This window comes from Aquimarina sp. 433 (genome assembly GCF_054054605.1).
On sequence record NZ_JBSWZK010000008.1, the window covers coordinates 57672 to 173014 of the forward strand.

At 31.9% G+C, this 115343-nt stretch carries 101 protein-coding genes (2 of these 101 cut by a window edge); 45 read left to right on the plus strand and 56 right to left on the minus strand.

Annotated elements, in window-relative coordinates:
• From ACWNT5_RS16355 to ACWNT5_RS16425, 15 genes are all read right to left on the minus strand, one after another.
• Positions 1 to 643 carry the start of an MBOAT family O-acyltransferase gene (locus tag ACWNT5_RS16355; RefSeq protein ID WP_366141416.1) on the minus strand. Its footprint begins 683 nt before the window's first position, so 643 of the gene's 1326 nt are visible here — the first part of the coding sequence; the start codon lies at positions 641 to 643; its stop codon lies off the left edge, out of view.
• A 101-nt stretch (positions 644 to 744) separates the two neighbouring features.
• Entirely contained in the window at positions 745 to 2148 is a 1404-nt protein-coding gene (locus ACWNT5_RS16360) for a phenylacetate--CoA ligase family protein (protein WP_456517939.1), read from the minus strand.
• 5 nt (positions 2149 to 2153) lie between these two features.
• On the minus strand, positions 2154 to 3293 hold the full coding sequence (locus ACWNT5_RS16365) for a glycosyltransferase family 1 protein (RefSeq protein WP_456517940.1): 1140 nt from the start codon (positions 3291 to 3293) through the stop codon (positions 2154 to 2156).
• The gene (locus ACWNT5_RS16370; protein WP_456517941.1) at positions 3293 to 4183 is read right to left on the minus strand and encodes a glycosyltransferase family 2 protein; all 891 of its coding nucleotides are present in this window, start codon (positions 4181 to 4183) and stop codon (positions 3293 to 3295) included. The genes ACWNT5_RS16365 and ACWNT5_RS16370 overlap by 1 nt, the downstream gene beginning before the upstream one ends.
• 29 nt (positions 4184 to 4212) lie before the next feature.
• A complete protein-coding gene (locus tag ACWNT5_RS16375) occupies positions 4213 to 5307 on the minus strand; it encodes an EpsG family protein (protein ID WP_299601753.1) in 1095 nt (364 codons plus the stop codon).
• Positions 5308 to 5352: 45 nt separating this feature from the next.
• On the minus strand, positions 5353 to 5925 hold the full coding sequence (locus ACWNT5_RS16380; RefSeq protein ID WP_299896322.1) for a serine O-acetyltransferase: 573 nt from the start codon (positions 5923 to 5925) through the stop codon (positions 5353 to 5355).
• 1 nt (position 5926) lies between these two features.
• Positions 5927 to 7042 (minus strand): glycosyltransferase family 4 protein, encoded by a 1116-nt coding sequence (locus ACWNT5_RS16385; protein ID WP_456517942.1) that lies wholly within the window; start codon positions 7040 to 7042, stop codon positions 5927 to 5929.
• Positions 7039 to 8148, minus strand: coding sequence for a glycosyltransferase family 4 protein (locus ACWNT5_RS16390; RefSeq protein WP_456517943.1), 1110 nt, complete (start codon positions 8146 to 8148; stop codon positions 7039 to 7041). The genes ACWNT5_RS16385 and ACWNT5_RS16390 overlap by 4 nt, the downstream gene beginning before the upstream one ends.
• A gap of 44 nt (positions 8149 to 8192) precedes the next feature.
• Positions 8193 to 9152, minus strand: coding sequence for a class I SAM-dependent methyltransferase (locus tag ACWNT5_RS16395; RefSeq protein WP_456517944.1), 960 nt, complete (start codon positions 9150 to 9152; stop codon positions 8193 to 8195).
• 15 nt (positions 9153 to 9167) lie between these two features.
• The gene (locus ACWNT5_RS16400) at positions 9168 to 10133 is read right to left on the minus strand and encodes a polysaccharide pyruvyl transferase family protein (RefSeq protein ID WP_456517945.1); all 966 of its coding nucleotides are present in this window, start codon (positions 10131 to 10133) and stop codon (positions 9168 to 9170) included.
• Between the two features lie 27 nt (positions 10134 to 10160).
• The gene (locus tag ACWNT5_RS16405; RefSeq protein WP_456517946.1) at positions 10161 to 11441 is read right to left on the minus strand and encodes a hypothetical protein; all 1281 of its coding nucleotides are present in this window, start codon (positions 11439 to 11441) and stop codon (positions 10161 to 10163) included.
• Positions 11442 to 11448: 7 nt separating this feature from the next.
• On the minus strand, positions 11449 to 12990 hold the full coding sequence (locus ACWNT5_RS16410; protein WP_299601771.1) for an oligosaccharide flippase family protein: 1542 nt from the start codon (positions 12988 to 12990) through the stop codon (positions 11449 to 11451).
• A 49-nt stretch (positions 12991 to 13039) separates the two neighbouring features.
• Positions 13040 to 14320, minus strand: coding sequence for a nucleotide sugar dehydrogenase (locus ACWNT5_RS16415; RefSeq protein ID WP_299601774.1), 1281 nt, complete (start codon positions 14318 to 14320; stop codon positions 13040 to 13042).
• A gap of 34 nt (positions 14321 to 14354) precedes the next feature.
• The gene (locus ACWNT5_RS16420; protein ID WP_456517947.1) at positions 14355 to 15353 is read right to left on the minus strand and encodes an SDR family oxidoreductase; all 999 of its coding nucleotides are present in this window, start codon (positions 15351 to 15353) and stop codon (positions 14355 to 14357) included.
• 256 nt (positions 15354 to 15609) lie between these two features.
• Positions 15610 to 17610, minus strand: a complete 2001-nt coding sequence (locus ACWNT5_RS16425) for an alpha-ketoacid dehydrogenase subunit alpha/beta (protein WP_456517948.1) — start codon at positions 17608 to 17610, stop codon at positions 15610 to 15612.
• Positions 17611 to 17897: 287 nt separating this feature from the next.
• On the opposite strand from ACWNT5_RS16425, the gene ACWNT5_RS16430 reads away from it, so the two are divergent.
• From ACWNT5_RS16430 to ACWNT5_RS16470, 9 genes are all read left to right on the plus strand, one after another.
• Complete coding sequence (locus ACWNT5_RS16430) at positions 17898 to 18848, plus strand: isopenicillin N synthase family dioxygenase (protein WP_299601782.1); 951 nt, start codon at positions 17898 to 17900, stop codon at positions 18846 to 18848.
• A 7-nt stretch (positions 18849 to 18855) separates the two neighbouring features.
• Positions 18856 to 19185: a translation initiation factor gene (locus ACWNT5_RS16435; protein WP_299601785.1), complete on the plus strand. Its 330-nt coding sequence runs from the start codon at positions 18856 to 18858 to the stop codon at positions 19183 to 19185.
• Positions 19186 to 19216: 31 nt separating this feature from the next.
• Positions 19217 to 20155, plus strand: a complete 939-nt coding sequence (locus tag ACWNT5_RS16440; protein WP_456517949.1) for a DUF1835 domain-containing protein — start codon at positions 19217 to 19219, stop codon at positions 20153 to 20155.
• 1 nt (position 20156) lies between these two features.
• Entirely contained in the window at positions 20157 to 21029 is an 873-nt protein-coding gene (locus ACWNT5_RS16445; RefSeq protein ID WP_456517950.1) for a nucleoside phosphorylase, read from the plus strand.
• A 57-nt stretch (positions 21030 to 21086) separates the two neighbouring features.
• Entirely contained in the window at positions 21087 to 23189 is a 2103-nt protein-coding gene (gene ppk1 / locus ACWNT5_RS16450) for a polyphosphate kinase 1 (protein WP_456517951.1), read from the plus strand.
• Positions 23190 to 23447: 258 nt separating this feature from the next.
• Complete coding sequence (locus ACWNT5_RS16455; RefSeq protein WP_456517952.1) at positions 23448 to 24299, plus strand: substrate-binding domain-containing protein; 852 nt, start codon at positions 23448 to 23450, stop codon at positions 24297 to 24299.
• Positions 24300 to 24354: 55 nt separating this feature from the next.
• A complete protein-coding gene (locus ACWNT5_RS16460; RefSeq protein ID WP_299601799.1) occupies positions 24355 to 24939 on the plus strand; it encodes a hypothetical protein in 585 nt (194 codons plus the stop codon).
• A 135-nt stretch (positions 24940 to 25074) separates the two neighbouring features.
• Positions 25075 to 25665 carry a hypothetical protein gene (locus ACWNT5_RS16465; RefSeq protein ID WP_299601802.1) on the plus strand — a complete coding sequence of 197 codons (591 nt, stop codon included), beginning with the start codon at positions 25075 to 25077 and terminating at the stop codon, positions 25663 to 25665.
• 264 nt (positions 25666 to 25929) lie between these two features.
• Positions 25930 to 26100, plus strand: a complete 171-nt coding sequence (locus tag ACWNT5_RS16470; protein ID WP_299601805.1) for a hypothetical protein — start codon at positions 25930 to 25932, stop codon at positions 26098 to 26100.
• Positions 26101 to 26108: 8 nt separating this feature from the next.
• Here the strand turns inward: ACWNT5_RS16470 and ACWNT5_RS16475 are convergent, their stop codons facing one another.
• Positions 26109 to 26774: a uracil-DNA glycosylase gene (locus ACWNT5_RS16475; RefSeq protein ID WP_299601808.1), complete on the minus strand. Its 666-nt coding sequence runs from the start codon at positions 26772 to 26774 to the stop codon at positions 26109 to 26111.
• A gap of 147 nt (positions 26775 to 26921) precedes the next feature.
• Here ACWNT5_RS16475 and ACWNT5_RS16480 point away from each other — a divergent pair, with 147 nt between their 5' ends.
• The gene (locus ACWNT5_RS16480) at positions 26922 to 29096 is read left to right on the plus strand and encodes an endonuclease MutS2 (RefSeq protein ID WP_456517953.1); all 2175 of its coding nucleotides are present in this window, start codon (positions 26922 to 26924) and stop codon (positions 29094 to 29096) included.
• A gap of 80 nt (positions 29097 to 29176) precedes the next feature.
• Here ACWNT5_RS16480 and ACWNT5_RS16485 read toward each other — a convergent pair whose 3' ends face one another.
• The gene (locus ACWNT5_RS16485; RefSeq protein ID WP_456517954.1) at positions 29177 to 29530 is read right to left on the minus strand and encodes a hypothetical protein; all 354 of its coding nucleotides are present in this window, start codon (positions 29528 to 29530) and stop codon (positions 29177 to 29179) included.
• Between the two features lie 128 nt (positions 29531 to 29658).
• On the opposite strand from ACWNT5_RS16485, the gene ACWNT5_RS16490 reads away from it, so the two are divergent.
• The 5 genes from ACWNT5_RS16490 to ACWNT5_RS16510 all read left to right on the plus strand — a co-directional run bounded on the left by ACWNT5_RS16490 (position 29659) and on the right by ACWNT5_RS16510 (position 36122).
• Complete coding sequence (locus tag ACWNT5_RS16490; RefSeq protein WP_299601817.1) at positions 29659 to 29853, plus strand: hypothetical protein; 195 nt, start codon at positions 29659 to 29661, stop codon at positions 29851 to 29853.
• Between the two features lie 105 nt (positions 29854 to 29958).
• Entirely contained in the window at positions 29959 to 31260 is a 1302-nt protein-coding gene (locus ACWNT5_RS16495; RefSeq protein ID WP_456517955.1) for a sodium:solute symporter family protein, read from the plus strand.
• 90 nt (positions 31261 to 31350) lie between these two features.
• Positions 31351 to 33852: a PIG-L family deacetylase gene (locus ACWNT5_RS16500; protein WP_456517956.1), complete on the plus strand. Its 2502-nt coding sequence runs from the start codon at positions 31351 to 31353 to the stop codon at positions 33850 to 33852.
• An 18-nt stretch (positions 33853 to 33870) separates the two neighbouring features.
• Entirely contained in the window at positions 33871 to 34245 is a 375-nt protein-coding gene (locus tag ACWNT5_RS16505; RefSeq protein WP_299601825.1) for a VOC family protein, read from the plus strand.
• Positions 34246 to 34430: 185 nt separating this feature from the next.
• A complete protein-coding gene (locus tag ACWNT5_RS16510; protein WP_299601828.1) occupies positions 34431 to 36122 on the plus strand; it encodes a sodium:solute symporter in 1692 nt (563 codons plus the stop codon).
• An 89-nt stretch (positions 36123 to 36211) separates the two neighbouring features.
• Here the strand turns inward: ACWNT5_RS16510 and ACWNT5_RS16515 are convergent, their stop codons facing one another.
• The 9 genes from ACWNT5_RS16515 to ACWNT5_RS16555 form a co-directional block, all read right to left on the minus strand.
• Positions 36212 to 39196 carry a M16 family metallopeptidase gene (locus ACWNT5_RS16515; RefSeq protein ID WP_456517957.1) on the minus strand — a complete coding sequence of 995 codons (2985 nt, stop codon included), beginning with the start codon at positions 39194 to 39196 and terminating at the stop codon, positions 36212 to 36214.
• A 176-nt stretch (positions 39197 to 39372) separates the two neighbouring features.
• On the minus strand, positions 39373 to 40245 hold the full coding sequence (gene sucD, locus ACWNT5_RS16520; RefSeq protein ID WP_299601834.1) for a succinate--CoA ligase subunit alpha: 873 nt from the start codon (positions 40243 to 40245) through the stop codon (positions 39373 to 39375).
• Positions 40246 to 40412: 167 nt separating this feature from the next.
• Entirely contained in the window at positions 40413 to 40820 is a 408-nt protein-coding gene (locus ACWNT5_RS16525) for a nuclear transport factor 2 family protein (protein WP_299601838.1), read from the minus strand.
• Complete coding sequence (locus tag ACWNT5_RS16530; RefSeq protein ID WP_456517958.1) at positions 40813 to 41751, minus strand: UDP-3-O-(3-hydroxymyristoyl)glucosamine N-acyltransferase; 939 nt, start codon at positions 41749 to 41751, stop codon at positions 40813 to 40815. Before ACWNT5_RS16530 ends, ACWNT5_RS16525 begins: the two co-directional genes overlap by 8 nt.
• A gap of 29 nt (positions 41752 to 41780) precedes the next feature.
• Complete coding sequence (gene efp, locus ACWNT5_RS16535) at positions 41781 to 42347, minus strand: elongation factor P (protein WP_299601844.1); 567 nt, start codon at positions 42345 to 42347, stop codon at positions 41781 to 41783.
• 35 nt (positions 42348 to 42382) lie between these two features.
• Entirely contained in the window at positions 42383 to 43165 is a 783-nt protein-coding gene (lpxA, locus tag ACWNT5_RS16540; protein ID WP_299601847.1) for an acyl-ACP--UDP-N-acetylglucosamine O-acyltransferase, read from the minus strand.
• Positions 43166 to 43213: 48 nt separating this feature from the next.
• Positions 43214 to 44617: a bifunctional UDP-3-O-[3-hydroxymyristoyl] N-acetylglucosamine deacetylase/3-hydroxyacyl-ACP dehydratase gene (locus ACWNT5_RS16545; RefSeq protein WP_456517959.1), complete on the minus strand. Its 1404-nt coding sequence runs from the start codon at positions 44615 to 44617 to the stop codon at positions 43214 to 43216.
• Positions 44610 to 45638 carry a UDP-3-O-(3-hydroxymyristoyl)glucosamine N-acyltransferase gene (gene lpxD / locus ACWNT5_RS16550; protein WP_456517960.1) on the minus strand — a complete coding sequence of 343 codons (1029 nt, stop codon included), beginning with the start codon at positions 45636 to 45638 and terminating at the stop codon, positions 44610 to 44612. The genes ACWNT5_RS16545 and lpxD overlap by 8 nt, the downstream gene beginning before the upstream one ends.
• Positions 45639 to 45663: 25 nt before the next feature.
• Positions 45664 to 46893, minus strand: a complete 1230-nt coding sequence (locus ACWNT5_RS16555; protein ID WP_456517961.1) for an HD domain-containing protein — start codon at positions 46891 to 46893, stop codon at positions 45664 to 45666.
• A 195-nt stretch (positions 46894 to 47088) separates the two neighbouring features.
• Between ACWNT5_RS16555 and porX the strand changes: the two genes are divergently transcribed.
• The 5 genes from porX (at position 47089) to ACWNT5_RS16580 (ending at position 51891) form a co-directional block, all read left to right on the plus strand.
• Positions 47089 to 48639: a T9SS response regulator signal transducer PorX gene (gene porX, locus ACWNT5_RS16560; protein WP_299601854.1), complete on the plus strand. Its 1551-nt coding sequence runs from the start codon at positions 47089 to 47091 to the stop codon at positions 48637 to 48639.
• A 105-nt stretch (positions 48640 to 48744) separates the two neighbouring features.
• Positions 48745 to 49149, plus strand: a complete 405-nt coding sequence (tsaE, locus tag ACWNT5_RS16565) for a tRNA (adenosine(37)-N6)-threonylcarbamoyltransferase complex ATPase subunit type 1 TsaE (RefSeq protein WP_456517962.1) — start codon at positions 48745 to 48747, stop codon at positions 49147 to 49149.
• Between the two features lie 375 nt (positions 49150 to 49524).
• Positions 49525 to 50049 (plus strand): hypothetical protein, encoded by a 525-nt coding sequence (locus ACWNT5_RS16570; RefSeq protein ID WP_299601860.1) that lies wholly within the window; start codon positions 49525 to 49527, stop codon positions 50047 to 50049.
• Between the two features lie 153 nt (positions 50050 to 50202).
• Entirely contained in the window at positions 50203 to 51402 is a 1200-nt protein-coding gene (locus ACWNT5_RS16575; RefSeq protein ID WP_299601862.1) for an alanine dehydrogenase, read from the plus strand.
• A gap of 114 nt (positions 51403 to 51516) precedes the next feature.
• Positions 51517 to 51891: a hypothetical protein gene (locus ACWNT5_RS16580; RefSeq protein ID WP_299601865.1), complete on the plus strand. Its 375-nt coding sequence runs from the start codon at positions 51517 to 51519 to the stop codon at positions 51889 to 51891.
• Here ACWNT5_RS16580 and ACWNT5_RS16585 read toward each other — a convergent pair whose 3' ends face one another.
• Genes ACWNT5_RS16585 through ACWNT5_RS16595 form a run of 3 tightly spaced genes read right to left on the minus strand, consistent with a single transcriptional unit; the run spans position 51892 to position 53376 of the window.
• Positions 51892 to 52407 (minus strand): GNAT family N-acetyltransferase, encoded by a 516-nt coding sequence (locus tag ACWNT5_RS16585; RefSeq protein ID WP_299601868.1) that lies wholly within the window; start codon positions 52405 to 52407, stop codon positions 51892 to 51894. It lies immediately after the preceding gene.
• Positions 52408 to 52409: 2 nt separating this feature from the next.
• Positions 52410 to 52700: a DUF1272 domain-containing protein gene (locus ACWNT5_RS16590; protein WP_456517963.1), complete on the minus strand. Its 291-nt coding sequence runs from the start codon at positions 52698 to 52700 to the stop codon at positions 52410 to 52412.
• A gap of 10 nt (positions 52701 to 52710) precedes the next feature.
• Complete coding sequence (locus ACWNT5_RS16595) at positions 52711 to 53376, minus strand: pyridoxamine 5'-phosphate oxidase family protein (RefSeq protein ID WP_299601874.1); 666 nt, start codon at positions 53374 to 53376, stop codon at positions 52711 to 52713.
• Between the two features lie 73 nt (positions 53377 to 53449).
• On the opposite strand from ACWNT5_RS16595, the gene pdxR reads away from it, so the two are divergent.
• Positions 53450 to 54940, plus strand: coding sequence for a MocR-like pyridoxine biosynthesis transcription factor PdxR (gene pdxR / locus ACWNT5_RS16600; protein WP_456517964.1), 1491 nt, complete (start codon positions 53450 to 53452; stop codon positions 54938 to 54940).
• Between the two features lie 20 nt (positions 54941 to 54960).
• Here pdxR and ACWNT5_RS16605 read toward each other — a convergent pair whose 3' ends face one another.
• Complete coding sequence (locus ACWNT5_RS16605) at positions 54961 to 55935, minus strand: alpha/beta fold hydrolase (protein ID WP_456517965.1); 975 nt, start codon at positions 55933 to 55935, stop codon at positions 54961 to 54963.
• Between the two features lie 19 nt (positions 55936 to 55954).
• On the minus strand, positions 55955 to 56530 hold the full coding sequence (locus ACWNT5_RS16610) for a pentapeptide repeat-containing protein (protein ID WP_456517966.1): 576 nt from the start codon (positions 56528 to 56530) through the stop codon (positions 55955 to 55957).
• Between the two features lie 221 nt (positions 56531 to 56751).
• Here ACWNT5_RS16610 and ACWNT5_RS16615 point away from each other — a divergent pair, with 221 nt between their 5' ends.
• Together ACWNT5_RS16615 and tamL are read left to right on the plus strand one after the other, a co-directional pair.
• Positions 56752 to 61731 (plus strand): translocation/assembly module TamB domain-containing protein, encoded by a 4980-nt coding sequence (locus ACWNT5_RS16615; RefSeq protein WP_456517967.1) that lies wholly within the window; start codon positions 56752 to 56754, stop codon positions 61729 to 61731.
• A 2-nt stretch (positions 61732 to 61733) separates the two neighbouring features.
• Positions 61734 to 63992: a translocation and assembly module lipoprotein TamL gene (tamL, locus tag ACWNT5_RS16620; RefSeq protein ID WP_456517968.1), complete on the plus strand. Its 2259-nt coding sequence runs from the start codon at positions 61734 to 61736 to the stop codon at positions 63990 to 63992.
• Here the strand turns inward: tamL and ACWNT5_RS16625 are convergent.
• Positions 63989 to 64366 (minus strand): VOC family protein, encoded by a 378-nt coding sequence (locus ACWNT5_RS16625; protein WP_456517969.1) that lies wholly within the window; start codon positions 64364 to 64366, stop codon positions 63989 to 63991. The two genes, tamL and ACWNT5_RS16625, sit on opposite strands and share 4 nt — an antisense overlap.
• A gap of 20 nt (positions 64367 to 64386) precedes the next feature.
• Positions 64387 to 65562: a proline dehydrogenase family protein gene (locus ACWNT5_RS16630; RefSeq protein WP_456517970.1), complete on the minus strand. Its 1176-nt coding sequence runs from the start codon at positions 65560 to 65562 to the stop codon at positions 64387 to 64389.
• Positions 65563 to 65728: 166 nt separating this feature from the next.
• Here ACWNT5_RS16630 and aroB point away from each other — a divergent pair, with 166 nt between their 5' ends.
• The 6 genes from aroB (at position 65729) to ACWNT5_RS16660 (ending at position 73333) form a co-directional block, all read left to right on the plus strand.
• A complete protein-coding gene (aroB, locus tag ACWNT5_RS16635; RefSeq protein ID WP_456517971.1) occupies positions 65729 to 66799 on the plus strand; it encodes a 3-dehydroquinate synthase in 1071 nt (356 codons plus the stop codon).
• 92 nt (positions 66800 to 66891) lie between these two features.
• On the plus strand, positions 66892 to 67563 hold the full coding sequence (locus ACWNT5_RS16640) for a hypothetical protein (protein ID WP_456517972.1): 672 nt from the start codon (positions 66892 to 66894) through the stop codon (positions 67561 to 67563).
• A 109-nt stretch (positions 67564 to 67672) separates the two neighbouring features.
• On the plus strand, positions 67673 to 68197 hold the full coding sequence (locus tag ACWNT5_RS16645; protein ID WP_299601901.1) for an RNA polymerase sigma factor: 525 nt from the start codon (positions 67673 to 67675) through the stop codon (positions 68195 to 68197).
• Positions 68198 to 68261: 64 nt separating this feature from the next.
• Complete coding sequence (locus ACWNT5_RS16650) at positions 68262 to 69188, plus strand: FecR family protein (protein WP_456517973.1); 927 nt, start codon at positions 68262 to 68264, stop codon at positions 69186 to 69188.
• A 3-nt stretch (positions 69189 to 69191) separates the two neighbouring features.
• Positions 69192 to 71639: a TonB-dependent receptor plug domain-containing protein gene (locus ACWNT5_RS16655; RefSeq protein ID WP_456517974.1), complete on the plus strand. Its 2448-nt coding sequence runs from the start codon at positions 69192 to 69194 to the stop codon at positions 71637 to 71639.
• Between the two features lie 296 nt (positions 71640 to 71935).
• On the plus strand, positions 71936 to 73333 hold the full coding sequence (locus tag ACWNT5_RS16660; RefSeq protein ID WP_456517975.1) for a vanadium-dependent haloperoxidase: 1398 nt from the start codon (positions 71936 to 71938) through the stop codon (positions 73331 to 73333).
• A gap of 103 nt (positions 73334 to 73436) precedes the next feature.
• Here ACWNT5_RS16660 and ACWNT5_RS16665 read toward each other — a convergent pair whose 3' ends face one another.
• The 5 genes from ACWNT5_RS16665 to ACWNT5_RS16685 all read right to left on the minus strand — a co-directional run bounded on the left by ACWNT5_RS16665 (position 73437) and on the right by ACWNT5_RS16685 (position 78233).
• Positions 73437 to 74711 (minus strand): TRAP transporter large permease, encoded by a 1275-nt coding sequence (locus ACWNT5_RS16665; protein ID WP_456517976.1) that lies wholly within the window; start codon positions 74709 to 74711, stop codon positions 73437 to 73439.
• A gap of 1 nt (position 74712) precedes the next feature.
• Positions 74713 to 75186 carry a TRAP transporter small permease gene (locus ACWNT5_RS16670; protein WP_456517977.1) on the minus strand — a complete coding sequence of 158 codons (474 nt, stop codon included), beginning with the start codon at positions 75184 to 75186 and terminating at the stop codon, positions 74713 to 74715.
• Positions 75179 to 76174 carry a TRAP transporter substrate-binding protein gene (locus ACWNT5_RS16675; protein ID WP_456517978.1) on the minus strand — a complete coding sequence of 332 codons (996 nt, stop codon included), beginning with the start codon at positions 76172 to 76174 and terminating at the stop codon, positions 75179 to 75181. The genes ACWNT5_RS16670 and ACWNT5_RS16675 overlap by 8 nt, the downstream gene beginning before the upstream one ends.
• Before the next feature lie 91 nt (positions 76175 to 76265).
• Positions 76266 to 77702 (minus strand): SLC13 family permease, encoded by a 1437-nt coding sequence (locus ACWNT5_RS16680; protein WP_456517979.1) that lies wholly within the window; start codon positions 77700 to 77702, stop codon positions 76266 to 76268.
• 6 nt (positions 77703 to 77708) lie between these two features.
• Positions 77709 to 78233 (minus strand): hypothetical protein, encoded by a 525-nt coding sequence (locus tag ACWNT5_RS16685; RefSeq protein WP_299601916.1) that lies wholly within the window; start codon positions 78231 to 78233, stop codon positions 77709 to 77711.
• Positions 78234 to 78386: 153 nt separating this feature from the next.
• On the opposite strand from ACWNT5_RS16685, the gene uvrA reads away from it, so the two are divergent.
• The 4 genes from uvrA (at position 78387) to ACWNT5_RS16705 (ending at position 86089) form a co-directional block, all read left to right on the plus strand.
• Complete coding sequence (gene uvrA / locus ACWNT5_RS16690; RefSeq protein WP_456517980.1) at positions 78387 to 81224, plus strand: excinuclease ABC subunit UvrA; 2838 nt, start codon at positions 78387 to 78389, stop codon at positions 81222 to 81224.
• A 69-nt stretch (positions 81225 to 81293) separates the two neighbouring features.
• The gene (locus tag ACWNT5_RS16695) at positions 81294 to 81983 is read left to right on the plus strand and encodes an LOG family protein (RefSeq protein ID WP_456517981.1); all 690 of its coding nucleotides are present in this window, start codon (positions 81294 to 81296) and stop codon (positions 81981 to 81983) included.
• A 33-nt stretch (positions 81984 to 82016) separates the two neighbouring features.
• Positions 82017 to 83267 (plus strand): T9SS type A sorting domain-containing protein, encoded by a 1251-nt coding sequence (locus ACWNT5_RS16700; RefSeq protein WP_456517982.1) that lies wholly within the window; start codon positions 82017 to 82019, stop codon positions 83265 to 83267.
• Positions 83264 to 86089, plus strand: coding sequence for a metalloprotease (locus tag ACWNT5_RS16705; protein WP_456517983.1), 2826 nt, complete (start codon positions 83264 to 83266; stop codon positions 86087 to 86089). The genes ACWNT5_RS16700 and ACWNT5_RS16705 overlap by 4 nt, the downstream gene beginning before the upstream one ends.
• Positions 86090 to 86118: 29 nt before the next feature.
• On the opposite strand, the gene ACWNT5_RS16710 is transcribed toward ACWNT5_RS16705, so the two are convergent.
• Entirely contained in the window at positions 86119 to 86826 is a 708-nt protein-coding gene (locus ACWNT5_RS16710) for a hypothetical protein (protein WP_299601931.1), read from the minus strand.
• Positions 86827 to 87150: 324 nt separating this feature from the next.
• On the opposite strand from ACWNT5_RS16710, the gene ACWNT5_RS16715 reads away from it, so the two are divergent.
• Positions 87151 to 89565, plus strand: coding sequence for an alpha-ketoacid dehydrogenase subunit alpha/beta (locus tag ACWNT5_RS16715; protein WP_456517984.1), 2415 nt, complete (start codon positions 87151 to 87153; stop codon positions 89563 to 89565).
• Positions 89566 to 89584: 19 nt separating this feature from the next.
• Here ACWNT5_RS16715 and ACWNT5_RS16720 read toward each other — a convergent pair whose 3' ends face one another.
• The 3 genes from ACWNT5_RS16720 to ACWNT5_RS16730 all read right to left on the minus strand — a co-directional run bounded on the left by ACWNT5_RS16720 (position 89585) and on the right by ACWNT5_RS16730 (position 91977).
• A complete protein-coding gene (locus ACWNT5_RS16720; RefSeq protein WP_299601936.1) occupies positions 89585 to 90199 on the minus strand; it encodes a hypothetical protein in 615 nt (204 codons plus the stop codon).
• A gap of 50 nt (positions 90200 to 90249) precedes the next feature.
• The gene (locus tag ACWNT5_RS16725) at positions 90250 to 91041 is read right to left on the minus strand and encodes a hypothetical protein (RefSeq protein WP_456517985.1); all 792 of its coding nucleotides are present in this window, start codon (positions 91039 to 91041) and stop codon (positions 90250 to 90252) included.
• Positions 91042 to 91134: 93 nt separating this feature from the next.
• A complete protein-coding gene (locus ACWNT5_RS16730) occupies positions 91135 to 91977 on the minus strand; it encodes a 1,4-dihydroxy-2-naphthoyl-CoA synthase (protein ID WP_299896175.1) in 843 nt (280 codons plus the stop codon).
• A gap of 167 nt (positions 91978 to 92144) precedes the next feature.
• Here ACWNT5_RS16730 and ACWNT5_RS16735 point away from each other — a divergent pair, with 167 nt between their 5' ends.
• On the plus strand, positions 92145 to 92621 hold the full coding sequence (locus tag ACWNT5_RS16735; protein ID WP_456517986.1) for a hypothetical protein: 477 nt from the start codon (positions 92145 to 92147) through the stop codon (positions 92619 to 92621).
• A gap of 30 nt (positions 92622 to 92651) precedes the next feature.
• On the opposite strand, the gene ACWNT5_RS16740 is transcribed toward ACWNT5_RS16735, so the two are convergent.
• From ACWNT5_RS16740 to ACWNT5_RS16755, 4 genes are all read right to left on the minus strand, one after another.
• Positions 92652 to 93485, minus strand: a complete 834-nt coding sequence (locus tag ACWNT5_RS16740; protein ID WP_299601947.1) for a CvfB family protein — start codon at positions 93483 to 93485, stop codon at positions 92652 to 92654.
• A 106-nt stretch (positions 93486 to 93591) separates the two neighbouring features.
• Positions 93592 to 93933: a DUF2853 family protein gene (locus tag ACWNT5_RS16745; protein WP_299601950.1), complete on the minus strand. Its 342-nt coding sequence runs from the start codon at positions 93931 to 93933 to the stop codon at positions 93592 to 93594.
• Between the two features lie 103 nt (positions 93934 to 94036).
• A complete protein-coding gene (gene menD / locus ACWNT5_RS16750) occupies positions 94037 to 95761 on the minus strand; it encodes a 2-succinyl-5-enolpyruvyl-6-hydroxy-3-cyclohexene-1-carboxylic-acid synthase (RefSeq protein WP_456517987.1) in 1725 nt (574 codons plus the stop codon).
• Between the two features lie 186 nt (positions 95762 to 95947).
• Positions 95948 to 96838, minus strand: coding sequence for a LysR family transcriptional regulator (locus ACWNT5_RS16755; protein WP_456517988.1), 891 nt, complete (start codon positions 96836 to 96838; stop codon positions 95948 to 95950).
• Between the two features lie 136 nt (positions 96839 to 96974).
• Between ACWNT5_RS16755 and ACWNT5_RS16760 the strand changes: the two genes are divergently transcribed.
• The gene (locus tag ACWNT5_RS16760) at positions 96975 to 97364 is read left to right on the plus strand and encodes a nuclear transport factor 2 family protein (RefSeq protein WP_456517989.1); all 390 of its coding nucleotides are present in this window, start codon (positions 96975 to 96977) and stop codon (positions 97362 to 97364) included.
• Positions 97365 to 97441: 77 nt separating this feature from the next.
• On the opposite strand, the gene ACWNT5_RS16765 is transcribed toward ACWNT5_RS16760, so the two are convergent.
• Complete coding sequence (locus tag ACWNT5_RS16765) at positions 97442 to 98521, minus strand: isochorismate synthase (RefSeq protein ID WP_456517990.1); 1080 nt, start codon at positions 98519 to 98521, stop codon at positions 97442 to 97444.
• A 5-nt stretch (positions 98522 to 98526) separates the two neighbouring features.
• The gene (locus tag ACWNT5_RS16770) at positions 98527 to 98949 is read right to left on the minus strand and encodes a PaaI family thioesterase (RefSeq protein ID WP_456517991.1); all 423 of its coding nucleotides are present in this window, start codon (positions 98947 to 98949) and stop codon (positions 98527 to 98529) included.
• Between the two features lie 84 nt (positions 98950 to 99033).
• Between ACWNT5_RS16770 and ACWNT5_RS16775 the strand changes: the two genes are divergently transcribed.
• The 3 genes from ACWNT5_RS16775 to ACWNT5_RS16785 are packed head-to-tail and all read left to right on the plus strand — an operon-like array spanning position 99034 to position 101093.
• A complete protein-coding gene (locus tag ACWNT5_RS16775; protein WP_299601963.1) occupies positions 99034 to 99600 on the plus strand; it encodes a TetR/AcrR family transcriptional regulator in 567 nt (188 codons plus the stop codon).
• On the plus strand, positions 99600 to 100448 hold the full coding sequence (locus tag ACWNT5_RS16780; protein WP_456517992.1) for an alpha/beta hydrolase family protein: 849 nt from the start codon (positions 99600 to 99602) through the stop codon (positions 100446 to 100448). Before ACWNT5_RS16775 ends, ACWNT5_RS16780 begins: the two co-directional genes overlap by 1 nt.
• 15 nt (positions 100449 to 100463) lie before the next feature.
• A complete protein-coding gene (locus ACWNT5_RS16785; RefSeq protein WP_299601969.1) occupies positions 100464 to 101093 on the plus strand; it encodes an alpha/beta hydrolase in 630 nt (209 codons plus the stop codon).
• A gap of 46 nt (positions 101094 to 101139) precedes the next feature.
• Here the strand turns inward: ACWNT5_RS16785 and ACWNT5_RS16790 are convergent, their stop codons facing one another.
• Together ACWNT5_RS16790 and ACWNT5_RS16795 are read right to left on the minus strand one after the other, a co-directional pair.
• Positions 101140 to 101502, minus strand: coding sequence for a nuclear transport factor 2 family protein (locus ACWNT5_RS16790; protein WP_456517993.1), 363 nt, complete (start codon positions 101500 to 101502; stop codon positions 101140 to 101142).
• A gap of 1 nt (position 101503) precedes the next feature.
• Entirely contained in the window at positions 101504 to 102016 is a 513-nt protein-coding gene (locus tag ACWNT5_RS16795) for a DinB family protein (protein WP_456517994.1), read from the minus strand.
• A gap of 337 nt (positions 102017 to 102353) precedes the next feature.
• Here ACWNT5_RS16795 and ACWNT5_RS16800 point away from each other — a divergent pair, with 337 nt between their 5' ends.
• Entirely contained in the window at positions 102354 to 104330 is a 1977-nt protein-coding gene (locus ACWNT5_RS16800; RefSeq protein WP_456517995.1) for a tetratricopeptide repeat-containing sensor histidine kinase, read from the plus strand.
• Positions 104331 to 104367: 37 nt separating this feature from the next.
• On the opposite strand, the gene ACWNT5_RS16805 is transcribed toward ACWNT5_RS16800, so the two are convergent.
• The 5 genes from ACWNT5_RS16805 to ACWNT5_RS16825 all read right to left on the minus strand — a co-directional run bounded on the left by ACWNT5_RS16805 (position 104368) and on the right by ACWNT5_RS16825 (position 110900).
• A complete protein-coding gene (locus ACWNT5_RS16805) occupies positions 104368 to 105747 on the minus strand; it encodes an alpha/beta hydrolase family protein (RefSeq protein WP_456517996.1) in 1380 nt (459 codons plus the stop codon).
• A 153-nt stretch (positions 105748 to 105900) separates the two neighbouring features.
• The gene (locus tag ACWNT5_RS16810) at positions 105901 to 106350 is read right to left on the minus strand and encodes a hypothetical protein (RefSeq protein ID WP_456517997.1); all 450 of its coding nucleotides are present in this window, start codon (positions 106348 to 106350) and stop codon (positions 105901 to 105903) included.
• Positions 106351 to 106503: 153 nt separating this feature from the next.
• Complete coding sequence (locus ACWNT5_RS16815; protein ID WP_456517998.1) at positions 106504 to 109086, minus strand: phosphoenolpyruvate carboxylase; 2583 nt, start codon at positions 109084 to 109086, stop codon at positions 106504 to 106506.
• Positions 109087 to 109187: 101 nt separating this feature from the next.
• Entirely contained in the window at positions 109188 to 109667 is a 480-nt protein-coding gene (locus tag ACWNT5_RS16820; protein ID WP_299601986.1) for an Lrp/AsnC family transcriptional regulator, read from the minus strand.
• A 75-nt stretch (positions 109668 to 109742) separates the two neighbouring features.
• Positions 109743 to 110900 (minus strand): M14 family zinc carboxypeptidase, encoded by a 1158-nt coding sequence (locus ACWNT5_RS16825; protein WP_299601988.1) that lies wholly within the window; start codon positions 110898 to 110900, stop codon positions 109743 to 109745.
• A 386-nt stretch (positions 110901 to 111286) separates the two neighbouring features.
• Between ACWNT5_RS16825 and ACWNT5_RS16830 the strand changes: the two genes are divergently transcribed.
• The 5 genes from ACWNT5_RS16830 to ACWNT5_RS16850 all read left to right on the plus strand — a co-directional run bounded on the left by ACWNT5_RS16830 (position 111287) and on the right by ACWNT5_RS16850 (position 114843).
• Positions 111287 to 111772 carry a helix-turn-helix domain-containing protein gene (locus ACWNT5_RS16830; RefSeq protein WP_456517999.1) on the plus strand — a complete coding sequence of 162 codons (486 nt, stop codon included), beginning with the start codon at positions 111287 to 111289 and terminating at the stop codon, positions 111770 to 111772.
• 81 nt (positions 111773 to 111853) lie between these two features.
• Complete coding sequence (locus tag ACWNT5_RS16835; protein ID WP_299601994.1) at positions 111854 to 112231, plus strand: DNA topoisomerase IV; 378 nt, start codon at positions 111854 to 111856, stop codon at positions 112229 to 112231.
• Complete coding sequence (locus ACWNT5_RS16840; RefSeq protein WP_456518000.1) at positions 112231 to 113025, plus strand: TerC family protein; 795 nt, start codon at positions 112231 to 112233, stop codon at positions 113023 to 113025. The genes ACWNT5_RS16835 and ACWNT5_RS16840 overlap by 1 nt, the downstream gene beginning before the upstream one ends.
• A gap of 37 nt (positions 113026 to 113062) precedes the next feature.
• On the plus strand, positions 113063 to 113641 hold the full coding sequence (locus ACWNT5_RS16845; protein ID WP_456518001.1) for a PhnA domain-containing protein: 579 nt from the start codon (positions 113063 to 113065) through the stop codon (positions 113639 to 113641).
• 194 nt (positions 113642 to 113835) lie between these two features.
• Positions 113836 to 114843 carry a glycoside hydrolase family 11 protein gene (locus ACWNT5_RS16850; protein WP_456518002.1) on the plus strand — a complete coding sequence of 336 codons (1008 nt, stop codon included), beginning with the start codon at positions 113836 to 113838 and terminating at the stop codon, positions 114841 to 114843.
• Positions 114844 to 114916: 73 nt separating this feature from the next.
• On the opposite strand, the gene ACWNT5_RS16855 is transcribed toward ACWNT5_RS16850, so the two are convergent.
• A protein-coding gene (locus ACWNT5_RS16855; protein ID WP_456518003.1) for a toxin-antitoxin system YwqK family antitoxin crosses the window boundary here: on the minus strand, positions 114917 to 115343 show its 3' portion. Its footprint extends 221 nt past the window's final position; 427 of the gene's 648 nt are visible here — the last part of the coding sequence; its start codon lies off the right edge, out of view — the gene reads right to left on this strand; its stop codon occupies positions 114917 to 114919.

Genomic DNA, 115343 nt, shown 5'->3' on the forward strand with positions numbered 1-115343 from the left:
GAAAGGCAAATAAAACTGTCGCAAAAATAAAACTTAGACCATCATGTAATTCAACATTATTATAAACAGCATTTACATAAATAGCGGCTCGATCTGCAATTACAAGTTTTAGAAAAAATCCAATGATAATTAATTTACAACCAAGTGAAATTGAACCTTGAGAAACACTCCTTTTATTCAGGAACTGTGGTAACAGATGAGTAGCTCTTTCTATAGGACCTGCTACCAATTGAGGAAAGAAGGAAACAAATGCTGCAAAAGCAACCAAGTCTTTTGTCGGTTTTAGCTTCTCTCTATATACATCTATAGTATAAGACATCGTCTGAAAGGTATAGAAAGAAATACCCACAGGTAATATGATACGCATTACAGTAAATTCTTGGTTTTGTATACCAATAGCGCTACATAGTTCTATCCATGAATCAATGAAAAAATTGCAATATTTAAAGAACGCTAGTAACCCTAAATTAAAGAAAATGCTACAAAGCAGCCATCTTTTTTTATGCTTCTTAGAATTTGACTCGTATATTTTTAGACCTACAACATAATCTACAACAGTACTTAAGACTATTAATGACAAAAATCTCCAATCCCACCAGCCATAAAATATATAACTAGCAGCTAACAGTAATAAATTCTGCAAGACGATTTTCCTCTTATCCAAAAACCAATACAATAAAAAGGTAACTGGAAGAAAAATTAAAAAATCAAATGAATTAAAGTACATTACCTACCAAAAACGAATTAAAGCGAGATTGTAAAATTTCTTTTTACCGCGTCAAACTTTCCATTAGGTCCCAAAGGAATATCATCTACTATATTGATTGTATAGTTTACATTCTGTCCTAATCGGTCTTTTAAATTGTGTACTAATTTTTCTTTCATTCCATCGTCAAAGTTTTGATCAGCTATCAAATTAACTGTGATTTCATCATGACTTTCCTGTACAATTTGGCTTTTTACAATACCCTCTAATCCTTTGTAAGCCGTATCCATCCTACCGACATATCCTTTTTCTTTGGTCCAAAGAATATCATCTTCTCTACCGGTTAATTTTTCGATCATAGGCATCACACAACCACAATCACAAACTTTTCCTTCATTACAAAGTAAAACAGTATCTTCTATATTATATCTGATAAGAGGAGTTTTTAAATTGGTAAAACTAGTAACCACCAATTGTGCAACTTCTCCTGGTTTTGCCTTTTCCCCTTTTGCATTAATAAATTCAAAAATCCCAGAATCCGTATTTAAATGCAAATTACCATTTACACATTCTGTTATAAAAGGGCTTCCTTCACTAGACGCATATTGATTAAACACATGACATCCAAACGCTCTTTCTATTTCTGTTCTTTGATAATCATACAAGGTCTCTGCAGTAACAGCAATAGCTTTGGGAGTGAACTTAACATCAATATTATTTTGATTTATAAATCTACTGATAATATAAATCGCTGAAGGATAACCGTCTAATAATAGCGGTTTGAATTTATTTAATTTCTTAATATAACTAGGTAAATTTTCATCCGTTAGATGATAAGTCGACATCAACAACTGATTCTCAAAATAATTATATACCCAGAAAGGAGCCTTTTTTGCATCTGGTTTTATGATTAATCTCCCAGAAAATCGCACCTGTTTTACTCTTCGTGTTTCTAAACCAATAGCTTTATGAAATCGACGCCATAACGCAAAAGATCTATTGATAGATTCTTTATCTAAATAATTTACCGTCGGAGCACCAGAAGTTCCACTAGTATACCCCACTCCATCGGTAGGTCGCTTTTTATTAACCAAAGCTTCTGGATTTGTCTTTCTTTCTGACTTTGTTAATATTGGCATTTTTTGAAGAACTTCATAGGGCTTCTCTTCAATATCATGTAAGGTAATGCCTAAATCCTTCATTTTGGACGCATACCAATCAGAATGCTCAAATACTTCGGATAACAAAACCTTTAGTCTACTTTCCTGATACCTCTTTACTACATCAATATCCGAATCCCATAAATCGATATACTCATTTAAGTACGTTTCAAATTCTTTGGTATAACGTTGTTTAGAATTTTGATAAGCTTTTACGTTTAGTAAAATAAACTTAAAAGGATAAGGTAAACTATTATAAATTTTTTCTTGCAACTTCCCCATAATTGCTATCTTATTTGTTCTTTATAGAATTCTTGAATTTCTAATGTATTAGAAACAATATCATAATTACCTTCCACAATTTTCTGTACATTATCGTTCTTTACAGAAGCATCTATTGCCAAAATCTTATCTGCCCAGCTTTCTGGCGATTGATCTATGGATAAAAATTCGATATCTTCTGTCAAACTAACTTCTGTAGTTATACTATCAGAAGCAAAAACTTTTATTCCCGCAGCTTGTGCCTCAATTAATGTAACTGGTAATCCCTCATAAAAAGATGGGAATACAAATACATCAAACATCTGAAACAGTTGTGGTACATCTGCTCTTACTCCTAAAAAACGAACATTCTTTTCTATTGATAACTGTGCCGCTTCCTTTTCCATTACTGAACGTAAAGGTCCATCTCCTACCATCATTAATACAGCCTCAGGTTTCTTTTGTAAAACTTCTTTGAAAATCTTAAGCAAAAAGGTATGATTTTTCTGACTTGCAAATCTTCCTACGTGCCCAATCACTAGATTTTTTTCTACATCAAACTCTTTCTTGTATTGCTGAGCAATAGATTGATTATATGCAAATTTTTCTGTGTCAATTGCATTATTCATAGTAGTAAAAGAAATATCCTTACCGAACAACCAATTCCCCGCTTTATCACCACATGAAAATAGATCTGTAGCATCTTTTTTTACTTTCTTTTTTAATTGAAGTTTTATCAATTTCTTGAAAGTTTCTTTTATGCTTTCTTTGTTTGAAAAAAGAGAACCTAAACTAACATCATCAATGGCAATATGAGCATGCGCAATTCTACAAGGAATATTAAATTCTTTCGCAATTTTTAATGGAAAACAACTAAAAGTGTTTAAATGAGAATGTATTATTGAGTATTCAGAATGCTCTTTAAAGAAGTCTCTTAATTTATTATAATAATCTCCCGGAAAAAGAGGATTTATTGGATCAAATCTATATATTCTTCCTCCTAAATTTTCTATTTCTTCATCGAAAGCAGCTTTTTCTTTGCGATGTACCAGAAAATCAAACTGTATTTGACTCCTGTCTATTTTTCTATAGTAATTCATGATCATCGACTCGGCTCCACCTCTGTTCATGATAGTAAATACCTGTAAAACTCTTATAACACCCATTAAAACTCTCCTTTAGTTTTGTATCGTATATAAAGATTTAAAAGTACTCCAAAAGGAATGGCTAAAATTGTAGTCAACTTCTTTGGAGATTCACTAATAAAAGACCCATTTTTGGTAAAAATGGCACTAGATACATAATGAATTGCATTTTTAAACTTGTCTTTGAAATTTTCTGCAAGCTGCATTCTACTTTTTCTAGAAAATGCAAAGCCTTTTGGATGTCTTCTATATTGTTTTAAAATATTCATGCTTGAACCATCTTGCATATATTCTACTTCACAAAGAACATCATTGATAGGAAGTAACTTATAATCTTGGTCAATCAATTGATATAGATACCCTAGTGGAACAAAACGCTCTCCTTCAAAAATCGGATAAGAAGGGTATTTTTTTACAACTTCTGTTCGATATACTAATTTTTTATCACCTAAAACTTTGTGTACATTATACAAATCATATAAGGTAGTTTCTTTAATATGCTCTGGAATTTTAGTTCCGATAATTTTTCCATCTGGATCAGCATCTAATCCTACAAGACCTGCATATTCTGGTTTATCTTTTATTTTCTCCCAAGCAACTAATATTTTCTCTATAGCTTCTTCTCCCATGCAATCATCACTGTCTATACATACATTTAACAAGGTTTCTGTTAAACGATAAGCCGCATTATGACCACCATGCATTCCTTGATTTTCCTGATAATGATATCGTATATCTATTTTCCCTTCTTTTATCCAAGAAGCTACTAATGATTCTGTATCATCCGTAGAACCATCGTCTATAATTAACCAAACAAAATCTTGATTTGATTGCTTAATTAAACTTTCATAACATTTATGCAAACAATACGCCCGATTGTAAGTTGGTGTAAATACTGTTATCGTTTTCATTAGTTGATTAATTGATTTGTTGTTAGTGTTTATCCCCAATATAAATAGTACATCATATATGTAAATGAAAAATAGGCCAACATTACTTTCCCAATCATAAAATGATGGTCCTTAAAAAATTCTTTCTTTAGAAATGGATATATGATCACGATTGCCATCATAAACCATGATAGATATGCAAATCGATTCGAGTAATTAGCTTTTATAACTAAAATCCAAAATCCATTGCAAATCAGATAGGTATTTAGCAATTGATAATAAAATTTATCTTCAAACTTCTTTTTATAAATAAAATACCATCCCGCAAAAACTGCAAAAGCACTATGGAACAGGAAGTCCCATCTAAATCCTGTACTTGCAAATGTATTGGCATCTACCTCAGAAGTTAAATATCCAGTAAGTCGATCATCGCCAAAACCTAAACTAGCAAATAGTGTTATCCATAAACTTCCCATTACCAAAGACAATGGAATACAAAATAGCCAACCTTTGAAGAATACTTTGGGATCATTATAAAAGTTGGTAATTATATATGCGAAAATTGGTAAAAACAGGGTTTTATGGAAAAATGTGGCAGCTAGAAAAAACAACGCCATTACTACCTTTTTCTCATGATAACATAATCCCCATAAAAACAAGGAAGTTGCAGCACCATTACGCATTCCGTTTACTCCATAAGTCCAAAAGGAAAAGGAAACGATAAACATTACAAATGAATAGTACCAGTATTGTCCAAATAACTTTTTAGAAATCTTGTATAATGGGAAAATGTAAATAAATGCACAAATTGTAAAAAAAGTGTGAGCTGATACGATTTGTGCCAATGTTTTCATAAAAACATGCCAACCATAATCATTTACCTCTGGAATTTCTCCTCCGAGTCGATATCGATCAAATGTAACTATATAATTGACCGTATCCCCAAAAATACCACTTATAGGGCGCTGACCAATGTAAAGTATTAGAAAAATTAACAAGAAGTATCCAGAAAAATTTATGAAAACAATATTCTTGTGCTCACTAATCTGTAAAAGTCTAGTGTGTAATAAAGTAAATACCACCAAAAAGAAGCATAAATTAATATACAACGGATAGTAAAACTCTAAAGGCACAAAAGTGTTCATTTTACTAGCTTATTTTAACAGTTATCTTATTACACATCATATTTTCTAGATCTTTTTCCCGTCTTGCTTAATAATACGTGCTGGATTTCCAACTACTACACAATTATCCGGAACATCTTTAACTACAACAGAACCAGCTCCTATAGAACAGTTATTTCCGATCTTAATATCTCCAATAATTATAGCTCCTGTATAAATAGAAACATTATTTCCTATCGTAGGCCTTTTTCCATCTACTTCGCCTACTGTTACCAAATGATTTACATATAGGTTCTCACCTATTTCTTCTGCATTTAGAATGGTGCTGTATGGGTGTCCTGTTAATACACCACCTCCTAATTTAGTACTGATATCAATTCTAAAATATTTCTCTTTTTTGCAATACAAGTTTAGTAGACTAGAGACCATACCTCTATTTCTAAAGTAAAACAAAGTTCTAAAGTCTGGAGAGTTCGCCAGAAAATTTAGAAGCAAAGAAACCTTACCTCCAGTCATCCCTTTGGCCGAGGCCCATCTTTCTATATCCTTATCAATTAGATCTTTATTCTTACTTCCTTTATAAATGATCACATGAGGAAATAAAAAGATCTTATATATATTTAAAATTAGTGATCTCATATTACTTTATTACTTCTGTAAACAAACCCTTCCAAAGATTCATAATTTGTGCTAACTCATACTTTTTCGAATTCTCTCTTGCTTTTGCTCCCATATTCTTAATGGTATCCCTATCATTCATCAGCTCAGTTAACTGTTTTGCGAATTCGGAATTGTCATACATTGGTACTAAAACTCCTGTTTCTTTATTTACAATATTTCTAGGTCCATATGGACAGTCAAAAGAAACTATCGGTAAACCAGATGCTTGAGCTTCTAATAATACCAATGGAAAACATTCATTATGCGAAGTCATTACAAAAATAGAAGAACTTAACATTTCTTCTTGCATCCTATCTGTTGGTCCCATCAACTTCAATGTATCTTGAACACCTACTTCATTAATTCTACGTTGAAGTTTCTCGACATAATTCGATTCCCCACTCCCAAAGATATGAAGATTCCAGTCTTTTTTAGTTTTTGAAACTTCCGCCCAAATATCTATCAATATATCATATCCCTTTACTGCAGCAATTCTACCTGCAGTAATGATTCGATTGTTATTTAGATTTGACACATTATCTGGGAAGAAGGTCAATGGATTTGGTATAACAACTGTATTATTGCTTTTATAATAATTTGTTTCATCCTTATTTAGGATTACCAACTTATCATATTTTGTTTCCACATAATCCGCAAACTTGAAAAAGTACTTTTTAAACAAACTAGGATTTGCTCTTTTGTCTTTTTCTATAAACCTAGAATAATGAAACTCCTTAATTTTAGGAATACTTTTTACTATAAAAGGAACAAAATAAGTATCCACACTATGACTGCACACCACCACAACATCTGGCTTAATTTCTTTTAAAGCAGCCTTTGTTTTGGCAATATGATTCGGAAGTTTTTTTAGGTTTTTAGGATGAAAATAGGACTTTCTTCTATTGTAATTAATCCCTAAATCTTTAAAAGCAATATTTTGATCAAAGGAATAACAAGGTGTGTTCCCTTTTTGTTCTGTAGTGATAATATGTACTTCGTAATTTTCTAGAGAAGCAAAATAATTTGCTTTTATAGAAAGTACTCTTTCGATTCCTCCGTGGAGATATACCTGATCTATAACAAATACGATTCTCATTTGGATGAGGTATTAGTTAAACCGATAAAAAGTTGATTCCATTCTTGAGCAATAGTTTCTGGCAGATACTTTTTTACTGCTTCTTTGGCATTCTTTCCCATAGCTCTCCGTTTATCTTCATCTTCAATTAAGATAAGAATAGCTTTTGCAAAAGTATCGATATCTCCATTTTCTACTAAAAGACCATCAACTTTATCACTAATTATATCAGATGGACCGTAAGGACAATCATAAGAAATACAAGGTACTCCATATGCCATCGCTTCTGTTAATACCATTCCGAATCCTTCATATCTCGACGACATCGTATAAATCGATGCCTGTTGGTACTTTTCTGCTATATTTTTTACTGGTGGATAGAAATTGACTGAATTAGATACCCCTAGATCTTCTGCAAGTTTACTCAAGCCCTCTTTTTCATTAATAGTCCCATAAATATCTAAGCTCCAATCTTGATGTATATCATTTACTTTTTGCCAACTTTTTAAGAGTCTGTCGTATCCTTTTTGAAAACTATGTTTCCCTACAGCTAATACTTTTTTATTTTCTAAAGAGCTTTTTTCTTCTGGATAAAAAGATAATGGATTAGGAATAACTTTAAGATTTTTAAATGTCCATTCATTTAAATTCCCATTGGTAAGTACTACGAAATGATCATAATACTTTCCGCCAAAATTCATTAAAGAAAATTTGGTAGCAGTGGTAATTCTCTTCTTTAAAGATCTCTTCCCCTTTTTTATTTCTACATTTCTAGAAACATGTCTTTCATAGATCATAGGACAAAGTTTACCCAAAATTAGGGGTACGAAAAAACCTTTTAACCCATCATCGCAAACTGCAATTACATCTGGTTGTAATTTTTTTATCGTATTTCTCAGTCCTTTAGCATACTTATACATCCTAGATATAGGATTTCCTTTCGCCTCTACATTATGATATGATAACTTAGGACTAAAATCGTAAAAGAGTTCACTTGTATTCTGATTTAATGTAACTACATGGATATCATAATCATAATCATCTGCAAGCTTACTAGCCTTTATCGAAAGTACCCTTTCCAATCCTCCAGGACCGTCGATACGATTTACTATATATACCAGTTTCATCAAATTACGTTTAAGAATAGTAGTATTTGGGGGAGATACTTTTGTTACTTTTTTATTACAATATCTAAATACGGATAGCAAAAACCGCTATTTAGATTTTTATTCATTGATTTTAGAAATTTTATATAGCGTAATCCCTTAAAACCAACCTTTAGAAAAGTAGACTTTTCGAACTTCATTAAACTGCTTACTATATTAATTTCTTTTAAAGGTGCTATTGCTACTTCAAATTCATGATAGCTAGCTCCTCTTCCCCATCTTTTAAATTTCATCATATTTTCATCATCAATCTCACGATAAGAATCTTTAAAATTCTTCCTACTGGAAAATTTAGAATAGTAATACGCTAAATCATCTGGTAACCAATCATAAAAAGGCAGTGCAGCCGTATGCGAATCATAATACCATAATCTATTAGGAGTTTCTATAATTGCTAGATAGCCTCCGCTTGATAACATTCTCCATGCTTGTTGTAATGATTCTAATCGTTCACTAACCGTCATATGCTCTAAAACCGCATAATAGATGATGAAATCAAACTTTCTATCCTTAAAATTCTCTTCAATTTCTTCTCCATTTACATGATGCAACTCTGCTTCATATCCAGCTATTCTCATCCTATCCTTAGCTACTTCCAAAGCTCCAGCATCCACATCAACACCTACTACTTTGGCACCTTGCTCGCTTAAGGCTAGTGTAGAAATACCAGTTCCACATCCAATTTCCAAAATATTAGCTCCATTTAGATCCTTTACATGATGTAACCAAGGCGCTATCCTATTTCTATTATAGTACAAACGATCAAAAAGCTGTCCACTTACTGCCTGATTATATTCTGCAGTTGATAATCTACTTTTGGTATTTCCTCTGTCTAAGTAGTTTTCTTTAAGTGATTTTGTTAACTCTTCTAATTGCTCTTTAGAAAATGTAGTGTGTTTTTGTTGCATTTTCTTTGGAGCTGTAAAGAAGTTATCCTTTAACAGTTTTTTGAGTACCCTTTTCATCGTTTGTGCGGTTGTTTAGATTTTATTAGTAACTTTTTCTTTTAGTGCATTGGCTAAGTCGTGGTGTTTTTCGAGGTTTTTTACTGTGGTTTCGTTGGTTATTTTGCCTTCTAATCCAAAATTAGAAGTATATGCTCCTGTTTTACTATCAATATCAATTCGATTAAATAGCTCTAGAATCCCATCAAATCGACAAGAATCTACAAAACTATCAAAACCGTTTACAAAGATTACAGGAGTACCCATCGCCAAACATGGTAATGCGCAGTGTATTCTAGAGGTTATGACTAGCTTTGCTTTTGCATATTTATTTAGCAAATCAACAGCCATATCAAATTTTTCTTCGTCTGTATAAGTATTCGAAGGCGGTTCTTGGTTGATAAACGTAGCTGTGTCCAATACTTCTTTACTGATAAACTTTTTTATGTGTTTATCTTTTTTTCCTAATTTGAAAGCAGATCCATTTAATATGTTTTTAATAGTGATTTTTGTATTGTAAAATACCTTTTCTGCTCTTGGATAGCTATATAAAGGATCAACAATATAAATATCATCTCCTCTCTCTGAATCATCAACTTTATAAGAATCTAAAGTTAATGTTAGGCATCCAGTGAAATAGGCATCAATTCCTTTAGCCTTAAGAGTATCTGCCGTAAATTGATCTCTACATCCAATAGGTTGGTGCTTTTTTAGATATGCAATTCCTTTTTCACTTAACATAGCTGGAGCAGCCGTATTATTCATGTGAAAAGAAACAAAAATAGGATCAATATTATCTGACGGCACCCAATTATGAATATTATGAGTAAACCATCCATTCATAATTAACTTTATAGGATCACCCGTGTACTCTCCTAATCTTTCTCTATTTAATAACGTATCTACCTTTGGCAAAAATTGTTTAGCCGCTAAACTTTGAATATTGTCTCCAACATTAAAAAAGTTCTTATTCTCATCGTATGTAAGTAATCCGTATTTCATTAGTTCTACAATTTACCTAGTTTGTATCTACTTTAATTTTCTATATATCTTTTGTAACCAAGGAAATTTATTTCTAATAATAAACTTCAATCGATTGGTTCCTTTATTTGCATTATTAATTTTTTCTTCTAAAAGTCTATCTACCTTGCCATTTCTAAACTCGTTCATATGGGCAGTTTCAACTTCTTTGTTATCAAAAACAAAAAATGTATCCACACTCTTAGCCTTTTCCATTAATTCCCACCAAAAGTATTTTACTCCTTTACTTCCAGAGCCTATATGTAAAATCTGATAAATTTTGTCATAAACCGATCCATCTACATTAAAACCATATTCATTTGGATTTTGGTTATTGAGAATAAGTCCCATTATAGTTCTAAAACATTTCTCGCAATAGCTACAATTAAACTCTATTCTTTTTTCAGAATAACAAACTCTAAGTCTAAATCTCTTATTTTTATCCTCGGCAAATTTTGCTATTAAATCTACTTTATCCTGTCTTTTAAGTTCATACCCATCATGATAAACTCTAAAACCTGAACCCCAAGTAATTTTTTCATCAATTTCTGGTGTAGATCCCCAATCAATATCAATATGATCAGTATATGAAGACGCAATATAAACCGAACTATAGTTATGAATATAAGCTAAAGGAGCAATAGACCCTACTAACGCTAAACCATGCTGTACTTTACCCCACCAACCTATATCTTTTAGCAGTAATTCTACTTGATACGTATAAAAATCTCTCAGATTGGTTTCTATATATTCTTTATTATTATCTACTAACAACTCTTCATTTTCAATGAAATCTGTAAACTCTTTCCATTGACCTTTATCAGCAATAGTGATATCTGCTCCATGCAGCGTTATCAAATCAGGTTTTTGATCATAAATTCTAATATAAGTAGCATAAGCATCTACCCCACCACTAAAAAGCATTGCCGATTTAGTATGCTTTACAGAGTTTTTTACTAGTTTCTTTGCTACTAACTTTCCTGTAAAAGAACTCGGTACATCTCTTTTAGCAAACTCCTGTTTTATTTTTTCTTGAGCATTATAGAAATCTTCATCAACTTCATCAACTTCTATATCAAACCCAGCAAACCAAGCCATTGGTAAGACATTACTCAAAAACGGAATCACAGCGATACTTTCTGGAGTAGAACTTACATCTATTTGATATTTGGAATAAAAAGGTTCTTTCTCCACAAAGAATTTTTGGATATCAGCACCTACCACATAGTCATAATTGATCTTACGACCGTTATCAGAGTATGTGATTGCTTGTAGTTTTAAGGTATCCATTTTTATATTATTTTCGTTTCAGTAATGAAACAATAGGTTTTCTAAATAATTCTCTTTCGTATTCTAACATTCCTAAGGTATACATCATTACAGCAAAAACTAATGTGTATGATACTCCTTTGGCTATAAAACTAAACCATCCATCACCCGGAATATAATTTATAAAGTAACCAACTGCAACCACCAATAATACCACTAATACTACTTTATGAAGTAATTCTTTGAAAAAACGGATAATATTTAATCCTATGGTATGATGATAATAAAAGTTCATCACGTTTTGAACAATCATCCATCCTCCGACAAGACCAATTATCATTCCCGTAGCACTATATTTCATAGCTAGAAACCCTCCAACAACAACACCAACAATCATAAAACTTAAATACAAAATCGCTTTAAAAGAGAGTTTGTTTTTAGCTTCTAAAATGGAGTTCCCAAAAGCTTGTAGTAATGGTAATGTATACCCAATCATTATGATCAAAGCAATCATGTAAATTTCTCTACATTCTTCTGCGGTATACCTCCCATTTGCTGCCGATTCTCCACCACCTACCCAAAGGTTTATAAATTGTTCTCCATACAATAAAAAGGCACCAAAAATATACATCAAAATAATGAAAGATAATCTTCCTAATTTAATCATCATATTAGTTAACTCTTCTCCACTCGCATTATTAACAGACATCTGTGTTGCTCTTGGAAGAAAAACGCTAGAAATTGCTGTAGAAAAAGCTCCATAGTATGTACCAAGAGCTATTCCAATACCATATATCCCTAATACTTTAGGAATACTTATTGCGCCTAATACCCAACTTCCAGATTTCCATTGTAACATATTTACAATAGCAAAAAGGAAAATCCAGCTCGAATATTGAAAAATCTGAAGAATAAAGCTTTTTGAGAGTTTATGTAACTTAAATCGTACTTTCAATTTCACCAATACATAGTAAGCAGATACTGAAATCGTAAGCATATTAAATATAGTGTCAACAATAACCAAGGCTATTGCTCTTCCACCGAAATATAAAACACATACAATAGTTAACGATCGTAATATATATCGAATAATACCTACAGACTCAGGAAAAACAAACTTTTCGTATCCCTTGCAGATTCCAGTAAATATCATTCCAGGTAATTGAATTGCCAAATTAAAGACTAAAATCACAAACATGATTTTTGCAATTCTTAATTCCTCTGCATTAAATTTTGTAAAATAACTATCAATAAAGAAATAAAAAATACTACCCGATATTACAACTAGTGTAGAAACCGCAGCATATAGTATTCTAACTGTTCCTAAAAAATTTTCTTCTCCTTCTCGATCTTTTTCCGCACGATATTTTGCAATAAAGCGAACTACTGTATTGGTGAGGCCAAAATCCAATAAAGCTATGGTTCCAATTAAAGCACCAATTGCATTGAATATTCCGTACTCATCTTTTCCTAAATAACTAACGATTAAAGGGGTTATTACAATCCCAACAACATTAATCAAAAAGATTTTTAAATACGTTAATAAAGCTCCTTTTTTTAGTTGGCTCAATTTGGTTGGTTTAAAAGTTGTTTTTACTTAAAAAAAACAGGAAGCATATTTATAATCTTCCGTGCACTTCCTCTTTTAATATTCCTTTTACGTCATATAAAACACCATCTGGTTTCAATAGTGATTTTAAATCAATATCTAAGTACTCCTTATGTGCTACTGTTAATACGACTGCATCATACTTAGTATTAGGTAATTCATTCATAGTTGATAACCCATATTCATGTGCTACTTCAGATGGGTTAGCCCAAGGATCATAAATATTTACATTGGTTCCAAAATCCTTTAAATTTTGAATTACGTCAACCGCTCTGGTATTTCGAACATCAGGACAATTTTCTTTAAATGTTATTCCCAGTACCAAAATATCAGCTCCTTTGATTTTGATATCATGATTGACCATCAATTTAATAACTTCGGACGCTACATATTGTCCCATACTATCATTCAATCTTCTTCCTGCTAGAATTATTTCCGGATGATATCCAAATTCTTGCGCTCTTTGAGCCAAGTAGTATGGATCGACTCCTATACAATGACCACCTACTAAACCTGGCTTAAATGGTAAAAAGTTCCATTTTGTTCCAGCTGCTTTTAGCACGTCATTTGTATCTATGTCCATTAGATTAAAGATCTTTGCTAATTCATTTACAAATGCAATATTAATATCACGTTGGGAGTTTTCTATTACTTTGGCAGCTTCCGCAACTTTAATTGTAGGTGCTAAATGAGTTCCTGCAGTAATTACCGAAGCATATAAATCATCTACTTTTTTTCCTATCTCTGGAGTAGAACCTGCAGTTACTTTTAATATTTTTTCTACAGTATGTAATTTATCTCCAGGATTAATACGTTCAGGAGAATACCCAGCGAAAAAGTCAACATTGAACTTCAATCCACTTACTTTTTCCAAAACTGGTATACATTCTTCTTCAGTAACACCAGGATACACTGTAGATTCATATATCACTATATCTCCTTTTTTTAATACCTTCCCTACCGTCTCACTTGATTTATATAATGGTGTAAGATCAGGTCTATTGTTCTTATCTACTGGAGTGGGTACCGTAACTACATAATAGTTACAATCTTTTATGTCTTCAATATTGGAACTACAAAAAAGTCCCTGATCCATTTTGCTGCTTTCAGTTAAAACTGATTGAAGAATTTCATCCTCAACTTCTAATGTAGTATCCTTACCTGATCGTAACTCCTCTATTCTATTTTGATTGATATCAAAACCAATAACGGGAAACTTGGTTGCAAAAAGTCTAGCTAAAGGAAGTCCCACATATCCCAGACCTATGATTGCTATTTTAATATCTTGCATGGCTATTGTTGTTATTTATATTTATTAGAATGGTCTATTTAAGATTATTCCAATACCATTTTACGGCTTCTTTTAATCCTGATTTCATATCAAATTCAGGATCATATCCTAATAATGTTTTTGCTTTATCCACTGATGCTAAAGAATGAGGCACATCACCCTTACGTTCTGGTCCATTCTTTACTTCTACATCATTTATTTTAGGATCAAACTCTGAAAGATAGTCTTTTAATAAAGTTACTAATTCATTTAAGGTAGTTCTTTCCCCGAATGCTGTATTATATACATTATTTAGAGCTTCTTTATTATCAGAGACAATAGCTCTAAGATTCATTTGAATTACATTATCTATATATGTAAAATCTCTTGAAAAAGAACCATCGCCATTAATTACAGGAGATTCATATTTCATGAATTGCATTACAAACTTCGGAATAACGGCAGCATATGCTCCATTTGGATCCTGTTTTCTTCCAAAAACATTAAAATATCGCAAACCTACTGTATCTAAATCATAAGTTCTCTTAAAATTATCTGCATATAATTCATTTACATACTTCGTAATTGCATACGGTGATAAAGGTTTTCCGATTTTTTCTTCTACTTTAGGTAATGCTTTAGAATCTCCATATGTGGATGAACTCGCTGCATAAATAAACCTTTTAACACCCGCATCTCTTGCAGCTACAAGCATGTTTAGAAACCCCCCTACATTTACATCATTACTAGTTATAGGATCATTTATGGATCTTGGTACTGATCCTAATGCAGCTTGATGTAATATATAATCAACACCATTACAAGCTTTGTTGCAATCCTCGAGGTTTCTAATATCTCCTTCTATAAAAGTAAAATTTGGATTTTCAATTAATGTAGTCAGGTTTCTCTTATGACCTGTTGCAAAATTATCTAAACCTATTACTTTACTGCCTTTATCCAGTAATGCCTCACATAAGTTAGATCCTATAAAACCTGCCGCTCCAGTTACCAGAACAGTAGAAGAACTTAACAGCTCCAATTGGTTAGTGTTCATGTATTTTTGTATTACCCCTTGATTTTTAATCCCCTGCGCTATGTTTTTGACATAGACAGCGCGAAATTAACATTTAACAACAGAACACACAACTTATATCTCAGGGGATTTTGACCCATAATAAATACTTAATGTTCCGTTATCCTAAAAAAAAATCAATTCATCGATTTTAAAAAACATAAATAACTAAAAATCAATTATTTAAATATTAATTCGATTTTATTAACAAAAACGTTTTCGGAACGAAAAACAGGTGTTAATACCTATACAATTCTAACAGCTCTTCTTCGAATCTCTTTTTTGGTAAATATTGCTGTTCTAAATTGGGCTCAAAAGGAATAGGTGTATCCAAACTTGAAACTCTTTTTACTGGCGCATCTAGAAACTCAAAACAATGTTCCATTAGCAAAGCAGAAATGTCTGAAGCTATACCTCCAAACATAGAATCTTCTTGCAGTATAATAGCCTTTCCTGTTTTCTTTACCGATTTTATAACAGTATCTATGTCAATCGGTTTCAACGTTCTTAAATCGATAACATCTGCATTAATCTCAGAATGAACTTCTAAAACATCCAAAGCCCAATGCACACCTGCTCCATATGTGATTACAGAAATATCCTCTCCTTCTTCTAATAAAACTGCTTTTCCAATAGGTGTTGTATAATATTCTTTCGGCACCTCTTGTCTAACACTACGATATAACGCCTTGTGTTCAAAAAATAATATTGGATTTGGATCTTCTATCGCTGCTAACAATAGTCCTTTGGCATCCTTAGGAAAAGCAGGGTAAACCACCTTTAAACCAGGAGTCTTAGTAAACCAAGCTTCATTGGTTTGACTATGAAATGGTCCCGCTCCTACACCACCACCACAAGGCATTCTAATAACTACATCAGACGCTTGACTCCAACGATAATTAGATTTTGCCAGTAAATTGACAATAGGATTAAATCCTGAAGAAACAAAATCAGCAAATTGCATCTCTACGATTGCTTTCATACCATTAACAGATAACCCATATGCAGTAGAAACTATTCCTGATTCACAAATAGGAGTATTTCTAACTCTGTCTTTTCCAAATTCTTCAACAAAATTTTCTGTTATCTTGAAAACACCACCATAATCGGCAATATCTTGTCCCATAATGACTAGGTGATCATTTCTGCGCATTCCCATCTTTAAAGCTTCAGAAATTGCATCTATAAATCGTAATTCTTCAGATGTGTTATCTAGAGGTTTGCTTTCTACAAAATGAAATTCTTTATAAACATCATTTAGTTCTTTGCTTATATCAACCAAAACACCTTCTTCTTCATTTGTGCGCTTCCAATCCTTATCAATTTCTTCCTTAATTTCAAATTTTATGCGAAAATCTTCTTCATCTGATAAGATGGCATTGTTAATCAAGAATTCTTTATAATTTTCAATTGGATCTTTTTTAGCCCAAAATTGCATGAGTTCCTCCGGTACATATTTGGTGCCACTAGCCTCTTCATGACCACGCATTCTAAAAGTTTTAAACTCAATCAATACAGGTCTTGGATTTGTTCTAATATCAGCTGCTATTGTCCGTATAGTATCATAAACTTCTACTACATTATTACCATCAACTACATATGAATCCATTCCGTATCCTAATCCACGATCAGCAAGATGTTTACAATTATATTGTTCTGAAATAGGTGTAGATAGACCATACCCGTTATTTTCGATACAAAAAATAACAGGCAAACTCCAAACTGAAGCTATATTCAATGCTTCATGAAAATCTCCCTCACTTGTTCCACCTTCTCCTGTAAAAACTGCTGTAACCTTGTTATTCTTTTTCAACAAGTTACCTAAAGCAATACCACAAGCGACACCTAATTGAGGCCCTAAATGAGATATCATTCCGACTAAATTATATTCCTGCGAACCAAAATGAAAAGAACGATCTCGACCATTTGTAAAACCATTGGCTTTCCCTTGCCATTGACTAAAAAGTCGATATAAAGGCACTTTTCTTGTTGTAAATACTCCAAGGTTTCGATGCATTGGTAATATATATTCCTCAGGATTCAAGGCTGCAGTTACCCCAACTGAAATTGCTTCTTGACCAATACCACTAAACCATTTAGATATTTTGCCTTGTCGTAACAATATGAGCATTTTCTCCTCAATCAATCTTGGTTTTAACATTTTGGCATACAATGAAACCAATAATTCCTTACCATAATCCTTTATATCAAAATCAGATAATAACTTTTCTTCTGCCATATTATTAAATCAATTCGTGAAACAATTTCAACTTTCAAAAATGGAAAGATAGCCTAGTAAATGTAGTTATTTTTATTTCAGAAATAGCCTCGACCCGAGAATACTATTAAGTACTTGTTAATTTAACCTAATTAATACTATGATTTAATTAAATTTACTACGTTTTCATTCGATTTTATTAAAATATAATTAATTTGACATTCTTTTGAAATGTTAAAAAAAAGATGAACAGCATGATGTATATTTAAGCAAATACATCTATTTTAGTTATAGTAAATAATACAACCATGAATAATATACCGAGTGTAGATCTTGCCGACTTTTTATCAGAAGATCCATCACGTAAACAAAAGTTTGTTGATGAAATTGGTAAAGCCTATGAAGAAATAGGTTTTGTAGCATTAAAGAATCATTTTTTAAGTGATGATTTAGTCGATGAACTATACAAAGAAGTAAAAGCTTTTTTTGCTTTGCCTTTGGAAGACAAACAGAAATATGAAATTGAAGGATTAGGAGGTCAAAGAGGCTATATCTCCTTTGGAAAAGAACATGCCAAAGGAAAAAAAGAAGGTGATTTAAAAGAATTTTGGCATTTTGGTCAAGAACCTTCGGAAGATGCTAACCTAAAAGAGGAATATCCTCCAAATGTAATTGTCGAAGAATTACAAGACTTTAATCCTACGGGTATGGAAGCCTACAGAATGCTTGAGAAAACAGGTATTTATGTTTTAAGAGCTTTGGCTATTTATATAGGATTAGATGAGAATTATTTTGATCATTGGGCTAGTAATGGAAATAGTATTTTGAGACCTATCCATTATCCACCGATTACCGAAGAACCAAAAGGTGCAGTAAGAGCAGGTGCACATGGAGATATAAATCTCATAACCCTATTAATGGGTGCTTCTACTGGAGGGTTACAAGTACAACGTAAAGATGGAGAATGGATCGACGCAATACCAGAAGAGGATGAACTGGTAATTAATGTTGGAGATATGTTAGAACGTCATACTAATAATAAATTGCGTTCTACTATTCACCGAGTAATCAATCCACCAAAAGAACAATGGAGTAAACCAAGATATTCCATCCCATTTTTTATGCACCCAAGAAGTGATATGAAGCTCAATTGTTTGGAAGAATGTATCACTGATAATAATCCAAAACAATATGATGATATTACTGCAGGTGAGTTTCTTCATCAAAGATTAGTAGAAATAGGATTGATAAAGAAATAATATAATTATGGATTTAAAAGATCAATTAAAAAATTTATTTCCGGATCATCAATTTACAGAAGAAGAGAAAACAGAGGAAACAAATGAAGGTATTTGGATGCAAGATGATCCTATTATCTGCAAATATGAAAAGAGAAAAGGAAAGCCAATAACTATTTTAGAAGGGTATACGGGTGCGGATGAAGATTTTAAAAAGCTTGCTAAGGAAATTAAAACAACATTAAGTGTTGGTGGAAGCTTTAAAGATGACCGAATTATCATCCAAGGAGACTACAGAGATAGAATTATGGATATTCTAACCTCTAAAGGTTTTAAAGTAAAAAGAGTTGGAGGATGATTTTCTAATTAACCATTAAAAGAATACATTTTTGGGGGCTAAAACATTACATATAACCAATGGAGATAGCTTAACAGACTATCTGAAAGAGCTAAATCTTGTCGATGGAGAATTTATGATTTGGCGTGAAATGCTTTGTGAAGGCCCCACTTTAATTAAATTTGAAACCGAAAAAGGTATTGCCATAAGAAAAGAATTCTTAAAAAAGTATTACCGAATTTCACATGCGGATTATCAAAGTAAATTTGTGACACAACTTGATAAGTTGGATGCTATTCACAAATTCGATGAAATTATTCTTTGGTTCGAATATGATCTTTTCTGTCATATAAATATGATAGCTGCCATTAGCTTACTGCTTCGTAAAGGAGTTAAAGAAACTCCTATTTATTTAGTTTGCAGTGGACGCGTAGAAAATGCCAAAAAATGTTTAGGATTAGGTGAACTAACAGCTGCACAACTAAAACAGCACTACGAACAAAAAGTTCTACTAAATCTTAATGATCTAGAACTTGCTTCTCATATTTGGACATTGTATTGTGAGTCTAATCCTAAAAAAATAGCTGGACAGATTAAAAAACAATCCTCTTTCGAATACTTATCCATATGTCTAAGAGCACACTTACAAAGATTTCCTAATATGTTAACAGGACTTAATACTTTAGAGCATAATATTTTAGAGATGGTTGATAACTACCAGATTAAGAATATTAAACAGTTAATGGGATATGCTTTGGAATATCAAGGATTCTATGGATACGGTGATATGCAAATGAAGCGAGTGTTAGCAAGATTATTTCAATTCTTTGATCAAACCAAAGATCGTTTATTATTATCCGAAAGAGGAAGATTAGCATTAGAGGAAAAGAAAAACTTCTATAATACTCAAATGCTAGATTGGTACTACGGAGGTGTCAAAAAATATGATTACCTCTATAACAAAGAAACACACAATTTATTAAAATTATAAAATGGCGATAGCTGAATCCGAACTGATACTCAACGATGATGGCAGTATCTACCACTTAAACTTAAAGCCAGAACATATTGCATCCACCATTATCACAGTAGGCGATCCTGATAGAGTTTCTAAAATTACTCAGTATTTTGATAGTATTGAACACGCAACTCGAAAAAGAGAATTTCATACACAAACAGGAACTTACAAAGGAAAGAGGTTAACCGTAATTTCTACTGGAATTGGTACGGACAACATAGATATTGTATTTAACGAGTTAGATGCACTAGTGAATATTGATTTAAAAACAAAAAAGGTAAAAGATGAGCATGCGTCGCTTAATTTTATAAGAATTGGCACCTCTGGTGCTATACAACCTGAAATTCCTATTGATAGTTTTATAGTTTCTGAAATCGCCATTGGATTTGATAGTTTACTGCACTTTTATGATAGTGAAGATGTACAATTCCCACAGATATCAGAACCACTAATGAAACATTTGAATTGGAGTAATAAAAAATCATCGCCATATGTAGTTTCCTTTGACAAAAAACTTGGTAGACATATGCAAAGTGATGAAACTATTAAAGGATTTACTATTACCAATGTCGGGTTTTATGGTCCACAAGGAAGAGTTTTACGATTAGCAACATCTGATGCCTTATTAAACCAAAAAATAGGCTCTTTTAGCTACGCAGATAAAAAAATTACTAATTTAGAAATGGAAACTGCAGGAATTTATGGAATGGCCAAACTTTTAGGACATCGAGCAGTATCTATGAATGCTATCTTAGCAAATAGAGCTACAGGACTTTTTAGCCAAGACTCGGAAAAAACAATAGACAACCTCATTAAATACACCTTAGATAAAATTATTAGTTTCTAAAAATTAAATTTAACTTTTAGTTAAAAACTAAATGTATAGGATAATTTAATTTTAAATATGGATGAAAATAAATACACCTATAATGATAGGGATATAAATTGGTTAAGTTTTAACGAACGGGTTTTACAAGAAGCGGAGGATCCAACAAACCCATTATATGAGCGGTTGAAGTTTTTGGCGATATTTTCGTCTAATCTCGATGAATATTTCAGAGTAAGAGTTTCCAGACTTCGCCAAATCAAAAAGATTGATAAACAATTACGAAAAAAACTTGCTTTAAAACCTAATAAACAGGTAAAAGAAATACTAAAATTAGTAAAACTTCAACAAGAAAAATTTGGAAAAATATTTTTTAGCACCCTCATTCCAGAACTTGCCAAAAACGATATACACTTAGTTAATTATCAATTTTATAATACTGACCAACAACAATTTACTACTCAATATTTTATTTCTAAAGTTCTTCCTCTAATTGACTCAAAATTAGTTGTTAATTCTGATGAAGAAGAAGTTTTTCTAGAAAATAATAAACTGTATTATCTAGTTACTTTTGAAGAGAGCGAATCTTTTGGGGTTGTAAACATTCCCTCGGATCAGTTAGAAAGATTTGTTTGTCTCCCTACAGAAAATGAGAGTCATTATATCACCTTTATAGACGATATTATAAAATTAAACCTAAATCAAATTTTTGAAAATCAAAAGATTTTAGATAGTTATCAAATCAAACTTTCTAGAGATGCAGAATTATATATAGATGATGAGTTTGAAGGTATTTTAGCTGAAAAAATTAAAGAATCCCTTTCACAAAGGAATTTTGGACAACCCACACGATTACTTTTTGACTCGTCTATGCCCAAAACACTTAAGAATGAGGTTAGAAAATTATTTAATTTAGGGAAAATCGATATGATGCCTGGTGGCAAGTATCATAACTTCAGTGATTTTTTTAGCTTTCCGGATCCAACAAATAACAGTTTTTTATATTACCCAGCAGTTTCTGAAGTAAGACATAGTGAATTTGAAAAAAGTGACAACTATTTTGATATCATTAAAAGAAAAGATCAATTAGTGCACTTTCCTTATATGTCTTTTGATTATGTGCAAAATTTTATAAATCAAGCTTCTACAGACCAATATGTAACTGAAATAAAAATATCACTATATCGAGTTGCAAAAGAATCTGAACTAACCAATTCTTTATTAAAAGCAATTGAAAATGGTAAAAAAGTAACCGTATTCATTGAAGCAAAAGCACGTTTTGATGAAAAAAATAATTTAAAATGGGGTAAAACATTTGAAGAAAAAGGAGCTTCCGTTTTTTACAGTTACCCTAAAATCAAAGTGCACTCCAAAATACTTTTAGTAAAGAGAAAAGAAAAAGATATTATCCAATCTTATGCATATATTGGTACAGGAAATTTCAACGCAAAAACTTCAAAAATATACTGTGATCATGGATTATTTACTTCCAACTCGAAGATCACGAAAGATTTAAGTGAAGTATTTGAGGTTCTGTCAGGTAAAATGATACTTCCTAAACCAAAACAATTATTAGTAGCTCCCTTTACGGTAAGAAATACCTTCGAAGATCTGATTGATATAGAAATTGAAAATGCTAAAAACGGCAAGCCTGCAATTATAAAAGCAAAATTAAACAGTCTAGAAGATAAAAAGATTATAAATAAGTTATATAGAGCAAGTAGTATTGGTGTAAAAATAACATTACTGGTTAGAGGTTTTACTTGTCTAATTCCTGGATTAAAAGGTATGAGCGAAAATATCCGAATTACTAGTATTGTAGATCGGTATTTAGAACATGGAAGAATTTACTATTTCGAAAATGGAGGAGAATCTAAGATTTTTATTGGAAGTGCAGACTGGATGACACGAAACTTGGATAAACGAATTGAAGTGTTAACTCCGATATTAGATACAGATTGTAAAAAAGAATTAGAAACTATTCTGGATATGCAACTAAGTGACAATAAAAAATCTAGGATTCAAGATGCTAAATCTAGTAACAGCTATCAAAAGAAAATGGACGATGAACCGCCCATACAATCACAAAAAACAATCAGAACATATCTAAATCAGATACATACCGATGATAACATATTATCCAAACAATATCTTAAGACTGATGAAAAAATTAGTCAATAAAAGTAGCGCAATGAAAATAACGATACCATTTTCTAAAGTGTTACTTTTTAGCTTTGCCACTTTCACTTCAGCACCTTTGTTTTTTAAAAAATTCTTTTTCATAACGATTATTGTTTTTATTTTGGGTTATATGTTGCTAATATAGTCGAATATATCAGACTTATATTTCAAAAGTAATCATATTTTTTCTATTTAAACGATAAAATGTACTTTTTTATCGTTTAAATACAATTTTTAACATATTTACATTATAACTATATGCAAACGATCAAAATTGGAGGCGTTCCAGAGCATTTTAATTTACCATGGCATTTAACAATAGAAGAAAAAGCCTATCAACAAAAAGGTATTAATTTAGAATGGACGGATTTTCCTGGTGGCACTGGAGCTATGTGCGAAGCATTGCGCAATGAGACTATTGATATTGCCATTATACTTACCGAAGGTATCGTAAAAGATATGATCGCTGGTAATCCTTCGAAAATTGTACAAACCTATATACAATCACCTTTAATTTGGGGTATTCATGTAGGACATCATTCTACATATAAAACTATAGAAGATATTCGACATACTTCTGCAGCAATAAGTAGATATGGATCTGGGTCTCATTTAATGGCCTATGTAAATGCACAAAATCAAGGATGGGACACATCTCTTTTAAAATTTGAAGTTATACGAAATTTAGATGGAGCAGTTGAGGCACTAACTAATGATACAGCTGATTATTTTATGTGGGAGCATTTTACAACAAAACCATTAGTAGATAATGGAACATTTAGGCGTATAGCGGACTGCCCTACTCCATGGCCTTGCTTTGTAATTGCAGTTCGAGAAAATATTTTACAATCACATCAAGAGCAAATACAAGATATTTTAGAAATTATTAATTCTACAACTAGTGATTTCAAAAAAATTCCAAGTATAGATAAGACATTAGCTTATGGATATGATCAACGCTTGGATGACATAAAAGAGTGGTTACAACTTACCGAATGGAGCCAATCTATGATAGCACTAGAAACATTAGATCAAGTCCAAAATCAACTAAAGCAATTAAACATTATCGAAAAAACAGTTGATTCAAAAAAATTAATTTTTGAAGTATAAGCAACCTTTTTACATTTCAAACATCTTGCTTACAAAGGAAAACAATTTAATTATTATGAAATCAATTCTTATCGTAAGCATTATTTTATGCTCATTTCAATGTACCGTAGCACAAGATCAATCAGATCTGCCAAAACGAGATATTAACAAAAATGAACTTAGTCTAAACCCATTAAATATTGTAGCTTTTGGTGCTCTTGATATTGGATATGAAAGAGTTTTAAATAATAATAGTACTCTTGGATTTGATTTTTTCTATCTATTAACAGATAGAGATGATGATGATATATTTGATGGTGATGATATATTTGAAAAAGACATTGCTTTTACAACAAAGTTCAAGTACTTTTTTGGAGAAAGAATAGCTCGAGGGTTTTATGTAGAAGGTTTCGGTATGTTATCTTCTGGATCAGATGAAATCTTAATAGATGTATTTGATTCTCAAGGTAATTTCATAAGAGTTGATGAGATTGAGGAAGATTTCACGGACTTCGCTTTAGGATTTGGTGTTGGTGGAAAATTTGTAGCCAGGAATGGTTTTTTAATTGATATCGGATTTGGTATTGGACGAAATTTATTTAACAACGATGCTCCAGAAATCGTTATAAGGCCAAACTTGTACTTAGGTTATCGTTTTTAGAGAATTTTCATTTAATTCTCTTTTAAATAAATACCACATGCTTTTTATCTTCATTTTTTGGTAGGGTATTTTATCTATTATATGTTTTAGGTACAGTTCACATCAATTTTGATGATATTAATTAAAACAAAAAAAATGAGACTTTTATTAATTACAATTATTACCTTCTTTACTTCATTTATATCATATAGTCAGGATTCACCAGACATTATACCAAGAGATATTAATAAGAACGAGATTGGCCTTAATCCTCTAAACATAATTGCGTTCGGAGCATTAGATGTTTCTTATGAAAGAATTTTAAGCAGCGATCATAGTATAGGTGTTGATATATTCTATAGGTTCAGTGATGATATTGATAACGATAATGATATCGTAGATAGAGATGGTATTTTCGATAAAAAATTAGCGTTAACAGGACATTATAAATACTTCTTTGGTCGTCGAGTAGCAAGAGGATTTTATGTAGAAGGTTTTGGTATGTTATCAACTGGTGATCATGATAATACGGTAAGAGTAGTAAATGATCAAGGAGACTTAATTGGTTTTAGAGATGTTCCAGAAAATTATACTGACTTTGCTCTTGGATTTGGAGTTGGGGGAAAATTCGTAACCAGAAACGGCTTTTTTATAGATATTGGTTTTGGAATAGGAAGAAATTTATTTAACAATAAAAGCCCTGAAATTATAGTTAGACCGGATTTATATATAGGATATCGATTTTAGAGGTAGGGATATCCATTATATAAACGTTATATATATAAAGGTAAAGATGGCATATGTTCAAATATTTAATAAATTTTTATTAGATCATAAATTTTACCCTATACATCTTTAACATATTTTTAATTCTTAGAGATTACGGGCTTTCCGCAGCTAAAGATTTAAATATTTTTGTACATTTGCCATGCCTACCCCGAAAACCAATTATCAGTATGCACGCAACCATTATATAGTTCTTGCATCTAATAATTAACTAACAAATCAATTATGGTGACATTTTTACTAATTCTTGGAGGGCTTATAGCATTTAATTTTATTCTTCTAAAATTCAGTGTTCAATCGGTTGATACAAATAGAAAAAAGTCTAAAAACTTAAAATCAACTACAGACGCTAACATTGGCAAAGCGAAAACTGCTAGCATAGCAAAAGCTGCTTAAAAAGTATTTTACCAAATTATCGGTGATTGATTTACTTTTTTTAGGTAATCATTTGTTTTACTAAAATGTTTATTTCCGAACCAATATCCTCTATTCGCGCTTAGCGGAGATGGATGTCCACTGTTCAGCACCAAATGTTCTACAGTATTTATTTTAGCTCCCTTTTTCTTTGCGTAACCACCCCATAACATAAAAACTACGTCTTTTTTGTTTTCTGATATAGTGTTGATTACAGCATCAGTAAATTTTTCCCAACCTTTACCCTGGTGTGATCCTGCTTGATGAGCACGAACCGTTAATGTTGCGTTTAGTAATAGTACACCTTGTTTAGCCCAACGTTCTAAATTACCATTCGACGGGAATGATACATTTAAATCAGTTTCTAATTCTTTAAAAATATTAATTAGAGATGGAGGTATTGCTACGCCTTCATTTACAGAAAAGCATAATCCATGAGCTTGTCCAATACCATGATAAGGATCTTGGCCAATAATAACAACTTTAACATTGTCAAAACTGCAATGATCGAATGCAGCAAAAATCTCAGAACCCTTTGGATAACAAGTGTGATCTTTATATTCAGCTTTTACAAAATCAGTAAGAGTCTTAAAATACGGTTTTTCGAACTCATTTTTAAGTTGTTCTTTCCAACTGGGATCAATATTTACGTTCATCTTAGTATCAAAAAAATATGCAATTGTTTACATTTGCTTCAAGCAAAATTATGACAAATACTTTTTAAAAATCGAGCGATACCACAAGTTTTATAACAAAGAAATTAACAAAAAAAGAATATTTCCTAAATCAATTAGGTCCAAAAAATGATTAGAATTTCAGACAAAACACTTAAAGATTTAGAATTCAATACGGTATTAAATCATATTGAAGAGCTATGTAATACAGAACACGGGAAAGCAAAAGCTGTACAAATTGTTCCTTTTTCTACAAAAGAGAATTTACATTTGGCACTACAACAAGTATTTGAATATAAATCTTCATATTTAAACGATTCGAGAATACCTAATCACGGATTTGATAGTATCAATACAGAGTTAAAATTATTAGGAATTGAAAATACGTTCTTAGAAAGCTTTAATCTAAAGAAGATAATATCTATTAACTTAACTGTTAATGAGTTACTTAGTTTTTTTAGAAAAAATAAAGAACTTTACCCAACACTGTATCAAACTTCAAACACCATTACCTTTACCAAAGAAATTATAAATCTCATTGATACGGTAATTGACAAATTTGGTGAAGTAAAAGATAACGCCTCTCCTACTCTAAATGTGTTAAGAAAAAATATACACGAAGTTCAAGGTAAATTGAATGGAAGTTTCGGAAGGGATTTGAGCAGATACAATAGTTTAGGATATTTGGATGATATTAAGGAGAGTATTGTTGATAATCGAAGAGTGCTAGCCGTAAAAGCAATGTACCGAAGAAAGGTAAAAGGTTCTATTCTTGGTAATTCTAAAACTGGAAGTATTGTATATATAGAGCCCGAAGCAACAATTCAATTTAGTCGTGCTTTAAATAATCTTCAATATGAAGAAAGAGAAGAAATTGTAAAAATACTGAAAGAATTAACTAATAAAATTAGACCTTTTTCCGAACTTTTAGGTGAATATCAGGAATACTTAAGCGATGTAGACATCATCGCTGCAAAAACAAAATACGCTCAAAAGTTTAATGGAGTACTACCAAAAATAACAGAAGATCGAGAATTAACCGTAAAGGATGCGTATCATCCTTTGCTGTATCTAAATAATCAAGAAAAAGGCGAAAAGACGTATCCGCAAACCATTTCATTAGATAAGGATAATCGTATCATTGTTATCTCTGGCCCTAATGCGGGAGGAAAGAGTATCACTCTAAAAACGATAGGTTTATTACAAATCATGCTTCAGAGCGGTATGCTAATTCCTGTACATGAATATAGCAGAATGTGTTTGTTTAATACCGTTCTTACTGATATTGGAGATAATCAATCGATAGAAAACCATTTAAGTACGTATAGTTATCGATTGAAGAATATGAATTACTTTCTAAAAAAGTGCAATGATAAAACCTTATTCCTTATTGATGAATTCGGAACAGGAAGTGATCCAGAATTGGGGGGAGCATTAGCAGAAGCCTTTTTAGAAGTTTTTTACGAACGTGAATCGTTTGGTATCATAACTACGCATTATGCTAATTTAAAAATGTTGGCTAACGAATTACCGAATATGACCAATGCCAATATGCTTTTTGATTCACGCACTTTAGAACCACTTTTTAAACTTTATCTTGGTGAAGCAGGTAGTTCATTTACATTTGAGGTTGCTCAAAAAAATGGAATCCCCTATAGCTTAATAAATAAAGCTAAAAAGAAAGTAGAACGAGGTAAAATTAGATTTGATAAAAGTATTGCGAATCTGCAACGCGAACGTTCTAAACTACAAAAAACTACATCTTCTCTAAAAACAAAAGAGCAGAAAACAGAAGAAGAAAAAGAACGTTTAGACAAAATCAATAAAAGACTACAACATAAGCTGGAGAGCTATCAAGAACTTTATGATAGTAATCAGCGAATGATATATCTCGGGCAAAAACTAAATGAAATAAGTGAAAAATACTTCCATAATAAAAAGAAGAGAGAACTTATCGACGAGTTTATGAAAATTGTGCAGGTTGAGAACTCTAAAAGAACAAAACAAACTACCAAACAAAGAAAAGCCAAGAAAGCAAGACAACAAAAGGTAGTCAAAGAGGTGGAAAAAAAAGTTGAAGTAATTAGAGAAAAGAAAAAAGAACAAAAAAAGATAGAAGAAAAATTAGAAAAAGAAAAACCCAAAGTGATTCTTAAAATCGGAGATAGAGTTCGTATGATAGATGGTAAATCAATAGGAACCATTGATACTTTAGAGAAAGGGAAAGCTGTAGTAAATTATGGGATTTTCACAACAAATGTAGCCATCGATCAACTTGAATTTGTAGAAAGAAAAAAAAAATAATTTTAATCTTCATTCATAAGCAAGGGCCATTAGTATATTATAACTAATGGCCTTTTGCGTAGGTTAAGATCTGCAGATAATTACTTCCCTCCTGCTAAAAGAACAAATGAATTTCTAGAAACAGGGGAAACATTATAACTTTTTACTTTTTTTAAAGTCTTTATATACTTTTCAGCTTCTATGAATGCAAATTCCATTGCACTAACAGAAGCATTCTTATCTACCTCTATTGTTTTAGAAATAGTATCTCCATTTAAATATTCTATAGTCATCTTCCACTTCTTAATAGAATGAAAGTTTCTGGATGCTAAAGCACTTTCGTCCTTCTCTACCCTCTTTTCTTTTTTATCCTTCTCATTTAATAAATCTGAATGTACACTGGCTGCATTCACAAAAGAGACGCAAAAAACAGCAATTATAAGTATGAGTTTCATTTTTAAAGCGGTTTTGATTTGTATGTTTCGAATATACAATTATTATTTTAATATACAAATATTTTTTTAATAAAAATTTATTTGTATATTTATTTGATAGAATTGTATTTATAATGGTTAACAAGAATTTGAAAAAGCTTTTAAAAAAAAGCAAGGGCAATAAAACTGTATATGGAATTTCCAAAGTATTAGGTATTAGTCCACAGGCAGGAGACTATATTGTGAAGAAAAAAAACCTGGCTAAAGATTACGTGCGATTAAAAAAGATTGCAGATTATATGGGTGTAGATATTATTGATATCGTAGATTATAAGAAAAAATAATCCAAGGTATCTAAAGTCAAAAAAATTCCTGACTTAGAATAATGTTATAAATACTTTCAAAACAATTGCATTTGGTTATTTTTGAATTTCATCAATCTGGTATTCATGCAAATTTATCTTTACCTCGCTTCTTACGTTTTATTAATTATTGGGATATCCATCTATTTAGCTAAATCTTCTACAGCAGAAGATTTCCTAATTGGGGGAAGAAATAGAAGTGGTTGGACTATATTATTCTCAAAATTTGCCGGAGCCATTGGTGTAAGCACATTAATAACCTACACTGGATATGCGTATAAATTTGGCTGGGGACTTTTTGCTATGTCTATTGGTTCAGTGATTGGTTATTTACTTTTTGCATTTTGGGCCGCTCCTAAAATCAAAAATCTATCTATACAAGGTACGTTTTACACACAAGGTGATCTTCCTGCCTTTGTAACTGGTAACAAACATACTTCTTTAGTTACCAATATAATTACAGTAATTGTACAGTTCTTCTGGATTCTATTATCACTAGCTGGTGGAGCAAAAGTCATTGAATTTTTTGGGCTTTTCTCTTACGATACCTCTCTTATTATTACAGCTACAGTAGTATTAATTTATGTAATGTTTTCAGGTTTTAAAGCGGTAATGATTACGGATATTATTCAGGCTCTTATCATTATTTGTTTTTTAGGCCTATTAATTTTCAACATGCTGGAATTAAAAGAACTTCAAACAGTTCTAACAACTAAAACAAATGAAAATGTAGAGTTAGGAAGCATCATTGGTCTTGTTTTATATGGTGGATTATCAGTATTTGGATTAGCGGACAGATATCAGTTATGTTACGCTGCAAAAGATATACGGTCTCTAAAAAAGGGGCTTAGTTTAGCTATCATACCTGTTTTATTAGTTGCATTTCTTTTATTGATAGTAGGACTTTATGTATACCAACAAAATAGTGGTTTGGATCCAGATACAGTTTTCATTTTTGCCATGCAAAACTTAGTTGCTTCTACATGGATACCTCTATTAGTTGTTTTGTTTTTTGCTGGTTTAATGAGTACTGCGGATACTTCTGTTTTTGCGGTCTCATCGCATCTTATTCCTCCATCTTCGGAAAAGGAAAAAGTAAAATCAATCCGTTATGCTACTATAATTACCGTAATTGTAGCTTTCATTTCTGCCCATTTCTGGAAAAGCATTGTAGATATTACAATTGTTGGTGCAGCCCTTAGAATGACACTTTCTATAGCTATGATATATGTAATCAGAAGTAAGAAAAATAGCGGACGTTTTATTGCCAGTGCTCTTGGTGGAGTTGTAGGTTTACTTATTGGCTTAATTGCTTTTGGTCCCAAACCAACAATCGCTATCACTGTGCTTTTAGGATCCTTATTAGGACTAATTTACAGATCTAAATAGTGCTGTTAAAGTATCCTTAAACCTAAAAACTGAGAATTTTATCTTTATATATTTGACGAAATACTCAAAATAAGTATCAATTCAATTATTATGCGAAATTTACTTTTTGTAATAGCATTCAGTGTTATTTTTATTCATATTACTGAAGCACAACAACCCCAAAAACCAAATTCTGTAGAAATCCATGAAGCTATTAAAAAGTTAAACTTTTTAGGATCTGTTTTATATGTCGCTGCACATCCCGATGATGAAAATACAAGATTAATTTCTTACATGGCTAATGAAGTTAAGGCAAGAACAGCCTATTTATCTTTAACACGAGGTGATGGTGGTCAAAATCTAATTGGTCCTGAAATTCGAGAATTATTAGGTGTCATACGAACACAAGAACTTTTAGCTGCAAGAAATACTGATGGTGGAGAACAGATCTTTACACGCGCTAACGATTTCGGTTTTTCGAAACACCCAGATGAAACATTAGCCATTTGGGATAAAAAAGAAGTATTAGATGATGTTGTTTGGGCTATTCGAAAATTTCAACCTGATGTAATAATCAATAGATTCAATCATAGAACACCTGGAACTACTCATGGTCACCATACAACATCTGCTATGTTAAGCGTCGAAGCATTTGATTTGGTTGCGGATCCGAAAATATATCCAGAACAATTAGCATATGTACAACCATGGCAACCAAAAAGATTATTCTTTAATACGTCTTGGTGGTTTTATGGAAGTAGAAAAAACTTTGAAAAAGCAGATAAATCTAAATTTCTAGAGTTTGATACAGGAGTATATTATCAAAAATTAGGACTTTCTAATACAGAAATAGCTTCTCTAAGTAGAAGTCAGCATAAATCTCAAGGATTTGGAAGTACGGGAACCCGAGGAAAGCAAACTGAATATGTTGAATTAATAAAAGGAGATTTACCAAAAGATAAGACTAATATTTTTGATGGGATAGATACTTCTTGGAATCGTGTTAAAGGTGGGCAAGCAATCGGTGATATCTTATATGAAGTAGAAAAAAACTTTGATTTCCAAAACCCTTCAGCATCTATTAAACAATTAGTAAAGGCATATCAACTAATTCAGCAATTAGAAAACGAACATTGGAAAGCTATTAAATCCAAAGAAATCAAAGAAATCATCGCTGCGTCTGCAGGTTTGTATATTGAAGCGACTGCTACAGATGCATATACCACAGAGAATAGTGAAGTTACCGTAAAAATTGAAGCAATCAACAGAAGTACTATTCCTATGAAATTACAATCAGTTGATATCAGTGCCATAGGTGCTTCAGAAAATTCAAACACTTCTTTAGATACTAATAACAGAATTAACTTAGAATTAAAAGGTAAAATCAGTTCAGGAGCTAACAATACGAGTCCATATTGGCTCACTTCCAAAGGTACATTAGGGATGTACAAGGTGGACAAGCAGGAGCTTATAGGAAATCCTGAAACAAACCGTCAAATAAAAGCTGTCTTTAAACTTAATATAGATGGAACAATAATTTCATATTCAAAAGATGTAGTATATAAAACCAATGATCCGGTAAAAGGAGAAGTATACAAACCTTTTGAAATCGTACCTGCCATTTCAGCAACTATAGCTAACAAGGTTATGATTTATGCTAATGATATTGCAAAAGAAGTACCGGTAACAATTAAAGCTGGAGAACATAATCTTACTGGAACTATTTCCTTACAACATCCTAAGGGATGGAAAGTAAGCCCAGAAAGTATTGATTTTACACTTACACAAAAAGGAGAAGAAAGAAAAGTTACCTTTACACTAACCCCTCCAACCAACCAAAACGAAGGGTATATAACTCCAAGAATAAAATTAAATAATGGGAAAGTATACGCGGATGAAGTTATTACTATAGATTATGATCATATCCCATTCCAGACGGTTATTCTGCCTTCAGAAACCAAGGTTGTAAGACTAGATATTAAGAAAAAAGGACAGAATATCGGATATATCGAAGGTGCGGGAGATGTAGTTCCTGAAAGTTTACAACAAATTGGCTATGATGTAACCACAATAGCTCCTAAATCCATTTCTACCAAAACATTAGCTCCTTTTGATGCTATTGTAATAGGAATAAGAGCTTATAACACCGTAGAGGAACTTAAGTTTGGACAGAAGTATTTATTAGAATACGTAAAAAATGGAGGGAATCTAATTATACAATATAATACAAATAGAAGGTTAAAAGTTACAGACAATCTGGGACCTTATCCATTAAAATTATCAAGAGATAGAGTTACTGACGAAAATGCAGCAATAAAATTATTAGCAGAAGATCATGCTGTTCTTAACACACCTAATAAGATTACCAATAAAGATTTTGAAGGTTGGGTACAAGAAAGAGGATTATATTTTCCAAATGAGTGGTCTAAAGAATACACTCCAATTATTGCCGCTAACGACAAAGGAGAATCTTCAAAAAAAGGAGCTTTATTAGTAACCAAATATGGAAAAGGGTATTATGTGTATACAGGTTTAAGCTTTTTTAGAGAATTCCCAGCAGGAGTATCAGGAGCATACAGGTTATTTGCAAATATGTTATCTTTAGGAAAATAAATTACCTAATTAGATCACATGAGTTTGGATGTAAAATCGATTAGAACCTTTATAGGTGCTAAAAATTATAAGGTTTCTAGAGAATTTTACTTGGATTGGGGTTTTAAAGAAATAAAAATACCCCAGAATATGTCTTATTTCTTTATGGATAATTTCGGGTTTTATTTACAAGACTATTACGTTAAAAGTTGGGTAAATAATTCCATGATATTTTTAGAAGTTAAAGAATTAGAATCATCACTTGATCATATCAAAAAACTTGATTTACAAAACAAATACAAAGGTGTTAAAATCACAGATATAACCTATAATGATTGGGGAAATGTATTTTTTCTTCATGATCCCTCTGGAGTTTTATGGCAAATTGGTGAATTTAATACAGAAATTTCGTAAACTAATATTATTATGAGTGATTCACCCAAAATAGTTTGGAAAAAACTTTATACCGTTGTATTAATTGCTAACATCATTTATTTAGCATTCTTTTATTGGATTACTACAACTTTTTCTTAATAATTCAGGAGATAAAATTTTCTAAAATTAACAGTCATTATTGACAAGATACAACTAACTAACATATGCAACTTATAGACTGGATCGTACTCATTGGAACCTTATTATTCATTGTTTTATACGGTGTTTGGAAAACAAGAGGTAGCAAAAATGTACAAGATTATATTCGTGGTGGTAATGAAGCTAAATGGTGGACCATTGGTTTATCGGTAATGGCTACCCAAGCATCAGCAATTACCTTTCTATCAACACCTGGACAAGCATTTCATAGTGGAATGGGCTTTGTTCAATTTTATTTTGGTTTGCCAATCGCGATGATTATAATCTGTATTGTGTTTATTCCGTTGTACCATAAGCTAAAAGTCTATACAGCCTATGAATATCTAGAAAATCGTTTTGATCTTAAAACCAGAACAATCACTGCATTTTTCTTTTTAGTACAAAGAGGATTAGGAGCGGGAATTACCATATTTGCACCAGCTATTATCTTATCAGCAGTCTTAGGATGGGACTTAACAACACTCAACATTATTATAGGTATTTTGGTTATTGTCTATACTGTTTCAGGAGGTACAAAAGCTGTTAGCGTAACTCAAAAGCAGCAAATGGCAATTATATTCACAGGAATGTTTATTGCTTTTTTCCTAATTATTAGCTACTTACCGGAAGACATCACGTTTTCAAATGCATTAGACATTGCCGGAATTAGTGGTAAAATGGAGGTTTTAGACTTCTCATTTGACCTAAGCAATAGATATACAGTTTGGACAGGGATTATAGGTGGAACATTTTTAATGTTATCTTATTTCGGAACCGATCAAAGTCAAGTACAACGATATTTGTCAGGACGCTCGGTTCGTGAAAGCCAGCTAGGTTTATTATTTAATGGTATCCTAAAAATACCTATGCAGTTTTTTATCTTACTTGTTGGTGTCATGGTATTTGTATTCTATCAATTTAATGCTGCTCCATTAAATTTTAATCCAGCAGCTAGTCTTGCCGTTCAGAATACGCCATATGCAGAGGAATACAATGAATTGGAGCAAAAATTATCCGAAATTCAGGAATATAAAAAATCATCTGTTCAGAATTATTTACAGTCAAAAAATGAAAAAGAGTCTTTGGATGCTAGGAATTTAATGATCGCATTAGAGGATTCTGATAAAAAAACGAGACAGCGAGCCAAGGAATTGATAAAAGAAGCAGATGCTACTGTAGAAACAAATGATAAAGATTATGTTTTTATCCATTTCATTCTTAATAATTTACCGCGAGGTTTGATTGGGCTTTTATTGGCGGTAATTTTATCAGCTGCAATGTCTTCTACAGCTTCAGAATTGAACGCTTTAGCCTCCACCACAGCTATTGATCTTTACAAACGAAATATTAAAGAAGAAAAAAGTGAACAACACTATGTTTCTGCTTCTAAAGTTTTCACCCTTATGTGGGGAATAATGGCGATTTTAGTCGCCTGTTTTGCAAATTTATTTGATAATCTAATTCAATTAGTAAATATTATTGGTTCTATATTTTATGGAAATGTATTAGGAATCTTTTTATTGGCCTTCTTTATAAAATTTGTAAAAAGTAATGCTGTTTTTATGGCTGCCATTATTACTCAAATTATTATTATTTATGTATGGTGGCAAGATTGGCTACCTTTTCTTTGGTTAAATGCTCTTGGATGTGGAATAGTCATGTTCATGGCAATTGTTCTGGAACCTTTTATTCCCACTAGCGAAATTGAAGTAGAGTAAATTAATATCTCATCATAAAAAAATCCACGAAGTTAATTCGTGGATTTTTCATATTAGATCTTTTAAGATTCTTAAAAAATTAGATCAAATTACATTTTAAGATCAGTATTATCCTTTTCATAGTTAAACAAATAGTCTATATCCATTTCTTTAACTTCTCCTAGCTTTTTCAAAGCACTCATATCCACATCTTTCTTATTTCCAATCACAAGAACATTATAATTTTCTCCTTTGATATTTTCATTAAAAAATGATTTCAGATCTTCTAAGGTCATGTCCTTAATTGTATTGTAAATTTCTTCTCTATTGTCATTATCAATACCTCGCTTCTTAAGTCCTTCATAAGTCCAAAAAATATTAGACTTGGTAATGCGTTGTGCAGCTATTTTCTTTAATGTTGCTTCTTTAGCTTGATTAAATTGTTCTTCAGCTTCTGGCATATCTGTCATTAGTTCCATCATTGCGTCTACAGCTTGAGGCAATTTATTAGCCTGAGTTCCTACATAAGCCATTACATAATCGGAAGTCCCTACTTCTCTACCCTGACTATAACTAGAAAAGGCAGAATATGCTAACGACTTAGACTCTCTTATTTCCTGGAATACAATAGAAGACAAACCACTCCCGAAATAAGTGTTAAATAATCTTGATGCTGCCATTTTCTTAGGGTCAAATTCAGCACCTTTCGCTAGTAATAACATTTCACTTTGTACCATATCATAATCAACAAAGTACACATTCCCTCCTGTTTCTTTTTCTAAATAAATAGTTTTTTCTGGATAATCTAATAAATCAGATTTTACAATATGATGTTTATCTAAAGAAGCTACAGCTGCGTCTAAATCTTTACCATAGTAGAAAATACGTTGTTTGTAATTACGTAATTCTTTCACTTTATTTACTAATTCTTCAGGTTTCATATTTTGTAACTCTGAAGCTGTATAAATATTACGTAAACGAGATTCTTCTCCATATTTACCATAACTCATAAGTCCATTCCAAAATATATTTCCTTTTTGAGTTTTATTATCCTGACGACTCTTTAAAACTTTCTCAACATACTTATTGTAGGTTTCTTGATTAGGAACCGCATTATTCCATAAATCTTCTAACAAAGATAAACCAGCATCAAGATTTTCTTTAAGCCCTGAAATTCCAACATAAGTTTTATCATCTGCTGTAAATACATTATAATTAACACCAATCTTATAAAATTCTTGTTTAAGTTGTTCTGGAGTATATTTATCAGTCCCTAAATAATCTAAATATCCAGCAGCCAAAGACATTTTTGGATCATGGTCTTTCCCCATATCGAATATGATATTTAAACTAAAAATATCATTATTTGGATTTTCTATATGAGAAATAGATAATCCGTTTTTCGTTTTACTATCCTTTATTGCCGTCTTATAATCTACAAACTGCGGAGTTAATGCTGGTGTTTTTATCTTATTAAACTCCTTTAAGAAATCAGATTCTTTACCTCGATTCAATTCTACAGGAGTAATACCAGGATTTTCGACCTTTACAATATTTTTATCCTCACCTTTGATTTTATGAACTTCTACATAGTTATTACCATATAATTCGTTAGCAAATGCCACCACTTCTTCTTTCGTAATTTTTTTCATGCTATCTAACATTTCCAGACGATTTTTCCAATCCTGAAAACCGATAAAAGCATCTAGATAAGCATATGCCGTAGAAGAAGCATTTTCATATTCTCTAATTTTAGACAAACGTAAATCATTAACTACTGCGTCTATTAGCCAATCTTCAAATTCTCCTTTTTTAATCTTATCAATTTGTTGTAATAAAAGATCTCTTACTTCATCCAATGTTTGATCTTGTTTTGGTGTACCATACAAAAGATGGAATCCATAATCATTGTCAAAATTCGTAAATGAGGAAGCATTCTGTACCAATTGTTTTTGATTAAGGTTTAGGTCAATTAATCCTGCACTAGAATTTGCAAGCATATAGTCTATTAAAGTAACAATCACTTCTTGCTCTGTTCCTTTTCCTTTTGTTCTAAAAGCAACATATATAGATTCTGCAGTTGGACCATACACCTCTTTTTTCACAGGCGCAGTGAGTGGTGCTAATTCTTCAAACGTTGGATGAGTTACCTCTTTCTTTTTATAAGATCCGAAAGATTCATTCACTTTTTTAATTGTGGAATCAAAGTCAATATCACCAACTAATATTACTGCCATATTATTAGGCACATAATATTTATCAAAATAAGCATGAATTGCTTCCATTGAAGGGTTTTTAAGATGTTCGGATATTCCTATAGTAGATTGAGTTCCGTACGGGTGTGTAGGGTACAATCCTTCCAAAACAGCAAAATATTGTTTTCTTCCATCGCTATCCTGTCCTCTATTGAATTCTTCATAAACCGCTTCTAACTCTGTATGAAATAAACGTAATACTAGTTTACTAAAACGTTCACTTTCTACTGTTAACCATTTATCAAGTTCATTTGATGGTATTTTATTAACGTATACCGTTTGTTCATTAGAAGTAAAAGCATTTGTCCCTTCTGCTCCCAATGAACTAACCATCTTGTCATATTCATTTGCTATCGATACTTTAGATGCTTCTAGAGAAACTTCATCTATTTTTTTATAGATTTCTTTCTTCTTTGTTGGATCTTTTTCTGCTTTATGTGCTTCATACAAATCAGAAATTTGTTTCAAAAACACACTTTCTTTTTCAAAATCCTGAGTACCAATCTTATCTGTACCTTTAAATACCATATGCTCTAGATAATGAGCCAATCCCGTATTGTCAGCTGGATCATAAGTAGATCCCGCACGAACTGCGATAAGAGTTTGAATTTTTGGTTCTTCCGGATTTTTGCCTAAATAAACTTTTAGACCATTATCCAACGTGTAAAGTCTAAGACCAGTTGGGTCATTGGAAACTGTTTCATAAGAAAAGCCCGAAGCATCTGTATGTTTTTCTACTTTGAGCTCTTTTTCAGATTTTGTTTTTTGATCAGATGAGTCCTTACAATTACTTAGTACTAACACCAAACATAAGAGTAAGAGTGATTTTAATGATTTCATTTAGATAATTTAAGTTAATTATATCTTTAATATTCTATTGAACGCAAAATGTTAATATATGTTACAGTTTTTAAGATTACTTTAACAAAACAACGTATAAAAAAAGCATTAGATTTTACCTAATGCTTTTCTGTAATAAACCTTAATAAAATAAACTAAGGATGATATCTATATGATTAGCCTAAAACTTCAGCTACTTTCTTTCCTATCTCAGCAGGAGAATCTACAACATGTATTCCACATTCTCTCATAATTGCTTTTTTAGCTGCAGCAGTATCTTCACTTCCACCAACTATAGCACCAGCATGTCCCATTGTACGACCAGCTGGCGCAGTCTCACCAGCAATAAATCCAACAACAGGCTTCGTAGTACCGCTTTCTTTTATCCATCTTGCAGCATCAGCTTCTAATTGTCCTCCGATTTCTCCAATCATTACAACACAACTTGTTTCAGGATCATTGATCAATAATTCTACAGCTTCTTTTGTTGTTGTTCCTATAATTGGATCTCCACCAATTCCGATAGCTGTTGTAATTCCTAATCCTTCCTTCACCACCTGATCAGCAGCTTCATAAGTTAAAGTTCCTGATTTAGAAACGATCCCAACATTTCCTTTCTTAAAAACAAATCCTGGCATGATACCAACTTTTGCTTCTCCTGGAGTGATTACTCCTGGACAGTTAGGTCCAATAAGCCTGCATCCTTTGTCTTTGATATAATTAGAAGCAGTAATCATGTCTGCTACTGGAATTCCTTCCGTTATAGTGATAATAACTTTTATTCCTGCATCAGCAGCTTCCATTATTGCATCAGCTGCAAATGCTGGCGGAACAAAAATAATAGTAGTATCTGCTCCAACTTCTTTAACTGCTTCTTCTACAGTATTAAAAACTGGTTTATCTAGATGAGTTTGTCCCCCTTTTCCTGGAGTAACACCACCAACTACATTTGTACCATATTCAATCATTTGACCTGCATGAAAAGTACCTTCACTACCTGTAAAACCTTGAACTATTATTTTAGAATCCTTATTTACTAGAACACTCATTGCGTTATTATTTTTTTATTTTTTAGCAGTTTCAAAAGTACGGTTTTGGATACGATAGTTAAAATGAAAAGTCAAAAAAATATTTTTTTTACACTTTTTAATTTTATCTAAATATTCATTGTACTTTTTTTCAAAAACGAACTATCATTTCTTAGAAATGAATAAAACTAACTTGTTAAAAACGATTTTAAATTTTCTTGAGAAGTATCTCCTTGTTGACTTATCTGATAACCTCGATATAATTTATCATCTTTTAGCTCCCAAATAGCAATAAAATGAGCAATGACTTCTTCTGTATCCGGTTGTTCGATGGTTTTAGCCAAATAAGTATATCTAATTGTAACCATTCCATTTTCTTCCAAAAGATGACTTATTTCACATTTGAAAGTTTCAAAGGAACTCGACATTTCTTTAAACATTGTTTTAATGTCTTCGTACCCTTTTTTATTGTAACCAAAACTACTATTCCAATTTAACTCTACTTCCGGATGTAAATATTCAGAAAAGGCTTCTATATTATGTATTAAATCCGTTTGGTAAAAGGATTTAACCACCTCTTTTGCTGTTTTACTCATTACTCTTCAATTTTTCTATTAATTCAGGAATTTGCCTGATCGCAGCAATCTCTTTATATTTTTTTCTAAAGTTATCTGCAGGTGTTCCAAAATAACTTTTATTACCTTCTAAGGATTTACTAATTCCAGATTGGGCAGAAACAATTGCTTTTGTTCCTATAGTAATTCCACTAGTAACACCAACCTGTCCCCATAAGGTAACTTCATCTTCAATAACCACACATCCTGCAATACCTACCTGTGAAGCGATTAAGCATTTTTTACCAATGACTGTATCATGCCCAATATGTACCTGATTATCAATCTTAGTTCCTTTTTTTATAGTAGTATCTCCTGTAACTCCTCTATCAATAGTACATAAGGAACCAAGATCCACATCATCTTCTATGACTACTCGACCTCCAGAAACTAACTTATCAAATCCTTCTGGTCGGTTTTTATAATAAAAAGCATCAGCTCCTAATACAGTACCTGAATGGATAGTTACATTATTACCGATAATTGTTCCATCATACACGCTTACATTAGCATGAATTAAACAATTATCACCAATTTCTACATTATTTCCAATAAAAGCTCCTGGCTGTATAACTGAATTCTTTCCTATTGTAGATGTAGAAGAAATCAAAGCTGTTGCCTTTTCAAAAGGTTTAAAGTAATTTGTTAATATATTAAAGTCTCTGAAAGGATCATCCGATATCAACAAAGCTTTTCCTTTAGGGCAGTCTACCTTTTTATTTATCAATACCACAGTCGCTGCACTTTCTAAGGCTTTATCATAATACTTAGGGTGATCAACGAAAACAATATCTCCCGGAGTTACTACATGAATTTCATTCATGCCTTCAACGGGAAAATCTGGACTACCCACAAACTCTGAAGAGATAATAGTAGCTATTTGTTGTAGTGTATGCGTTTGAGGAAACTTCATTTTAAAACAAAATTCAAAAAACGTAAGAATTACTCCTTAATACGTTCTTTATAAGTACCTTTTTCTGTCTCAATTTTGATTTTATCTCCTTCGTTTATAAAAAGAGGCACCATAACTTCTGCTCCTGTTTCTACAGTAGCAGGTTTTGTAGCATTAGTTGCTGTATTTCCTTTTACACCAGGTTCTGTAGCGGTAACTTCAAGAATAACGCTTGCTGGCATCTCTACAGAAAGAGGCATTTGATCCTCAGAATTAATGATTACCGTAACAATCTCTCCTTCTTTTAATAATTCTGGAGCATCTAACGTAGATTTTTCTAAAGTTATCTGATTATAATCTTCTGTATTCATGAAGTGAAAGGTATCACCCTCTGCATATAAATACTGAAATTTATGCGTTTCTACACGTACATCATCTATTTTATGACCCGCGGAAAATGTATTATCAATTACCTTTCCTGTTGTCACACTTTTCAGTTTTGTACGCACAAAAGCAGGTCCTTTTCCTGGTTTTACGTGTAAAAATTCTATAATTTTATAGATATCATGATTATATCGTATACACAATCCATTTCTAATATCACTAGTACTTGCCATCGCTTTTCTTTGTTACTTGTTATCTTATTTTTATTCTAATTAGAGAAATATCCTTTCATGATACCTCTTTGAGAGTTTTTAATAAACTCTAAAACTTCATCTCTCTCTGGTGTAGCTTCCATTTCTGCTTCAATTATCGCTACTGCCTGAGTGTTATTATAATTACTTTGGTACAAGATTCTATAGATAGACTGTATTTCTCTTATTTTTTCTGTAGAAAAACCTCTTCTTCGAAGGCCAATTGAATTAATTCCCACATATGAAAGCGGTTCACGAGCGGCTTTTACATAAGGTGGTACATCTTTTCTTACCAAAGAACCACCTGTTACAAAGGCATGATTTCCTATACTACAGAACTGCTGAACAGCAGCCATTCCTGCTAAAACCACATGATCTCCAACGTTAATATGACCTGCTAATGTACTATTGTTAGAAAAAATACAATTGTCACCAACAATACAATCATGAGCTATATGACAATACGCCATAATCCAACAGTTTTTCCCAATCTTAGTTTTCATTCTATCTGTTGTACCTCTGTTGATAGTAACACACTCTCTAATCGTTGTGTTATCACCTATTTCAGTAGTCGTATCTTCATCATTAAACTTTTTATCTTGAGGCACGGCTGATATTACAGCTCCAGGAAATATATTACAATTTTTTCCTATTCGAGCACCTTCCATAATAGTAACATTAGAACCAATCCAGGTTCCTTCTCCTATAACTACATTATTATGAATCGTTGTAAAAGGTTCAATAACTACATTTTTTGCAATTTTTGCACCCGGATGAACGTAAGCTAAAGGCTGATTCATGAATTTCGTTTTATATGTTAGTATATAACTTTAAAATATACTAAATAATTATTTTGATTTAACTATTTGTGCCATAAGTTCTGCTTCTGTAACCAATTTTCCATTAGCGTAAGCAAAACCTTGCATATGACAAATACCTCTTCTTATAGGAGTAAGTAATTCTAATTTAAATATTAAGGTATCTCCTGGAAGTACTTGTTGCTTGAATTTAACTTTATCAATTTTCATGAAATAAGTTAAATAATTTTCAGGATCTGGAACGGTACTTAATGCTAAAATCCCTCCGGTTTGAGCCATTGCCTCAACTTGCATAACACCTGGCATTACTGGCGCACCAGGAAAATGCCCTACAAAAAAAGGCTCGTTCATAGTAACATTTTTCATTCCTACAACATGTCTATCAGACATCTCCAAAATCCTGTCAATTAATAAAAATGGCGGTCTATGAGGAAGCATAGACATAATTTTATTAATATCCATTAAAGGTTCCTTGTTGAGATCAAACTGAGGAACTTTATTTCTTTTTTCGATCTTAATAATCTTTGCTAATTTCTTAGCAAACTGTGTATTCACATAATGCCCTGGTTTGTTCGCTATGATTTTTCCTTTAATGCGAGTACCAATAAGTGCTAAATCTCCTATGACATCTAATAATTTATGTCTAGCCGCTTCATTGGGATAATGCAACGTAAGGTTATCCAAAATTCCGTTAGGCTTTATAGCTATGGATTCTTTACCAAAAGCAACTTTAAGCTTTTCCATAGTATCTGGACTTAATTCCTTGTCCACATATACGATGGCATTATTTAAATCTCCTCCTTTAATTAGACCATGCTCTAACAGCATTTCTAATTCGTGTAAAAAACTAAAGGTTCTAGCATCGGCAATTTCTTCTTTAAAATCTGAAATATGTTTTAAGGAAGCATTTTGAGTTCCTAAAACCTTTGTTCCGAAATCAACCATTGTGGTCACTTGGTATTCATCCGAAGGCATTACGATAATTTCGCTACCAGACTCTTCATCGGTATAAGAGATAACGTCTTTTACAACATATTCATCTCTTTCTACCTCCTGCTCTACAATACCAGCTTCTTCTAAAGCTTTTATAAAAAACTTACTAGACCCATCCATTATAGGAGGTTCCGAAGCATTTAATTCTATTAAAAGGTTGTCTATTTCTAACCCAACACAAGCAGCAAGCACATGCTCTGAAGTTTGAATACTTACACCGTTTTTCTCAAGATTTGTTCCTCTCTGAGTATTCACAACATAGTTTGCATCTGCTTCAATGATTGGACTACCTTCTAAATCAACCCGACAAAAAGCATATCCGTGGTTTTCAGGAGCCGGTTTAAAGGTTAGTGTTACTTCTTTTCCCGTGTGAAGCCCTACTCCTTTTAGCTCCACTTCTTTTTGAATAGTTCTTTGTTTATTTACAACGGAATCACTCATTGTCATCTATCTTTTTCTCAAGTTTGTATATTCTATCAACAATTTTGGGCAAATTTTTAAAGTGTACATAAGATTTATTATAATCTGAGTACCCTAAGGCTGGAGATCCTTGTATCGCTTCTCCATCTTTTATATTTCTTCCTATTCCAGATTGCGCTTGAATTCTTACCTTATTTCCTATAACTAGGTGTCCAGCAATACCCACTTGTCCACCAATTAAACAGTGTTTACCAATTTTGGTAGATCCTGCAATACCAGTTTGAGCAGCAATTGCTGTATGCTCTCCTATTTCTACATTATGAGCAATCTGGATTTGATTATCAAGCTTTACTCCTTTTCTAATTATAGTTGATCCTAAGGTTGCACGATCTATAGTAGTTCCTGCTCCTACATCTACGTTGGATTCTATAATTACATTACCAGTTTGCGGTACCTTACTATATTCTCCTTTCTCATTTGGTGTAAATCCAAAACCATCAGCTCCTACAATAGCACCGCTATGAATAACACATTCATCTCCAATAACAGATTCGGAGTATATTTTTGCTCCAGCAAAAACAATAACGTTATTACCAATAGTAACATTATCTCCTATATATACATTAGGATAAATTTTGGCATTCTCTCCAATGGTTACATTATCTCCTAAATAAGAGAATGCTCCTAAATACATATTTTCTCCGTACTTCGCGCTTTTAGAAATAAAACTAGGTTGTTCTATACCTGTCTTATTCATTTTTACCATATTATAGTAATCTAGTAACTGCGAAAACGCTTTATAAGCATCATCTACTCTTATTAAAGTAGTTTTTATATCTGATTCTGCTTCGAACGTTTTATCCACGATAGTAATGGATGCATCGGTAGAATATATATACGGAGTATATTTGGGATTAGATAAGAATGTTAACGAACCTTTAGTTCCTTCTTCTATCTTTGCTAGCTTCGATACTTCTACGGTTTCATCTCCTTCGATTTCACCATTTAGAATACCTGCAATTTGTGTGGCTGTAAAAATCATTAGCAACAAAAGTATAAAAAATGTCTTAATCTATGTACTTTGGATAACAGATAAAATATTTAGTTACCGGTTTTGACAAAGCCTTTAAATTAAATTGATCTGTAGCACTCACAATATCAACTATTTTGCTCGATTTATATAGGATATTAATATTCTGCTTATTTTGATGATACGCCTGATTTGCAATCATTCCGGTAAACACAAAATAACGTGCTTCTTCTTCAGAAATATTAGATTTAACTTTAAAATCCTGTATGCGCTTCTCTATTTTTTCTTCGTTAAATTTCTTCTTCTTAATCTTGATTCTTAGCAAATCTCTTTCGATAATCATTTTACATAAATTACGTAAAACAAAATCCTCAGATGTTGCCCATTCTTTCATAGCAGACACCACATCATAATCGTCTAGTTTGGAAAATGTTTCTAAGACTTCATCTGTAAAATTATCAGAATCAATTTTGTTCTCCAGAAAGAACAGTAATGGTTTGCTAGCATGCAGTTTTTCGCCACGCTCTACTAGCTCCTTTGCTCTTTTTAACACTCTAATTAATAAGCTTTCTGCTACCAAACTAGTTTTATGCAGATATACCTGCCAATACATTAATCTACGTGCTAATAAAAACTTCTCTACAGAATATATTCCTTTTTCTTCTACTACCAATTCGTCTTTTACCACATTGAGCATGGTAATCAAACGTTCGCTATTAATATTTCCTTCTGCGACACCTGTATAAAAACTATCTCTCTTTAGATAGTCCAGGCGATCCATATCTAATTGTCCAGAAATTAGCTGATGAAGAAAGTTGCGATGATATTCTCCTTTAAAAATTTGAATAGCAAGCGTTAAACTCCCGTTAAATTCAGCATTAATTTTTTCCATAAACATTAAAGAAATGGATTCATGGTTTACTTCATTTACTATACTATGTTCCATGGCATGAGAAAAAGGACCATGACCAATATCATGAAGTAAAATAGCAATGTACAAAGCATCTTCCTCTTCAGAGGATATCTGAACTCCCTTAAAACGAAGTACTCGTACTGCATTTTGCATTAAATGCATACATCCTAGTGCATGATGAAATCGTGTATGATGAGCACCTGGATATACTAAATAAGATAATCCCATTTGAGATATTCTTCGTAATCGCTGAAAGTAACGATGCTCAATAAGATCAAAAATTAGTTCATTAGGTATGGTAATAAAACCGTAAATTGGATCGTTTAATATTTTAAGCTTATTTCTTTTTTTCAAGTTTACTATACTTTTGTTAACAAATATATATTTCTACCATTAGAATTACGAATTATCAATTAACATATTATATTTAAAACGTGAAATTGTAATTCTTGAAAAAAGAAAGAGTCCATTATATATACGAAACATATCTAAATAATAGTGATCAATTAGGGTTAACTATTATTCATAAACATATAAAATTAACATCGCATGAGCAACATAAAGATACTTTGGGTAGATGATGAAATTGATCTATTAAAACCACACATATTATTCTTGGAAAAGAAAAACTATGAGGTTACCAAATGTCAAAGTGGTACAGAAGCCATAGAAACATTAGAAAACCAAAACTTTGACATCGTATTTTTGGACGAAAACATGCCTGGACTTTCTGGAATAGATACTTTAGCAGAGATTAAAGAAAAAAATGATAGTCTTCCTGTAGTAATGATTACCAAAAGTGAAGAGGAATATATCATGGAAGAAGCTATAGGAAGTAAAATTGCTGACTATCTTATTAAGCCTGTAAATCCTAACCAGATTTTATTGAGTTTAAAAAAGAACTTAGATCACTCTAGATTAGTATCCGAAAAGACTACTTCTAACTATCAGCAAGAATTTAGAAAGATTGCTATGGATATGGCTATGGTAAACTCTTATTCCGAATGGGTAGAATTGTATCAAAAATTGTTGTATTGGGAGATCCAATTAGAAGATATAGAAGATACTGGAATGTTTGAGATTTTGGAGTCTCAAAAAGTAGAAGCTAATTCCCAGTTCTGTAAATTTATAGACAAAAACTACCCTGATTGGTTTAATGGTAATGAAGAAGCGCCAATCATGTCGCATACTTTATTTAAAGAAAAAGTAGTTCCTGAACTTAGCAAAGAGCAACCTACATTATTTATTGTAATAGACAATTTAAGGTATGATCAATGGAAAGCTTTTGAACCTATTGTAAATAATTATTACAAGAAAGAAGAAGAATTATCGTATTGCAGTATTTTACCAACTGCCACACAATATGCAAGAAATGCTATCTTTTCTGGGTTAATGCCAGCGGATATGAAAAAGAGACATCCTGATCTATGGTTAGATGATGTAGATGAAGGTGGTAAGAACATGAATGAAAATGAATTCTTAACGGCGCAATTACAACGATTAGGATTAGATATTAAACACGAATATTATAAAATTACAAACGAGAGATCCGGTAAAACTCTAGCCGCTAATTTCAAAGGACTCAAGGATAATGACCTAACTGTGGTTGTATACAACTTTGTAGATATGCTATCACACAGTAAAACAGAAATGGAAGTTATTAAAGAATTAGCTTCTAATGACAAGTCATATCGCTCTCTTACACAAAGCTGGTTTAAAAACTCGCCTTTATTAGAGATGATACAACAAGCTCAGCAAATGGGCTTCAAACTATTGATCACTACTGATCATGGGACTATTAACGTTAAAAACCCTTCTAAAGTAATAGGAGACAAAAACACTAGTTTAAATTTAAGATATAAGACTGGTAAAAGTCTTACTTATGAGGATAAAGAAGTATTGGCCGCCACAAATCCAAAAACAATTCATTTACCTTCTATTAATATGAGTAGTTCTTTCATATTTGCCAAAGGTGATTATTTCTTTGCGTACCCAAATAATTACAATCATTATGTAAGCTATTACAGAAACACCTATCAACACGGAGGTGTATCCTTAGAAGAAATGATTATTCCTTTTGCGGTATTAAAACCAAGATAGCATATAGACTTTATCATATAACTTATACAGAGTATACGATATGAAAAATATCATATTGCATACTCTTATTTTATGTAGTATGTTGCACTAACAAAAAATAGTACTGTGAAGATTACCTATACCTTAGAAGAGCTCTCAAAGACAGCTGAAGAAATTATTAACAATGCTACCCACAAAATATTATTGTTTGATGCAGAAATGGGCGTTGGTAAAACAACACTTATTAAAGAAATATGCAACCAATTAGGTGTCGTTGATACGATCTCCAGCCCTACCTATTCTTTAGTGAACGAATATCAGGGTAAAAACGACACCATTTATCATTTCGATTTTTATAGAATCAAACAAGAAGAGGAAGCCTACGACATCGGTTTTGAAGAATATCTTGATTCTGATGCATGGCTATTTATAGAATGGCCAGAAAAAATTGCCAATTTATTGCCTAATGATAGTGTTAAAGTTAAAATTGAGCTCCAAGACGATGGTAAAAGAGTACTATTATTGGGGTAAAAAATGTTAAAAAACCCGTTTTAATAAAATTTAACAGACTAACGCTTTTTCTTACACTAATAAAAAACTATTTTTATTGTTGTTTTTTACAAGTATTTAATCGGCAAAAATATGTTTTTCGACAGTTTCTACGTAAGAAGTATACTTTTTCTCAGTACTAAAAACGCTTGCTTACGGCTTGCAAAACTACAATTTTTTTGATTCGATTGACTGTTGGATTTTCTTATATGTTTGGGGCCATAACTAATTAAATCCCTATTATAATGAAAATCACGACAACACTTTTTTTCAGTTTTTTCTTTAGCTTATCTATCTACATGTTCTCCGATGTAGAAAACCAAACCCAACCAACATCCGATACCTCAATCACACAAAATGTCAGAAACAAAAAAGGATACTCAATACCAATGTCAGTCCCAAAGAAAAAAATCAAGGTACCTAGTTCGAACTAATATTATTGTTATTTCCATAGCAACTATACCGTTTTTATTTTATATCAATGATATTTTCCCAGATGGTGCCATCTGGGAAAGTTCTTTTTTTACTTACCAAAGCAAATATTATGAAAGCGTTAATGTATTTGTGTGGGTAGTATTAGGAAAACTTATCCCCTTGTTACTATTTATCATTTGGTTTTTTACCTGCAAGCACTGGTGGTATTTAGTTATTTTAATCCCTATTTCCTTATATTCATTTCAATTAGCTTCTATTATTCTTGAAGATTCGGAATTTATAGATAATGATCACTTTTATTATTTGATACCAGTAGTAATAATAGTTTTAAGCATTGTTTATAGTATTAGAACTAAGGTTTTTGATAAAATTCATAACATCGATTTATCAGAATTGGATGCCCTAAAAAAGTCTAATAAAAAATCCTGGTGGAATAGATTACGCTAAAATTAGTATTCAATTATTTGCGAGTCTGTTAATTAATCCTAATAGAGATCAAGTATTATATAACTTACGAATGTTTTTATTACAAATACGGTAATACTAAATTTGGATGCTATTCATTTTTATTCGTAATTTGAGATACAGAATGACACACAAATGAGTAAACCAACCTCGCCTTTTACCAAAGAACAACTATTGCCGCAGGAAGAAATGATTGAAGTGGCAAAGAAAAAAGGAAAACTATTCATAGGCATCCCAAAAGAAACCAGTTATCAAGAAAAGCGTGTATGTCTTACACCTGATGCTGTAGCAGCGTTAACAGCCCATGGACATAGAGTATTATTAGAATCTAACGCCGGTATTGGTGCAAGTTTTACAGATAGAGAATATAGTGAAGCTGGTGCCGAAATTACCAAAGATACTACCAAGGTTTTTGGTTGTCCGATAATCCTAAAAGTAGAACCACCTTCGTTAGAAGAACTAGAGCACATTAATCCACAAACGGTTTTAATCTCTGCCTTACAGTTAAAAACCCAATCCAAAGTCTATTTTCAAGAATTAGCAAAGAAAAGAATCACAGCACTTGGTTTTGAGTTTATAAGAGATGCAGATGGTGCATATCCAGCAGTAAGAGCTCTCAGCGAAATAGCAGGAACCGCAGCGGTACTCATCGCCTCAGAATTAATGAGTAGTGCTACCCAAGGTTCTGGACTTATGATGGGTAATATTAGTGGTGTTCCACCTGTAGAGGTTGTGATTGTTGGTGCTGGTACAGTTGGTGAATTCGCAGCACGATCTGCTATTGGACTTGGCGCTAATGTAAAGATATTTGACAATTCTATTACCAAATTACGTTGCATACAAACCAATATGGGAAGACCTTTGTATACCTCAACCATACAACCCAAAAACCTATTAAAAGCATTACGTCGATGTGATGTTGTGATTGGAGCGGTAAGAGGCAAAAACAGATCCCCAATTATTGTTTCGGAAACCATGGTAGAACGCATGAAAAAAGGAGCTGTAGTGATCGATGTGAGTATTGATATGGGTGGTTGTTTCGAAACTAGCGAAGTTACCTCTCATGATCATCCTACTTTCGAGAAACATGGTGTGGTGCATTATTGTGTACCAAACATTCCATCTCGTTATGCTAAGACCTCTTCCCTATCCATTAGTAATATTTTCACACCGTATTTACTTCAAATTGGAGATGAAGGCGGTATTGAAAACGCAGTGCGTTTTGATAGAGGATTAAAAAGTGGATTGTATTTCTATCATGGCATTTTAACCAGTAAATCCATAGCAGATTGGTTCGATCTTTCTTACAGAGATATTAATTTATTGATTTTCTAAGAACATAAAATATTGGATCTGCTTTTACTATATGAATTTGCAGATTCTTTGAGATACAAAGCCTATCTAAATCGATAAACTTTGTGTACTTTTGGGCTTTGATTTTTACAGTACATGAAACTAGCACATCGACTTGGATTTTATTTTTTTGGATTTATTATAGGATTGTTTTTATTGTTCTTTTTTCTAGGTGGCAAAAATGCATCTTGTGATTATTCTCCCAATGCTCGAGTACTCAAAAATATAAGAATTAAAGAACGACTATTTTCGGAAGAGGTATTGACAGCTATGCGCAATAACAGTATTGATACTGCTGATATTTCTTCTATTCTTACCTCAGGAAGTGTAGATTTCGGAAAGAGCAATACCCAACTAGATTCTTGTAAAACTTATTTTATAGAAGGTGTTGCCAAAGAAAAATTAGTTAGTCTATTGATTGCTAATTGTGATTCTATTGCTAAGATAAATTCTTTGGAAATCAATAAATAATTATAAATCCCTGCCCATTACCCAAAACTCAAAGTTTTCTTTGCCAATACTAAAAGGGTGTTCCCCAACAATTTTGTAGTTATCTCTTTGATAAAAAGACACAGCCTTTGTATTCTCTTTTAGAACCGACAACCATATATAATCACTGCTTTCTTTAGCCTTTTTTAGAATTAATTGTTGCAATTGTCCTCCAATGCCTTTTGATAGATAGTCTTGTAATAGGTAAAGCTTTTGTAGTTTACATGAATTATTAGACACTATAAATTCAGATCGAGCATTCAATTGAATTTTTGCATATCCAACAGGCTTTTCATCGTACAATACAATCCAGTATATATTATGAGGTTTGCCTATACTAGTTTTTAGTTTTGCCAAGGAAAATGTTCTTTCTAAATAGTCTAAAAGATCCTGTTTATCGTTAAAAAGATAACCAAATGATTGATCAAAGGTCTTTTTTCCTAAAAAAGAAATGTCCTCTACATCTGTTATAGTAGCTATTCTTATTGTTATAGTCATTATTATCGTTTTCTAGCCTCAACACCTTTAAACCGAATCAATAATTTCTCAAATAAATTTATATCTATTGGCTTATAAACAATTTCAGTACCTACTGGGTATTTTTCCAATAAGTGTGACGGTCTTGTAGGTCTTTTAGTAAAACCTCCTCCACAATTAGGACATACATTATGGAAGATAGTATCTACACAATCTTTACAGAATGTGCATTCGAAAGTACAAATCATAGCTTGGTTACTATCATTAGGTAATGATTTATTACAATTCTCACAAGTAGGTCTTATTTCTAACATAATTACAAAATTAGGATAACTTATTCTTAGTTACATAATTAGATACCGATTCAGGAATCGATACTCCTACTTTCAGATCTTTTTCTGATATTGGAGCTAGGGCAACTTGCTTGATCGGAATTACACCAGCCCAGATTGGTAATTCATGATCTTCTTTCTCATCCACAACTCCTTCTGCCCTTACTTTGGCAGATGCCATATCTATTTTTATAGCCATGACCAATGTAGCATTAATTTCTTTAGCATTGGGTTGTCGAATATTATTCCAGTGTCCAGGAACCATATGATCAAGAATACACTTTAGGGCCTTCATTTTTTCTTCGGAATCTTCTACATTTCTTACATTTCCAAAAATAGTAGCAGATCTGTAATTAGCAGAGTGATGAAATGCAGATCTTGCCATTACTAAACCATCTAAATGTGTTACTGAAATACTCGCCTTACCTACTACCAATAAATTAGTCATCATCCTATTTTTTAAGGATCCATGAATATAGATGATATCTCCATCTCTTCCATAAGCAGTAGGTATTACAATAGCGCTATCACTCCAAACGTAGCCTATATGACATAAGAAGGTATCATCTAAAATTTGATGAATCTCTTCGACATTATACCTTGCTCTTTTGGATCCTCTGACTACTTTATTAAGTTTTGTTACTTGATATTCTGACATTTCTTGTTCATTTTTTGATTTGATTCAAAATTATTAGTTTTATGGACTCATATACTAATCCAGTTATCATATAATGGGTAGTCCAGTTATATTTCCTTTTAAAAGTAATATTAAATTAGATAGAAATTCTAATCGTCATTTATACCTACAACTGTGTGACCAGATGATTGGATTCATAAAATCTGGAAAATTAGCACCGTCAACAAAGCTTCCCGGGTCTCGTAAATTATCTGAAGATTTACAAATCCACAGAAAAACGGTTGTTGCTGCTTATGATGAATTGATGTCACAAGATTGGATAGAAAGTATCCCAGCTAAGGGAACCTTCGTAAGTAAGAACCTTCCGCTTATCAAACCTAAAGAATTTCAACATCTTCCTGATTCTAATACTCATAGCACCGTAGGTTTTGATTTTAAGAAAAGAGACCATCTATTCATAAAAGGAATTGAAGCTCTGCATGCTCCTCTAAAAGTAGATGAAGGAGTACCTGACCATCGGTTAGCTCCAATAGAAGACATTGCAAAAAATTATAGGAACATTGCTAACAAAATCCATCATAAAGAACTTTTGGGATATGGTGACACATATGGAAATCTAGATTTAAGAAAAGCTTTAGTTTCTTATCTGAATCAAAGCAGAGGTCTTAAAACAACTGTAGACAACATCTTAATCACTAGAGGCAGTCAAATGGGAATTTACCTTGCCAGTCAATTACTGCTTAATAATCAAAATACGATAATCACTGGGAACACAAATTATATGACAGCCGACAATACATTTATGGAAGCCAATGGTATTATAAAACGTGTTTCTGTAGATGATAACGGTATCAATACTAGTGAGATCGCAAGTATATGCCAACAACAAAAGGTCAGCGCTGTATACGTAACATCCCATCATCACCATCCCACTACAGTAACGTTATCAGCAGAAAGACGCATGCATCTTTTGGATCTTGCTCAACAATATCATTTTGCTATTATAGAGGATGATTACGACTATGATTTTCATTATAGTAATGCTCCTATCCTACCGTTAGCTAGTAATGACACACAAGGAAATGTTATTTATATTGGTGGTTTTACAAAAATTATAGCTCCAGCACTCCGAATTGGTTATTTTATTGCTCCAAAAGAAGTAGTAGATGAAGCTGCAAGACTAAGACGCATATTAGATAGACAAGGTGATACTTTATTGGAACAGACACTTGCCAGAATGATTGTTAATGGTGATGTACAAAGACATAGCAATAAAGTAAGAAAGGTATATAAAGAACGACGTGATCTATTTTGCAAATTACTTAGAGAAAAGCTAGATAACTATTTTGATTTCAAAGTTCCTAATGGCGGTATGGCTGTTTGGGTGCGACTTAAACAACCATATAATTGGGATGTTGTTATGACCGAAGCTCTAAAACTCAACGTTGCTTTTAATCCAGAATGGAGACGCTATGACAATGATAATTCTGGACATAATGGTATTAGAATTGGCTTTGCAGCTTTAGATAAAGATGAAATAAAAACGGTTATTAGTACCCTGGAAAAGGTAATGGAACGTATATAAAGAATCCACCTCTAAAAGAACTACTCCAAATCTTCAGCCAAAAAATTCATAGCTATTTTCACACTTTCTTCTGGCTTTTCTTCCATGGGTAAATGGCCAGTTTTCTTCATGATTACTAACTTAGAATTTGGGATATCCTCATTAAACTTATAGGCAGAGTTCACAGAAATCCAACGATCATTTTCCCCCCAAAGAATAAGTGTAGGATTATTTATCTCTTTTAATTTATGTGATGTATCGTTTCCTCTTGTCGTCGTAAGTCTATCCATAAAAGCTTGGCGATTACCTTCTCTTAATGCAAAATCATGATATTGCTCTACCAAAGTATCCGTTACCTTACTATCATCATAGTATACTTGTTCTAAGTTATTACGAATAATAGATTTTGGTGTAAAATAGAGAAATAATTTATTGATTACAGGAATACGCGCTAATCTGAAAACAGAAAAACTACTACCTTTCTTTTTTGTATTCTCTGTAGTTTGTTTCTTTGGTTTTGGTCTATTACCAGAAGCATCTAACAATAGTAATTTATCTACTCTTTCTGGATAATCCGATGTGAAATTCCAAGCAATACCTCCACCTAACGAATTACCTGCTAGATGAAATCTATCAAGTTTTAGATTGTTTACAAAATCGTATAAGAACTTTGTATAACTATTTATAGAATAATCTCCTCGCGTATGTCGACCTGTTAGCCCAAAAGCTGGTAAATCTATGCTTATCACGCGATAATTTGTTTTTAACTCATTTGCCCAACCTTCCCAAGTATGCAGCGATCCTCCGCTACCATGCAATAATATAATTGGAAAGCCAGATCCTTGATCTGTATAGTGGACATTCATTCCATCGATTTCCACAAACTTAGAATATGAATAGGTATATTTTTCTTTTAACTCTTCTACAGGAATATCAAAATCTGCTAGAAAGAATAATGATAAGAAGATCAAGGCAAGAAAAATAAGCAGCTTCCTATATCTTTTAAATTTTCTCATGGTTTTAAGAGTTTATGGACTACTTGAAAACAAGTTGGTATTTATGCAGTAATCCTTGTAAATTGGTTTTAGAAAAAATAGCTCCCTTAAGCTTATTTATTTCTGGGTTGATTGTGTAATTAAAGGCTGTGCTAAAATCGACTTTTTCAGCGTTGGTTTGTTCAAAAATAGTTTTGGTTAAATCACAATTATTAAACATTGAACCAGTAATATCAGATTCGGTAAAATCGGTTTCTAAAAGTTTGCAGTTGTTAAAACTTGTATTTTTGAGTTCAAAAGCATAAAAAGAAACATAATCTAATACACAACCATCAAAGCTCGCAGAAAACATAAAAGGATTACAACTACTAAAGTTTACTCCTAACAGTTTACAATTTTTAAAAACACAATTATCTTTAAACGATGCTTCTTTAAGCATTACATTCGTAAAATTACAATCGGTAAAACTACATTCCATAAAAGTAATTACAGACATATTTGCTTCTGAAAAATTACAATTCACAAACTCGCAATTATCATACTCATTACCAGGTAATTTTTGCTTTGAGAAATCCTGATCTATAAAGTTTTTCTCGATTACTAACATATCATTCATATCAAAAAGTAAAATTTTTAAAAACTAATTCTTTTTGTAAACTATCACTTGATAAAAGTAAAATTAAGCATAAATCTTAACTAAGAAATTTATTATTGACTGATATGATAAAACTTTTACACCAATCCATATGGTTAAGATCTTATTAAGATAAAATTCGAATTAGATTAACTTTTAACAATGTACATTTGTTTAAAATCACCTAACAAGTAATTCCTTCTGTGAATAAAGTCAAAAAGCAAAAATATAAATGGATAAAAAGGATCGCTAAAATTTTAATAATTCTGGTAACTTTATTTGCGTTTATCATACTTTTTATTAGAAGTCCATGGGGACAGGAAATTATTGTAAATAAACTGATCTCCTATCTATCAAATGAGACCAAAACCACTATAAAACTTAGTAAAGCTTACGTTACTTTTTCTGGTAATATTTTATTAGAAGAGTTTTATATAGAAGATCAAAAACAAGACACGCTTCTTTATTCAAAAAAATTAGAAGCATCAATAGCTTTACTACCTCTTATTAGAGGAACAAGCTACCATCTAAAATCATTAGATTGGGATGGAGTAAAAGCTAATATAACCAGAAAAAAAGACACTAAATCTTATAACTTTGATTTTATATTAGAGTCATTAACGACTCAAACAGATACTACAAAAACATCCTCTGATGTTCCAATAATTATTGGAGGGGTATCTCTTACCGATTTTGAGGTGTTGTTTTTAGACGAAACTGCAGGTATCGATAGTACTATAAAACTAGGCGAACTTTCTTTTGATATGGAAACCTTTGACCTATTAACCAAGAATTTCGGAATTAGAAGATTTTACTTTAGTGATTCAGATATTCGATTCAAACAAACAAAATTAACTACAACCAGCTCTGATACAAAATCGAATAATACAGAGTTACCAAAGTTTAAAATAGATTATTTTTCTATTGATCAGGTAAATATATTTTATCAATCCGTTCCCGATAGTATTACCTTTTCATCAAATATTGGAAAACTGGATATTGACAATAGTTATATTAATCTTATAGATGAGGAATATAGTATCAATGAATTTAAATTTGATGATTCTAAGATTTTATTGAAATCACTAAGTAATTCAAAAAAAAATCAACCTCAAAAGGAGTCGCCTTTTCATTGGCCTGATTTAACATTGAATATTAACTTTATTTCGTTAGAAAATAATTCATTTTTGTTTCAAAACAAATCCACCCTTAGAAAAGAAAAACAATTTGATCCCAACTATATTTCTTTACAATCCATTTTATTAAAAGCAGAGAATCTGAATATTGCTAAAGGAAAAGCTGGCGTAAAGCTACAAAAAACTGCATTTACAGATCATAGTGGTTTTAAGTTAAAGCATCTTTCTTCTGTAATAACTATAGATGAGACCTCATCAACAAGGTTAGAAAAAGTCTATATGCAGACAAATGAAAGTAATATAAAAGGTAATTTTGACATACAATACAACTCTCTTTTTACATTAGTTAACTCTCCAGAGAAAGCAATATTTGATATAACTTTAGATACACTTAATTTAGGAATTAAAGATGCTTACTACTTTCAATCCAGTTTAGCTCAAAATAATTATATCGATTCATTAGCACAAAAAAGATTACACGGATCTCTAACGTTAAAAGGGAAAATTTCAGATTTTAAAACTAGCATACCTAATTTATATTGGGGCAAGGACACAAGAATACAGTTAGAAGGTAACTTAAAAAATCTTCTAACCGAAAATCAAATACAGTTTGACTCTATTTCGTATAATTTTATTTCCACAAAACAGAACTTAAAAGCATTTATTAATGAATCTGATTATGGAATAAATCTTCCTTCAGAAATCGGTATAGAAGGTAATATATCAGGACATGTAAATGATTTAGACGGAAATACTTTGTTGAAATCTTCAATGGGATCTGTTCTTCTAAGCGGCAATTACAGTAATAAGGATCAGATTTCATTCAATGGAGATGTGTCTGTAGATAAATTTCAATTACAAAAATTATTGAATAACCAACAACTTGGCTCCATAACTTTAAATGCACAAATAAAAGGATCAGGATCCTCCCTAAATACGTTGAATGCAACCTTAGATTCTGATTTTAAAGAAATAACAATTAATGAATATAACTTCTCTGATTTTAAATTACGTGGCGAAATAGTTAACGGTAAAGGGAATGTTAATGCTAAGTTTAAAGATAGAAATTTAAATTTCCTTTTAAATACAAATTTAGTTTTAGATTCTATTTCACCTAAGGTAAATGGTTTTTTGAATATTGCAGGTGCCGATCTGAATGGTTTAGGTATTATCACCAATGATATTATAAAAACACAATGTAAAATATCTTTCGATTACACAGGAAACTCTCAGGATTTTAGGTTACACTCTAAAATCACAGATGCTTTGGTAGTAAAGAACAATGAACCTTATCAAATAGCTGATATAAAATTTGATGCTTTAAGTAATTCTAATACATCCGAAGTATTGATAGGTAGTGAATTTTTGGATGCAAATATCTTAGCTAATACCGGAGTTGATCAAATAATACATTCAATACAAAATAGACTAAAAACATATATTTCTGAAAATAAAATAAAAGATACTATTCAAAAATCGGCTGAGATCACAATGGATTTGGTAGTACGAGAAAAACCTATCTTAAGTAATATTTTATTACCAGGTATTAAAGAATTAGATTCTATCACTGCCAATCTTTACTTTAGTGAAGACAAGGAAAAATTAATTGTTAATTTAGATGCACCGTCTATTAATTACAACAATAGTAGTATAGATAGCCTTAGTCTGAATATAGATGCCGATAAGGAGGATGTAAAATTCTCTTTAGGCTGGAAAAGTATAGTATCAGACCCAATCCAAATCAATAAAACTGCTTTTGAGGGAGTTTTAAAAGATCAAACTTTACTTTTGGATTTTAGCACCTATAACGAAACTGAAAGGATTGCTTCTGTTAAGTCTGAACTACGACTAAAAAAAGACACACTATATTATCATATCGACCCTAAATCTGTTGTTTTTGATAAAAATCCATGGTCTATTTCCTCAAATAACCAAATTACCATAGCTAAAAATTATATAGATTTTAAAGATTTTGAAATAAAACAAAATCAACAACAATTGATTATTAGTTCAGATGACTCTCAAATTGACAAAAAGCATATAGGTATTTCTTTTTACAATTTCAATGTATCTACATTTACTTCCATCCTAAGCGATGATGAAATTCTTGCTAATGGTATTATAGATGGTAAAATTATTTTTGAAAACCCTTTTGAACAAATTGGTCTTATTGCAGACCTAAATGTTCAAGAATTAAAAGTAAAAGGAATTACTTTAGGAGACCTTACACTAGACGCTACATCTAAAAGCTTTCAAAATTATGATCTGAGTTTATTATTAAATGGAGAAAATGTAAAATTAAACCTCAATGGAGATTATCAGACTAAAGAAAATGAGTCGGAAATAAATTTTGATCTCAACCTAGAAAAATTACAAGTTCAGGTATTGGAAAAGTTTATGAACCAGCAAATCTCAGAGACTAAAGGTATCATTAGTGGTAATACAAAAATTAAAGGAACTACTTTAAACCCTATTTATAAAGGCACTTTTCATTTTGAAAACACAAGTATGATAGTCAATTCTCTGAATACACGATTTACTTTACCAGAAGAAAATATAAGTATTACAAATACAGATATAACCTTAAACAATTTCACCATTGCAGATGAAAATTTAAATACTTTTTCTTTAGACGGTAAAATAAGTACGAAAGACTTGAATAATCCAGATTTTAACCTTTCACTAAACACGAAAAACTTTCAGATACTAAATGCTACAAGAGAAAACAATGATCTCTTCTTTGGAAATGTAAAAATAACAGCCGATTTAGATATAGAAGGAAATTTAGATATTCCTAAAATCAAAGGTGATTTAGCCATCGATGAAGATTCCAATTTTACTTTAATAGTTCCTGAATCAGAGCTTGAAATTAAAGAACGTGAAGGTATCGTTGTATTTGTAAATCGGAAAAATCCTGATGCTATTATAACTCGAGTTGAAGAAGATCGATATGCTAATACATTATTAAAGGGATATGACATCAACACTAAATTAAAAATTGATAAAGGTTCTGTTTTTAAGATTGTTATTGACGAACGTAGTAAAGATAATTTTCAGATCTCGGGTGAAGGAGAACTTAAATTTGGAATGGAACCAAACGGTAGAACAACGCTAACCGGAAGGTATGATATTACTGATGGACACTATGAAGTAAGTCTTTATAATATAGTAAAAAGAAGATTTCAAATAGCTCCAGGAGGTTCTATAACCTGGTTAGGAGACCCATTAGATGCTAAACTTGATGTTACCGCTATTTATAACGTAGAAACTTCTGCAGCTTCTCTGATGGCGGCAAAAACATCTGGAGAATCTTCTGGCATTACAAATCAGTTTCGTCAAAAACTACCATTTCTAGTATATCTAAACGTAGATGGTCAGCTTTTGGAACCAGAAATTTCTTTCCAACTAGACATGCCTGAGGACGAACAAGGTAGTTTAGGAGGAGAAGTATATGGACAGGTACAACAACTTAACAGTCAAGAAGAAGAACTTAATAAACAAGTCTTTTCTCTTTTAGTGTTAAATAGATTTTTTCCAGATGCTGGTAGTGATGGAAGTAATGGTGGTGCCGTTTCCATAGCTAGAGATAATGTAAACAAAGTACTATCTGGCCAGCTCAATAGCTTCTCGGATAAACTAATTGGAGATACTGGAGTCGAATTAGATTTTGGTCTAAACAGCTATACTGATTATCAAGGTAATGCTGCACAAAACAGAACACAACTAGAAATTAATGCGCAAAAAAGACTATTCAACGATCGATTAATCGTACAAGTAGGAAGTGATGTTGATATTGAAGGAAGTAGTCAAAACTCAGCAGAAACAACACCTGTAATAGGCAATGTTAGCCTGGAATATCTATTGACGAAAAATGGAAGATATCGGCTTAAAGGATTTAGAAAAAATGAATTTGAAAGTGTTATTGATGGACAATTGATTGTAACGGGTATTGCGTTTATTTTTAATCGAGAGTTTAATGAATTTAAAGAGTTATTTTCCAAATCCATTAAAGAAGAACTAAAAAAACAAAAATCAAAAGAAAATTAGACTTGAAAAAGAGATATTTATTATTCATCAGTATTATAGTTCTTCTGTCTTCTTGCGGTGTGAAACGTTTTATACCTAATAATGAAAAACTATATACGGGCGCTTCCTTGTCTTTACAATCAGATTCCAAGATCAAAAATCTTAACATAATTGAAAAGGAAATAGAATCTGTTATAAGACCTGAACCCAACTCAAAAATGCTAGGAATTAAACTTGGTTTATATGCGCATTATAAAAACCAAAAAGATAATCCTGGATTCATTAATAAATTTTTGTACAAGAATTTTGGTGAAGAACCTGTATACCTTTCTGATATAGATAGATCACGTATCGAAGAATTAATCAATAATCGCCTAGAGAATAGAGGTTTTTTTAGAAATCGAATAAACTCTGAAATTACAACAGATAGTTCCTACGCATCCGTTACATACAATGTAGTAGTAAATCAACCTTATATTTTAAAAAATTACAGATTAGATTCTATTCCCTTTCCAATCTCAGAAGAGATAAAAGACATTTTTTCCAAAAGCCCAATAAAAAAGGGGGATCGTTTTGACCTAGCGCTTTTTGAGTTAGAAAGAGAACGAATTGATAAGACTCTCAAAGCTAGAGGATATTATAACTTTAATTCAGATTTTTTGATTTTTGAAGCGGATACCAATCAATATAAAACCAAACATTACGATTTGTTCCTGAGATTAAAGAAAAATGTTCCCGAAAAATCTTTAATCCCTTACCGCATTAGTAATATTAATGTATATCCAAACTATACAATCCATACAGATAGTAATTCAAAAGATACTATTCAATTTTCAAATATCAATTTTATAGAAAATAGAGATTTTTTCAAACCAAAGTATTTAAAACCCTATATACTCTTCGAAAAAAATCAATTTTATAATCCTTCAGTTTCCAAAAGAACAAGTAACAGGCTATCTTCGATAGGAACATATAAGTTTGTAAATATTGAATATGATGTGCTTACCTCAGGAAAACAAGGAAAAGAAGAAGGAAATCTTAGAGCAAATATTTATTTGTCACCACTTAATAAAAGAGCAATAAGAGCAGAGCTACAAGCTTTATCCAAATCTAACAATTTTACTGGTCCAAGCTTACTCGTCACATATGCTAACAGAAATCTCTTCAGAGGAGGAGAAACTTTGAATATAACCGCTTCCCTAGGATATGAAACTCAATTATCTGGAGGAGAAAATAGTGGTCTAAGTAGTACACAAATAGGTTTGAAATCTGATTTGGTATTTCCCAGATTATTATTCCCCATTAAAATTGTAGATCGTTTTCAATATGCGGTTCCAAAAACGATACTTAGTGCTGGTTTCGAATATCTTAACAGAAGTAAGCTATACAGTTTAAACTCTTTTAATACCACATTTGGTTATAGCTGGAATGCCAATCGTTTTGTTAATCATGAACTAAATCCAATTAGTCTCAATTATGTAAACTTATCTAATACTACCGAAGAGTTTGAACAAATACTTGAAGAAAATCAGTTTTTAAAGACGAGCTTTAATCAACAATTCATTGCTGGACTCACCTATTCTTTTACCTATAATGAGTTAAATGATTCATCGATTAGCAATCCTTTTTTCTTCAACTTCAATTTTGATATTGCGGGTAATACCGTGAGCCTTTTTGACAGCAGTGATGAAGAAAATATCAATACATTTTTAGGATTGGAATACGCTCAATACGTTAAAGCCGATATTGATTTTAGATATCATTTTAGCATAGGAAACAATCAAAAGTTGGTAACTCGATTATTTGGAGGTTGGGGTTTAGCTTATGGTAATTCTGAAACTCTTCCTTTTTCTAAGCAATATTTTTCTGGAGGTGCGTTTAGCGTTAGAGCGTTTAGAATTCGATCTATCGGACCTGGAACATATACACCTGATGATGATGATACGGGTTCTTTCTTTGATAGATCAGGTGACATTCGCTTAGAAGCAAATCTAGAATATAGATTTCCAATAATCCCTTACTTAAAAGGAGCGGTTTTTGTTGATGCTGGTAATGTTTGGTTAACAAATGAAAATGATTCATTACCAGGAGGAGAATTTTCTTCTAATTTCCTTAGTGAACTAGGAATAGGTACTGGCGTAGGCCTAAGAATTGATATTCAGAATTTTGTAATCCGATTTGATTTAGCAGCTCCAATATTAGACCCTGCTGATGTCGAAAATAAAATTGATTTTAATGTCTCTAACTCTATATTAAATTTTGCTATTGGATATCCTTTTTAATTGATTCTCCAAGGTGGATTTTTACGATTGTCTCCTGCAAAATACAAAATGATTTGGTTACCGTCTGGATCTTTAAGTCGTGCTTCTTTCCATAACCAGCTTTGTTCTGTAGGTAATAAATCAAATATTACTCCTTCTTTTTGCAAACGACCTACTTCTTCTTCTAATATTTCGGTTTCAAAATACACGTAGACACCTTCTCCTTTTGGCAATTCTTCTACCTGATGTATGGAAAAAGTTCCGTCTCCGTCTTTACACTCAAAACGAGCATAATGTGGTAATGCTTTTACTATTAAATGTAATCCAAGTAACTCATAGAACCTTATCGATTGTTCTACATTTATTGATGGAACTGTTACTTGATTTAAATTCATTGTTGGTTATATGTAAAACATTATAATTTTCTTCTTTTCCTTTCTTTAGATAATAAATCTAATTCTCTTGTAGTCTGCCCAGCTACTGATGTATTTTCTTCTGCTCTACGAATTAGATATGGCATTACATCTTTTACTGGACCAAAAGGTAAATATTTAGCAACGTTATACCCTTCTGCAGCCAAATTAAAACTAATATGGTCGCTCATTCCAAATAATTGACCTAACCAAACTCTTGGATCATTCTTAGCTATACCTTGTTGCTCCATAAGCTCAATTGCTTTATAACTGCTTTCTTCGTTATGCGTTCCTATAAATACAGAAATATCTCCAAGATTATTTAGAATATAGGTTAATGTCGTATTAAAGTTAAGGTCTGTAGCTTCTTTACTTTCGCAAATTGGTGTAGGATATCCTTTTTCTGCTGCACGATCGTTTTCCTTTTCCATATAAGCACCTCGAACGATTTTCATTCCGATTTTATATCCATACACTCTTGCTTCTTCGTGTAACTTTTTTAGGTAATCTAATCGATCATGCCTATATAGCTGTAATGTATTATATACGATTGCTTTTTCTTTGTTGTACTTACGCATCATTTTAGCTACTAATTCATCAGCTGCGTCCTGCATCCAGCTTTCTTCTCCATCAATCAATAATGGAACATCGCAATCATATGCCTTTTTACAAACGATATCAAAACGCTCTTCTATCCTATCCCATTCTTTCTGTTCTTCTGCTGTTAATGGTGTTCCTTCTGTCTTTTTTTGCCAGATTAAAAATCGTCCAAATCCTGTAGGTTTAAAAACCCCAAAAGGAATTGCATCTTTTTGATCTACAAAGTCAAGAATTTCCAAAGTCTTATTTAACACATGATCAAACTGTTCCTCTTCTTCTTTTCCCTCTACAGAATAATCTAATACTGATGATACTTTACCTTTAGCATACATTTTTTCGATCACTGGCATACAATCTTCTTCGTCTACTCCACCACAAAAATGATCAAAAACCGTTGCACGAATCAATCCTTGTACCGGTAAATGTGCTTTTAATGCGAAATTTGTAACCGCTGTTCCTATTCTAACTAATGGTTCATTAGCGATCATTTTAAAGAGAAAATAAGCTCTCTCTAGTTCAGAATCACTTTTTAAGACAAAAGCAGTCTCAGTATTATCAAACAAAGTACGTTTTTCCATTAACTATCAATTTTAATAATTCATAACAATCGAGGTGAATTCTACCAAATCATGATCGTATTATCATTTCTTACCCTATTGTTTTAAGATATCTGCAAATATAGAACTTGGAAGTTTATTTTATTACAATTTCTGCTTAATTTCACAGCCTCAAAAAACACCTTTTATGAAGCCCATAGTTTCTAAAGATTCTATTGTATATTTTAACGAAGAATGCTACACTGCGCTTAACACCTATTTGGAAAAGGCAAATCACTCCAAAATATTTATTTTGGTAGACAGCAATACCTATCAAAACTGTTATGCTCATTTTATGAGTAAAATTGAAGGTTCTTACGAAATTGAGGTATTGGAAATAGAGCCAGGGGAAATTCATAAGAATATAGAAACCTGCAGTAGCATTTGGAATGTATTAGCAGAATATGGAGCCGACAGAAAAAGTTTATTGATTAACCTTGGTGGTGGTGTAGTAACAGATTTAGGTGGTTTTATTGCTTGCACCTATAAAAGAGGAATTAATTATATCAATGTTCCTACTTCTCTACTAGCAATGGTAGATGCTTCTGTTGGTGGAAAAACGGGTGTAGATTTAGGTAATCTTAAAAACATGGTAGGTGTTATTAGCGAATCGGAAATGGTATTAGTTGATACTACTTATCTAGAGACATTACCTACCAATCAGATGTGTAGTGGTTTTGCAGAAATGTTGAAACATGGACTCATACAAGATAGAGCTTATTGGGAGAAAATGACCGACCTATCTAAACTAACCTTAGAAGATCTAGATCAATTAATTTATGACTCTGTAGTTATTAAGAATAACATCGTTTTTAAAGATCCTACAGAACAAAATATCCGAAAGTATCTCAACTTTGGACATACACTAGGACATGCTATTGAATCCTTTTACCTCACACATCCAGAAAAGCCAACTTTATTACATGGAGAAGCAATAGCTATTGGAATGATTTTAGAAGGATTTATTTCTGCAGCTTTACTATCAGTATCAGAGCAAGAACTTACGCAAATAAGTCAAGTGATTTTAGCTACCTTTCCAAAAGTATCCATAGATCCAAATGATCGCCAAGCTATTATGGAATTATTAGTACATGATAAAAAGAACGAAAAAGGAAACATCTATTTTGTATTACTTAATACCATCGGAGATGCTAAATACAATTGCATTGTATCTGACGATCTGATTATTGATGCTTTTGACTATTATGATTCGCTTTAATTTCAGTTGGTTTTAATATCTTTAAGGTCTAACAAAAGCTTAATCACTTGAAGAAACGACTCTTTAAACTCCTTAAAATATTCTTTATCAGCATGACAGTCATTGTTATATTTCTAATTGCTGTACTCTACTTTTCTTTACATAAGAAAATGCCAGAAGGTAGGTCTGGAACAGAAGCTGATAATTTTGCTTTACAAATACAACAAGCGGTACATCATAACCAATTTGTAAATACAGATTATATCCAATGGTCTTTTAGAAATCAGAACCATTATATCTGGAACAAAAAATCTGGGAAAGTAAAAGTAAACTGGGATACTTATGAGGCCAATCTAGATCTTCAGAATTCTATAAATAGTAGTATTACTAGAAATGGAAATATCCTGGAAGGCGAAGAAAGTCAAAAAATGATTAGTAAAGCACTTGCTTATTTTAATAATGATTCCTTTTGGGTAGTCGCTCCTCATAAATTGTTTGATGAAGGAGTAACCAGAAAAATTGTAACCCTAGAAGATGGTGAAAAAGGTTTGTTAGTGACGTATAGTTCAGGTGGTACAACACCTGGAGACTCATACCTATGGAAAGTTGACAAAAATTATCTTCCTACTTCTTATCAAATGTGGGTTACTATTATACCTATTGGAGGAATTGAAGCTACTTGGGAGAATTGGACTACTACAGAAAGTGGCGCCTATTTAGCTCAGTATCATAAGACTTTAGGCATTGGAATTCCCATAAGTAATTTAAGAGCATGGAATGAATAAATAAAAATGCATAACCATTCTTCTATAAAATTACTCTTAAAACAACTCTTTATCGTAAAAGAAATTTGAGCAATTATTTTATATCTTTACTACTAATTCTATCAAGAAAATGAATAAACTTTTCTCTGTTTGCGAGGAAAAAGTATATAATGATTTATATAAAAATCACGCCGAAAGTCTTCGAAACCATCTCTATTTCAAGTTTGGAGACTTAAATCAAGCTCAGGACATAGTACAAGAAGCATTTATTATCTTATGGTCTAAATGTAAAACAGTAATATTTGAAAAAGCAGTTAACTTCTTATACACCGTTTCTAAAAATTTGTACATAGATCAACTAAGGTCTAAAAAAGTGGCTCTTAAGTTTGAAAAAAGTGTGACTAAACAAAATCATGATAATGAAGATCCTTATTTTCATTTAAGAACCAAAGAATTCAAACAAAAAATAGAAGAAACCATTTCTGCATTGCCAGAAAAACAAAGAGAAGCTTTTTTACTAAATAGAATTGAAAAACTTACGTTTAAACAAATAGCAGAACGGTTAAATATCAGTCAAACTGCCGTAGAAAAACGTATTGCAAAAGCACTCATCAAGATTAAAGAGATAACAGAATTACAAAAACATAACATCTAATTAGGTTGGGTAAAATCGTATTGTAAACGTATACAAGGTAATTCTAACATAAAATACTTATACAGTGAATAATAAATTTACTCGAAACAATTTGATATCACGCTGGTTAGACAACCGATTGAATGAGGACGAAAAAAAACAATTGGAATCGTCTGGCGAGTTAGATGAATTAAAGGTAGTCATTGATGAAATTGATACCTGGCAAGTACCTAAACTAGATGTAGAAGCCGGATTAAAAGATCTTAATAATCTCAAAAAAACCGTTTCTAACACACAAGTAAAATCAATACATAAAAACAATTATGGTTGGATGAAGATAGCTGCAAGTATTGCTATCTTGATGACTATTAGCTATTTATCATGGAATTACTTTATGAATCAAACGACTACGATCACTACTCTGGTCGCTGAAAATAAAACAGTTGAACTTCCTTGTGGTACGATAGTAAAAGTTGACGCATTATCCAAAGTATCATTTAAGGAGAATGATTGGGAAAACAAGAGAACTATTTTCTTGGATGGTCAAGCATTTTTCGATGTTACTAAAGGAAAATCTTTTACCGTAATCACTGATTTAGGAAAAATTGATGTTTTAGGAACACAATTTAATGTAAAAGTAGCACCAGATATATTCGAAGTTAGCTGTTATGAAGGAAAGGTGAATGTAGAATATGGTAATAAAGATCAAAAAATACTAACAAAAGGACAGTCTGTAATAGCAGAAAAAAATATATTAGTTAGTAATTCTCATAATTCTATCACACCAGACTGGATTAATAATGTTAGTAAATTTAATAAAGATACCTTATCAGCAATAACGAAAGAGCTAGAGAAGTACTATGATATCAAAATAGAATTGCCAAAAAAATATGAACATCTAGAATTTACAGGGACACTAACTCATAAAGACTTAAATACAGCTTTAAATACACTATTCTCATCTATGGAAATAAAATATCGTATAGATAATAATAGGATTATTGTAGAATAAATTATGGATAATAAGTATGTTTCATATTACCATATTTTACTCTTACTCCTTCTATTTGGTTCTACTGGTATTGCTCAGAATACTAGTTTTATTAAGTTTTCAGATAAACTCGAAGAATTGGAGAAAAAATTTGATATCGATTTCTCCTACAATCATACTACCTTTAAAAATATATTCTTAAGAAGAAACATTAGCTGCGACACTATACAGGATTGTATTAAAATCATAGAGCAACAAGCTCGAGTAACATTTGAAAAAAATAACAGCAATGACTATATAATATTACCTATTCGAAAGAGTATTAACTTTCGAGTTATTGATGATACATCTAATTCAACTATTTCTACATTAGAATATCAAATCAATGATCATCCAGCAGATTATATATTTAGCACCGATGAAACATTTACATTGCGAAATGTATTCCTTTTAGATTCTATAAGTATTCATTTATATTCTTTTAATAGAGTAAAATTAAAAGCAGAAGATCTGTTAAACACTCCCGTTTTAAAACTGTCTAAAAAGCAGTTTCAATTAGATGAAATTGTTTTAAACAGCTACGTAACCAAGGGAATAGATTCTAGAATAAGTGATCATAGCATACAAATTAATACCCAATCCCTTGGTTTATTAGCTGGTGAAACCGATGGAGATATTTTTAATGTAATCAATAATATTCCAGGAATTCACTCTCCTAGTGGAAAACCAGGAAACCTTAATTTTAGAGGTAATACTTTTGATCAAAACTTGGTACAGATAGATGATATTCCTATTTATCATTCAGGCCATTTTTTAGGTGCTATTTCTCCTTATAATACTTCTGTCGTAACCGATGTAGAAATTCAAAGAAATTCCTTACCAGTAAAATGGGGAGGTCGTGTTGGTGGTCTAATTAATATGACTACCTACGACAAAATACCAAAAGAGAACCGTTATGAAATTTCTATCAACTCAATATTAGCAGGAGCTACTATAAAGACTAAGCTTATTGATGAGAAATTAGGGCTTGTCGTATCAGGAAGAAGCAGCTATCCAAATTTTAACACACCAAAACTAGAAGCTATTTCTATCTTAAGTTTTCAAGGAAGTAGACTGGAATCAGTAGCAGATGAAGTAAATAGTTCTTCTAATTTTGACATCGGTTTTTATGATCTAAATGCCAAATTAAACTATGACATAAATGATCGAAATGCGATTACATTAAGCTTTATAAATATTCAAAATGATCTATCAGCTCAGGTAAGAAACCAAAATGAAGATGACCAAGTTGATTTTAGAGAGTTGGAGCTAGATAACTGGGGATTTACTGCAAAATGGCAATCACAGTTTTCTAAAAAACTAAAAACAGAACTAAGATTTAGCAAATCAAATTTTGATCTTAATAGCATGAGCGAGGGTTTCGTGCAAAACACAAGATCTGATGTAGAAAGGTTTGATAATACGGTATCGGACACACGTGTAATCACAGAAATAACATATGATTATAATGATCATTTATCTTTCGAATCTGGGTATACCCTAACAGAGCATCGTCTAACCAGTAAAGAATTTGGACAACAAAGCAATATTGATTCTGAAAGACGGCAATCTGCAATTGTTCATTCTAATTACATCTCTTTTCAAAAAAAATGGAACGAACGATTAATCATTAATTTCGGGCTTCATAATAATTATTATTCACCTCTTCGTAATTTATATGTAAACCCAAGATTTTCTGCTAGTTATTTGGTTAATGATCAGATATATTTAAAAACTTCGGTTGGTAGTTCTAATCAATTTATTCAAAAAAAGTTTACCAATGATTTCGATGATTTCAATACTACAAATCAACTTTGGTTCTTACCTAATGATGAGATAAGACCTTTAAAAGGTACCCAAACGATGATTGGCGGTATATTCGATTCTTCTAAATGGTTAATAGATTTAGAACTGTATCATAAGAAAACAAATGATATTTCTCAGAAATCTGATGACCAATTGGGAAGTATCACCAGTTTTGGAACAAATCTTTTTATTAAGAAAAAATGGCGTAGAATAGAAGCTTTCATCAATTATTCTTTGAGTAAAACTGAAACGAACTTTCAAGAGACATCTGATGCATTCTTTGATCAACGTCACATCATAAGCTTAACTGGTTTAATAAATCTAAAAAAATGGAAATTCGCGCTTTCATGGGGGTATTTTTCAGGTTTACCAGCTATCTTTCCGAATGAATCAAATTCTGGTAATATAGAATTCTCTAATCGTTTTCCAGGATTGCATCAACTAGACTTTTCAACTTCTTATACTTTTTATAATACTTCTAAAAGCTTTAAAACGGTAATTGGTTTATCTATACTAAATGTATATGGACAAGATAATATTGTAAACGCTTTTCAAAATCAAGATGATAATAGTCTAAGAAAAGCAAGTAGATTCTCTCCAAATTTACAAATAAACCTATTTTTTTAACAAAATTATATACTTGAAAATCAATTTGTTAACCACCTAAAATAAAAATTATTATCATTTTTTTAAATTATGTGGTTGGGTAAAAACAAGTATCACTCGTATTCATAATAAACAAGCAAAAAGGTTTATGAAAAATAAGCCAAATTAGAATTATTAACTAAAACTTGAAAAAACATAAATGATACTATTTTTTAGTACTTTTTACTTTATTTACGGCCGAAAAAAGAAAGTAATTTAATAGTATCGACAAGTATCTGATAAAGATTTTATCAAGTTTTTCTTAACCTCAAAAAATTATGAAGAAAATAAATTTGAAGTGGATAATCATTATAGCAATTAACATATTATTATTTCAATCTTGTGCTACAGATGATGATGCTATATTTGATGATCCTGATACTGATATCGATTTAACTAATGAAACTGCTAATCTAATAGTTGAATGGAGTAATTTATGGGTAACTATAGATCAATATACACAAAGTATGAGACCAAATACCATTACTAGAGCTCTGGCATACATTCATTTAACGGGTTATGAAACTGCTGTTCCTTTTATGGATAATTATACGTCTAATGAAGATAGATTTAATAACCTGAATATAAATCTAAATGCATTAGAAGATGATGTAGATATTGATCTAGCTTTAAATACTGCATATGCACTGGTTATTGATCATTTTATGTTTAGCCTGGAATCTGGAGTTAGACAGAGAATATCTTCTTTTCAGGAAGAAAAAGAAGCTGAACTTACTGAAGGACTTTCTGCTTCAGAGATAGAAAATTCAGAAAATTGGGGTAGACATGTGGCACAGCGAGTTATAAGTTATAGTCAAACCGATCAAGAAGGAGAAGAACAAGCTGCAAACCCAACTCCTAGTGATTATATAGCTCCTGTAGGTGTTGGTTTATGGGCTGCTAATGAAAACGAAGATGCTTGGTTTCCGTATTGGAGAGAAGTCAGAACTTTTGCTATATCCCCAGAGGAAACTAGCAGCGAAGATTTTTCTACAGTCTTACAATACAGTAGAAATGAATCTAGCGAATATTATGAACAAATGCATGAGGTTTATGAAGTAGCAACGGCAGCTGCCAATGGAAACGATGAAGATTTATGGATTGCTGAGTTTTGGGCAGATGATGTAGAAGGTCTTATGATTAGTCCTCCAGGAAGACAATTTTCTATAGCTAATCAATTAATTGAACAATATGACTTGGGATATGAAAGAACATTGGAACTGTTACTAAAACTTGGTTTTGCGGTGAATGATGCAGCTGTTTCTGCTTGGGATGATAAATACACTTATAATATCGAGCGCCCAAGTAATTACATTTTAGAATATATAAATGAAGATTTTACAACCAATTTATCAAGATTTATAGAAGAGGCTAACCCAGCTTTTCCAAGTTATCCTTCAGGTCATGCTACGTTTGCAGGTGCTGGAGCTGGAGTATTTATCGGATTCTTTGGTACAGATAATATCAGTTTTACGGATAGAACCTATGAAGGATTTGATTACGTCATAGAGTTTAATGGTACACCAAGAAGTTTTACTTCCTTTACTGAAATGGCAAGAGAAAATGCATACTCTCGCGTTCCTTTAGGTGTACATATAGAACAAGATGCTATCGAAGGTTTACGATTAGGTAGAGAGATTGCTGATGCAGTAAATGATCTTGACCTTCAAAACTAAAATGAATCTGCAAAAAGTCCAACATATACTGTTGGACTTTGTTCTTTATAATAGTATTACAACTAGTTCTTCTATCTATCTATCTATCTATCTATCTATCTATTTAATCAATAAGCAACTTTGGCAAGAATAATGAAATTTGGGGAATAAGAGTAACTAAGACCAATACGATCAAACTCACTAATAAAAAAGGAAGTCCTGCCCTACTTACTTTGGTAATAGAGACCTTTCCTATACTGGAGGACACAAAAAGACAAATCCCCAAAGGTGGTGTCGTTAGACCAATCATTAGATTTAATAAAGCAATAACAGCAAAATGAATTGGATCTACTTCTACAGCGATTGCTACTTTTAATAAAATTGGAAACAATATTAAAAGAGCTGCTATAGTTTCCATAAAAGTTCCTACGAATATTAAAAGCAAATTGATTAACAACAACACTACATACTTGTTCTGAGAAAAATTAATAATCTCACTGGAAATTAACTGAGGTAATTGTTCTACAATCAAAATCCACCCAAAAAGATTTGCAAAACCAATTAACACCATTAAAGATGCCGAGGTTTTCATAGAATCCAAGGTAATAACAATAATTTTTTTAAGGTTTAATCTTCGATATACTAATGTACCCACTAATAAGGCGTATAAAACAGCAATAATAGATGCTTCGGTAGGTGTAAATACACCTCCAATTATTCCGAATAGGATGATAAAGGTCATTAATAAAGACCAAAATGTATCTAAAAAGCCTTTAAAAATCTGTTTTAAACTACTTTTTTCTAGTTTAGGATATTTTCTTTTTACTGAAATAAAGTAGGTTACAAGCATCAGACTTACACCCAATAATAGCCCAGGAAGTGCACCTGCTAAAAATAATTTACCCACGGATAATCCACTCAAGGTTGCTGCAATAATCATAGGAACACTTGGTGGAATGATAGGCCCTACAGTAGATGAAGAAGCAGTAACCGCACAAGAAAACGCAGCATCATATCCTTCTTTTTTCATCGCTGGAATCATAACCGAACCAATACTAGCTGTATCTGAAATCGCAGTCCCAGAAATTCCTGCAAAAAGCATGGAAGCACCAATATTTGCTAATGCTAACCCACCTCTTACATGGCCTATTAAGTGATTACAAAAACCTATTATTTTTTCAGTTAAACCTCCTTGATTCATTAAATTCCCTGTTAAAATAAATCCGGGAATACTTAATAAAACAAAAACATCAATTCCTGAATAGATTTTCATTGGAACTACGGTCAAAGGAATACCAGCAGCAATAAGATATGCTACACAAGATATTCCTAAAGCAAAAGCAATGGGAAAACGAAGCAATAAGCAAACAATAAATAACATAATAAGTACCCAAATCATATTACTTCTTTTTTATTTTTAAAATTCTGATTATTTTAATTATTGTATAAAAAGTGATTGTCAATCCCAATAAAGGCATACTTATAAATGCTATTGCCATTGGGAACTTCATACTTGGTGATTGTTCTTGCAAACCTGATTTCACCCATAATACCCCATACACTGAAAATATCATAAATAAAATGATGATACAGGCATAAATACCTATTGTAAGACGATGTTGCCAATTCTTAGGCAGCTTTTGAAATAAAAAATCAAAATATACATAGAAATTACTTTTCATGGCCAAACCAGATGAAAATGCAATTGCAAATACAAAGCATAAACGCGCGGCTTCCTCTGTCCAAGAAGGTGCTTTTTCCATAAAAAAACGACTATAAATTTGAACTAGTGTAGAGGTCAAAAAGCCCATTGTACTCAAAAACACACCTGATTTAAGAAAAACACCTAATACTTTTTCTATTTTTCTAATCATCATTTTTCACTTTAATACTCATATAAATTTCTTGCATTTCTGGTGATAATGTATTAAAAATAGCTTCGCCACATTTATCTATAAATGCAGCATTATCAACTTCTACAAAGGTCATTCCTAAAGATTCTAGCTCCTCTCTAATCTTCTTTTCATTTTCTACAAAAAGTTTTCGTTCATACGCTTGCATATCTTTTGCTGCCTGAAGAAATATTTCTTTCAGATCATCCGGAAACTTTTGAAACTGTTTCTCTCCTATTAAGGGATACGTCCAACTAACCACATGTCCGGTTAGATTTACATATTTTTGAACTTCATAAAACCCTGAGACTTTTATCAATGCCAAGGGATTTTCTTGTGCATCAATAGTTCCTTGTTGCAATGAAGTAAATACTTCAGAAAAAGCCATAGGAGTGGTTTTAGCTCCTAACGCTTCCCAAGCAGTTACAAAAGAAGGAACATTGGGCACTCTAAGAATTAATCCTTTTAAATCTTCTGGATGTTTTATGGGTCGATTGGATGTCAAATGTCTAGCTCCAGCCTGAAAATAACCAAGAGGACGTAAACCAGTTTTTTCCAACATTTCCTCTTCTATTTTTCTCCCTAAAGATCCATCGATAAGGTTCGCTACTTGATCAGGGTTTTCTAATAGAAACGGCATTTCGCAAAACGTCATGATCTCTGTCCAATTACTAAGTAATGAACTCGTTGTAGTCATATCAATTACTCCTGCTTGTATAAGTCTAATAGCTTCAATCTCCTTTGCCAACTGTTCTGAATGATAACTATGTAATATGATACGACCATCAGAACGCTCTCTCAAAATTTCTTCAAAAAATTTAAACGCCTTAAACCATGTGTGCTCTTCACCCACCAAAAGACTAGCCCGAATTAAAAATTCTGGTTTCTTTTCGGCTGTACAGCCACTAAGTATAAATAAACTTACTATACTTATAATTGTAAAATATAACTTTAGAAATCGGACATTCATCGGTTTTAAAATTTTCGAGTAAAACCCGGTAACAATATTAAACCTAAAAATAAAAGTTTTTCAATGCTTTATAAAACATAATATATTTCAATCAAAATAAAAGTGACACATAAAACTTAAATAGTAATAGTAATAATAACACTGAAATAATATTTAGGATCACTCCTACTTTTACCATTTCGGATACTTTTACATAACCACTAGCAAACACAATAGCATTGGGAGGTGTAGCCATTGGTAACATAAATGCGCAACTGGATGCCATCGTTACTGGAATCAACAAATGAAGCATTGAAATTTTTAATCCTAAAGCGATTCCTGCCACTACAGGAACAAAAATTGATACCAACGCTACGTTACTCATCAACTCCGTCATAAAAAGCATAAATACAATTAGCAGCAAAGCAACTATCAAAAGACTTAATCCTTTATTAGCAGCAATATTATCGGCTACTAATTCTATAAGACCAGCATGCGACAAACCACTAGCAAGTGCTAAACCACCACCAAATAGAATAAGAATGCCCCAAGGAAGCTTTTGCGTATCTTTCCAATCAAGTGTAAATTCTCCTTTATTTAGTTTAAAAGGAATAACAAATAATGCAAATGCTCCCATCATACTAATTCCTGTATCTGACAAATTCAAACCAGGAAAGAAATTATTGATTGTAGTTCTAGTAATCCACAAAAAAATAACAACACTAAAAATAGTAAGTACCCTTCGCTCAATTTTTGTGATTTTTCCAAGTTTCTTTAATTCTTCGTCAATTACATTTCTTGAAGCTGTAAAACCAGAAATTCGATTGGGATAAATCCATTTTACAATCACAAAATAAATAACTCCAATCATCATCACTGAAAAAGGAAATGCCAATAACATCCAGTTCAGAAACGAAATTTCAATCTGATATTCTGTCTCTAAAAACCCTACTAAAACCGAATTTGGTGGCGTTCCAATAATGGTTGCTACTCCTCCAACATTAGCAGAGAAGGCAATTCCTAGCATAATACTTAATGCAAAGTTTCGATCGTTTTTAGTAAACCCATCTTCATCATTGATCAAAAGCTGAATTACAGAAAGTGCAATGGGTAACATTACTACTGTGCACGCAGTATTACTTATCCACATACTCAAAAAAGCTGTAGCGATCATAAATCCTAGAATAACACGATTTGGACTGGTACCAGTAATCTTTATAATTGATAACGCAATTCGTTTATGAAGATTCACTTTTTCTAAAGCCAAGGCCATCACAAAACCTCCAAAAAATAAAAAAACGATATGACTTCCATAACTTTGAGATACTGTTTTAATATCTAAAATTCCAACCAATGGAAATAGAACTAAAGGAATCAAAGCAGTTACAGATATAGAAACAGCTTCCGTAATCCACCAAATAATCATCCATACCGCCACTGAAATTACCTTGTCTGCAATTTCAGAAACCATAACAAAAGGTAGGTTTACCAAAACCAAAAACAATAGTGGTCCTGCAAATAAACCTACCTTTTTAATTAGTGGATACACTGTCATTTACTTTTTACTGCTACCAACAAATTGTTGAGATTTATTTTTAAAAAGCACGTTAAATGTAGTTAGACTACCATACATTCTTGTGATATACTGTTGTAAATCAATTTTATCCTGATCATCAATTGCTTTAGAACTGTTAATCTTTTGTTCCATCACACGAATTCGATCTCGTACCATCACAATTTTATGAAAAAATGTATCGATTGGAATTTCTTTAGAAGCAAGATTTGTATCTGCTGGTTCTAATATTATTTTCCCACCTTTCCATTTATCAGCTATTGGTACTATTTCAGAAATATCGCTATATCTTTTTAATAATTCTCGGAATGTTCTTTCTACTTCATAAAAACTAATCGTATCAACTTCATCTTCTACACCATCGATGACTTCAAAATCTTCGTCTACATCTATAGTTTCTAATCCATTTTCAATAAAAGTTACCCAATACATTTTTGAGGTTACATTAGTAACAACACCCAATCCATAAGTAGGATGTTTAATTCTGGAGCCTATTCCTAATATCATATAATTTATGTTTTAAGCTAAAATATAAAAAGTATCAAAATTTAGTTCTGTCTTTATTTAGAAATTATAACAGCTATTTAACAATTGTAAAAGCTAACCCAATTTTACTAACACAACACAAATAACTACATTTGCAATCTTGGTTAAATTTTTATGGCAGTATCAGAGGAAAATATTGAAGTTTTAGGAGCTAGAGTTCATAATTTAAAAAATATCGATGTTACTATACCTAGAGAAAAGTTGGTAGTAATTACTGGGCTTTCTGGATCCGGTAAGTCGTCTTTAGCGTTTGACACTATTTATGCCGAAGGGCAACGACGATATATAGAAACGTTTTCCGCTTATGCCCGACAGTTTCTTGGTAGTCTGGAAAGACCTGATGTAGATAAAATCGATGGACTCTCTCCTGTAATTGCCATTGAACAAAAAACCACTAGCAAGAGCCCAAGAAGTACTGTGGGTACTATCACTGAGATTTATGATTTTTTGAGACTTCTATTTGCTCGAGGAAGTGATGCTTATAGTTACAATACTGGTGAGAAGATGGTCAGTTATAGTGATGAGCAGATCAAAGATCTTATCCTTAAAGACTTTGAAGGAAAAAAAATTAATATTCTCGCCCCTGTTATTAGGTCCAGAAAAGGACATTATCGCGAACTCTTTGAACAAATAGCTAAACAAGGATTTGTAAAAGTTCGTACCGATGGAGAAATCAAAGATATCACCAAAGGTATGAAGCTAGATCGATACAAAACCCATGACATCGAAATCGTAATTGATCGTTTAGCCGTTACCAACGACGTAGATAATTCTAAACGCTTGATGGAAACTATTAATACTGCGATGTATCACGGAGATGATGTCTTAATGGTGATTGAGCAAGGTTCTGATGAAGCTCGTTTCTTCAGTAGAAGTTTAATGTGTCCTTCTAGTGGAATTTCATACCCGAATCCAGAACCCAATAATTTCTCTTTTAATTCGCCTAAAGGTGCTTGTCCGAAATGTAACGGTATTGGAAATCTGTATGAAGTAAATATCAAAAAAATAATTCCAGATAATACTAAATCCATTAAAAATGGAGGTTTAGTACCTCAAGGACCACAAAAAAATAATTGGATATTTAAGCAGTTAGAACTAATTGCTCAACGTTTTGGGTTTAAGTTGAGTGACCCTATAAAAGATATTCCAGAAGAAGCGATGCAGATCATTTTGTATGGTGGAAAGGAAAAGTTTAGCGTAGATAGCAAAACACTGGGTGTCACTAGAGAATACAAAATTGATTTTGAAGGTATTGCTACGTTCATAGAAAACACTTACAACAATAACGATTCTACTTCTTTAAGAAGATGGGCTAAAGATTTTATGGATAATATCGAATGTCCAGAATGTAATGGGTCTAGATTAAGAAAAGAATCTTTGTACTTTAAAGTTGAGGGAAAAAGTATTGCGGATCTTGCTACAATGGATATTAGCGAACTTGCAGAATGGTTTCAAAAACTTCCTAAAAAATTAAGCGAAAAGCAACTACAAATTTCCGGTGAGATTTTAAAAGAGATCAATGCACGTTTACAATTTTTACTAGATGTAGGATTAACATACTTGTCGCTTAACAGAAGTAGTAAATCACTTTCTGGTGGAGAGGCACAACGTATTCGCTTAGCCACACAGATAGGATCTCAATTGGTTGGGGTTCTATACATTTTGGATGAACCGAGTATCGGATTACATCAACGAGATAATGAAAAGCTAATCAATTCACTTGTTCAACTAAGAGATATTGGTAACTCTGTTATTGTAGTTGAACACGACAAAGATATGATAGAGCGTGCCGATCATGTTATCGATATTGGACCACGAGCAGGAAAACATGGTGGTGAAATAATTAGTGAAGGTAATCCTGATAGCCTTAAAAACCACACAACTTTAACTGCAGACTATCTAAGTGGTAAAAAGCAAATCAAAGTTCCTGCTAAACGAAGAAAAGGAAATGGTAAAAAGATTTCGTTAAAGGGCGCAACAGGAAATAATCTTAAAAATGTTTCTATTGATATTCCATTAGGAAAAATGATTGCTGTTACTGGTGTATCAGGTAGTGGTAAATCTACACTTATAAATGAAACCCTATACCCTATTTTAAATGCTTACTATTTTAATGGGGTTAAAAAACCAATGCCATACAAGAAAATTACAGGCTTAGAACATGCAGACAAGGTAATTGATATTAATCAATCACCAATCGGAAGAACTCCACGCTCCAACCCTGCTACATATACCGGTGTATTTTCGGAAATTCGAAGTTTATTTGCTAAGACGCCAGAAGCTATGATTCGTGGTTACAAACCAGGGCGATTTAGTTTTAATGTTGCTGGAGGAAGATGTGAAACCTGCAAAGGTGGTGGTTTAAGAGTTATTGAAATGAATTTCTTACCAGATGTTTATGTAGAATGCGAAACGTGTCAGGGAAAAAGATTCAATAGAGAAACATTAGAAATACGATATAAAGGTAAATCGATTTCTGATGTATTGGAAATGACGATTAATGAAGCTTGTGATTTTTTTGAACATATTCCGAAAATTTTCAGAAAACTCAAAACCATTAGAAGTGTGGGGTTGGGATACATAACGCTTGGGCAACAATCTACGACATTATCTGGTGGTGAAGCACAGCGAATCAAACTTGCTACAGAATTATCTAAAAGAGATACCGGAAATACATTTTACATTCTAGATGAACCTACTACGGGTCTTCATTTTGAAGATATTAGAGTTTTAATGGAAGTATTAAACGAATTAGTCGACAAAGGTAATACTGTTCTTATCATTGAACACAATCTAGATGTAGTTAAAATGGCTGATTACATTATCGATATTGGCTATGAAGGAGGCAAAAATGGTGGTCAGGTAATTGCAAAAGGAACACCAGAAGAAGTAATAAAGAATAAAAAAAGCTATACTGCTAAGTTTCTAAGGAAAGAACTGGAGCAGGCATAATAACAACAAATAAAACAACAACCAATCATAAGGATATTTGCGAAAAGCATTTCCTATAAATTACAAAATATGAGAAAAGAACAACGTCATAAAGGATGGAATGAAATAAAAACAAATGACTCATGGGCAATTTTTAAGATCATGGGAGAATTTGTAAATGGTTTTGAAAAAATGAGTAAAATTGGTCCTTGTGTATCCATTTTTGGATCCGCAAGAACTAAGACTGATAATAAATATTACCAATTGGCTGTAGATGTAGCTCAGAAAATAGTTGAACATGGTTATGGAGTTATTACAGGTGGTGGACCTGGAATCATGGAAGCAGGTAATAAAGGTGCTCATTTAGGAGGTGGAACCTCTGTAGGACTAAATATTGATTTGCCATTCGAGCAACATGACAATCCATATATCGATAGTGATAAAAGTTTAGACTTTGATTACTTCTTTGTTCGTAAAGTAATGTTTGTAAAATATTCACAAGGTTTTGTAGTAATGCCAGGTGGATTCGGAACATTAGATGAACTTTTTGAAGCGATTACGTTAATTCAGACTAAAAAAATAGCAGTTTTCCCGATCATATTAGTAGGTTCTGAGTTTTGGGGAGGATTAATAGATTGGATAAAAGCTACGCTATTAGATAAATTCGGAAATATTAGTCCTGGAGATCTAGACTTAATTCATGTTGTAGATACGCCAGATGAAGTATTAGATATTTTAGATAAGTTCTATGCGCAATATAATTTAAGTCCGAACTTCTAAAAAAACTTTTCACACAAACTCAACAAACTCAAAATGAAAAAAATAATCATACCCCTTTTTACATTTTTTTTCATCCAATTATCGCTAGGACAAGAGACGATTAAAACTATGTTTTATAATGTCCTTAATTACCCTGCGGCGCCTCCAACAAATCGCGAAGAAATTCTGGAAACTATTATCGATAGTTATGAACCTGATATATTCATGATTTGCGAACTAGAAACTGAAGAAGGTGGAAAAGAAATATTAGACAATTCCTTAAATGATGATACTAACAATTATTCCAGTGCTCCATTTTTAAGTAATTTTTCTAATTCTGATGTAGAATTACATCAATTATTATATTACAATAATCAAAAGTTTGAATTACTACAAAGTCAAAGAATCACTACTACTATAAGAGACATCAACTGGTATACATTAGAACTTATTTCTGATGATCAGGTAAACAATCCAATTACTATTGAAGTATTCGTTTGTCATCTAAAAGCTAGTAGAGGTGTTGAAAATGAAGTGAAACGTCTGGATATGGTAGAAGAATTTATAGACAACTATAGTAATTTAGATGAAAACGCGTATGTCATTTTTGCTGGAGATCTAAACTTATATTCTTCCGATGAACCTGCGTATGAAGAATTATTAGATGCTAATAATAAAATTACTTTAGTTGATCCCATAAACGCACCTGGTGATTGGAGCAGTAACAGTAATTTTACCAGTATTCATACACAAAGTACGAGAATCAGTAGTGATGAATTCGGAGAGTTCGGAAGCGGTGGTGGCCTAGATGACCGTTTCGACTTTATCTTAGTCTCTGAAAACATGATAGATAATGATGAATTAGGGTATGTTCCAAACTCCTATTTTTCTTTTGGTAATAATGGAAATTGCTACAATCAGAGAATTGATGATGTAGACTGCACTGGTGTTTATGATAGTAATTTAAGAGAAGCCTTATATGATATGAGTGATCATTTACCAGTAGTTATGGAATTACAAACGAATCAACAACTTCTTACTACACCTGATTTTGAAGAGGTTTCTAATGTAATTCAATTAAATAGTGGTACTATAATTGAGGACATACTATCTTTACAAATAAGTAACAATTCGGAATCAATAAATTTTGAAATATATAATACTTTAGGGCAAAAATTGAAAACATTTTCCGCGAATGGAACTGGCACTACTACAATTTCTGTAGAAGATTTAAGTAATGGTATGTATTATCTTATTCCAGTAAACGTTCGCAGTAATACGATTAAATTTGTAAAGAAAAATTGAATCTTTCTAGGATATATCATATAATAACAAGCTTTTTTATACTGCAAGTTGCAACAGCACAGCATGATATCCGTATCGATGCTGCCCTAGATGCGGAAAGTAAAGTTATAACCATTAATCAGCAGATTACTTACAAAAACACATCTAACAAATCTTTAAAGGAAATCTTGTTACATGACTGGGCAAACAGTTTTGAAAGCAAGACTACACCACTTGGTGAGCGTTTTTCCGAAGATTTCCTTAAACGATTTTATTTTGCAAAAGACTACGAACGTGGTGCTACCGCTATAGCAGCTATTACAGATGTATCTGGAAATAGTCTTACTTTTGAGCGTTATAATAAACTACCAGATATCATCAGGCTTACTATTGATAATGAACTCCTTCCTGGAGAAAGCTTTGTATTTAACCTTGAATATAAAGTAAAATTACCTAGTGAAAAATTTACTAGATATGGATACCATAAAAATGGAGATTTTAGTTTAAAGTACTGGTATATAGTTCCTGCAGTACATAATGAAGATTGGCAAGTATATAGTCATAAAAACCTAGATGATCTATATGCTCCAATAGCTGACTTTCAGATTAATTTCACCTTTCCTAGCAACTATAGCCTTACCAGTGAATTAGATCAAAATGAACTTATTTCTGATAACGAAGAAAATAAAACTATACAACTAACCGGAAAAAATAGAAACGAAGTAAACCTTTACTTAGAACAAACAAATTCATTTTATGATTTTAAAATGAATGGTGTAAAACTCATTAGCAACATCGACGATAATGATTTAATGCCAGATATGAAGAGTGTAGCTTCTAAAAGAATCATAAAGTTTTTAGAAGACCGTCTTGGCCCCTATCCATTTGATAAAATATTAGTTTCTGAAAACGACTATAAGAATAATCCAGTTTATGGTCTAAATCAACTTCCTGATATTCTTAGACCATTTCCTGATGGTTTTCAATATGAAATCAAGCAATTAAAATCGATCACCGAAGCATATCTAGAAAAAACCTTACTTGTAAACCCTAGATACGACGCCTGGATAAAAGATGCCATTCATATATATATAATGATGGCATATACCGATCAGTATTATCCTGATATGAAAATCATAGGTAGTTTAAGTAAAATTATAGGAATACGATGGTTTCACGCAGCAGACTTGGATTTTAATGATCAATATTTTCTAGGATATAAAAATATGGCTAGGTTATTCCTAGATCAACCACTCACAGAACCACAAGATAAATTAGTGAAATTTAATAGTAATATTGCAAATGCTTATAAGGCTGGAGTCGGTTTTAAATATTTGGAAGACTATTTAGAAGACGACAATATCCTGGAAGACGCTGTTAGACAATTCTATACGAATAATACTTTAAAGCTTACCTCTTCTAAAGAATTTGAAAAACTATTAAATAGCCTGACTCCTAAAAATATCGACTGGTTTTTTGAAGATTTTATTCCTACTAATGAAAAATTAGATTTTAAGATTAAGTCCGTCAAAAAAAGGAAAGACTCACTTGAGATTACTATAAAAAATAAAAGAAACAATGCAATGCCTGTCTCCATAGCAGGTTTAAGAGATGGTCAATTAGTTTCTAAAACTTGGGTTACTAATATCGTTGGAAAGAAAAAGGTAAAAATAGCTAATGAAGATATTGATAAATTGGTTTTGGATTATGATCAAAACATTCCTGAAGTAAATAGAAGAAATAATCATAGAAATATAAAAGGCCTTTTTAATAAACCTATTCAATTAAGGTTTTTACAAGATGTAGAAGATCCCACTCGAAGCCAGATTTTTTATATTCCAGAATTTGAGTTTAATGTTTATGACGGACTTACTATTGGATCCAAATTTTATAATAAAACCTTTATTAGAAGAGATTTTGATTATAGGATTACTCCTAGTTATGGTTTTCTTTCGAAGAAATTAATTGGTTCGGCATTTTTTCAATATAGAGATCAAATAGCGGATTACGGATTATACCAGATTCGCTACGCTTTTAGTGGAAGTACGTTTAGTTATGCTCCAGATTTATTATTTAGACGTTTTTCTCCTTCCGTAAATTTCCTTTGGAGGCCTGAGGATTTAAGATCAAATGAAACACAAAGATTATCCATTAGAAGCGTAAACGTATTTAGAGATCGAGCCGAAAACAATCCAGTAGAAACACCAGACTACAGTGTTTTTAATGTAAGATACAGATATTCTGATTTTAATCTTTTAGATTTCAATTCTTACATAATTGATTATCAGCTAGCCAAAAACTTTAGTAAAGTATCAACAACCATAAACTATAGAAAGGTTTTTCTAAACAATAGACAATTAAATCTTAGGTTATTTGCTGGTGCTTTTATATTTAATGATACCGAAAGAGATGGTGATTTCTTCAGTTTTGCACTAGATCGACCTACCGATTATCTTTTTGATTTTAGCTATTTAGGACGTAGTGAAGAAACAGGCTTGGTAAGTCAACAAATAATCATAGCTGAAGGTGGTTTCAAATCTCAATTAGACTATCCTTTTGCAAATCAATGGATCACTACGCTAAATGCGAATACCAATATTTGGAATTGGATTTATGCTTATGGAGATGTAGGTTTTGTAAAAAATCGAGGTGTATCACCTAAATTTGTCTACGATGCGGGAGTGCGAGTAAGCTTAGTAGCAGATTATTTTGAACTCTTCTTCCCTGTTGTTTCTAATAATGGTTTTGAAATTAATCAACCAAACTATGATGAAAAAATCCGGTTTATAATTACACTCAGTCCACAAACATTAATTGGACTCTTTACAAGAGAATGGTACTAAACCCAATTATCAGAGTATAGATCAAGAAATTACAAATACTTCTTAGTCTTTTCTGTAACATCCTTTTCGGGATGCGTTTTTATCAGAAACTGCATGAATAAATATAAACTCAACACATGAGCAATGTTAACCAAAACAGTAAAAATGTTATTGGAATAAAACATTTCGTTTATGGGAAGCAGTGATACTATAAAAATACACAAACAAGAAACCACTATTAATTTAAAAGCCTCTTTATAGGTATCCCGTTTATAAATCATGTAAGAAATTAATATGTGCGTTGTAGAAAAAAACAAACATATAACTACTTCCAAAATAGCGTCCTTAACCATATCAACCAATAAATTAAATATAGATACGATCAAATAAGCGATAAGCGCAGCACTTACAATAAGTGGTATTGACCAAAAAGTATTCTTAGTAATAGCTCTAAAAGCTACATATTTCCTTAAAGCGAGAGAACACATGAGAAAATAGCATGCAGTGAGTAAACATATAATTGAAAAATTACCCACGAAATCAGAATAAATCAAAATATCACAAACAATCATTGATAATAAACTGATGATATACCAAATATTAACCTTTTCAACATTTTTAACGTAACCGATTCCTATAGAAATTATCATTATGGGTAACGCAAAAACTAAATATTTCTTATCGAAAAAACCCGCTATTACTGCAACAATAGCAAATGAAATATAGAATAATATATCGGTTGGGTTGTTTTTCTTCAAAAAAAATAATGTTTATGAAATTCACAATAACAAAGTATTACTATACTTCATATTGTGAAGTTGTCTATTGCATTTCGATTCTAAGTTATACTTTTTTTTCTGATTAATGAAAGAAAATACTTATAAACCCTATAAATAAAAATGGAACTTTCAAATGTGAAAATTTTGAATATTTGTTAATTCAATCTTAAAAAAACAACCCAAAAAAAGAATTCAATAACAAAAAAGTTAATTAACTGAATTATCCTTAATAAATTTAAGACTTCAAATCTTGGAATTGGTCTTATTTTTGGCTAAATTTGCACACCGTAAAAAATCGTTCACATGCAGCCTGAAACAACTATTACACCTAATATTTCTTTCGAAGAATATAGAAATCAAATACTTAGAGATTACAAAGTAGCTTTAATCAGTAGAGAGTGTAGTTTGTTAGGACGACGAGAAGTACTCACAGGAAAGTCTAAATTCGGAATTTTTGGTGGAGGTAAAGAATTACCTCAATTGGCAATGGCAAGAGTTTTTCGCGATGGTGATTTCAGATCAGGATACTATCGAGATCAAACTTTTATGATGGCTATTCATCAATATAGCATCGAAGAGTTTTTTGCAGGACTCTATGCACACACAGATATAGAGAAAGAACCTTTTGCTGCTGGAAGACAGATGGGTGGTCATTTTGCAACTCATAGTCTTAATGAAGATGGAACCTGGAAAAACTTAACACAACAAAAAAATTCAAGTTCCGATATCTCTCCTACTGCTGGTCAGATGCCTAGACTTCTTGGATTAGCACAAGCGTCTAAAGTATATCGTAACGAAAAAAGTGTTGCAGACTTTACGAACTTTTCTATCAATGGAAATGAAGTTGCTTGGGGAACTATTGGAAACGCAAGTACTAGTGAAGGACTTTTTTGGGAAACTGTAAATGCTGGTGGAGTTTTACAAGTTCCTATGGTGATTAGCATTTGGGACGATGAATATGGTATTTCGGTACATGCAAAACATCAAACAACAAAAGAAAATATCTCTTTGATCCTTGAAGGATTTAGACGCGACGAGAAACATGAAGGATACGAGATTATTGTTGTAAATGGTTGGGATTACCCAGCATTGGTGGAAGCCTATGAAACCGCTGAAGATTTAGCAAGAGAACAACATATTCCTGTCATAATTCATGTAAAAGAATTAACACAACCGCAAGGACATTCTACTTCTGGTTCGCATGAGAGATATAAGAGCGAAGAACGACTTAATTGGGAACGTGAGCACGATTGTAATAAAAAATTCAAGGAATGGATTATAGAGCATAATATTGCTACTGCAGAAGAATTGCTTGAATTAGAAAAGTCCTGTAAGAAAGAAGTTAGAAAAGGAAAAACTGCTGCTTGGAACGCATATCTTTCTGAAATAAAGGAAGAACAGCAACAAGCATTAGGAGTACTAAAAGCAGTTGAAAGCAAAAGTGCTAATAAGAATTTTATTACTCCACTTATTACAACATTAGCAGAAAAGGATGAACCCATCCGTAAAGATATATTAGAAGCAACGAGAAAAGCACTACGCTTTATTGTAAAAGAGAATTACCCAGAAAAAACTGCATTACAAAATTGGGTCAATAATTATATTGATGAAATTCAACCAAAATACAGTGATCATCTCTACAACGATTTTGATAGTAATGCTACTAATATAAAAGAAGTAAAACCTGAGTACTCAGAAAATGCTGAAGAAGTTGACGCACGTGTTATCCTTAGAGATAACTTTGATCAGATATTCAGTAGAGTTCCTGAATCCTTAATATTTGGAGAAGATAGTGGTAAAATCGGAGATGTAAATCAAGGTTTAGAAGGTTTACAACAAAAATTTGGTGAAATTAGAGTTTCTGATGCTGGGATTAGAGAGGCTACCATTATTGGTCAGGGAATTGGAATGGCAATGAGAGGACTTAGACCAATTGCTGAAATTCAGTACCTAGATTATATTTTATACTGTATACAGGGATTAAGTGATGATCTAGCAACCCTACGATATAGAACATTTGCTAAACAAAAAGCTCCACTAATCGTAAGAACAAGAGGCCATAGATTAGAAGGAATTTGGCATAGTGGTTCACAAATGGGTGGACTCATACATTTATTAAGAGGTATCCATATTTTAGTTCCAAGAAATATGACTAAAGCAGCTGGTTTTTATAACACACTATTAGATAGTGACGAACCTGCAGTGGTAGTAGAATGTTTAAATGGATATCGTCTTAAAGAAAAAATGCCTTCTAACCTATCGGAAATAAGAACACCATTAGGTGTAGTAGAAACCATAAAAGAAGGTACAGATATTACCTTAGTATCCTATGGCTCTACTTTACGACTTGTGGAACAGGCAGCTAAAGAATTACTTTCTGTAGGTATTAATGCAGAAGTAATCGATGTGCAATCTCTGATTCCTTTTGATTTAAATCATGATATCGTTAAAAGTATCGCGAAAACAAATAGAGTTTTAGTTATTGATGAAGATGTTCCTGGAGGTGCTACTGGTTATATTTTACATAAATTAATAGATGAGCAAAACATCTATCAGTATTTAGATAGTGAACCACAAACATTAAGTGCTCAACCACACAGACCAGCTTTTGGAACTGATGGTGATTATTTCAGTAAACCTTCTTCTGAAGATATCTTTGAAAAAGTATACGATATAATGAATGAAGTAAATCCTGCTAATTTCCCTAAGCTAAGATAACGAACAGATTATAAGTATACTAAAAAGGATCCTCGATTCGTATGCGTTTTCCATCAGCATAGGAAATAACGAAGATATTTTTGTCGATTACACTAGATCTAAGAAGAATTTTCCTGAATTCTTGAGCTTCTTTTAATGTCTCAAAAATTCCTAGGCTAAATTTATAGAAAGACGTATCTGTATAAATTAGTGTATTAGTATATTTTTCTGAAATAGATGTAATCTTATTATCTGTAAATGTTTGAATTTGAACAGAATATACTGTGTCTTTTTTTATTAAATCTCTAAACAAATACAAATCTTTTAATTCATTAATCTGCGTTTGCTCATTTTTTAACTGGTTCAATTCATTTTTGAGCCCATTAATTTCAGATTGAAAAGAAGAGAATTCTTTATTATTAACTTTTACGATAGGAGTTTCATCGCTCACCCAAAATACTACATAAATAATTAATGCTATTGTAGAGATCAATAAGACCGAGCACAATACTTTAAACATAAACTTAGATGCCCGATTTCTTTTTAGTTCAGCAGATCTTTCATTTAAAAGATCCTCTAATTTACGCTGCTCTACTTCAGCCTTTTCTATCTGATAGTGCAGTGATAAAAGATCTTCATTTTTAATGTCTGGCATCTTTACTGGGTATTAACTAAAATTATAGGTTTATTAGGTTCTAATTCATATCAGGGTAATTTCTGCTTAGTAATCCTATACACAATACCATCTTGCATCTCTAACACCATAATAGGATTATCAGAAATAATCTTCTCAAAAGCTTTTAGAGGAAATCCTTTAGAAATTTGATTCAAGTTCTGAATACGAACTTTATCATTTAATTCTAACCTCCTCAACTTTGTATTTAAGTTAGACACATAATAGTTATTATACAAAAAATATAAAGTATCACCATTCTTGTCTATATCATATTCTGCATCATTATTTTCTTTCGCTTTTTTAACGGCTTTCTTTCCTTTATAAAATTCAATAAAATCAGCTTCTATAAAAATAACTCCATTATTCCTAAATACTCTTTTTACGTAGCAATGTTGTTTTGTGTATTTTTTCTTTTTTGTATTTGTAGAATCAACCAAATTTAAACTATCAGAAAGCATGACATCTTCTATATCGTCTGAACCTGTTTTTAAGTTTTGCTTGTAGATTAAAATATCAGATTTTAATTTAGTTAATTCATCTTTTAGAGAATCATTCATCTGTTGAATCCTATCCATATCTGCTTTAGCATCCACACTTTCATCAGAAATGAATTTTGAATCATCTTTACTCAAATAATACATACCGAAAGACATTCCAGCAATTACAAGCAAAAAGAAGATCATGAATATCAAACTATTTCTTTTACTCCTCTTTAACTCATCCGAAATAGTTACAAGACGATTTTCCAGCTTTTGCTGCTTCATACCAGATTTTTCAATTCTATATTGTACTGATAGTAATTCGTCTTCTTTATCTTTCACACGTTTAAATTTTATTAATTACCTGAAAATAAATTAATTACAAAAATGTTCTCTTCATATGCTTTTATCGATTCATCTATATACCTAATAATCTTAAGGTATCCACTTTATATCTTTGAAATTAGGTTTTCTTTTTTCTAAGAATGCATCTCTCCCTTCTTTAGCTTCTTCTGTCATATATGCTAATCTAGTTGCCTCTCCAGCAAATACCTGCTGGCCAACCATTCCATCATCTGTTAAATTCATAGCAAATTTCAACATTTTTATAGACGTAGGAGATTTTTCTAAAATTTCCTGAGCCCATTGGTATGCAGTATCTTCTAATTCATCATGAGGAATAACCGCATTTACCATACCCATTTCATAAGCTTCTTGAGCAGAATAATTTCTTCCTAAAAAGAATATTTCGCGAGCTTTTTTCTGACCTACCATTTTCGCTAGATAAGCAGATCCATAACCTCCATCAAAACTTGTTACATCTGCATCGGTTTGTTTAAAAATTGCATGCTCTTTACTAGCAAGCGTAAGATCACAAACCACATGTAAACTATGACCACCACCTACTGCCCATCCTGGTACTACAGCAATAACTACCTTAGGCATAAAACGGATCAAACGTTGTACTTCCAAGATATTTAGCCTATGCATACCATCTTGCCCAACATATCCTTGGTGACCTCTGGCTTTTTGATCTCCTCCACTACAAAAACTATAAACACCATCTTTTGTAGAAGGACCTTCTGCAGAAAGTAATACTACACCTATAGAAGTATCTTCTTGTGCATCATAAAATGCATCATATAATTCACTAGTAGTATTTGGTCTAAAAGCATTTCTAACATTTGGTCGATTGAATGCTATCCTAGCGACACCATTTGATTTTTTGTAAGTTATATCTTGATATTCTTTTGCAGTTTTCCAGTTTATTGAACTCATTATATTTTTTTTAGCGCTATCAAAAATAATACAATATATTGTATCAAGCTATATCATTAGCTTAGTTAAATCAAGTTAAAACAGCAATATTTTTATATCTTTTATGTAAATTAACAACAGATTTGCACGATTTTTGATAATTTAGTCAGCAACAGATAATTATAGTTATGAGATTTTTTATTGGAATACTCTTAGTTTGTTTTAGTTTTTCTTCTTTTGGACAAGAAAATCCTACCCTTAAGGTATCATGGGAAGCAATAGGCGATCATATTTCTGAAATTGATTCTAAATACACTTTGGAACACAAAGAAATTATACCTTCCCTTTCTTATACAAGACAAACTATAGCAACTGGAAATTATCAGTTAATGGAAATTAACTTAGCTGTAGATTTACGAAAACAACATTTAAAAAACGAAACACCAATCTTATTACTTCCTGAGAATAAATTTGTGCAATCTGAATACCATGTTGCAATTCCAACCGCTACACCACAAGGTGCTTTCAGGGTATCTATTACCGGAAATGGAGGATATAATAATTCCAATACTAGTAACGGTGGTATTAAAAATAATGCTTATCGAGATGCCAGCTCGTATACCGGTATTTATTGTCCAGTAACTGGTGTGCCTTTAACGTACTAATCTCATACGCTATGAACATCTATTAAATAGTTATTCTACTAAGCGAATTCCATCTTTTTCGATGATTATCTTTTTGGCTTTATACAAAGACCCAATAGCCTTCTTGAAACTTTTTTTACTTAATTGAAAAACTTCTTTAATATCATCGGGATCTGACTTATCATTCAAATCAATAAATCCACCTTGTAATTTTAATTCTTTAAGTATTTGTTCAGCATTTGGCTCGATAGACCTATACCCATGTCTCTGCAAAGTAAGATCTATTTTACCGTCTGGTCGTACTTTTTTTACAAAACCTTTAAGCTGATCTCCAGTAGTCAACTTTTGAAAAATTTCATCTTGATATACTAAACCTAAATATTTTTGATTCACAATCATATTCCATCCATGTGGAGAAGGATGAGAAGCTATTAAATCAACCTCATCATATGAAGAGAGTAATACCAAAGAATTATCTAAAAATCTATTCGTTTTACTAGAACCCACTAATCTATTGGTTTCTTTATCCAAGTATACATAAACAAGATACCAGCTACCTACTCGCATTTTGGAAGCCTGTTCTCTAAACGGGACAAAAAGTTCTTTTTCTAATCCCCAATCCATAAATGCTCCAATTTCTGAAACTGTGGTACATTTTAGATAAGCAAAAGAATTGACTGTTGCAAAAGGCTCTAAGGTAGTTGCCACGATACGCTCTTCATGATCCAAGTATACAAATACTTTGATTTCATCACGAATCATAAACTGATTCGGTACATATTTATTAGGCAATAAGACTTCATTTCCTTCATCATCACTAAGGTATACACCCTGATCTCTTTCTCGTACAAATTCTAATGTATTATACTCACCTAGTTTAAGCATTGTCTGATATTTTGGCGCAAAGATACTTTTTTAATTAACCTGAATATATTAAAAAAGAAAAAGGTGCCTAAATCGGCACCTTTTCTGTGTTTTTTCTACTGATCTACTAGTTGTAGATAGCTTCTTTTCCGAAATGCTTTGTTAAAAGATAGTACACAACAGCTCTGTACTTGTTTCTATTAGACTTTCCGTAAGCTTCCATTACAGAAGCAATCGCTTCATCTAACTTATCTCCATCAGAAAGACCTAATTTTTTAATAAGGAAATTGTTTTTTACAGTGTCTAACTCACTCTGATCACTACCAGAAACTGTAGAAGCGTCTGCATTATAAATAGAAGGACCGCAACCAATAGTTACTTTCGTTAAAAGATCCATATCTGGCTCTTGTCCAATTTTATCTTTAAGGTCAGCTGCGTACTTAGCAATTAAATCGTCTCTCTTGCTCATAAAATGATAATGTTTTAGGTTTTAGTTAATTTATTATGTTATCTCAAATATAATCTATTTATAAATGAATAATTCATTTATAAATTATAATAAAAACGATTTTTTAGATAAAATGCTTAAAATAATCGATTAAAACACTATCATTTACTTTTCGAGGTGTAAAAACCTCTAAGAGTTGTGGCGATTCATTATTTTTATAAAGTTCTTGAAGTTTTTCTAATAAAGTATCTAATTCATCCGCTTTATGATAATCTATTTGGAACATAGTACATAACTGCTCTGCAGTTAAATCATGTTTTGTTTCAAAATATGTACTAAAGTTATCGCTCTCAGATTTACCAGGTAAAATTCTAAAGATACCTCCTCCTCCATTATTAATAAGAATGATCTTAAAGTTTGAAGGCATATAATTATTCCATAATCCATTACTATCATAAAAAAAGCTCAAATCACCTGTTAGTAAGGTTGTAGGTGCATTTGATACCACAGCCGCTCCAATTGCCGTAGAAGTACTACCATCGATACCGCTGGTACCGCGATTACAAAACACCTTCAAAGATGGATTTAAGGAGAATAACTGAGCATACCTTACTGTAGAACTATTACTTAGTTGAATCATTTGATGATCCGGAATTGCGTCAAATATTACTTCAAATGCTTTTAAATCTGTAAAATATACTTTCTGAACAAATTCTTTATGCTTTACGCGTCTCCTCTCTCTAACTGAAATCCAATAGGATTTATAATCATTAACAGTCACCGTTGTTTTCGGTAAAAAATCCAACAAAAACTTATTTGGATTCATTTTTATATGCTCAGTAAGACAAAAATAAGTGTCATATGCCTTTTTCTCATCTAAATGCCAATGTACTTTGGGCTGATACTTTCTTAAGAAAGCTTTGATTCTTTTAGATACAACCATACCTCCAAATGTTAGTAAAACATCTGGCTGTAGCTTCATAAAATCATTTTCATCTAAAGAGGTAATCAACTGATCAATACAATTGATATGAGAATCATGATGAATATTAGAAGTAGTTTCAGTAAGTACTAACACCGAAGGATCTTTGGCCAAAAGATCAATCCATTTCTGATCAATAACGTTCGGATAATTAACTCCAATTAAAATCAACTTTCGATTAGCCCCATTCCATTCATCCAACATATTAGCATATAATGTTTTTGATATGCGATGTTCTGTAAACTCAACAGGAATATTTTTTGGAAAAACTGTAGGCTTCTCTAGCGTATCATATAAAGGTTCGTAAAAAGGAACATTAATGTGCACTGGTCCGTTTTCTTGAATAGCAACATTTAATGCTAAATTGATTTCTCGTTCATTATGCTTTTGCGCTTCGTGTTGTTTCTGCTTTACTTTAATATCTTCTATTGCGGTTTCTGGTACGATTTCAGAATATAGATTTGCAGAATACAAAATATGATTATCAAAAACATTTTTCTGGCGTATGGTCTGACCATCTCCGATATCTATTCTTTCGACAGGACGATCAGCACTTAAGATTACTAAGGGGATATCACTATAAAAAGCTTCTGAAATAGCTGGATAATAATTTAGCAGAGCACTACCCGAAGTACATACCAACGCTACTGGTTTTCTAATTTGCTGCGCGATACCCAAGGCAAAGAAAGCAGCACACCTTTCATCTACAATGCTATAACATTGCATTTCTGGATTTTCTGTAAAACCAATTGTTAAGGGTGCATTTCTAGATCCTGGAGATATAACAACATGATGAATTCCTTTTGCCTCACATAAGGCAACGATAGTTTGCGATAAAGGAATTTTGGAATATAAACGTTTCTTCATTCGAATTGCTAAATTACGATATAGGGATAAGTAAAGCCAATCTTTTTAATGTATTTTAATCTACTTTTTAAAGTTTTGCTATTTAAGAACCCACTGAAAATACTTAAATACTTTAACGACAAACATCTTCAATTATATACAGGTATGTCAGCTTTAAATAAACCTTTTCACGAAGAAGATAGCAAGTCAAATCTTTGAAAAATGATCTTCAAAATTCGAAATAAAATCATGGATATACTTTTGTGACACATCAGATTTACGAAAAACTAAATGATGTGTTCTTTTTAAACCATTTTCACCAATCCTTTTAAAAATCAAATCTTCTGATAATATAAAAGATTTTAGTGCCCATTTTGGCATACACATAATCCCCATATTGGCAGCGATCATTTCTAAAGCAACTTCGGTTAAGGGTATAGCGGATATTTTTAATGGATGAATTCCATTTGGTTTTAAATAGTTTTCATATACAGAAACTGTTTCCAATGGAAAAGAATGAATTATTAAATGTGTATTAGAAAAAAAATCAGCATCTACAAAATCAACAGATTCATATTGACTTTCTTTATGCATAATTACAAAAATCTCATCTTCATAAACCTCAATGCTTGACAAGGTTTCATTTTGTGGTTTGGAAGTAACAATGGCAATATCTATTTCATTTGACAACATTTTAGAAATAGGCTGATGTGTTGCTTCAAGAATCAAATCAACATGTATTTTTGGATACAACAAGGCCATTTTCTGAATAAAATTCGGAAGACCTTGATAAAAACTATAACATTCAGTACTTACCTTTATAGTACCAGTTGAACCAGCCTGTAACTGTTTAATATTTTCAAAACCTTTTTCAATACTATCCATAATTGTGTTTCCCAAATTATAGAGCTCATAACCCTCATCTGTTAATTTCCATTTATTTCTAGTTCTCAGAAAAACCTTAAATCCCAACCTTGATTCGAGTTCTCTCAATTGATGACTTAAAGCAGATTGTGTTAAAAACAGTTTTTCAGAAGAACTAGCGATACTCCCTTCTTCTACAATTGTTTTTATTAATCTAAAATACTTGATTTCCATACAGAACAAATTTAACTATTCATTGCTTATGGACTAGTTGAAAATAATTCAGCTAAGAATAAAAATGTCTCAATCTTATAATCTAGTACGATAAGACAATCATACTAATTTTGACAAAAATTAAACCTTAGAGATTATGCAAAAGCAAAAAACTAATTCCACTACAGCATTACTAGATGCTATACAAATGTACTTCGATGCATTGTATTATTGTGATATCAAACTACTAAACCAAGTATTTCATAAAAGTTCTAGTTTATTCGACGTAGACCAAGGAAAGATTTTTATTGAATCCATAGACAGCTTCAGTAAAGATGTAGAAAGTCGATTATCTCCTGCAGATGCTGGACAAAAACCTGAAGCAGAAATTTTAATGATTGACTGGTTGTCTTCTCATTGTACGACTGTGAAAATTAGAATTAGAGCACATAGGAATGTGTTTGTTGATCACCTTGCTTTTGTTAATGGAGAAAAAGGTTGGCAAATTGTTTCCAAAATATGGCATTTGGAAAAAGAGATTAATTAGTTTGTAAATATTTACGACTAATTCATAACAAAAAATAAAGTAAAAAAAGATCAATCTCCATTCGTAAGGTTATTGAATCACAGAACTCTTTTCATAGTTTCGGTCTTCTTTACAGTTTCTTCCCATTCTTTTTCTGGAATAGAATCTTTGGTAATACCTCCTCCAACATACAATAATGCTTGATCCTTACAAATCTCCATACATCTCAAGTTTACAAATAGACTTGATGAAGATGCGCCATTGTCATAGCGATGTAATTCTCCTAAAAAACCAGTGTAATATTTTCTATCATATCCTTCATTGTGTAGAATAAAAGATCGAGCTTCTTCTTTTGGTAAACCACATACTGCAGGAGTTGGGTGTAAAACTTCGATAATATTTTTTATGTTCTGTGGACTGCTTTTAAGCGTTCCAGTAATGTCGGTTTTAAGATGAAGAAGGGTTCCTGCTTTATGCGTATAAGATTCGGATCTACGGATAGCATTTACATTTTTAGTAAGTTCTTTCATTACAAACTCCGTTACCATAGCCTGCTCTTCGATTTCTTTTGCTCCCCAAGAGACTTCCATGGATCCTTTATAAGGTTGCGTTCCTGCTAATGACATGGTCGAAAAATTATCACCATCGATGTGCAACAAAGTTTCTGGAGTCGCTCCTAACCACATTCCAATCTTAGGATGATACCAAAAATATACGAAGGCATTAGCGTATAAATCAATCAGGCGTTGAAAAACCTCTAACGCATTAGATTGCGAAAAAGGAACTTCTTCTTTTCTAGAAAGCACAACTTTTCTAAAAGAATTATTTTCAATTGCTTTTATTCCACTATTCACTAGTGATATATGAGCTTGTCTTTCTTCACCTTCTACAGAAACATTAGAAATGTTCTTCGAAATATACTTTAAGTTTTTAGGAGTAATAGGAATAATTGATGTAAAAAAAGAATTCTCTGTATCCGGAATAATTACTGTCTTTTCAGAATTGCTAAAAGGCGCAAAAACAAAACCAGAACTATCATATGAACTTACCTCATGTAAATAGTCATCATTTTGTAGAAAACAATTCACCTCATTCGTACCTGGTTTTTTATAGACCACTAAAGGTAATTGCTGATCCAATTGTGATTGGATTTTCAGGTATAGCTCTGAAATATCCATATAATTTATGATTTCGTTAAAGCAATAGTTGTTAGTTTTACTATAGAAATTAACTTCTCTTCCTCATTTCGTAATTTTATATCCCAAAGCTGGGTAGTTCTCCCTTTGTGTACAATTTCAGCCTTTGCATAAACATATCCTTCTTTCATACTTTTTACGTGATTGGCAGAAATTTCTAATCCTCTGATATAAAACTTATCTGTATCTAAAAAAATATGAGATGCAGCACTACCAACACTTTCAGCAAGTGCGACCATTGCACCTCCATGTAAAACTCCATCTGGTTGATGCACCTTTGGTGTGACAGGCATTTTCGCAACCAAATAATCATCTCCAACTTCACAAAAAGAAATATCTAATGTTTCCATTAGTGTGTTCTTGCACATTACCGCGCATTTTGCTAATATTTCTTCCTCTGATAATTTCATAAATAAAATTTTAGGTAAAAATAAACATTGAGGTTAAAATATTCTAACTATATTTAATTATTATTTTAACGAACGTTCAATAAAATGCCTAAAACGAAAACATCTAAAGAAGAGGTCTTACAAAGAGTAATTCCTATACTAAGAGAACGTGGTATTGCTAAAAGTAGCATGAGCGAATTAGCTAAGGCATGTGATATTCAAAAATCACATTTTTACTACTATTTCAGTAATAAAGAGCAGCTCATAAAAGAAGTACTTGCCACTGTACACAGTTATTTCAAATACAACTTATCTAAGATAATAGCTAACAAAGATTTAAATATTTCAGAAAAACTAGAACAAGTTAGAAAGCTCATTGATAAAATGTTTAAAAATGCGAATAGTGGTTGTATCATGGCTAATACAGCCCTAGAAACAGCTCATCTAAACCCTATTTACAAAGATGAAATACAACACTTTTTTGCTGACTTTATCTCTGGACTACAGATTTTACTAGCACCCAATTATTCCAAAGAAGAATCTTTAGAATTAGCTGAGCAAATTGTACAAGATTTAGAAGGAGGAATCCTGTTGATGAGAATTTACAATGATCATAAATACATTAACAATGCAGTATCCAGAATGGAAAAAATAATTTTAAAAACTAACTAATGAAATCATTTACCATACCCTCTACAGACGACTACCCTATTTCAGTACACGAATTTATTCCTTCCTCCGCTAATAGTGTATCAATTGTATTCGCGCCTGCTGTTGCAGTTCCTCAAAAATTTTACTTTCATATGGCCGAATATTTAGCAGAAAAAGGTTGTAATGTATTTACATTTGATTATCGCAGTATTGGCTCTTCTAATTCTAAAAGCATCAGAGCTTTAAAAAGTCATGGTTTCTTTTCTTGGGCTATGGATTTTAAATCAGTTTCTAAACATGTAAAAGAAAAATTTCCTGATAACGCTCAATATATGATAGGTCATAGTTATGGAGGAAACAGTGTTGGTTTCAGTGATGCTTTCCAATATTATGATAAATATCTAACCATTGGTTCTCAGTTTGGTTTCTATAAACATTTCACACCAAGAATGCGTTTTTTGATCTATCTAAACTTCAAATTCTTCATACCCATTACTACATCAATTTTAGGATACTATCCATCCAAATGGTTCGGATTAGGAAGACCTTTAACCACTAAAGCGGCAAAAGATTGGGCTACTTTTTTATTACACCCAGATTCTATGTTGCATTTTACAAAAGGAAATTCGGAAACTTTTTATCAAGAAATTAAAGAGTCCATGTTACTTATTAGTATAGACGATGATCTTTTTGCTCCTAAAAAGTCTGTTGATATTCTTGGAGACCGTGTATATCATAACGCACAAACAAGCAGAAAACATTTAGTGCCATCAGATTACAAATTAAAAACAATAGGGCATTTTGATTTTTTTAGAAAGAAAAATCAGGATATCTTGTGGCCCATAATTGATCAATGGTTTGAACTCTAAAATACTATTAAAGCTATGCAGAAAGAGGTTGTATATCAATCTACAAACACCTACGACACCCTAAACGAACTTACCGAAAAAACGAAGACCGTTTGGTTAGTATTTCATGGTATTGGATATCTGAGTAGGTATTTTATTCGTTTATTTCAAAGTTTAGATCCAGAAGAAAACTATATTATCGCTCCACAAGCTCCTTCAAAATATTATAAGAACAATGATTATAAAAGAGTCGGAGCTAGTTGGTTAACTAAAGAAAATACTAAAACAGAGACTAAAAATGTTCTCAATTACGTCGATGCGGTGGTAGCAATGGAAAAAATTCCTTCACATGCCAAATTTGTTGTTCTTGGATATTCGCAAGGAGTTAGCATCGCGAGTAGATGGATAGCAAGTAAACAAATACAACCTGCCGGTTTTGTAATGATTTCTGGAGGTTTTCCTAAAGAATTACAAAAAGAACATTTCTCTTTTCTATCAGATACAACAAAAGTCACCCATATATTAGGAGAAAACGATCCGTATTTTGAAATAGAAAAAGTAAATGCAGAAAAAATACGTGTTAAAAATATTCTTCCTCAAATAGAGTTCAGGACTCATGGAGGAGGTCATGAATTAGACGTGGAAACTCTAACCGATATTACATAAAGTTAAAGTAAAAGGAAGCATCCAAACATAAGAAATCTTAGTTATATTACAAAGCATTCCTAACATTCACAGTATCATATATTATGGTTAGCTTCTCTATTTTATTGTCAGAGGTTAGCTCTATAACATCCACCACTTTAAACTTTATAATTTCATCTGATTTAAGAGTCCAGTGATAATCGAATAGTATAGAAATCCTATTAGAGTTTTCTTCTATAAAAAGTCCATCAAAATTGAGTTTGGAAGCTTTTGTATCTGCTGCTAATGCATAATAAAACTCTTTGGCTACCATTGTTCCGTATACAGGAGATACTACAATCCCATCTTTCGTAAAAAGCTGTATTACCTTGTCGATTTTTCCTTTTTCTAAAAAAGACAAATATTCCTTAGCGACTTCTTCTTTTGTCATTTTAGAGATATCTTTCTTTAATAACCTCTAGATGATGTGTTTGATGTCCAGAAAGAATATAACCAGCTGCTCTGGCACTCATGGGACTACCACTAGCCTCACCTATCCATGCTAACATTTCTGATGTAAAACCTTTATATAATGAGATAGAACTATTTCTTACCGCCTTAAAATCTTCAATAAATTCTTGTTTCCCTATATTATTTGCATTCGAATTAGGAACGTAGTCATCTTGATCAAACCCAATTAAAGGACTGTTATCTTTTCTAGCAAATCTTAGTGCTCGGTAAGAAAATATTCGTTCAGTATCAATAATATGTTGTAATACCTCCGCGATTGTCCATTTGCCATGATCATATGCATACTTCATTTTTTCTTCTGGAATTACTTTTACAAAATCAACAAACTGAGCTATTCCCTCTTGTAAACCTTCTACTATATCTTCCTTTAACGCTTTGTCTATAAAAATTCCGTAATAAGGATTGTATTCTTCTTTGGATAATAACGATTGCATAAATATGTTTTAAAAATAATTGAGGAAAAATACTAATTCAGTTCTCATCTGTCTTTAAATTAACAGTTATTTATCATCTTTTAATACTTCGATGCGCTACAAATTTTAATCTGTTCCTAAAATAGGAGGTTAATTTTAGTATTCATTGAAATAGCTCAAATAATTCTGCTTTATATAACAATTATATATTTGTAAGTATTTTCTTATTAAATTGTTATCTTATATAATAATTGTGTATTTTGCAGATATAAATAGTGTTTTATCTATATAATTATTTTTTTGGGGCTTAAAGTAATAATAAAAACTCTAACTAAATATTTATCAAAACACCTTTAGAATGAAAAACCTGCCCCATCTTTTTATTTTAATACTATTCATATCTAAGCCTATTTTTTCTCAACAAAAAGAGCTTGATAGTATAATTACTCGAATTACGACCTTGTCAGATTCCAGTACTATCGACTATGGTTCTAGACAAGTAGAACATCTATTTTGGAAAAAGGAATTCGACTTAGGTTTATTGTATGCGGATAAGTTATTGAAACTATCAGAAAAACTTGAATATGATAAAGGTATAGCTACTAGTTACAACCAGATTGGTAATATGTACAATCGCAAAGATGAACTTATTAAAGCTTCTTCAAACTATAATAAAGCAGAAGAATATTTTAAAAAAATCAATTTATTAGAAGGTTTGGCTTTGGTAAACAATAACAAATCTAGCGTTGAACAAGAACGTGGTAATCTGGAAAAAAGTATTTCTTACTTACTTGAAGCTAATAAATACAATTTCCAATTAAAAGATAGTATTGGTTTGTCTCGAACCTTAAATAATATAGGAAATGCATATGCAATGTTAGGTAAATTTGAATCTGCAAAAAGCTATTATACCCAGTCTATAAGTATTAAAAAGAAACATAAATTGAAAAAGTTAGGTACAAGTCTAAACAATATGGCTTTACTACATTTTAACGAAAAAATGATCGATAGCGCTACCAATTATGTGGTTGAAGCTTTATCCACTTGTAAAAAAAATGATAATATCCGAAGTGCCTCTTTTTCCTATGAAATTTTGGCCAAAATAGCATTGCATAAAAACCAACAAGCGTTAACCAAAAAATATTACGATTCGTCAATGATAGCAGGAATAGAGTCTAAATGTAATAGAGCAGTAATCAACTCTAAACAGCAATTAGGATACATCGCTATTCAAAACAAAGATTTTAGAGAGGCGGAAAAGATGCTTTCTATGTCAAGAGATGAACTTGCAAAAACGAATATCCCCTCATTACTTCTTACAAATTATAAATATAGCGTAAAATTAGATTCTGCCAGAGGGCAATACGCCAACGCCTTACAATGGCAACAAAAATATCAAAAACTGTCTGATAAAAATACTCTCGAACAAAGTACACAAAAAGTAACACAAGCTGAAAATCGATTTAAAGCAGAAATGGAACAGCTTAAACTTATTGATGAACAAGAAAAAAGAGAACAAAAAACAAAGGAAAAATTATTTAGATCAAGAGTATTTAATTATATCGCTATTGGAGTTCTTATATTCTTATCAATATTTCTGGCTCATATAATTAAAACAAGAAAAGAAAGAAAAAGATTGATCAAGAAATTGAATGATTCTAATCAAGTAAAAAATAAACTGTTTTCTATCATTTCACACGACCTAAAAAACGAAATACATGGACTTAACGGAAGTCTTAATTTAATGAAAAACAACAATTTATCTTCGAATGAATTAGGTGAAATTATTCCATTATTAGCTAATAGAACACATCAAACATCAATAATGTTAACAAACTTGTTGAATTGGTCAAAATCTCAAATGAAGGAACTATATGCAAACCCCACTGCTTTCGATATTTCTGAAGTAATTAATAATAAATTCGCCTTCTTTGATCCCAAAGCTGCCCAAAAAAGAATCAAACTTATTAATGAGTTACCTCCAACTAGAGTGTACGCTGATAAAGATATGTTCTCAATAGTATCTCAAAATCTAATGGCAAATGCGATCAAATTTTGTAACCCAGGAGATTCTATAACCTTATTTTCGAGAGCAAAAGGAGATTACTACCAAATTGGTTTTAAAGATACTGGCATAGGGATAAAAGCAGAGAATGTACATAAATTATTCGCTGAAGATACATTTACAACAAATGGCACACAACAGGAAACTGGAACTGGTCTGGGTTTAAGAATCTGCAAAGAACTTATAGATCTAAACAAAGGTAATATTGCTGTGGAAAGCAAGCCTGGTGAGGGAAGTACCTTTTATATTACATTACCGATGGCCTCTTGAAAAATTAAATAAACTACATATTCGGAATATGTATATCTTATTTCACCTGTTCTTTAATCCACGCTGTTAATACATCCAAGGCAATAGGTGAAAATGTTTGCTCTATTTCAGAATACTCGCCTAGAGAACCTCGAGTAGCTTCTTGGAATAAATGATTCAGACTTTTAAGCTCCTTTATTTCAACATTTTTATTACCTGCTTTATCCAGAGCAGTTTTAATAGCAGTAAGGTTTTCTTTTGAAAGCACTTGCAAATCTTTATCTCCATTTAACGCTAAAACAGGAATTTTTATTTTTTCTAAATACTCCGAAGGTCTGGATCTGATAAAACTTGCTACCTCATAAGAAGTAATCTGATTTACTAATGCCTTTCGTTGATTTTCGGGAAATAGATTACCATACTTGTTTTTATAGAAAGAATGAATACTGTCTTTTAGTGATTGATTATCCAGCTTAGCTTCCTTAATTATATCATAAGCTTCTTTTACTATTTTTTGTCCTTGCTGGATTTGCAGTTCATTCAATCCCATATCCTTTTCAAAAGCAGCTTTTTGAGAAAGCATTAATTGATCACCTGGAACACCAGGAGCAGCTAATAATACTAAAAAGCTGATTTTTTTATTTTCCGAAGCTACTTTGGGAGTAACAATACCTCCAATACTATGACCAATCAAACCTATTTTAGCATTATTGATCTCTTTTCTTTCTTTTAAGAAATCAATAGCTGATTTTACATCTAGTGAAGAAAGTTCTATGGTTACTTTACCGAAATCTCCACCAGATTCGCCAACTCCACGTTCATCGAAACGAAAAACTGCTATACCATTTTTTGTCAAATGATCTGCCAATACTAAATAAGGTTTATGCCCAAACATATCTCCATCCCTATTTTGTGGTCCACTACCACTTACAATAATCACCAAAGGAAATTGTCCATTTTTTTCTGGTAAAGTTAAAGTTCCTTTTAAGCTTACATTATCTGCATTACTCACAAAGGTTATTTCTTCGGAATAATAATTAAAAGGTGGTTTTGGCTCTTGCGGTCGGTTTAAAATAACGGTACCCTTTTTGAGGTTTAAAGGAATCGGAAAACCTCCTTGTTTCATATTCCCTATTATTTCACCATCATCATTTAAAACACCTTCATACGCTAGCTTTAGATCAGAAAAGGTAATGATCACAGAAGTATTATCAACTTTTGTATTGCTTGCTTTAGCTCCATTTAAACCTTGTGCTGGTATATCCAAAGTAGCGGTATAAATTGTATCTACTTTTTCTATATGAAAAGCAATATCTAACTTACTACCTCTTATATCAACAGTACCTTTCCAATCTCCTACTATATCTTGTGAAAATAGATGAATTGAAAAAATTAAAAACAATACAAGGACAATTTCTTTCTTTCTTAATAGAATCATTTCTTTACGTAAATAACTTATTCCATAAACCTATTTATGAAATATTGATTAGTATTTTGCTTCTAAAATTAAAGAATCATTTTGAAAAGTACCGATTTTAAGAAAAAACTCAATTAGGATCCATTCACATAAAGCAAATCTTCATCCTATTTACTATTGCCAAATAAAAGTATATACGCCTGTGGCATCATCAAATTCAAAATCAGCTTCTTGAATTTCAAAATCTGAGAATTGGACTACACTACAACACTCTCCTTTGGTTACAACAGTCTCTACACTTAGTTGGAAAAGCTGATCATTAGAAATAGTAACGGAAAGTGTTTTTCTTCCTGAAGAGATACTTTGTGAGCTGACTGTAATAATACTGCTATTATCAACATCATTTCTAAAAAAATCAATAGAGCTCTGATTAGCGAGGTCGATTATACTAATATCCGAAATCGTTATTACACCGCTATCTAGTATATTATTGTTTTCGGCATCTAACAACTCAAAATTAAAAGTGGAGTCAGGGACACAAACGACTGCTTCACAATCATTTGAATCGCAACTATTAAAAAAGCAAAAAATAAGTAATAAGAAAGTAATACTTCTCAGTTTCATGACTATGGTTTTTAAATTATATACTATAGATACTGCTTTTTTCAGATAGTTGCTTCAGAATATTAAATTTTACCAAAACCAAACAAAAACATAACATAAAAAAAAAACTGCAACACTATTGGTATTGCAGTCTTATTTTTATTTAAAAGTGTTTTAAGCCGAATTTCGACTTGCATTGATATTCCCGAACAAAGAACGGGTTACCATCTTTTCGTACACCTCTAAATTTTCATCCTCTTCTCCGGATCTATTAATATCCTGAATCTTCTTAAGCGCATATTGCTGAATAGTAAGCAATGGTAATACGATATTTTCTCTTATTTCTATAGAAGCTTTTCCAGCTGGCTCATTTTCCATTAATTCCGAATATCCAGTTAACTTAAGCAATAGACGTTTCGTAAGTTCGTATTCATCATGTATGATATTCCAAAAAGCACCATACTCTTTATCATCTTTCATATATGCTGTTAATTGAAAGAATGATTTTGTCAAACTCATCATACTATTACCGACTAAAGCTCGGAAAAATGCAGATCCTTTATAAAGATTTATAATTTTATCGAATTCACCTTTATCTTCGTATACTTTTAAAGCGGTACCTACTCCATAAAAACCAGGCACATTTTGCTTCAGCTGGCTCCAACTACCTACAAATGGAATCGCTCTTAAGTCTCCAAAATCTAAACTTGTACTCTTACTTCTTTTAGAAGGACGACTACCTATATTTGCTTTACCGTAGTATTTAAGCGTACTCATATGCTCTAGATATGGTAAAAACTTAGGATGACTTTTGAAATCTACATACGTCTGATAACTAATGTCTGCTAAATTCTGCATCGTCTCTTTATTCTCCTTAGAGAAAAGATTAGCTTCATTTGCGGTTAGCTCATTTTCTACTCCAGCGCCAAGTAATTGTTCTAAATTATATTGACAGGAATCTAATGTTCCAAAATTAGAACTAATGGTTTGTCCCTGAACCGTAATTTGTATCTGCTCATCTTCAATTGTAGGACCCAGAGATGCATAGAACTGATTTGTATTACCACCTCCTCTTGCTGGTGGTCCTCCTCTACCATCAAAGAATATAACTTTCACATTATACTTTCTGGAAATCTCTGTTAATGCTTCTTTTGCTTTAAAAATCCCCCAATTCGCCATCAAATATCCACCATCTTTGGTTCCGTCTGAGAAACCAAGCATAATAGTCTGCTTCATTCCGCGACGCTTAAGATGTTCCATATACTCTGGATTGGTATATAAAGTTTCCATTACATGGTGAGAAACTTTAAGATCAGGAACTGTTTCAAATAGTGGAATTACATCTACCGTTGGTTGTTTCCAATCACATAGACGTATCATAGCAAAAGCTTCCATAACATTCAGTACACTTCCGTTATTACTAATGATATATCGGTTTGACCCACGCTCTCCATTATTTTTTTGTATGGTTTTGATCGCATAAATAGATTCGATTGTAGCTCTTGCCATATCGTCATCTAAAACTGATGGATCTAAATTACCCGAAATGGTAGACAATACTTGGATTTGCTCCTCCTCTGATAAAGAAGCATAATCATCTGGAAAGAACCCTAATCCTAACTCATTGGTTTTTTTAACAATTTCCATCAACACTCCATGGTGCACTCGAGAATCTTGTCTTATGTCCAAAGTTCCAAAATGAAATCCGAATATCTTTACTTTATTAATAAGATCTTGTAATTCTTCTAAAAACAAAGATTGATGTTTACTTATCAGCTCTTCTCTTACTTCTAATAATCCATTCATCAGCGTTTCTATGGCAAGAGGTTCGGCAGTTTTAGCATAGTAAAAATTATCATATAACGCAGATTCTAATACTCCTAATTTATCCTGAAGATTTCCAAAAGTTATTCTACGTTTTAGCTTACGCATATCGCGATAGTAATTAATAAGAACAGTTTTACGAAGTCTTTTTGCTACTTTAAGCGTAGTTTCTGTAGTTACAAAAGGATTTCCATCTCTATCACCTCCTGGCCAAAAACCAAGGTTTATCAAATCATTCTCAAGATCTTCTCCCTGAAAAATATTTTGTTGAATATAATTATATATCGTTCCTACCGAATGATAAAATACATTCTCTAAATACCATATCAAGCTTACCGCTTCATCATACGGAGTTGGTTTTTCTTTTTTAAAGAATGCAGTTTTTCCTAATTGCGCTAATAATCGCTTTATTTTCTGAGAATCATTCTCTCTGATCGCTGTATCGAGATCATGGATAATCCCTAAAACAGTACCCGGATAAAACTGAGTAGGATGCGCAGTTAATGTTGGACGTATCTTAAATCGTCTTAAGTATTCTTTTAACTCTTCTAATTGTCCTTTGGCTTGTGCTTCTTCTTTGATACTTCTTAGCGTACCACGACCATCCATATTATTTACTACAGGAAAAGCAGCATCTTCTATAGCATCAAACAATACTACTTGTCTTTCGATATATTGAATAAATCGAAATAATAAATCGTGTTTTTCTTTATCTGTAGGGTTATCTCTATACGATTTGAAAAAACTTTCTACAATTTCTGTTGGAGTTTTCTTTTGATCATAACCTTTTTCGCATACTTCTTTAAAAAGAGGTAATAAAACACCTGTATTAGTAATTTCATCAAAAGGTAATGTAATAAATATACTGTTGTATATCTGGTATTTAGTTAGAACGTTGTGGTTAAAACGATCTATTTTTGGTTGTCTTGCCATAATTGTGGTTACGAATATGGTTGATTAATAAAATAAAATACAAGAAAAAACCCTCTAAGATTATTTCCTAAAGGGTTTATATGTTTGCATACAATAGCCCTTTACAAATCTTGGAAAATTGAATGCATTAAACGTTTCTTATCATTGATACTTTCTTCTAACGATATCATAGTTTCTGTACGATATACACCATCGATATCATCCAATTGGAAAATAATGTCTTTTGCGTGATTAGTATCCTTAGCTCTTACTTTACAGAAAATATTAAATTTCCCTGTTGTGATATGAGCAACGGTAACGAAAGGAATTTCTCTGATTCGTTGTAAAACGAATTTGGTCTGAGATGTATTTTGAAGATATATTCCCACATACGCGATAAACGAATACCCTAATTTTTTGTAATCTAATGTTAAGGAAGAACCTTCGATAATCCCAGCCTCTTCCATTTTCTTTACACGTACATGAACAGTACCTGCAGAAATAAGTAATTTCTTTGCAATATCTGTAAACGGTGTACGAGTATTTTCAATCAACATATCTAATATTTGATGATCTACTTCGTCTAATTTAAATTTTGCCATAGTAATTCTAATAAATTTTCCCGATTAATTACATTGCAAAAATAACAGAAAAATAATGTTTTCACATATTTTTTTTCAACTTTTTGTTAATTCTGTTGAGAATAATTCATCATTTAAACGGAATTTTAACAACTCGTTTTCTGGAACTACCTCTACTGTAACGTTTTCGTTCTGTATTGTCCTTTTATCAGCGTTTATTTCTCTATGACCATAAAAATTTTGTAAATCTTCAATTTTAACAATTTTTGGAATGAATTTGACACTATTTTCTGACAATTCCTCAGTATATTGAATAGCAATGTCTACATTTTTTCCATTTAACATAGCATCTCTAACAATAATATCGTAGAAAAGCTTACCATTTTCAGGTATGTCAAAATATGTTTTATAATGATCTCCTTTAATTTCGTTCTTAGCGATATAAGAAACTGATGTCACTAAGGCGTAGAAAATATACTCTCTAGTTCTTTCTCTATCATAATCATTATCGAAATGCCCAGCTTCAAACAAAATTGTAGGTACATTAAGCGTTGACAATGTATCGCCAACACAATTTATATTAAAACCATCATCATATCTACCAATACGATTAGGAATAAACTGTTGTAATACAGTATTCATTTCTGCTATAATTTCCATAGCAATCTTACGACAAGTAGTGATGGTACGTTTTTCATCTCCCGCAGGAGATAAAAAAGAAACTGTTGCAGGATTCTTAGTTTCTCCTGCACTAAATATAGTACGCTGTCCGTGGAGATTAAATGCATAATCAGGTTGAATACTATCTATGAGTTTTCTTAACACTACACTCTCCTTTTGGGTCTTATTTTGAGCATCTCTATTTAGGTCTACTTTATTATAATTAAGACGTGTATACAATCTAGCTCCATCTGGACTCAAAATAGGTATGATATATAATGTACAATGCTTTAAAATATCTTTTGATAACTCATTAAAGTCGTCGGACAACATTTTTAGAAAATCAAATATTGCTTTAGTTGTGGTACTTTCATTTCCATGCATTTGAGACCAGAAAAGCAATTTCTTGGAACCTGTACCTATTTTAATGAGATAAATAGGCTCATCATTTTCAGAACTTCCTAACTGTTCGATCTCTGCTTTCTGAGATATAGTATCTATCAGTGGTTTAATATGTTCTAAATGTATATATCGTCCTGATATTGCAGACTGTTTATAATTCGTAAACCAATCTTTTAACTCTTCAATTTTCATAAGTATAAATCTGGTCTAAAATTACTACTGTTTAAGGAAGAATCATAGAAAATAATATAAATTTTACAGATGTAAACTAACATTACTGTTACAAATGTAAACTAACCCAATTTACAATTGTATACGATGTGAATATTTGTATTGTTTACATAATTAAACAGTATTATAGTGAAAAGTACAGAAAAGTATTTCATGAAGCACTTTAATCAAGTAAGTTTTTAAAATTAATATTTAAATTACTTATTTTCAATACTTAAAAAATAGTTATTTAAAGTAGTGGATTAATATTAAATATATTGAATTCGACTATATTTACAATTGTAAACTGTTATTTTAAATCATTTGTTTACCTTTGTAACCAACTAATTTATTTAATCTGGTTTACAATGGTAAACACTACTGCTTTTGGAAAAAGAATACAGGAAATCATGAAATTTTACCACGTTTCAGCTTCAGGATTTGCTGATGCTATGGGCGTAGGTCGTTCTTCTATTTCGCATATTTTATCTGGAAGAAACAAACCGAGTTTAGATTTTGTAATGAAAATTACCGAAGCATATCCTGAGGCAGAATTATATTGGCTTCTATATGGAAAAGGTACTTTCCCAAAATCAGAAAATCCGGTGGAAAAAGAAGAAAAAGTCAAACCAGAAAATGAGATAGTCCCATCCTCTACTCCTAATCCTATAAATGAATCGGTTTCAGAACAAGATCTTTTCTCTCAATCCGATACAAACGAAAAAGATATCAGTTCTGATCAAGTTACCACCCCTTCTTTAACTCAAAGTAAATCCAATTCTTCTCTTCATAAAGAAATAGAAAAAATCGTTTTCTTTTATAAGGATGGCACCTTCAAAGTATACAACAATTAACTTCTTTTATATATTTCTGAAGAACTATGTGAAATTTGGCGAAATAGATTTATTTTCGCGTAGTATCGTTTTTAATTCATTATGATTCGATTATTTTTTTTATTCCTTGCTTCTCTTCTATTTCTTGGTTGTTATCAGCAAGAACGAGATTGTCAAAATTTTCATACCGGAACTTTTGAATTCGAAACCTATCTTAACGGAGAATTAGCGAAAACTACTTTTGTTCGCAATGATTCTATAGAAATAGATTATTTTCTTGGTAAAAGTGATACGGCCACCATACGCTGGATTAATGATTGTGAGTATATTGTAAAAAAATTACATCCCAAAAATATGGCTGAAGAAAAAGCCATACATATGAAAATATTAACTACAGATGGAGACACCTACACTTTTGAATATGGTTTAGTAGGTGTTAAAAAAAACAAACAGAGAGGAACTGCTAAAAAAGTTAACTAATGCTCGAAATTTTTACAACTGCTGATGCTTGGGTTGCCCTACTAACACTTACTTTCCTAGAAATTGTCCTAGGAATTGATAATATTATATTTATCTCCTTAGCTTCTAGTAAATTACCAGAACAGCAACAGAAAAAAGCTACTAATATTGGATTGTTATTGGCAATGCTTATGAGAATTATATTGCTTTTTGGTATCTCCTTATTAGTAGCCATGGAAGCTCCCTTTTGGCATATTAATCTTCCTTGGATTAAAGCAGGAATAAGCGGTCAAGCCCTAATATTATTTGGTGGTGGAATTTTTTTACTCTACAAAAGTGTTCATGAAATACACGAAAAAGTAGATGAAAAAGGAGAAGAAGAAAAAGAAATTCAAGAAAAAAGTTCTAGTTCTTTATCAAAAGCTATCTTGCAAATCACTTTAATAAATGTCGTTTTCTCATTTGATTCTATTCTCACTGCGGTTGGAATGACCAATGGATTAAGCGATAATCCTATTGATGCCCTAATTATTATGATCATAGCAGTAATTGTATCGGTATTGATTATGATGTTATTTGCTAATCCTGTTGGTCGTTTTGTAAACAAACATCCTTCTGTACAAATTTTAGGGTTATCTTTTCTAATTTTAATAGGATTTATGCTTATTGCGGAAGCAGCTCATTTAGCACATCTAAAGATTTTTGATACTGAGGTTGGTGTTATTCCTAAAGGATATCTGTACTTTACGATAGCGTTTTCTCTTTTTGTAGAGTTTATCAACTTTAAATTACGTAAAAAAGGATCCTTAAAGTAGTAACTTAAGATTTTACACTTGTTGCACATCAAAAATTATGACCAAACTAAAAGAATTAAAGGATCGTAGTGGAAATATCTGCGAACTATGCGGAAAATCAGATGACCTAGCTATTTATGAAGTTCCTAAATCTCCAAATGTGGGACTTGATTCTAGCATATTATTATGCTCAGTTTGTTCTGCACAAATTGAGGATTCATCTACTATGGATCCTAATCATTGGAGATGTCTAAACGACAGTATGTGGAGTCAAGTATCAGGAGTTCAGGTAATGGTATGGAGAATACTTCATAGATTAAAATCAGAAGGATGGCCTCAAGACCTTTTGGATATGTTATACTTAGATGACGAAATATTAGATTGGGCGAAAGCTTCTGGAGATCATAATGATGAAAATATCGAAATTAAACATCTCGATGCAAATGGTGCTTTATTAAAAGCTGGTGATAATGTTGTCCTTATTAAAGATTTAAACGTAAAAGGAGCTACTTTTACAGCGAAACGCGGAACAGCGGTAAGAAATATCTCCTTAGTACATGATAATTCAGAACATATCGAAGGGAAAATTAATGGGCAACATATCGTGATTTTAACGAAATACGTAAAAAAATCATGAATCGAATAAAACTCAGAAAATTATCGAAAACTTTCTACTTAAACTTTAAGTAAATAAAACACGTTACATTTTTCAATATTTTTTGTCTTTTCTTGTTATTCAATAACATTGCACTTTATTAATCACAACTTGCCTGCTATAAACTACCTCCCATTTATATATAACAGGTAAATTTTAAAGAAAAGAACTTAACCATGAAAAACAATGTTTTAGGATCATTATTTGCAAAAATCCCTGTAATACTAGTTTTGTTATGCTTTCACTTCAACATGTATACTACAAATGCGCAAACGTATTGTATACAACCGGGAGCAGATCAGATTGCTGGAGAAGAAGACGGTTTTAGATATGAACTATGGAATCAAAACTCACAAGGCACAGCCTGTATGACTTTAGGAAATGGAGCACTTTTTAGCGGAGAATGGAGTGGTATTTTAAACTATCTAGCAAGAAGAGGTCTTGGATATAACCAAACTCAAGAACATCAGGAAATAGGAGAATTTTATGCTACTTACAATTGTAATTATAATCCTTCTTCTGCTTCAGGAAACTCATATCTATCAGTATATGGATGGACTGTAGAGCCTTTAGTCGAGTATTATGTGATTGAAGATTGGCGAAATTGGATTCCTTCTATGGCAGATGGTGCTGAACTAAAAGGGTCTTTTGAAATCAATGGGAGTTTTTATGATATTTATGAAAACACCAGAGTAAACCAGCCTTCTATAGTTGGAAACACTACTTTTCAGCAATATTTTAGCATTCGAAGAGATAGAAGAACTGAAGGAAGCATTGATATATCAGAGCATTTCAGACAATGGGAGTCTATTGGTATGGATCTAGGGAAATTACACGAAGTCTCTATCGTTGTAGAAGGATATCAGAGTAATGGAAGTTTTGAATTTACAGAACTAGATGTATCAGTAGATAATACCGTTTTAGGTGTTGATGATTTACAAAAACCTAACTCATATTTTGATATTTATCCTAACCCAGCAAAGGATATTGCTCATGTGAATTTTAATATTTCTAATCAAGAAAAAAAACTTGAAGTTTACAATGTCTCTGGTAAAATTGTTTTATCCAAAAATTATGGTGCAACAGAAACCATTACGGAAATAGAAAATTTACCAAAAGGAATGTATTTTGTTGTTTTAAATACCAATAACAATAATGCAGCTAAAAAACTTATTATTCTTTAAGGCTTTAGCATTCATTGAACGCCTAGAGTTTTTTCGAAAATGTAAAAAAAATAAACCGCTGATTAATAGCGGTTTATTTTTTTACATTTTCATCTTCTAATCCATAACAGAGTACTGATTTTTTTAGACCAAATATTCTACCATTTTTCACTTCATAATTAGCGTACAAATCACCATTCTTTCTAAACGCCTGTTGAATACCATCTTCTTTTCCCATATTCAGAAACATTTTTTTATAAAGTTCTCCTGTAGTATACCATTGTTTTTGCTCTCCGTGAGGTTTACCTCTATAATAATTTAAATGAGATATTAGCATATGATCTGTTTCTGCAGACCATATCTTCTTCTCTCCATGAAGTTTTCCGTTATGATAATTAGCCACTTCTTTAAAATGTCCATCAGAATACCATAGGGTTGATTTGTTTTGTTTTTTTCCATTTAAAACACCTGTTCTTTCTTTTAACGTATCATTACTATGAAAACTAACAATATATCCAGAG

Coding starts and splice junctions, on each gene's coding strand:
- ACWNT5_RS16360 (WP_456517939.1), bottom strand. CDS start 2,148: ATGGGGAAGTTGCAAGAAAAAATTTATAATAGTTTACCTTATCCTTTT.
- ACWNT5_RS16365 (WP_456517940.1), bottom strand. CDS start 3,293: ATGGGTGTTATAAGAGTTTTACAGGTATTTACTATCATGAACAGAGGT.
- ACWNT5_RS16370 (WP_456517941.1), bottom strand. CDS start 4,183: ATGAAAACGATAACAGTATTTACACCAACTTACAATCGGGCGTATTGT.
- ACWNT5_RS16375 (WP_299601753.1), bottom strand. CDS start 5,307: ATGAACACTTTTGTGCCTTTAGAGTTTTACTATCCGTTGTATATTAAT.
- ACWNT5_RS16380 (WP_299896322.1), bottom strand. CDS start 5,925: ATGAGATCACTAATTTTAAATATATATAAGATCTTTTTATTTCCTCAT.
- ACWNT5_RS16385 (WP_456517942.1), bottom strand. CDS start 7,042: ATGAGAATCGTATTTGTTATAGATCAGGTATATCTCCACGGAGGAATC.
- ACWNT5_RS16390 (WP_456517943.1), bottom strand. CDS start 8,148: ATGAAACTGGTATATATAGTAAATCGTATCGACGGTCCTGGAGGATTG.
- ACWNT5_RS16395 (WP_456517944.1), bottom strand. CDS start 9,152: ATGAAAAGGGTACTCAAAAAACTGTTAAAGGATAACTTCTTTACAGCT.
- ACWNT5_RS16400 (WP_456517945.1), bottom strand. CDS start 10,133: ATGAAATACGGATTACTTACATACGATGAGAATAAGAACTTTTTTAAT.
- ACWNT5_RS16405 (WP_456517946.1), bottom strand. CDS start 11,441: ATGGATACCTTAAAACTACAAGCAATCACATACTCTGATAACGGTCGT.
- ACWNT5_RS16415 (WP_299601774.1), bottom strand. CDS start 14,320: ATGCAAGATATTAAAATAGCAATCATAGGTCTGGGATATGTGGGACTT.
- ACWNT5_RS16420 (WP_456517947.1), bottom strand. CDS start 15,353: ATGAACACTAACCAATTGGAGCTGTTAAGTTCTTCTACTGTTCTGGTA.
- ACWNT5_RS16425 (WP_456517948.1), bottom strand. CDS start 17,610: ATGGCAGAAGAAAAGTTATTATCTGATTTTGATATAAAGGATTATGGT.
- ACWNT5_RS16430 (WP_299601782.1), top strand. CDS start 17,898: ATGAATAATATACCGAGTGTAGATCTTGCCGACTTTTTATCAGAAGAT.
- ACWNT5_RS16435 (WP_299601785.1), top strand. CDS start 18,856: ATGGATTTAAAAGATCAATTAAAAAATTTATTTCCGGATCATCAATTT.
- ACWNT5_RS16445 (WP_456517950.1), top strand. CDS start 20,157: ATGGCGATAGCTGAATCCGAACTGATACTCAACGATGATGGCAGTATC.
- ppk1 (WP_456517951.1), top strand. CDS start 21,087: ATGGATGAAAATAAATACACCTATAATGATAGGGATATAAATTGGTTA.
- ACWNT5_RS16455 (WP_456517952.1), top strand. CDS start 23,448: ATGCAAACGATCAAAATTGGAGGCGTTCCAGAGCATTTTAATTTACCA.
- ACWNT5_RS16460 (WP_299601799.1), top strand. CDS start 24,355: ATGAAATCAATTCTTATCGTAAGCATTATTTTATGCTCATTTCAATGT.
- ACWNT5_RS16465 (WP_299601802.1), top strand. CDS start 25,075: ATGAGACTTTTATTAATTACAATTATTACCTTCTTTACTTCATTTATA.
- ACWNT5_RS16470 (WP_299601805.1), top strand. CDS start 25,930: ATGGTGACATTTTTACTAATTCTTGGAGGGCTTATAGCATTTAATTTT.
- ACWNT5_RS16475 (WP_299601808.1), bottom strand. CDS start 26,774: ATGAACGTAAATATTGATCCCAGTTGGAAAGAACAACTTAAAAATGAG.
- ACWNT5_RS16480 (WP_456517953.1), top strand. CDS start 26,922: ATGATTAGAATTTCAGACAAAACACTTAAAGATTTAGAATTCAATACG.
- ACWNT5_RS16485 (WP_456517954.1), bottom strand. CDS start 29,530: ATGAAACTCATACTTATAATTGCTGTTTTTTGCGTCTCTTTTGTGAAT.
- ACWNT5_RS16495 (WP_456517955.1), top strand. CDS start 29,959: ATGCAAATTTATCTTTACCTCGCTTCTTACGTTTTATTAATTATTGGG.
- ACWNT5_RS16500 (WP_456517956.1), top strand. CDS start 31,351: ATGCGAAATTTACTTTTTGTAATAGCATTCAGTGTTATTTTTATTCAT.
- ACWNT5_RS16505 (WP_299601825.1), top strand. CDS start 33,871: ATGAGTTTGGATGTAAAATCGATTAGAACCTTTATAGGTGCTAAAAAT.
- ACWNT5_RS16510 (WP_299601828.1), top strand. CDS start 34,431: ATGCAACTTATAGACTGGATCGTACTCATTGGAACCTTATTATTCATT.
- ACWNT5_RS16515 (WP_456517957.1), bottom strand. CDS start 39,196: ATGAAATCATTAAAATCACTCTTACTCTTATGTTTGGTGTTAGTACTA.
- sucD (WP_299601834.1), bottom strand. CDS start 40,245: ATGAGTGTTCTAGTAAATAAGGATTCTAAAATAATAGTTCAAGGTTTT.
- ACWNT5_RS16525 (WP_299601838.1), bottom strand. CDS start 40,820: ATGAGTAAAACAGCAAAAGAGGTGGTTAAATCCTTTTACCAAACGGAT.
- ACWNT5_RS16530 (WP_456517958.1), bottom strand. CDS start 41,751: ATGAAGTTTCCTCAAACGCATACACTACAACAAATAGCTACTATTATC.
- efp (WP_299601844.1), bottom strand. CDS start 42,347: ATGGCAAGTACTAGTGATATTAGAAATGGATTGTGTATACGATATAAT.
- lpxA (WP_299601847.1), bottom strand. CDS start 43,165: ATGAATCAGCCTTTAGCTTACGTTCATCCGGGTGCAAAAATTGCAAAA.
- ACWNT5_RS16545 (WP_456517959.1), bottom strand. CDS start 44,617: ATGAGTGATTCCGTTGTAAATAAACAAAGAACTATTCAAAAAGAAGTG.
- lpxD (WP_456517960.1), bottom strand. CDS start 45,638: ATGATTTTTACAGCCACACAAATTGCAGGTATTCTAAATGGTGAAATC.
- porX (WP_299601854.1), top strand. CDS start 47,089: ATGAGCAACATAAAGATACTTTGGGTAGATGATGAAATTGATCTATTA.
- ACWNT5_RS16570 (WP_299601860.1), top strand. CDS start 49,525: ATGTCAGAAACAAAAAAGGATACTCAATACCAATGTCAGTCCCAAAGA.
- ACWNT5_RS16575 (WP_299601862.1), top strand. CDS start 50,203: ATGAGTAAACCAACCTCGCCTTTTACCAAAGAACAACTATTGCCGCAG.
- ACWNT5_RS16580 (WP_299601865.1), top strand. CDS start 51,517: ATGAAACTAGCACATCGACTTGGATTTTATTTTTTTGGATTTATTATA.
- ACWNT5_RS16585 (WP_299601868.1), bottom strand. CDS start 52,407: ATGACTATAACAATAAGAATAGCTACTATAACAGATGTAGAGGACATT.
- ACWNT5_RS16590 (WP_456517963.1), bottom strand. CDS start 52,700: ATGTTAGAAATAAGACCTACTTGTGAGAATTGTAATAAATCATTACCT.
- ACWNT5_RS16595 (WP_299601874.1), bottom strand. CDS start 53,376: ATGTCAGAATATCAAGTAACAAAACTTAATAAAGTAGTCAGAGGATCC.
- pdxR (WP_456517964.1), top strand. CDS start 53,450: ATGGGTAGTCCAGTTATATTTCCTTTTAAAAGTAATATTAAATTAGAT.
- ACWNT5_RS16605 (WP_456517965.1), bottom strand. CDS start 55,935: ATGAGAAAATTTAAAAGATATAGGAAGCTGCTTATTTTTCTTGCCTTG.
- ACWNT5_RS16610 (WP_456517966.1), bottom strand. CDS start 56,530: ATGAATGATATGTTAGTAATCGAGAAAAACTTTATAGATCAGGATTTC.
- ACWNT5_RS16625 (WP_456517969.1), bottom strand. CDS start 64,366: ATGAATTTAAATCAAGTAACAGTTCCATCAATAAATGTAGAACAATCG.
- ACWNT5_RS16630 (WP_456517970.1), bottom strand. CDS start 65,562: ATGGAAAAACGTACTTTGTTTGATAATACTGAGACTGCTTTTGTCTTA.
- aroB (WP_456517971.1), top strand. CDS start 65,729: ATGAAGCCCATAGTTTCTAAAGATTCTATTGTATATTTTAACGAAGAA.
- ACWNT5_RS16640 (WP_456517972.1), top strand. CDS start 66,892: ATGACAGTCATTGTTATATTTCTAATTGCTGTACTCTACTTTTCTTTA.
- ACWNT5_RS16645 (WP_299601901.1), top strand. CDS start 67,673: ATGAATAAACTTTTCTCTGTTTGCGAGGAAAAAGTATATAATGATTTA.
- ACWNT5_RS16655 (WP_456517974.1), top strand. CDS start 69,192: ATGGATAATAAGTATGTTTCATATTACCATATTTTACTCTTACTCCTT.
- ACWNT5_RS16660 (WP_456517975.1), top strand. CDS start 71,936: ATGAAGAAAATAAATTTGAAGTGGATAATCATTATAGCAATTAACATA.
- ACWNT5_RS16665 (WP_456517976.1), bottom strand. CDS start 74,711: ATGATTTGGGTACTTATTATGTTATTTATTGTTTGCTTATTGCTTCGT.
- ACWNT5_RS16670 (WP_456517977.1), bottom strand. CDS start 75,186: ATGATTAGAAAAATAGAAAAAGTATTAGGTGTTTTTCTTAAATCAGGT.
- ACWNT5_RS16675 (WP_456517978.1), bottom strand. CDS start 76,174: ATGAATGTCCGATTTCTAAAGTTATATTTTACAATTATAAGTATAGTA.
- ACWNT5_RS16685 (WP_299601916.1), bottom strand. CDS start 78,233: ATGATATTAGGAATAGGCTCCAGAATTAAACATCCTACTTATGGATTG.
- uvrA (WP_456517980.1), top strand. CDS start 78,387: ATGGCAGTATCAGAGGAAAATATTGAAGTTTTAGGAGCTAGAGTTCAT.
- ACWNT5_RS16695 (WP_456517981.1), top strand. CDS start 81,294: ATGAGAAAAGAACAACGTCATAAAGGATGGAATGAAATAAAAACAAAT.
- ACWNT5_RS16700 (WP_456517982.1), top strand. CDS start 82,017: ATGAAAAAAATAATCATACCCCTTTTTACATTTTTTTTCATCCAATTA.
- ACWNT5_RS16715 (WP_456517984.1), top strand. CDS start 87,151: ATGCAGCCTGAAACAACTATTACACCTAATATTTCTTTCGAAGAATAT.
- ACWNT5_RS16720 (WP_299601936.1), bottom strand. CDS start 90,199: ATGCCAGACATTAAAAATGAAGATCTTTTATCACTGCACTATCAGATA.
- ACWNT5_RS16730 (WP_299896175.1), bottom strand. CDS start 91,977: ATGAGTTCAATAAACTGGAAAACTGCAAAAGAATATCAAGATATAACT.
- ACWNT5_RS16735 (WP_456517986.1), top strand. CDS start 92,145: ATGAGATTTTTTATTGGAATACTCTTAGTTTGTTTTAGTTTTTCTTCT.
- ACWNT5_RS16740 (WP_299601947.1), bottom strand. CDS start 93,485: ATGCTTAAACTAGGTGAGTATAATACATTAGAATTTGTACGAGAAAGA.
- ACWNT5_RS16745 (WP_299601950.1), bottom strand. CDS start 93,933: ATGAGCAAGAGAGACGATTTAATTGCTAAGTACGCAGCTGACCTTAAA.
- menD (WP_456517987.1), bottom strand. CDS start 95,761: ATGAAGAAACGTTTATATTCCAAAATTCCTTTATCGCAAACTATCGTT.
- ACWNT5_RS16755 (WP_456517988.1), bottom strand. CDS start 96,838: ATGGAAATCAAGTATTTTAGATTAATAAAAACAATTGTAGAAGAAGGG.
- ACWNT5_RS16760 (WP_456517989.1), top strand. CDS start 96,975: ATGCAAAAGCAAAAAACTAATTCCACTACAGCATTACTAGATGCTATA.
- ACWNT5_RS16765 (WP_456517990.1), bottom strand. CDS start 98,521: ATGGATATTTCAGAGCTATACCTGAAAATCCAATCACAATTGGATCAG.
- ACWNT5_RS16770 (WP_456517991.1), bottom strand. CDS start 98,949: ATGAAATTATCAGAGGAAGAAATATTAGCAAAATGCGCGGTAATGTGC.
- ACWNT5_RS16775 (WP_299601963.1), top strand. CDS start 99,034: ATGCCTAAAACGAAAACATCTAAAGAAGAGGTCTTACAAAGAGTAATT.
- ACWNT5_RS16780 (WP_456517992.1), top strand. CDS start 99,600: ATGAAATCATTTACCATACCCTCTACAGACGACTACCCTATTTCAGTA.
- ACWNT5_RS16785 (WP_299601969.1), top strand. CDS start 100,464: ATGCAGAAAGAGGTTGTATATCAATCTACAAACACCTACGACACCCTA.
- ACWNT5_RS16790 (WP_456517993.1), bottom strand. CDS start 101,502: ATGACAAAAGAAGAAGTCGCTAAGGAATATTTGTCTTTTTTAGAAAAA.
- ACWNT5_RS16795 (WP_456517994.1), bottom strand. CDS start 102,016: ATGCAATCGTTATTATCCAAAGAAGAATACAATCCTTATTACGGAATT.
- ACWNT5_RS16800 (WP_456517995.1), top strand. CDS start 102,354: ATGAAAAACCTGCCCCATCTTTTTATTTTAATACTATTCATATCTAAG.
- ACWNT5_RS16805 (WP_456517996.1), bottom strand. CDS start 105,747: ATGATTCTATTAAGAAAGAAAGAAATTGTCCTTGTATTGTTTTTAATT.
- ACWNT5_RS16810 (WP_456517997.1), bottom strand. CDS start 106,350: ATGAAACTGAGAAGTATTACTTTCTTATTACTTATTTTTTGCTTTTTT.
- ACWNT5_RS16815 (WP_456517998.1), bottom strand. CDS start 109,086: ATGGCAAGACAACCAAAAATAGATCGTTTTAACCACAACGTTCTAACT.
- ACWNT5_RS16820 (WP_299601986.1), bottom strand. CDS start 109,667: ATGGCAAAATTTAAATTAGACGAAGTAGATCATCAAATATTAGATATG.
- ACWNT5_RS16825 (WP_299601988.1), bottom strand. CDS start 110,900: ATGAAAATTGAAGAGTTAAAAGATTGGTTTACGAATTATAAACAGTCT.
- ACWNT5_RS16830 (WP_456517999.1), top strand. CDS start 111,287: ATGGTAAACACTACTGCTTTTGGAAAAAGAATACAGGAAATCATGAAA.
- ACWNT5_RS16835 (WP_299601994.1), top strand. CDS start 111,854: ATGATTCGATTATTTTTTTTATTCCTTGCTTCTCTTCTATTTCTTGGT.
- ACWNT5_RS16840 (WP_456518000.1), top strand. CDS start 112,231: ATGCTCGAAATTTTTACAACTGCTGATGCTTGGGTTGCCCTACTAACA.
- ACWNT5_RS16845 (WP_456518001.1), top strand. CDS start 113,063: ATGACCAAACTAAAAGAATTAAAGGATCGTAGTGGAAATATCTGCGAA.
- ACWNT5_RS16850 (WP_456518002.1), top strand. CDS start 113,836: ATGAAAAACAATGTTTTAGGATCATTATTTGCAAAAATCCCTGTAATA.